This is a genomic window from Longitalea luteola (assembly GCF_017356035.1).
Classification (GTDB): Bacteria; Bacteroidota; Bacteroidia; order Chitinophagales; family Chitinophagaceae; genus Niastella; species Niastella luteola.
Genome location: NZ_JAFIQX010000002.1, coordinates 57672 through 173014, shown reverse-complemented (window position 1 = coordinate 173014; position 115343 = coordinate 57672). Strand labels below are relative to the sequence as shown.

The 115343-nt window shown below is 45.4% G+C and carries 99 protein-coding genes (2 of these 99 cut by a window edge); 65 read left to right on the top strand and 34 right to left on the bottom strand.

What is annotated here, in order from left to right; all coding sequences use genetic code 11:
- Both uvrB and JUB15_RS04845 read right to left on the bottom strand, forming a co-directional pair.
- Positions 1–871, bottom strand: partial view of an excinuclease ABC subunit UvrB gene (uvrB, locus tag JUB15_RS04850; protein ID WP_207511205.1) — the beginning only. The gene continues 1169 nt to the left of window position 1, outside the view; the window shows 871 of its 2040 coding nt (coding positions 1–871); its start codon is at positions 869–871; the stop codon falls past the left edge of the window.
- 338 nt (positions 872–1209) lie between these two features.
- Positions 1210–1662 carry a methylglyoxal synthase gene (locus JUB15_RS04845; protein ID WP_205507961.1) on the bottom strand — a complete coding sequence of 151 codons (453 nt, stop codon included), beginning with the start codon at positions 1660–1662 and terminating at the stop codon, positions 1210–1212.
- Between the two features lie 165 nt (positions 1663–1827).
- Between JUB15_RS04845 and JUB15_RS04840 the strand changes: the two genes are divergently transcribed.
- The gene (locus JUB15_RS04840) at positions 1828–2454 is read left to right on the top strand and encodes a T9SS type A sorting domain-containing protein (protein ID WP_207511204.1); all 627 of its coding nucleotides are present in this window, start codon (positions 1828–1830) and stop codon (positions 2452–2454) included.
- Between the two features lie 842 nt (positions 2455–3296).
- Here the strand turns inward: JUB15_RS04840 and recA are convergent.
- On the bottom strand, positions 3297–4301 hold the full coding sequence (gene recA, locus JUB15_RS04835; protein ID WP_207511203.1) for a recombinase RecA: 1005 nt from the start codon (positions 4299–4301) through the stop codon (positions 3297–3299).
- A gap of 1084 nt (positions 4302–5385) precedes the next feature.
- On the opposite strand from recA, the gene JUB15_RS04830 reads away from it, so the two are divergent.
- The 4 genes from JUB15_RS04830 (at position 5386) to JUB15_RS04815 (ending at position 10592) form a co-directional block, all read left to right on the top strand.
- Positions 5386–6255: an OmpA/MotB family protein gene (locus JUB15_RS04830; RefSeq protein ID WP_207511202.1), complete on the top strand. Its 870-nt coding sequence runs from the start codon at positions 5386–5388 to the stop codon at positions 6253–6255.
- Positions 6256–6652: 397 nt separating this feature from the next.
- Entirely contained in the window at positions 6653–9016 is a 2364-nt protein-coding gene (locus JUB15_RS04825) for a response regulator (RefSeq protein ID WP_207511201.1), read from the top strand.
- Positions 9017–9099: 83 nt separating this feature from the next.
- Positions 9100–9951, top strand: a complete 852-nt coding sequence (ypfJ, locus tag JUB15_RS04820; protein WP_207511200.1) for a KPN_02809 family neutral zinc metallopeptidase — start codon at positions 9100–9102, stop codon at positions 9949–9951.
- A gap of 143 nt (positions 9952–10094) precedes the next feature.
- Positions 10095–10592, top strand: coding sequence for an META domain-containing protein (locus tag JUB15_RS04815; RefSeq protein ID WP_207511199.1), 498 nt, complete (start codon positions 10095–10097; stop codon positions 10590–10592).
- A 34-nt stretch (positions 10593–10626) separates the two neighbouring features.
- Here the strand turns inward: JUB15_RS04815 and JUB15_RS04810 are convergent, their stop codons facing one another.
- Together JUB15_RS04810 and JUB15_RS28690 are read right to left on the bottom strand one after the other, a co-directional pair.
- A complete protein-coding gene (locus tag JUB15_RS04810) occupies positions 10627–11328 on the bottom strand; it encodes a phosphatase PAP2 family protein (protein WP_207511198.1) in 702 nt (233 codons plus the stop codon).
- Between the two features lie 19 nt (positions 11329–11347).
- Positions 11348–13591 (bottom strand): helix-turn-helix domain-containing protein, encoded by a 2244-nt coding sequence (locus tag JUB15_RS28690; protein ID WP_207511197.1) that lies wholly within the window; start codon positions 13589–13591, stop codon positions 11348–11350.
- A gap of 627 nt (positions 13592–14218) precedes the next feature.
- Between JUB15_RS28690 and JUB15_RS04800 the strand changes: the two genes are divergently transcribed.
- The 4 genes from JUB15_RS04800 (at position 14219) to JUB15_RS04785 (ending at position 20879) form a co-directional block, all read left to right on the top strand.
- Positions 14219–15781, top strand: a complete 1563-nt coding sequence (locus JUB15_RS04800) for a hypothetical protein (RefSeq protein WP_207511196.1) — start codon at positions 14219–14221, stop codon at positions 15779–15781.
- A gap of 164 nt (positions 15782–15945) precedes the next feature.
- Positions 15946–17799 carry a M1 family metallopeptidase gene (locus JUB15_RS04795; protein WP_207511195.1) on the top strand — a complete coding sequence of 618 codons (1854 nt, stop codon included), beginning with the start codon at positions 15946–15948 and terminating at the stop codon, positions 17797–17799.
- 220 nt (positions 17800–18019) lie between these two features.
- Complete coding sequence (locus JUB15_RS04790) at positions 18020–18325, top strand: hypothetical protein (RefSeq protein ID WP_207511194.1); 306 nt, start codon at positions 18020–18022, stop codon at positions 18323–18325.
- 202 nt (positions 18326–18527) lie between these two features.
- A complete protein-coding gene (locus tag JUB15_RS04785) occupies positions 18528–20879 on the top strand; it encodes an ATP-dependent helicase (RefSeq protein ID WP_207511193.1) in 2352 nt (783 codons plus the stop codon).
- A 122-nt stretch (positions 20880–21001) separates the two neighbouring features.
- Here the strand turns inward: JUB15_RS04785 and JUB15_RS04780 are convergent, their stop codons facing one another.
- The 3 genes from JUB15_RS04780 to JUB15_RS04770 form a co-directional block, all read right to left on the bottom strand.
- Complete coding sequence (locus tag JUB15_RS04780) at positions 21002–21733, bottom strand: LytR/AlgR family response regulator transcription factor (RefSeq protein WP_207511192.1); 732 nt, start codon at positions 21731–21733, stop codon at positions 21002–21004.
- Positions 21726–22889 carry a sensor histidine kinase gene (locus tag JUB15_RS04775; protein WP_207511191.1) on the bottom strand — a complete coding sequence of 388 codons (1164 nt, stop codon included), beginning with the start codon at positions 22887–22889 and terminating at the stop codon, positions 21726–21728. Before JUB15_RS04775 ends, JUB15_RS04780 begins: the two co-directional genes overlap by 8 nt.
- Before the next feature lie 153 nt (positions 22890–23042).
- Positions 23043–23390, bottom strand: coding sequence for a thioredoxin domain-containing protein (locus tag JUB15_RS04770; RefSeq protein ID WP_207511190.1), 348 nt, complete (start codon positions 23388–23390; stop codon positions 23043–23045).
- A 374-nt stretch (positions 23391–23764) separates the two neighbouring features.
- Between JUB15_RS04770 and JUB15_RS04765 the strand changes: the two genes are divergently transcribed.
- Positions 23765–24292: a hypothetical protein gene (locus JUB15_RS04765; RefSeq protein WP_207511189.1), complete on the top strand. Its 528-nt coding sequence runs from the start codon at positions 23765–23767 to the stop codon at positions 24290–24292.
- 349 nt (positions 24293–24641) lie between these two features.
- Complete coding sequence (locus tag JUB15_RS04760) at positions 24642–25244, top strand: transposase (protein ID WP_207511188.1); 603 nt, start codon at positions 24642–24644, stop codon at positions 25242–25244.
- Here the strand turns inward: JUB15_RS04760 and JUB15_RS04755 are convergent.
- Positions 25236–25589, bottom strand: coding sequence for an arsenate reductase family protein (locus JUB15_RS04755; protein WP_207511187.1), 354 nt, complete (start codon positions 25587–25589; stop codon positions 25236–25238). The two genes, JUB15_RS04760 and JUB15_RS04755, sit on opposite strands and share 9 nt — an antisense overlap.
- Before the next feature lie 269 nt (positions 25590–25858).
- Here JUB15_RS04755 and JUB15_RS04750 point away from each other — a divergent pair, with 269 nt between their 5' ends.
- The 4 genes from JUB15_RS04750 (at position 25859) to JUB15_RS04735 (ending at position 29492) form a co-directional block, all read left to right on the top strand.
- Positions 25859–26374: an RNA polymerase sigma factor gene (locus tag JUB15_RS04750; protein ID WP_207511186.1), complete on the top strand. Its 516-nt coding sequence runs from the start codon at positions 25859–25861 to the stop codon at positions 26372–26374.
- Entirely contained in the window at positions 26361–27029 is a 669-nt protein-coding gene (locus tag JUB15_RS04745) for a hypothetical protein (RefSeq protein ID WP_207511185.1), read from the top strand. Before JUB15_RS04750 ends, JUB15_RS04745 begins: the two co-directional genes overlap by 14 nt.
- A gap of 224 nt (positions 27030–27253) precedes the next feature.
- Positions 27254–28123, top strand: a complete 870-nt coding sequence (locus tag JUB15_RS04740; protein ID WP_207511184.1) for a sugar phosphate isomerase/epimerase family protein — start codon at positions 27254–27256, stop codon at positions 28121–28123.
- A 37-nt stretch (positions 28124–28160) separates the two neighbouring features.
- The gene (locus tag JUB15_RS04735; RefSeq protein ID WP_207511183.1) at positions 28161–29492 is read left to right on the top strand and encodes a Gfo/Idh/MocA family protein; all 1332 of its coding nucleotides are present in this window, start codon (positions 28161–28163) and stop codon (positions 29490–29492) included.
- A 50-nt stretch (positions 29493–29542) separates the two neighbouring features.
- On the opposite strand, the gene JUB15_RS04730 is transcribed toward JUB15_RS04735, so the two are convergent.
- From JUB15_RS04730 to JUB15_RS04710, 5 genes are all read right to left on the bottom strand, one after another.
- A complete protein-coding gene (locus JUB15_RS04730; protein ID WP_207511182.1) occupies positions 29543–30343 on the bottom strand; it encodes a 3-keto-disaccharide hydrolase in 801 nt (266 codons plus the stop codon).
- Between the two features lie 25 nt (positions 30344–30368).
- Positions 30369–31085, bottom strand: coding sequence for a 3-keto-disaccharide hydrolase (locus tag JUB15_RS04725; protein ID WP_207511181.1), 717 nt, complete (start codon positions 31083–31085; stop codon positions 30369–30371).
- 156 nt (positions 31086–31241) lie between these two features.
- On the bottom strand, positions 31242–31628 hold the full coding sequence (locus JUB15_RS04720) for a c-type cytochrome (protein ID WP_207511180.1): 387 nt from the start codon (positions 31626–31628) through the stop codon (positions 31242–31244).
- A gap of 54 nt (positions 31629–31682) precedes the next feature.
- Positions 31683–32738 (bottom strand): sugar phosphate isomerase/epimerase family protein, encoded by a 1056-nt coding sequence (locus JUB15_RS04715; RefSeq protein WP_207511179.1) that lies wholly within the window; start codon positions 32736–32738, stop codon positions 31683–31685.
- Between the two features lie 334 nt (positions 32739–33072).
- Positions 33073–34239 carry a Gfo/Idh/MocA family protein gene (locus JUB15_RS04710; RefSeq protein WP_207511178.1) on the bottom strand — a complete coding sequence of 389 codons (1167 nt, stop codon included), beginning with the start codon at positions 34237–34239 and terminating at the stop codon, positions 33073–33075.
- Positions 34240–34415: 176 nt separating this feature from the next.
- On the opposite strand from JUB15_RS04710, the gene JUB15_RS04705 reads away from it, so the two are divergent.
- The 8 genes from JUB15_RS04705 (at position 34416) to JUB15_RS04670 (ending at position 43821) form a co-directional block, all read left to right on the top strand.
- Positions 34416–35723, top strand: coding sequence for an MFS transporter (locus JUB15_RS04705; protein WP_207511177.1), 1308 nt, complete (start codon positions 34416–34418; stop codon positions 35721–35723).
- A gap of 102 nt (positions 35724–35825) precedes the next feature.
- Entirely contained in the window at positions 35826–36716 is an 891-nt protein-coding gene (locus tag JUB15_RS04700; RefSeq protein ID WP_207511176.1) for a hydroxypyruvate isomerase family protein, read from the top strand.
- Positions 36717–36769: 53 nt separating this feature from the next.
- Positions 36770–38449, top strand: coding sequence for a GMC oxidoreductase (locus tag JUB15_RS04695; protein WP_207511175.1), 1680 nt, complete (start codon positions 36770–36772; stop codon positions 38447–38449).
- Positions 38450–38666: 217 nt separating this feature from the next.
- A complete protein-coding gene (locus JUB15_RS04690; RefSeq protein ID WP_207511174.1) occupies positions 38667–40382 on the top strand; it encodes a GMC oxidoreductase in 1716 nt (571 codons plus the stop codon).
- 163 nt (positions 40383–40545) lie between these two features.
- Positions 40546–41121: a gluconate 2-dehydrogenase subunit 3 family protein gene (locus tag JUB15_RS04685; RefSeq protein WP_207511173.1), complete on the top strand. Its 576-nt coding sequence runs from the start codon at positions 40546–40548 to the stop codon at positions 41119–41121.
- 92 nt (positions 41122–41213) lie between these two features.
- On the top strand, positions 41214–42086 hold the full coding sequence (locus JUB15_RS04680) for a sugar phosphate isomerase/epimerase family protein (RefSeq protein WP_207511172.1): 873 nt from the start codon (positions 41214–41216) through the stop codon (positions 42084–42086).
- Positions 42087–42259: 173 nt separating this feature from the next.
- Positions 42260–42685, top strand: coding sequence for a YybH family protein (locus JUB15_RS04675; protein ID WP_207511171.1), 426 nt, complete (start codon positions 42260–42262; stop codon positions 42683–42685).
- Between the two features lie 281 nt (positions 42686–42966).
- Positions 42967–43821, top strand: a complete 855-nt coding sequence (locus JUB15_RS04670) for a DUF6089 family protein (RefSeq protein ID WP_207511170.1) — start codon at positions 42967–42969, stop codon at positions 43819–43821.
- Positions 43822–44379: 558 nt separating this feature from the next.
- On the opposite strand, the gene JUB15_RS04665 is transcribed toward JUB15_RS04670, so the two are convergent.
- Together JUB15_RS04665 and JUB15_RS04660 are read right to left on the bottom strand one after the other, a co-directional pair.
- Positions 44380–44616 carry a hypothetical protein gene (locus JUB15_RS04665; protein WP_207511169.1) on the bottom strand — a complete coding sequence of 79 codons (237 nt, stop codon included), beginning with the start codon at positions 44614–44616 and terminating at the stop codon, positions 44380–44382.
- Between the two features lie 209 nt (positions 44617–44825).
- Positions 44826–45599, bottom strand: a complete 774-nt coding sequence (locus JUB15_RS04660) for a glycoside hydrolase family 25 protein (RefSeq protein ID WP_207511168.1) — start codon at positions 45597–45599, stop codon at positions 44826–44828.
- A 136-nt stretch (positions 45600–45735) separates the two neighbouring features.
- On the opposite strand from JUB15_RS04660, the gene JUB15_RS04655 reads away from it, so the two are divergent.
- From JUB15_RS04655 to JUB15_RS04630, 6 genes are all read left to right on the top strand, one after another.
- Complete coding sequence (locus tag JUB15_RS04655) at positions 45736–46767, top strand: radical SAM/SPASM domain-containing protein (protein ID WP_207511167.1); 1032 nt, start codon at positions 45736–45738, stop codon at positions 46765–46767.
- 248 nt (positions 46768–47015) lie between these two features.
- Positions 47016–47486 carry a DinB family protein gene (locus tag JUB15_RS04650; RefSeq protein WP_207511166.1) on the top strand — a complete coding sequence of 157 codons (471 nt, stop codon included), beginning with the start codon at positions 47016–47018 and terminating at the stop codon, positions 47484–47486.
- Between the two features lie 58 nt (positions 47487–47544).
- Complete coding sequence (locus JUB15_RS04645; protein WP_207511165.1) at positions 47545–47997, top strand: MarR family winged helix-turn-helix transcriptional regulator; 453 nt, start codon at positions 47545–47547, stop codon at positions 47995–47997.
- A 40-nt stretch (positions 47998–48037) separates the two neighbouring features.
- Positions 48038–49609: a glycoside hydrolase family 10-like protein gene (locus JUB15_RS04640; RefSeq protein ID WP_207511164.1), complete on the top strand. Its 1572-nt coding sequence runs from the start codon at positions 48038–48040 to the stop codon at positions 49607–49609.
- Positions 49610–50192: 583 nt separating this feature from the next.
- Positions 50193–51410 (top strand): DegT/DnrJ/EryC1/StrS family aminotransferase, encoded by a 1218-nt coding sequence (locus JUB15_RS04635; protein ID WP_207511163.1) that lies wholly within the window; start codon positions 50193–50195, stop codon positions 51408–51410.
- A 90-nt stretch (positions 51411–51500) separates the two neighbouring features.
- Positions 51501–52031 (top strand): hypothetical protein, encoded by a 531-nt coding sequence (locus tag JUB15_RS04630; RefSeq protein WP_207511162.1) that lies wholly within the window; start codon positions 51501–51503, stop codon positions 52029–52031.
- Between the two features lie 165 nt (positions 52032–52196).
- Here JUB15_RS04630 and JUB15_RS04625 read toward each other — a convergent pair whose 3' ends face one another.
- Positions 52197–52442: a hypothetical protein gene (locus JUB15_RS04625; protein WP_207511161.1), complete on the bottom strand. Its 246-nt coding sequence runs from the start codon at positions 52440–52442 to the stop codon at positions 52197–52199.
- Between the two features lie 236 nt (positions 52443–52678).
- Between JUB15_RS04625 and rpoN the strand changes: the two genes are divergently transcribed.
- Both rpoN and JUB15_RS04615 read left to right on the top strand, forming a co-directional pair.
- Positions 52679–54169, top strand: coding sequence for an RNA polymerase factor sigma-54 (gene rpoN / locus JUB15_RS04620; protein ID WP_242696208.1), 1491 nt, complete (start codon positions 52679–52681; stop codon positions 54167–54169).
- A gap of 14 nt (positions 54170–54183) precedes the next feature.
- Positions 54184–54843: a hypothetical protein gene (locus JUB15_RS04615; protein WP_207511160.1), complete on the top strand. Its 660-nt coding sequence runs from the start codon at positions 54184–54186 to the stop codon at positions 54841–54843.
- 82 nt (positions 54844–54925) lie between these two features.
- Here JUB15_RS04615 and JUB15_RS04610 read toward each other — a convergent pair whose 3' ends face one another.
- From JUB15_RS04610 to JUB15_RS04600, 3 genes are all read right to left on the bottom strand, one after another.
- Positions 54926–55708, bottom strand: coding sequence for a murein L,D-transpeptidase catalytic domain family protein (locus JUB15_RS04610; protein ID WP_242696207.1), 783 nt, complete (start codon positions 55706–55708; stop codon positions 54926–54928).
- 198 nt (positions 55709–55906) lie between these two features.
- Complete coding sequence (locus tag JUB15_RS04605) at positions 55907–56944, bottom strand: AI-2E family transporter (protein WP_207511159.1); 1038 nt, start codon at positions 56942–56944, stop codon at positions 55907–55909.
- A 94-nt stretch (positions 56945–57038) separates the two neighbouring features.
- Positions 57039–58463, bottom strand: coding sequence for an MATE family efflux transporter (locus JUB15_RS04600; RefSeq protein WP_207511158.1), 1425 nt, complete (start codon positions 58461–58463; stop codon positions 57039–57041).
- A gap of 194 nt (positions 58464–58657) precedes the next feature.
- On the opposite strand from JUB15_RS04600, the gene JUB15_RS04595 reads away from it, so the two are divergent.
- The 3 genes from JUB15_RS04595 to JUB15_RS04585 all read left to right on the top strand — a co-directional run bounded on the left by JUB15_RS04595 (position 58658) and on the right by JUB15_RS04585 (position 60464).
- Entirely contained in the window at positions 58658–59368 is a 711-nt protein-coding gene (locus tag JUB15_RS04595) for a TetR/AcrR family transcriptional regulator (protein ID WP_207511157.1), read from the top strand.
- Positions 59369–59393: 25 nt separating this feature from the next.
- Positions 59394–59864 (top strand): acyl-CoA thioesterase, encoded by a 471-nt coding sequence (locus JUB15_RS04590; RefSeq protein WP_207511156.1) that lies wholly within the window; start codon positions 59394–59396, stop codon positions 59862–59864.
- Between the two features lie 423 nt (positions 59865–60287).
- Positions 60288–60464 carry a hypothetical protein gene (locus JUB15_RS04585; RefSeq protein ID WP_207511155.1) on the top strand — a complete coding sequence of 59 codons (177 nt, stop codon included), beginning with the start codon at positions 60288–60290 and terminating at the stop codon, positions 60462–60464.
- Between the two features lie 67 nt (positions 60465–60531).
- On the opposite strand, the gene JUB15_RS04580 is transcribed toward JUB15_RS04585, so the two are convergent.
- Entirely contained in the window at positions 60532–60867 is a 336-nt protein-coding gene (locus JUB15_RS04580) for a hypothetical protein (RefSeq protein ID WP_207511154.1), read from the bottom strand.
- 290 nt (positions 60868–61157) lie between these two features.
- Here JUB15_RS04580 and JUB15_RS04575 point away from each other — a divergent pair, with 290 nt between their 5' ends.
- Positions 61158–63764, top strand: coding sequence for a T9SS type B sorting domain-containing protein (locus JUB15_RS04575; RefSeq protein ID WP_207511153.1), 2607 nt, complete (start codon positions 61158–61160; stop codon positions 63762–63764).
- An 8-nt stretch (positions 63765–63772) separates the two neighbouring features.
- On the opposite strand, the gene JUB15_RS04570 is transcribed toward JUB15_RS04575, so the two are convergent.
- Positions 63773–64183 carry a response regulator gene (locus JUB15_RS04570; protein WP_207511152.1) on the bottom strand — a complete coding sequence of 137 codons (411 nt, stop codon included), beginning with the start codon at positions 64181–64183 and terminating at the stop codon, positions 63773–63775.
- Between the two features lie 272 nt (positions 64184–64455).
- On the opposite strand from JUB15_RS04570, the gene JUB15_RS04565 reads away from it, so the two are divergent.
- From JUB15_RS04565 to JUB15_RS04540, 6 genes are all read left to right on the top strand, one after another.
- Positions 64456–65691, top strand: coding sequence for a DUF2264 domain-containing protein (locus JUB15_RS04565; RefSeq protein ID WP_207511151.1), 1236 nt, complete (start codon positions 64456–64458; stop codon positions 65689–65691).
- A 210-nt stretch (positions 65692–65901) separates the two neighbouring features.
- Positions 65902–67077, top strand: a complete 1176-nt coding sequence (locus tag JUB15_RS04560) for a S8 family serine peptidase (protein ID WP_207511150.1) — start codon at positions 65902–65904, stop codon at positions 67075–67077.
- Between the two features lie 83 nt (positions 67078–67160).
- Positions 67161–67958 carry an MlaE family ABC transporter permease gene (locus tag JUB15_RS04555; RefSeq protein ID WP_207511149.1) on the top strand — a complete coding sequence of 266 codons (798 nt, stop codon included), beginning with the start codon at positions 67161–67163 and terminating at the stop codon, positions 67956–67958.
- Positions 67958–68734: an ABC transporter ATP-binding protein gene (locus JUB15_RS04550; RefSeq protein WP_207511148.1), complete on the top strand. Its 777-nt coding sequence runs from the start codon at positions 67958–67960 to the stop codon at positions 68732–68734. The genes JUB15_RS04555 and JUB15_RS04550 overlap by 1 nt, the downstream gene beginning before the upstream one ends.
- A 25-nt stretch (positions 68735–68759) precedes the next feature.
- Positions 68760–69770: an MlaD family protein gene (locus JUB15_RS04545; RefSeq protein WP_207511147.1), complete on the top strand. Its 1011-nt coding sequence runs from the start codon at positions 68760–68762 to the stop codon at positions 69768–69770.
- Between the two features lie 141 nt (positions 69771–69911).
- Positions 69912–70718, top strand: a complete 807-nt coding sequence (locus tag JUB15_RS04540) for a murein L,D-transpeptidase catalytic domain family protein (protein WP_207511146.1) — start codon at positions 69912–69914, stop codon at positions 70716–70718.
- Positions 70719–70793: 75 nt separating this feature from the next.
- Here JUB15_RS04540 and JUB15_RS04535 read toward each other — a convergent pair whose 3' ends face one another.
- Together JUB15_RS04535 and JUB15_RS04530 are read right to left on the bottom strand one after the other, a co-directional pair.
- Positions 70794–71549, bottom strand: a complete 756-nt coding sequence (locus tag JUB15_RS04535; protein ID WP_207511145.1) for a DUF6089 family protein — start codon at positions 71547–71549, stop codon at positions 70794–70796.
- Positions 71550–71960: 411 nt separating this feature from the next.
- Positions 71961–72317 (bottom strand): hypothetical protein, encoded by a 357-nt coding sequence (locus JUB15_RS04530; RefSeq protein ID WP_207511144.1) that lies wholly within the window; start codon positions 72315–72317, stop codon positions 71961–71963.
- A 639-nt stretch (positions 72318–72956) separates the two neighbouring features.
- On the opposite strand from JUB15_RS04530, the gene JUB15_RS04525 reads away from it, so the two are divergent.
- The 7 genes from JUB15_RS04525 to JUB15_RS04495 all read left to right on the top strand — a co-directional run bounded on the left by JUB15_RS04525 (position 72957) and on the right by JUB15_RS04495 (position 81280).
- Positions 72957–73349, top strand: a complete 393-nt coding sequence (locus JUB15_RS04525; RefSeq protein ID WP_207511143.1) for an HYC_CC_PP family protein — start codon at positions 72957–72959, stop codon at positions 73347–73349.
- Positions 73350–73531: 182 nt separating this feature from the next.
- Positions 73532–74155: a DUF3347 domain-containing protein gene (locus tag JUB15_RS04520; protein ID WP_207511142.1), complete on the top strand. Its 624-nt coding sequence runs from the start codon at positions 73532–73534 to the stop codon at positions 74153–74155.
- Positions 74156–74171: 16 nt separating this feature from the next.
- On the top strand, positions 74172–75452 hold the full coding sequence (locus JUB15_RS28555) for an efflux RND transporter permease subunit (RefSeq protein ID WP_207511141.1): 1281 nt from the start codon (positions 74172–74174) through the stop codon (positions 75450–75452).
- A gap of 4 nt (positions 75453–75456) precedes the next feature.
- Entirely contained in the window at positions 75457–77394 is a 1938-nt protein-coding gene (locus JUB15_RS28550) for an efflux RND transporter permease subunit (RefSeq protein WP_207511140.1), read from the top strand.
- Between the two features lie 9 nt (positions 77395–77403).
- On the top strand, positions 77404–78675 hold the full coding sequence (locus tag JUB15_RS04505) for a TolC family protein (protein WP_242696206.1): 1272 nt from the start codon (positions 77404–77406) through the stop codon (positions 78673–78675).
- A 7-nt stretch (positions 78676–78682) separates the two neighbouring features.
- Complete coding sequence (locus tag JUB15_RS04500) at positions 78683–79984, top strand: heavy metal-binding domain-containing protein (RefSeq protein ID WP_207511139.1); 1302 nt, start codon at positions 78683–78685, stop codon at positions 79982–79984.
- Positions 79985–79993: 9 nt separating this feature from the next.
- Positions 79994–81280 (top strand): efflux RND transporter periplasmic adaptor subunit, encoded by a 1287-nt coding sequence (locus JUB15_RS04495; protein ID WP_207511138.1) that lies wholly within the window; start codon positions 79994–79996, stop codon positions 81278–81280.
- A 27-nt stretch (positions 81281–81307) separates the two neighbouring features.
- On the opposite strand, the gene JUB15_RS04490 is transcribed toward JUB15_RS04495, so the two are convergent.
- A complete protein-coding gene (locus JUB15_RS04490) occupies positions 81308–82714 on the bottom strand; it encodes an amidohydrolase family protein (protein ID WP_207511137.1) in 1407 nt (468 codons plus the stop codon).
- Between the two features lie 183 nt (positions 82715–82897).
- Complete coding sequence (locus JUB15_RS04485; RefSeq protein ID WP_242696205.1) at positions 82898–83305, bottom strand: hypothetical protein; 408 nt, start codon at positions 83303–83305, stop codon at positions 82898–82900.
- A 479-nt stretch (positions 83306–83784) separates the two neighbouring features.
- Here JUB15_RS04485 and paaA point away from each other — a divergent pair, with 479 nt between their 5' ends.
- From paaA to paaI, 6 genes are all read left to right on the top strand, one after another.
- The gene (gene paaA, locus JUB15_RS04480; RefSeq protein ID WP_242696204.1) at positions 83785–84777 is read left to right on the top strand and encodes a 1,2-phenylacetyl-CoA epoxidase subunit PaaA; all 993 of its coding nucleotides are present in this window, start codon (positions 83785–83787) and stop codon (positions 84775–84777) included.
- Between the two features lie 43 nt (positions 84778–84820).
- Positions 84821–85231 (top strand): 1,2-phenylacetyl-CoA epoxidase subunit PaaB, encoded by a 411-nt coding sequence (gene paaB / locus JUB15_RS28750; RefSeq protein WP_207511136.1) that lies wholly within the window; start codon positions 84821–84823, stop codon positions 85229–85231.
- 6 nt (positions 85232–85237) lie between these two features.
- Complete coding sequence (paaC, locus tag JUB15_RS04470; RefSeq protein ID WP_207511135.1) at positions 85238–86077, top strand: 1,2-phenylacetyl-CoA epoxidase subunit PaaC; 840 nt, start codon at positions 85238–85240, stop codon at positions 86075–86077.
- Positions 86078–86165: 88 nt separating this feature from the next.
- Positions 86166–86681 (top strand): 1,2-phenylacetyl-CoA epoxidase subunit PaaD, encoded by a 516-nt coding sequence (paaD, locus tag JUB15_RS04465; protein ID WP_207511134.1) that lies wholly within the window; start codon positions 86166–86168, stop codon positions 86679–86681.
- A gap of 46 nt (positions 86682–86727) precedes the next feature.
- A complete protein-coding gene (locus JUB15_RS04460) occupies positions 86728–87504 on the top strand; it encodes an enoyl-CoA hydratase-related protein (RefSeq protein ID WP_207511133.1) in 777 nt (258 codons plus the stop codon).
- 20 nt (positions 87505–87524) lie between these two features.
- Positions 87525–87953 (top strand): hydroxyphenylacetyl-CoA thioesterase PaaI, encoded by a 429-nt coding sequence (paaI, locus tag JUB15_RS04455; RefSeq protein ID WP_207511132.1) that lies wholly within the window; start codon positions 87525–87527, stop codon positions 87951–87953.
- Positions 87954–88013: 60 nt separating this feature from the next.
- Here paaI and JUB15_RS04450 read toward each other — a convergent pair whose 3' ends face one another.
- Positions 88014–89024 carry an aldo/keto reductase gene (locus tag JUB15_RS04450; RefSeq protein WP_207511131.1) on the bottom strand — a complete coding sequence of 337 codons (1011 nt, stop codon included), beginning with the start codon at positions 89022–89024 and terminating at the stop codon, positions 88014–88016.
- A gap of 142 nt (positions 89025–89166) precedes the next feature.
- Between JUB15_RS04450 and JUB15_RS04445 the strand changes: the two genes are divergently transcribed.
- From JUB15_RS04445 to JUB15_RS04425, 5 genes are all read left to right on the top strand, one after another.
- Positions 89167–89766, top strand: coding sequence for an acyltransferase (locus JUB15_RS04445; protein WP_207511130.1), 600 nt, complete (start codon positions 89167–89169; stop codon positions 89764–89766).
- A 90-nt stretch (positions 89767–89856) separates the two neighbouring features.
- Positions 89857–90870: a GTPase ObgE gene (gene obgE / locus JUB15_RS04440; RefSeq protein WP_207511129.1), complete on the top strand. Its 1014-nt coding sequence runs from the start codon at positions 89857–89859 to the stop codon at positions 90868–90870.
- A 153-nt stretch (positions 90871–91023) separates the two neighbouring features.
- Positions 91024–93297: a patatin-like phospholipase domain-containing protein gene (locus JUB15_RS04435; protein WP_207511128.1), complete on the top strand. Its 2274-nt coding sequence runs from the start codon at positions 91024–91026 to the stop codon at positions 93295–93297.
- A gap of 89 nt (positions 93298–93386) precedes the next feature.
- Positions 93387–95552 (top strand): S46 family peptidase, encoded by a 2166-nt coding sequence (locus JUB15_RS04430; protein WP_207511127.1) that lies wholly within the window; start codon positions 93387–93389, stop codon positions 95550–95552.
- 145 nt (positions 95553–95697) lie between these two features.
- Complete coding sequence (locus JUB15_RS04425) at positions 95698–96168, top strand: RDD family protein (RefSeq protein WP_207511126.1); 471 nt, start codon at positions 95698–95700, stop codon at positions 96166–96168.
- 114 nt (positions 96169–96282) lie between these two features.
- On the opposite strand, the gene JUB15_RS04420 is transcribed toward JUB15_RS04425, so the two are convergent.
- The 4 genes from JUB15_RS04420 to JUB15_RS04405 all read right to left on the bottom strand — a co-directional run bounded on the left by JUB15_RS04420 (position 96283) and on the right by JUB15_RS04405 (position 103312).
- Positions 96283–97581: an NAD(P)/FAD-dependent oxidoreductase gene (locus JUB15_RS04420; protein WP_207511125.1), complete on the bottom strand. Its 1299-nt coding sequence runs from the start codon at positions 97579–97581 to the stop codon at positions 96283–96285.
- A gap of 422 nt (positions 97582–98003) precedes the next feature.
- On the bottom strand, positions 98004–100994 hold the full coding sequence (locus JUB15_RS04415) for a PAS domain S-box protein (protein WP_207511124.1): 2991 nt from the start codon (positions 100992–100994) through the stop codon (positions 98004–98006).
- Between the two features lie 67 nt (positions 100995–101061).
- Positions 101062–102201, bottom strand: coding sequence for an FIST signal transduction protein (locus tag JUB15_RS04410; protein ID WP_207511123.1), 1140 nt, complete (start codon positions 102199–102201; stop codon positions 101062–101064).
- Between the two features lie 346 nt (positions 102202–102547).
- Complete coding sequence (locus JUB15_RS04405; RefSeq protein WP_207511122.1) at positions 102548–103312, bottom strand: patatin-like phospholipase family protein; 765 nt, start codon at positions 103310–103312, stop codon at positions 102548–102550.
- Between the two features lie 213 nt (positions 103313–103525).
- Between JUB15_RS04405 and JUB15_RS04400 the strand changes: the two genes are divergently transcribed.
- The gene (locus tag JUB15_RS04400) at positions 103526–103873 is read left to right on the top strand and encodes a VOC family protein (RefSeq protein WP_207511121.1); all 348 of its coding nucleotides are present in this window, start codon (positions 103526–103528) and stop codon (positions 103871–103873) included.
- Between the two features lie 13 nt (positions 103874–103886).
- Here JUB15_RS04400 and JUB15_RS04395 read toward each other — a convergent pair whose 3' ends face one another.
- Together JUB15_RS04395 and JUB15_RS04390 are read right to left on the bottom strand one after the other, a co-directional pair.
- Positions 103887–104405 (bottom strand): 3'-5' exonuclease, encoded by a 519-nt coding sequence (locus tag JUB15_RS04395; protein ID WP_207511120.1) that lies wholly within the window; start codon positions 104403–104405, stop codon positions 103887–103889.
- Between the two features lie 14 nt (positions 104406–104419).
- Positions 104420–105154 (bottom strand): protein phosphatase 2C domain-containing protein, encoded by a 735-nt coding sequence (locus JUB15_RS04390; protein ID WP_242696202.1) that lies wholly within the window; start codon positions 105152–105154, stop codon positions 104420–104422.
- Between the two features lie 317 nt (positions 105155–105471).
- Between JUB15_RS04390 and JUB15_RS04385 the strand changes: the two genes are divergently transcribed.
- From JUB15_RS04385 to JUB15_RS04375, 3 genes are all read left to right on the top strand, one after another.
- Complete coding sequence (locus JUB15_RS04385; protein WP_207511118.1) at positions 105472–105942, top strand: RNA polymerase sigma factor; 471 nt, start codon at positions 105472–105474, stop codon at positions 105940–105942.
- A gap of 2 nt (positions 105943–105944) precedes the next feature.
- Complete coding sequence (locus JUB15_RS04380) at positions 105945–106487, top strand: hypothetical protein (RefSeq protein ID WP_207511117.1); 543 nt, start codon at positions 105945–105947, stop codon at positions 106485–106487.
- A gap of 237 nt (positions 106488–106724) precedes the next feature.
- Positions 106725–107816 carry an alkene reductase gene (locus tag JUB15_RS04375; RefSeq protein ID WP_207511116.1) on the top strand — a complete coding sequence of 364 codons (1092 nt, stop codon included), beginning with the start codon at positions 106725–106727 and terminating at the stop codon, positions 107814–107816.
- A 62-nt stretch (positions 107817–107878) separates the two neighbouring features.
- Here the strand turns inward: JUB15_RS04375 and JUB15_RS04370 are convergent, their stop codons facing one another.
- Complete coding sequence (locus JUB15_RS04370) at positions 107879–110830, bottom strand: ligand-binding sensor domain-containing protein (RefSeq protein WP_207511115.1); 2952 nt, start codon at positions 110828–110830, stop codon at positions 107879–107881.
- A gap of 280 nt (positions 110831–111110) precedes the next feature.
- Between JUB15_RS04370 and JUB15_RS04365 the strand changes: the two genes are divergently transcribed.
- Both JUB15_RS04365 and JUB15_RS04360 read left to right on the top strand, forming a co-directional pair.
- Entirely contained in the window at positions 111111–112853 is a 1743-nt protein-coding gene (locus JUB15_RS04365; protein ID WP_207511114.1) for a cellulase family glycosylhydrolase, read from the top strand.
- Positions 112854–113072: 219 nt separating this feature from the next.
- Positions 113073–115343, top strand: partial view of a SusC/RagA family TonB-linked outer membrane protein gene (locus tag JUB15_RS04360; protein ID WP_207511113.1) — the 5' portion only. Its footprint extends 864 nt past the window's final position; the window shows 2271 of its 3135 coding nt (coding positions 1–2271); it begins with the start codon at positions 113073–113075; its stop codon lies off the right edge, out of view.

Here is a 115343-nt window from a genome sequence, read left to right as displayed (position 1 = left end):
CATAGTTCACCCGTTCGCTGAGGCGCTGTGCTTCAATAAACTTCCCAACACTTTTAAAATACTCGACCTGGGCGGCACATTCATCCTGGATCTCGGCCAGGATCTGTTGGATCATGTCCTTAGGCGCCAGGTACAGGTTGGCCGGGAAGATAGCGGCGTTTTCCACTACCCCAATGCGTTTACCGGTCTTTATATCAAGTGTTTCAATGGTCTCGATCTCATCGCCAAAGAAAGTGATGCGGTACCCGAAGTCTACGTAGGGCAGGTTGATATCTACAGTATCGCCCTGTACCCGGAAATTACCCCGGTTAAAATCGATGGTGCTGCGCGAATACAGCGAGTTAACGAGGGCATGCAAAAAGCCCTGGCGGCTTATTACCTGGCCCTGGTGAATGCGGATGATCCCGTTCTCGAACTCGGCGGGGTTACCGATACCATATATACAGCTCACGGAAGCTACTACGATAATGTCGCGGCGGCCGCTGAGCAGTTCCGTGGTAGCCTGCAGGCGCAGTTTGTCCAGTTCTTCGTTGATACTCAGGTCTTTTTCAATATAAGTATCGCTTACCGGCATGTACGCCTCGGGCTGGTAGTAATCGTAATAGCTGACAAAATACCCCACGGCATTTTCGGGGAAGAACTGTTTGAACTCGCCGTATAACTGGGCAACCAGTGTTTTATTATGGGTAAGCACCAGGGTAGGTTTCTGTACCTGCTGGATAACATTGGCAATAGTAAAGGTTTTACCAGAGCCGGTCACCCCCAGCAGGGTCTGATATTTTTCACCATCCTGCAGTCCGGCCACCAACTGGCGGATCGCTTCCGGCTGGTCGCCGGCTGGTTGATATGGAGCGTGTAATTTAAAAGCCATAATGTAATGTAGGTAAGGAGCCGGTAAATTTCGTGCTTTGATGGAAAGGCACAAAACCAGCTATACAAATTTACCACCTGGTCGCAACCAATGTGTACTTCGGCAAGACCAGGTTTAAATTAAACGATCCGGGCTTTTGAATGTTCAAACCTGATTTCGGGATTTCTGATTGCTGATTTTGGGATTTCGAGATTTATATAAGTTTGAATTTTCCTAATCTCAAAGTGTCCTAATCTCAAGTTTCCAAATCTCAAAATCTCAAAATCTCAAAATCTCCAAATCTGCCTGTCGGAAATCGTAAAGTATGTGTTTTGATATGGGTGGCGTTAAATCAAACGTTAAATTTTCCGGTTCAGATAGGTAGTGTAATCGGGGATATTGACCATGTACTCTTCCATCATCAATGGTGAGGTAAGAATAAAATCAGCAGTGGCGCGGTCGTTGGCCACAATGCAATTCCAGGCAATGGCTACCCGTAATAATGCTTTCACATCGCTATCGTGCGGTTGTGCTTCCATGGGATCCCAGAAAAAGATCAATACATCTATGTCGCCGCCGGCAATCAGGGCGCCGATCTGCTGGTCGCCGCCCAAAGGTCCGCTGAGCAAGGCTTTTACCGGGCGGTCCAGGGCGTTTTCGAGCAATTTGCCGGTTGTTCCGGTGGCAATCAACTCATGCCGGGCTAATACAGTCTTATTAAACTCTGCCCATTCTATCAGGTCTTTCTTCTTGTTGTCGTGTGCTACCAATGCAATTCGTTTACGGGCGTTTAGTTTTCTGACTTTAAGCATAGACTTGTGTTCTTTGTTGTATTAAATGTATCGGGAACAAGGTAATTGACTTTTGAAAAACTTTAACTGCTCCTCCTGAATTTTATTACAGGCATAAACGTTTTCCACATTCGGGCACAGTAATTGTTAATAGTGAGTTCTTGAAGATTTGACCCATTAAGTTCCATGAAGAAAGGCGTACTGGTATATTTATTATGCCTGCTTGTGCACGTATGTACAGCGCAGGAAGAACCAACAGTTTCTCCGTTGGCCAATCATTTCCCTGTTGATACTTCTCCATATATCGCTGATCTTGCTGTAAGCATTCGTGAAAATAAAGTTGTTTTAAACTGGCGACAACCGGAAGATACCTCTTTTACATTTGCCACTATTGAAAGAAGCAGTGGTGGCCGCGAGTATGAAGTGGTGGCTGTATTGAAGCAAACGGATATCAAGCCCGAGAATGAGTGGATCGATGATGCGCCCGCGAAAGGACGTAGTTTGTACCGGGTTCGTTTTTCCGGTAAAAGCGGGTTGCAACTGGCGTTCTCGAAAGCGGTAGAGGCATTGATCGCGGGTGATATTTCTTTTCGCTTTTATCCCAACCCGGTAGATAATATATTAATTGTGCGGTCCGAAGCCATACTCGATGTACAGGTGCTGGATGCTACCGGTAAACAACGGATCGGGCTAAACAATTTGCAGGGTTTACAAACCATTAATGTTTCTACACTTGAAAAAGGCATCTATTTTTTGCGGATAAACAATCACACGACAGGCCTGATAACCCAGGAAAAACTGCTGAAAAATTAGTTAAAGGCAGTCTACAGGCTATGCTCAACCGATGCTAGCAGCTTCAAGGCCTATTTTTTGAAAAATGTCAATAACTTTCCTGGATCGCATCTTACAGAGTCGCCAGACAGGCACATGTCCGTGTGTAGATTATTGATTTCCTGCCCCTTACGGTCATAAATAAAGCATGTATTTATACGCAAAAACAGCTATCAAATCTCCCAATTACCTTGGTATTTTTACTATTACCACAAAATGGTATTGCAGATATCAGAATTCCCCACTATTTTTACCTCGGTTTTTCATAGGATATTGGATTTTAAAAGCGGGGTTGAATTTCTATTCAGACCCCTTTTTTATTTTATAGACCTGCTGTAATAACTCACACCAGCTATTTCTTCCCGTGAAATGATGTAAATAGTGTTTTTTTTATCGCGTAAACAGAATGTTTACGAACCTCCACATATACCATACTTAGGCTTCAGATAGAGTATTGGCGTTCCTATAATAAAAATAAAACGCTAATTATACTTAAAGTATGCCGTGACTAGCTGCAGGATCACATGCCTTTAACCTTCCTGTAAGGTCCGCTGTACCCTGTAGCTAACCACAAGCAGCAGCTTATAAAAAAAATCGTCCCGGCAACGCCGGGACGATCTACTTACTAACCCATAAAATTCAACTGAACCTAAAAAAAATTTGAAATAGAAAATGTGCAAACTGACCTGCTTTTAAGCGAGCGTTGCCACTAGCAAATGCCTACAGCGGCTTCTACTGTGTTTTTATCACACGTTTTTAGATCTGGACGATAATTGCCTTTGCGGGGCGTTGATCTTTCTGTTCGCTGGTTGCACATCTACACATTATGCCGTTTGTTGCATTTCTTTGATCTTTTCTCTGATCTTGGTTTCAATTTCGTTTGATAACTCAGGATTATCGATCAGCAATTGTTTCACTGCGTCGCGGCCCTGGCCGAGTTTATCTGAGTTGTAGCTGAACCAGCTGCCGCTTTTATTTACAATACCCAGTTCAACGCCCATATCGAGTATTTCACCGGTTTTTGAAATGCCTTCGCCGAACACGATATCAAATTCTGCGGCGCGAAAAGGAGGAGCTACTTTATTTTTTACCACTTTAACTTTAACACGGTTACCGATGGCTTCATCACCGTCCTTGATCTGTGCGGTACGGCGAATGTCCAGTCGAACCGAAGCGTAGAATTTCAGGGCGTTACCACCGGTAGTGGTTTCGGGGTTACCGAACATGACGCCGATCTTTTCACGCAGCTGGTTGATGAAGATGCAAATGGTATTTGTTTTATTGATCGTGGCAGTGAGCTTACGCAGGGCCTGAGACATCAGGCGGGCCTGTAATCCCATTTTGCTGTCACCCATTTCACCTTCCAGCTCGCCTTTGGGAACCAGGGCGGCTACTGAGTCGATCACAACTACGTCCAAAGCACCTGATAAAATCAGCCGGTCGGCTATCTCCAGGGCTTGCTCGCCGTAGTCGGGTTGAGAAATAAGCAGGTTATCTACGTCTACACCGAGTTTTTTAGCATACAGGCTGTCAAAAGCATGTTCCGCATCGATGATGGCGCACATACCGCCTTTTTTCTGGGCTTCTGCAATTACATGTATTGCAATTGTTGTTTTACCGGAAGATTCAGGTCCGTAGATCTCTACGATACGGCCTTTTGGCAAACCGCCAACGCCCAGGGCTGTATCCAGACCAATAGAACCGGATGAAATTACTTCAATGGGATCCTGCGACTTCTCGTTCATCATCATCACACTTCCCTTACCAAAATCTTTCTCGATCTTATCTATAGTTAGCTTTAGCGCTTTTGCTTTTTCGTTGTCTGCCATAATGGGTTGTTTTTAGTCTTTCAAATTTACCGATTGCCAAATGTAGAGAAAATTATATTATCAACACTAATTATTTTAGTATTTGCGGACTAATTTTTTTGGTGGCAGGTTCAGGGTACAAGTTACAGGTATGCTTCATTGAAGCCTGATGGGAGAAGGTATGCGGTTTACCGGTTGCCGGTTACCAGGCGCTACAATTCGGAACCACTCATTATTATTGGATATCCTGACATTTCAGCGGACACCCGGTACCTGGCGCCCGGTAACGCGCAAAAACAAAACCCTGCCAGCGCGACGTAGCAGGGTTACCCACATGAAATTTCTAAAGAAAAACTACTTCAGGAAAAGGCAATGGCTGAAACCATGCAGGCTAAACAAAGTGACAATAAATCCTGGTACAAATCAATACCACTTAGTGGTATTTTTTGTCCCGTGCCTTTCTTCATATTGTCATTAATTTCATCTGTATTCTTGTAGATAATCAGTGCTAACGCAACCTGCGAATGACACGATCATGAGTGCTGGATGTATCAAATCATCATTCCCAATCTTTGCAGTGGGATCGGCAGAAGCTGCGGAAGAATACATTTCCAAAATGGTAATTTTATCATTGCTCAAATCAATACAAGATCTCCTATTTAAACTACATCCTATAGCTCAGGTCTTATTCCTGATAACAGCTGTTGGAACCAGGTGGTGACAAAGAGATACGACAATTGTGATGGTAACAGGTGAAAATTCCAGGTACGTATAACAGATTCCGTTAGTAATGCGCCTTTTTGCAGTTGTTGAACGGTGTTTTGGATATGAGGCATCCATTGGCGCAATTTTAACATGACTGGCTTTACCCGCCTGGCGGTTGCATCAAACCCAAAAAATACCGTCGATTGGCTGTTACAGCGGTTTACAGCCAGAAAAAATTTATTAAAACGATCTTAAATTCAGGTTTTATTCAAATTAGAAAGGGCGATAATTGGTTTGATCTATACCTTTGCGGCTGCCAGGCATAATCCTTGCTTATGGGGGGTGCGAAAAGTGAAAGGAAAGTGATGGGTCTGGCTAAACAATTAAAACAACATACAATATGAAATGTAAGCAGGTGTTATTTACAGGGCTTTCTTCTCTGTTACTTTTTTCATGTGTCAGCTCAAAAAAATACAAAGGCGAAGTAGCAAAATACAATGAGCTGAGTGGCAATTATACTAAACTGCAGGGCGACCTGAAGAGCTGTGAAGATGCAAAAGCTGAATATGCCCGCAATAAATCGGCCCTGGAAAATGAAATCGAGAACCTGAAGAAACAAAACGAATTTTTAAAAGAAAACAATACGCAGGCCCTGAAACAACTGCAGGACCTGTCAGTGATCTCTTCTTCACAAGCAGAAAGCATCAAGAAATCACTGGAGAACATTGGTGCGAAAGATGCCTACATCCAGGACCTGCAAGCCTCTATGGCGCGTAAGGATTCTTTAAACATGGCCCTGGTGATGAACCTGAAAGGCGCCATTGGCAACCTTGCCGATGAAGATATCAATATCAAGGTTGACAAAGGTGTTGTTTACATCGACATCTCTGACAAACTGTTGTTCAACAGCGGCAGCTATGTAATTACGCCAAAAGCAACCGAAGTACTGGGTAAAGTAGCCAAGGTGTTACAAAACCAACCTGATATCGAGTTCATGGTAGAAGGCCATACCGACAATGTAAAATTCTCCAAAGGCGTTCTGCTCGACAACTGGGATCTGAGTGTACACCGTGCAACTGCTGTAGTGCGTGTTTTACAAAATCAATACGGCCTGAACCCTGCCCATATCGCAGCTGCCGGCCGCGGTGAATATCTACCGGTAGCACCAAACGATACGCCTGCAGGCCGTGCCGCCAACCGCAGAACAAGGATCGTGATCCTGCCCCAACTCGATCAGTTCTTCAAACTGCTGGAACCTAAAAAATCATAAAAGGTCTTATCAAATAGCACAGGGTTGTCCCGAATTCTCAGGACAGCCTTTTTTTTTGCAGTTAAATGAAACGTATAGTGGTTAAATAATAAACCGACCATTGTGCATTTTTCCCTTCCCTCGCCTTCACATACGAAACGCTAAAAGAACAATACATAGAATAAGCCAGCATGCTGCCAGCCTGGTTTTTGCTTTTCATAAAGTTTGATGCATACGGTTATTGATTTAAGTGATTTTACCTAATAATTGTTGAATGATATTTAATTTTAATTAACAATGCCGGCCATTTCTTCTCCATTCCCTTTGAATGTGATAATTTGTCTGCCTTAGACGATCATTTTTTTAGCCATGATGCGTTTGTGTAACAAACCCTGTTGAAAATGCCCGAACCGGTTATATGAAACATGCCAGATGGTTTTTCCTGACTGCCCTTCTTTTGTGTGGCTGTTTGCCTTTTTGCCTGGCAAAGGATAAACCATTGACCGAAGTGGTTGCCCGCAAGGGTGTGCTCGACCTTCGTTCTGTGAATTTGCAGGATCGGTCCATTTCTTTAAGCGGCGAATGGCAATTCTACTGGCGGCGGCTATTGCAGCCGGGTGATGCGCTTTCCGCTACACCAGATTATGTAAACTATCCCTCGCTTTGGAATAAGATCAAACTGCATGGTACAAGTTTACCGGTTGAAGGCTATGCTACGTATGCCCTCACCATTCTATTGCCCGGGAAGCGGCCTCACCTGGCATTGCTGATGCCGGATGTGTATTGTTCCTACCGGATGTTCATAAACGATTCATTAGTCCTCTCGAATGGCCGGCCCGATACATCAGCGCAGAACGCTATTCCTTTCTGGAGCACTCAAACGGTTGATCTTCCTGCCGCCGATACACTGCATGTTTTGTTACAGGTGGCCAATTTCTGGCATACCAAAGGAGGCACCTATAAACAGCCGGTAATCGGGGAAAGCAGTAAAATGAATATAAGGTTGCAGCGCGACAAAGCATACGATCTGCTGCTGGCCGGTTGTTTGTTTATGGGCGGACTATTCTTTTTTGGTTTTTATGCATTTGGCAGCCGCGATAAAGCCATCCTGTATTTTTCGCTTTTCTGTATTGTGTACAGCTACCGCATGGTGGGCACCAGCCTGTATGTGTTGCATTCTGTGTTTCCCGACCTGAGCTGGTTTGTGACCATTCGTTTTGAATATCTAAGCCTCACCCTGGGCGTAATGCTCTTCTCGCGGTATTTTCAAAGTGTATATCCAAAAGATGCCAACCGCTTTATCGTAAATGCGGTCGTAAATATCTGCCTGTTCTACTCGCTGATCATCTTAATTACACCTCCATGGATCTTCACCAAAGGCATAGTGCCCTTTCTGGTAGTAATGTTCCTGTATATCGGCTTTGCATTCTATTCCTGCCTGAGGGCAGTTAAGTTTAAACGGGTGGGTGCTACGTTTGCCCTGATGAGCTGTGGCGTAATGCTGCTGGTATTCCTGCTCATCAATCTGCATTATTTTCAGATGGTAAGTACTGATAAGTGGATCGTCTTTACCGGCTATGTGTTATTCTTCTTTTTACAATCCCTTGTATTGTCGCACCGCTTTGCTTATGCGCTGCGCAAAGCGGCCAATGAAGCAAAACAGGGATTGAACGCCAAAACGGAATTCCTCAGCACCATGTCGCATGAAATTCGAACGCCGTTAAATGTGGTGATCGGCATGGCGCACCTCTTGCTGCGAAATACGCCCCGCAAAGACCAGGAGAAGAACCTGAATGTGTTATTGTTCTCGGCGAATAACCTGCTGTCGATCGTGAACGATATTTTAGATTATAATAAAATTGAAGCCGGCAAGGTGAATTTTGAAATGATCCCGATGGACATTGCCAACATTGCCCAGCACATCACCGGTGGATTAAGCAGCAAGGCCGTAGAAAAAAGGATCGCCCTGAATGCTGCCGTTGATAGCCAGATCACCCGTAAAATTATCGGTGACCCTACCCGTACGACCCAGGTGATCTTTAACCTGGTACAAAACGCCATCAAGTTTACTGAAGTGGGTTCTGTGCATTTGTCGATACAAGCTGAGAAAATTACTGAAGACAGCATAACGCTGACTTTCATGGTAGCCGATACGGGGATTGGGATTGCGCCTGAAAAACAACAATTGATATTCGATCGGTTTACACAGGCCGATTCATCCACCTCCCGCAGTTATGGAGGAACCGGTCTTGGCCTGGCCATCACCAAACGTATATTGGAACTGCAGGGCGTTTCACTGAATTTGAGCAGTGAGCCGGGAAAAGGTTCTGTCTTTTACTTTACACAAACTTTTGCCTTAAGCGATGAACCCGCAGGCTGTGAAGAAATAGAGCGTAGAACTGTTATGCCTGAAAAACAACTGCAGGATGTTCCCATTTTAGTGGTGGAAGACAATCCGTTCAATATCATGGTGGCGCAGTCATTGCTGGAACGCAGCGGCGCTGTCGTGGAAGTAGCCACGAATGGAGAAGAAGCGTTGGAAAAGATTCAACCCGGCAAATACCGCATTGTATTGATGGACCTGAACATGCCTGTTATGGACGGCTTTGAAGCCACCCGCCGGTTACGCGCCCGGGGCGTTTCTTTACCGGTTATTGCATTGACCGCCAGTTTACCGGCCGAAGTAGAAAAAGATGTTGAAAGTGCCGGACTCACCGATATTGTTGTAAAGCCATTCAACCCCGACGAACTGTTCCGCGTGTTATTAAAATACCTGAAATGATAAGAGCCTGCACCCGTGGCATCCCGGGGCACAAAATTTTTTGTGACTGATCAGCTACCTATTTTTGCATATAAATTATTACTATGAAATGGATCGGACGGCGTGAAAGCTCCAATGTGGAAGACCGGAGAGGTTTTTCGGGCGGCGGGCTGGCGGTAGGCGGTGGTATTATTGGCGTTATTGTCCTTTTAGTAAAGCTGTTCCTGGGCGGCGACACTGCCGAGCTTCCCCAGGCCTTGCCCCAGCAGGGGCCTGCGCAGGAAATGAGTGCAGAAGAGCAAAAGCTGGATGATGAAAGAGCGAGTTTCATAAAAGTAGTACTGGCTGATACAGAAGATGTTTGGAACAAACTGTTCTCACAGTCAGGCGAAACGTATGCTGAACCTACCCTGGTACTTTTCAGGCAATCTGTGCAAAGCGCCTGCGGTATGGCAGGTTCGGCCACCGGACCGTTCTATTGCCCGGGCGATCAAAAAGTGTATATCGATCTGTCGTTCTTTGAGGATATGCAGAATCATTTACATGCACCTGGTGATTTTGCCATGGCCTATGTGGTAGCACATGAAGTGGGTCATCATATTCAGAAACTGAATGGCACCAGCGATAAAATGCATCGGTTACGTCAGCAGTTGAGTGAGGAAGAATACAATAAATATTCCGTTAAGCTTGAATTACAGGCCGATTTCCTGGCCGGCGTATGGGCGCATCACGCTCAGCGCATGAAGAACATTCTGGAAGAGAATGATATAGAGGAGGCCCTGAATGCGGCCAATGCCATTGGGGACGACCGTCTGCAAAAAGAAGCGCAGGGGCGCGTGGTTCCCGAATCGTTTACTCATGGTACATCGGCCCAAAGGATGTACTGGTTTAAAAAAGGATTTGAAACCGGTGATCTGAGCCAGGGCAATACCTTTAGAGATCCTTCACTGAATTGATTTCGGGATTTTTGATTTCGGGATTTCCTGATCCCGGCAATTGCTTTTGAAGTTCAAACAAACGGCAAATCCCAAAATCTCAAAATCAGCAATCAGCAATCAGAAATCAGTTATGTGGCATTATTTTTTAAGGTACCTGTTATATGAGACCGTTTACCTTATTATTCAGCATTTGGGTACTGTCTTGTAATGGCTCCCCTGGCAATAATTTACCCACCTACGACAGTACTAAACAGGAAAAACAAGATACAGTTGTTGCGCAAGCCCCACAGGCGCAAAAGGATACTACTAAACTGGGGGGATTGTGGTTTCTTCAACCTGTACTCACTTCCGATACGGCTACCGGTAAGATTCCGCGGCTGGAACTTAACCTGGAGACCAAACGGTTTACCGGCAATACCGGCTGTAACAATATGAACGGAAGTTTTGACTTCACCGATTCCACCTTACAATTCAATCAGCGGATCGTTACCACCAAAATGGCCTGTATCGGTTATAATGAAAGGGCATTCCTGAAAAACCTGTTGCGTACAAACAGTTACAAACTGCAGAATGGTATATTGATCCTGTTATTCAATCAAACAGAAATTTCGCGCTGGACGCGTAAGGTAGCACCCAAACCGGTAATCAATAAAACATAATTTCTCAAGTCTTTCGGCAAACCGCCTCGATAGGTTATACCGTTTTTTTCAGGCCGGTGGGCCTTATCTGGTCTATCAGGAAAGAGCTGAGGAATAACCAGGTTGAACCGATGCAAAAGCCGGCAATCACGTCTGTAAAATAGTGTACCCGCAAATAGATGCGGCTAAAACCTATGCCTAACAGCAAGGCGATCACTAATATTAACAGTGTCCATTTTAATACGGGTTTCGGTCTTTCTTCCCGCCAGATGATGATCATCAGCAAGCCGTAAAAGCATACGCTCATAAAAGCATGGCCGCTGGGAAAACTCAGTCCGCGGGCCGGCTCCAACAAAGGGATGAGCGGGCGATGCCGGTTAAACAATAGTTTCAGGCCCAACATGATGAGCACACTGCTGAGTGCAATAGCGCTCACTTTTATAGAGTACCGTCCTCTTTTACGGATCAGGAAATAAAAGCTCAACAGAAGATTGGCAGGTATCAGGAAATAGTGGGAGCCAAAAAAGGTAATGAACTCCATTAACCGCGTCGTGTTATCGGTAACCAGTGAATGGGCAAAAGCAAAGGCCTTTTCATCGGCGCCTGTTTTGTCGAGGTAAAAAACGCGGTAAGCAATAAATAAAAAGCTGAAAAGGCTGACGGTGAATACAATCAATAAGATGATCAGTTCTTTGGACAGAATGACCACTTTGTTGGCTACCTTTTTTTCCGTTGTACTTAGATCCGATTTTGCCATAGCAATAGTTTGATACCGGTTAATCAGCTGCTTTACTAACCTGCAACCAGTCGAGGTACGATAAAGCCGCTTTTATTTCAGTGTATGAAAATGCATCACCCAGTTTTTCTTTGATCGGTGTCAAAGTGAGTGTTTCCAGATTCAATTCTTCTACGGCCTGCAGTATAACGGCTAATTTGTCTTCTGCTACGATATCCTTAATATCAATGTCGCCGGTCTTTATAAACGGTATCAGGTGGCCCTCAATGGTTGAAGGAGCCAGTCCGCGAACGGAAGCTATTTCCTCAATGTTCTTACCTTCCTTAAACAATTGCAAACTTATCCGGTTCGAATCGCCTCTTTGCGGTTTGGTTGTTTTGGCTGCCGCTTCTTCGACAACTCTTATGCTTTCCGATCTTTTATTTTCTTCTACCCGCGCTAACAGATCAGGTGTGTCAACGCCATTCACCAGGCCTTCCGTAATTTGAACGGCCTGTTGTAATTGTTGTTTCTTGCGTTGTGGCAACAGCAGCAATTGCTGCAGGGTTGACACATACTTTTTTACCTTGGGTTTTACTTTAATAACGGCTATATGCTCTTTAATGGCCGTTTCCATGGCTTCCATGGCCGCCGAAAAATAGGTGCTACCGGCCTTTACCCGTTCATGCAGGAACCGATAGCCATCCTGTGGCGCATTGGGTAACAGCTGTTCCAGTTGCCGGGTGAATTTGTCGGCCATTTCCTGCTGTTTTAAAACGGCTTCCAACAGTTCCTTGGCCCACAATACACAGGTATTTTTATCCGGGATCTGCCTGGCTTCGTATCCTTCAAAATGCATTTGCATTGCTTCTGCCAGCTTCAGCCAGTCAAAAGTTCGTACCAGGGAACGGGTTAAAAACAATCTTTGTTCGTGCTGTAATTCCTGTGCCAGCTGATCTTCTTCTCTTTCCAGCCGGGTAAATGCCAGCACCCGCTCATCGGTGTTAATGCTGGAAGGGTGAATGCGCGAGTAGAGAACAAGTCCACTCAGGGAAGTGAGGCGGCTAAGCGCAACATAGACCTGTCCGGGCGCAAAAGATGCCCCTGCATCAATGATCGCTTTTTCGAATGTAAGGCCCTGGCTTTTATGTATAGTAATGGCCCAGGCCAGCCGAACGGGAAATTGTTTAAAGGAACCAACTTCCTCCTCTTCTATTTTATCTTCTTCATTATTATACTGGTAGCGGATATTCCGCCAGGTTTCTTTTTCCAGCAGCATGTCGTGTTCATCGCCTTCAAACCGCACATATACCTCTTCGCCCGCAATGCGTGAAATAGTGGCAATTTTACCATTGAAAAATCTTCTTGATTCACCCTTGTCGTTCTTTATGAACATGATCTGGGCGCCTGGTTTCAATTGCAAGAGCTGATCGGCCGGGAAAGCGCGCTCATTAAAGTCGCCGCTTACCTCGGCTTTGAATTCATATAATTCACCTGGCAGCCTGTTCAGCTGTTGCTGATTGATAGTGTCAGCCCGGGCGTTGTGTGTGGTAAGGGTAATATAGCTTTCGTTTGGGGCACTTTCATAGCCGGGCAAATAGTGTTTATGCAACAGGTCAAGGTCTTCGTTCGTGGTCTTGTTATTCCGGATATTATTCAGCACGTTAATAAATTCCTGCTCATGCTGGCGGTAGATCTTTTTCAGTTCAAGGTATAGCGGTGGTTGTTGCTGCAGGGCCTGCGCATCAAAAAAGAAGGGACTGCGATAGTGGTGCCGCAGAACATCCCATTCGTCATTTTTAGCTACCGGCGGCAATTGAAACAGGTCGCCGATGTACAGTACCTGTATGCCGCCAAATGGCTCCTGCTTTCTTCTAGCATGGCGTAGTATACAATCAATTTCATCGAGAATGTCGGCGCGCAGCATACTCACTTCATCAATGATGAGCAGTTCCAGTTCCTGCAACAGCAGTTTTTTATCGTTATTGAGCCGCAGGTTTTGTAACAGGGTATGCGGGGTATTAAAGAAACTGTTACCGTTCCAGCCGCTTGGCGTGGCCGGAATGAAAGAGCCATGGGGCAGCTGAAAGAAAGAATGGAGGGTAACACCGCCGGCATTGATGGCTGCTACCCCTGTTGGCGCTACTATGGCCAGCTTTTTAAAAGTGTTATCGCGGATGTATTTGAGGAAGGTGGTTTTGCCGGTGCCTGCTTTTCCGGTAAGGAAAAGATGGCGGTTTGTTTGATTCACAAACCGAACAGCCAGTTGAAACAGTTGATTGGATGTATCGGTAGAAAAAGCCATAGCACCTCACTTTGCGGCAAGATAAGTAATGAAGGAAGAAGGGCAATGAATTTATGGCATACCAACGTTAGGCAACAAAATGTGATCTCATCTAGGGCAGGTGCCAACCGGGAAAAGATTGGTTTTACAAGGCAGATCCGTCAAAGATGATATTATTATTTTTCAGATATTCACTTATTGTCAAGAAAACCGCTATTTTAAAAAAAATGGGGTTAAATAAGTCATATTTCAAGGCCAAAAAGTTAGAATTTTGCCTTCTTTATATGATTTAGATCACAAAAAATGAGGGAAATTGAAAAATTGTACTATATTAGCAGAGGTGGAAATAAAAAAGCCACCCGTAGAAACGGCTGGCCTCTAACGATTGCTTGCCATATGAAAAAAGAGATAAATCTATTTGTCTTTTTGAATACTGCATCTTATCTTGCCGTATTCTTTTGAGCCTCTAATGATTGCTTTTTACTCTAACGATTGCTTCCCAACACCATTTTGCTCATTTGCTGAATCAAAAGTAGGATGTAAATACGTACCTTTCAAAACATCTTACTACCGGTTTTATTACGCCAAAAGCGTGAAAAAAATCCTAAAACCCTTACCGGTATTGAGTTTCAGGCAAATTTCATAATTATGTCCAACCGATTTACAGATGCGTTGTTTCAATTGGTTCATTCACTGGAGAAGTCGGAAAAAAGGCACTTTAAACTTTATATAAAAAGGAGTTCGGCTAACGAAGACTTGAAGATCATACGGTTATTCGATGCGTTGGATAAATTGCCCGAGTATGACGAAAAGTTGTTGCTTAAGAAATTACCAGACATTAAGAAGCCGCAGCTTGCCAACATAAAAACACATTTATATAAACAGTTACTGGCCAGCCTTAGGCTGTTAAAAGCTACCGAAAACATTGACCTTCAACTGAGTGAACACCTTGACCATGCGCGGGTGCTTTACAATAAGGGATTAAAACTGCAAAGCCTTAAAATTCTTGAAAAGGCCAAGGAGATCGCACGCGCCAACCAGAAATTCAATTTCCTGGCCCAGGTGATCTCATTGGAAAAAAAGATCGAAACACTGCACATTACCCGCAGTTCTACCGAAAAAACACTTCATCTTGCCGAGGAAGCCCTCGAGATCAGCAGCCACATCGATCGCGTAACGCGGCTGTCGAACCTGGCCCTGCTCCTGTATCGATGGTTTGTACTGAACGGCCATGCCCGCAACCCCGAAGATGAACAGGATCTAAAGAAATTCTTCAAGGAATACCTGCCTGCCGACATAGATGCCGTGAATGGTTTTTACGAAAAGCTATACCTCTACCAGAGCTACAGCTGGTATGCGTTTATTAAGCAGGACTTCCTGCTCTATTACAAATACGGCCAGAAATGGATCGATCTTTACAATGAACATCCCCTGATGAAGGAGGTGGAAACCGGCCACTATATCAAAGGCATGCACAACCTGCTGAATGCCCATTTCGATCTTCGCAATTTCAAAAAATTTGAGATCACTCTAAAGCAGTTTGAAGAATTTGCCAAAACACCGGTGGCCACACATCACGATAATTTCCGTACGCACACCTTCATTTATATCAACAGCGCCAAAATTAACCAGCACCTGATGCAGGGAACATTCCGGGAAGGACTGGCGCTGGTACCCGAAATAGAAGAAAAGCTCGAAGAGTACGCGCTGTTTGTTGACCAGCACCGCATCCTCGTTTTCAATTACAAGATCGCTACCCTCTATTTTGGTAATGGGGAATTCGAGAAATGCATCGATTACCTGCAACGGATCATCAATGGTCCGCTCGACCTTCGGGTCGATTTGCAGTGTTACGCCCGCCTGCTGCACATGCTGGCCCATTATGAAATGGGGAATTACGAGCTCATGGAGTCGCTCAGCAAATCAGTCTTCCGCTTCATGGCCCGTATGAAGAATATAACTGTGGTGGAAGAAGAAATGCTGAAATTCCTGCGTCATTCATTTGGGGTAAGCCCACGGGAGTTAAAACCGGAACTCGAAAAATTCTTAAACAAGATCAAACACCTCGAGAAGAACCCTTATGAAACAAGGGCCTTTGCCTACCTGGATATAATTTCCTGGACGGAAAGCAAAGTGTACCAGAAGACAATGCGGGAAGTAGTATATGAGAAATATTTAAAAAGCAAACACCGGGGTACTGTTGTAGCCTGAATTTAAATAACCAAAGGGTGCGCTTTGCCTTGAAAGCGCACCCTTTGCCTTTTTACCGTGCTTCCATTTTAAACGTTCGATACGGGTCATCCGGTCCCGTTCATCCAGGTTTCACGGCCAGGCCTGCGCTGTTTTGTATATTTATCACTAATTAAATACCCCCTATGTTGTTAAAAAGGTCATTGATCTTACTGTTTTTGCTTGGCAGTGCAGTGGCAAATGCCCAGGTATCATTAACGATGCCCCGCAATTTGCCGGCAGCCTATGAAAAAGGAACGCGTACACTGAGCGGAGAGCCGGGCAGTAAATACTGGCAGAATACCGCGAATTATAATATGGAGATCAATTTTGATCCGGAAACCCGGCTGCTTAGCGGTAAGGTTGACATCGAATACTTTAATAACAGTCCCAGCCCTTTATCACAGATCGTTTTCAAGCTCTATCCCAACATTTATAAAAAGGGAAGTATTCGCATGATGCCGGTAAAGCCATCAGATCTTACCGATGGCGTGCACATCTCTTCTTTTCAATTTAATAATACCACTATCGATAGCAGTAAGCTGCGGATCGATGGAACCAATATGGTGGTGCCGGTGAGCCCGCTTGCACCGGGAAGCTCCATGCGCTTCAGTATTCAATATACATACACCCTGAACAAAACTTCACATATCCGTACGGGTGAAATAGAGCCGGGCGCTGATTTTGTCGCCTATTTTTTCCCGCGCATTGCTGTATATGACGATATCGATGGCTGGAATATGACGCCTTATACCGGTCCGCAGGAGTTTTACAATGATTTCGGCAACTTTAATGTAGCCATCACCGTGCCGGTGAATTTTGTAGTATGGGCCACCGGCGACCTGGCCAATTGCCAGGAAGTGTTGAATGAACCATTTTGTGAGCGCCTGCGCAGCGCCGAACAACACGATGGTGTTATTAACATTATTGACTCAACGGATCTGAAGCATAAGAATATTACCCGCCAGCATGCTTTTAATACCTGGAAGTTCTCTGCAAAAAATGTTACTGATTTTGCTTTTGCGGTGAGTGATCATTATATGTGGAAATCGACCAGTGTAGAAGTAGATCCGGCCACAAAAAGAAGAACGCGGGTAGATGCTGTTTTCAAACCTGAGCATAAGGATTATTACGAGGTGGTTGATTTTGGCCGGAAGACCGTTTGGGCCATGAGTTATGTTTTTCCGCGCTGGCCATTTCCCTATTCGCATGAGACGATTGTTGACGGGCTCGACCAGATGGAGTATCCCATGATGGTGAATGACAATCCGCTCGAAAGCCGTGTTGAAACTATTGAGCTGGTAGACCACGAAGTATTTCACACGATGTTTCCGTTTTATATGGGTACCAATGAAACGAAATACGGGTGGATGGATGAGGGTTGGGCCACCATCGGCGAATGGATCATTTCTTCGATCATTGACAGCAGCATCATCGACGATTACGGCGTAATGGGTTATGAAAGAGTGGCAGGAACTGAAAACGATTCTCCTATCAGCACATTATCAACGCAGATCAGCGGCACCAATTATTTTGTAAATTCCTATCCGAAACCTGCGCTGGGCTATTTATATGTAAAAGACATGCTGGGCGATTCGCTGTTCACCAAAGCCTTGCATTATTATATACAACAATGGCAGGGTAAACATCCCATTCCTTACGATTTCTTCAATTGCATGAATACAGGCTCGGGCAGGAACCTGAACTGGTTCTGGAAAAGATGGTTTATCGACAGCGGCGTACCTGACCTGGCTTTACGGGTTAATAAAACAACATCGGTGACAGTAACATGTATTGGGCATAAACCTGTACCTGTTGATCTGACAGTCACTTATGCCGACGGAACAAAGACCACCATCCACCGGTCGGTAGCCGTATGGGAAAAAGCGAGCTCGATCACCATTCCGCTGCCTGCTAAAAAAGAGATCAAACAGATCAGCCTTGGCGGCACCTATGTTCCCGATGTGAACCGGAAAAATAATGTATGGAATAATAAGTAATAATTTTTTTGCATGTAGCAGCAGCTTCAAGGGTTTAGAAGAAATGAATATGGAAAAAACACCTAGTTTTTTCAATTTTCATTCGTTTTTGCCAATATAATTTGCATCTTTGCAGACGCTTGCTGCCATTTAATAGAAGTTTGTTATTTCCATAGTAAAACCGCTTATTATAATGTATACCCACATTTGGATGAAGTACCTGCCCATTATCAGAATTTTAATGAAAAAATCAGCAGCAGGTGATCAGGTGTTAAACCTCAACCGACCCGATTTTGAAAAAGCTGGTATTGCGCGTAAAGCAGGTTACAAGTTCACCATTGAGTACACCAATGGTAAAGTAGCAAACGTGATCAGCACTTCACAGCTGGCCCTTGACCTGGCTGCTGTTATGCTGGAAGACGTTACCTGCAAAACGTTGTTTGCAACAAACAACTATCAGATCAGCCTGAACACAAAGTTCCAGGTGAGCATTAAAAACTGCACACCACAACCCGAGGCGCTGGCGCTGGAAGAAACAACCGCGTAATCAGCCAGCTTCGCCCAACTCTTTAACCCGACACTATTCCTTAACCGGAGTAATGAATTTATATAGCCCTGACGCTATCGTCAGGGCTTTTTATTTTCAGTGTTATAAGCTCATATTAATACAGTTATCACTTGTTTTTGACTAAGCGGATTTTATATTTTTTTCCGCTACAAATAACAGGCAGAGGCATTAACTTGCATAAATGATCGATTATTTACAGGGATTGAACGCGCAGCAGCGTGAAGCTGTTTTACATAAAGATGGGCCATTAATGATCGTGGCCGGTGCCGGCAGTGGTAAAACAAAAGTGCTTACCACGCGCATTGCCCACCTGATGGCTACGGGCGTGGATGCTTTTAATATTCTGGCCCTCACTTTTACCAATAAGGCGGCCAGGGAAATGAAGGAGCGTATTGAAAAAGTGTTGGGAAACAATGAAGCCCGGAATTTATACATTGGTACATTTCACAGTGTATTTGCGCGCATTTTGCGTGGTGAAGCACATCGCATTGGTTATCCCAACAACTTTACCATTTACGATACGGATGATACAAAGAGTGTCATTAAAACGGTAGTGAACGAGCTGAACCTCGATGACAAACATTACAAACCTTCGGCAGTATACAATCGGATCTCTAGCGCCAAGAACGCATTGGTAGGTCCGGCAGAATATGCAAACGATTATGCCATTCAGCAGGAAGATATGCGCAGTAACCGTCCGGCTATTGCCCAGATCTACGACGCATATGTAAAGCGCTGCTTTAAAAACGGCGCCATGGACTTCGACGACCTGTTGTTGAAATTCTATGAGCTGCTGAAAAATGTTCCCGAGTCGCTCAGTAAATACCAACGCAAATTCAAATACATTCTGGTAGATGAGTACCAGGATACCAACCCGGCACAGTACGAAGTAATAAAGCTGCTGGGCGCCATGCATGAAAATGTGTGCGTGGTAGGTGATGATGCCCAAAGTATCTATAGTTTCCGTGGTGCTACCATCCAGAATATATTACAGTTCCAGAAAGATTATGAAGATGCCAAAGTGGTGAAACTGGAACAGAACTACCGCAGTTCGAAAAGTATTCTCGATGTTGCCAACGAGGTGATCAAAAACAATAAGGGACAAATTCCCAAGAACCTTTGGACTGAAAAACCGGAGGGCGAAAAGATCAAGCTGGTTCGCCTGAATACCGATAATGATGAAGGCAAGTTTGTGGCCGACACCATCCAGGAGCAAAAACTGCGCAATCATTATAACAACCGCGACTTCGCTATTCTATACCGCACCAATGCGCAAAGCCGGGCGTTTGAAGAAAGCCTGCGCCGCATGGGTATTCCTTATACGATGTTCGGCGGCATTAGCTTCTACCAGCGTAAAGAGGTGAAAGATTATATAGCTTATTTACGCGTAATTGTTAACCCCCGCGACGAAGAGGCATTAAAGCGCATTATTAATTACCCCGTTCGGGGCATTGGTAAAACAACGATCGATAAAACGGTCTTAATAGCCAATGAGCAGAACATCTCCATGTGGCAGGTGTTGGAGCGCGCCCGCGAGTTTGGGTTCAAATCAGGTACGCTGGAAGCGATCGACAATTTTGTTACCATGATCAAAAGCTTCGCCAGCATGCTGCAGACGAAGAACGCGTATGATGTAGCGGTGCATGTGGGTAAACAAACCAATTTTGTAAAGGAATTATTCAACGATAAAAGTACGGAAGGCGTTCAACGGTATGAGAACGTGCAGGAGTTGTTGAACAGTATTAAAGAATGGACGGAAAGCCCCGATACCGAAGAAGGGGAAGTGAACGACAAGGGACTGGGCGCATATCTGCAGCAGATCACGCTGCTTACAGACGCCGATGAAAAAGATCCCAACGCTGATACGGTAAAGTTAATGTCGATACACGCGGCTAAAGGACTGGAGTTTGGTTGTGTATTTGCCGCCGGCCTTGAAGAAATGCTTTTCCCCAATGCGCTGGCCATCAATTCCCGCGAAGAGCTGGAGGAAGAACGCCGCCTGTTTTATGTGGTAATAACCCGGGCCAAAGAAAGGCTTTGGATCTCCTACGCCAATACCCGGTACCGCTTCGGCAACCTGGTACAGAACGAACCCAGCCGGTTCCTCGAAGAGCTGCCCGAGAAATACCTGGACAGAAGTTTTGCCGGCGGTGGCATGCGTAACCAGTTGAATAACCGCAGCGCTTACGACAGAATGCATGGCGGCTGGGGCGGCGGCTCCTCTGCCAGTGATGCAGAAAAAAGATATGGTCCGCCGCCGTCAAAAAAGGCAGGTACCACACCGTCTACACCTTCTTATATAACACCCAAACCGCAAAACAAAGCGGTTGAGCATGTGCCCTCGGCCGATTTTGTAGCCAGTGATGTTTCTAACTTACAGGTAGGTCAGCGGGTTGAGCACCAGAAATTTGGATTTGGCGAAGTTGTAAAAATGGAAGGCAGCGCACACAACCCGATCGCCACTGTTAAATTTGAACTGAACGGCGAGAAAAAGATCATGTTGAATTATGCGCGGTTGCGAATTATTCAATAGGTAATAATAAAGGTGTGCCACATTTAGCGTCGAAAGTATGTCGCATCCCTAATTGGTAATAATAAAAGCATACACTGCCTCCGGCGTTCCGGGGGCAGTTTCTTTTTCTGCCTTCGTTGATGTCAGGACGAAAACACTTTCAGTACACCATTCCGGAATAATTTGCCGATAGGAATATCGGTTTTATCAATTTCCACCAGTTCGTTGGTGAAGGACCTTATTTTGTTGATAGAAACGATAAAAGACCGGTGCGTTCGAACAAATAATTTAGCAGGCAGCATGGCTTCTACCGAGCTTATGGATTGTTTGGTAATGATGACCCCCTGCAGGGTGTGCACTTTTATATAGTCTTTCATGCTTTCAATGTACAGGATATCGTCCAGCATCACCTTTACCATTTTACGATCGGCGCGGAAATAAACGAAACTTTCATTCTTCTTTTCAATGGCTATGGCCGGCGCTACAGGCTTTGCAGGAGATGTGGCGCCATTTGATGGATAAGCTTTGTTGACAGCTTTCAGGAAACGGTCGAAGCGAATGGGTTTCATCAGGTAGTCCACTACGTCGAGCTCATAACCTTCCAGTGCATATTCTGAAAAGGCGGTAGTGAAGATAACGCGGGGCGGGTTTTTCAATGTTTTTATAAAATCGGTGCCGTTTAATTGAGGCATGCGAATGTCGAGGAATACCAGGTCAATGGCCTGTTGTTGTAAAACGGTGAGCGCCTGGATGGCATTGGCGCATTCACCCTTCAGTTGCAGGGTGGGTATTTCCTGGATGTACCGCCGGATGATCTCGCGCGCGGGCGGTTCATCATCGACGATCAGGCAGCGTATGGTTTGTGTTTCATCCATGATAGGCTAACTTAAATGGCGCGCTTTCTTTTTGGGTCAATGGCATGTAATCTAATGCTAACCAAAGATCAACTATAAAAACATCTTCTTCATCGGTGATCGTGAAAGCATGTTTGCCGGGGTATAACAGATCGAGCCGTTTTCTTACATTCGAAATGCCGATGCCTTTACAATTGTTGTGGTTGACGGTATTGGATTTGCCATTCAACAGTTTTACGTACATCCGGTTATTTTCAATATGCACCTCCAGGTTCAGCCAGGGTTGTTCGATCATATGGCTGGTGCCGTGTTTGAAGCAGTTTTCAACCAGCGGTAATAGCAACAGCGGCGCTATGCCCAGGTTATCGGTATTGTCCGGCAGATCAACATGAACATCCAGCTGATCATCATAGCGGATCTGTTCAAGGGAAATATAGTCCCGGATCATTTTCAATTCCTTCGATAGAGGAACCAGCGGCTGGTTGCATTCATATAAAATAAACCGCAACATATCTGACAGGCCCATCACCAGCTGGGAGGCCACCGGAGCCGTATTTTGCGTATGAGAGTATATGTTATTGAGGGTGTTGAACAGGAAATGCGGATGAACCTGAGCCTTCAGCAACTGCAATTGGGCTTCGGCATTTTCTTTTTGTAATTGCAGGTTGCGTTGTTCCTTAACATACCAGTGTTTCATTAGTTTAATGGAAGCGGCAATACCACCGATGGTAATACCACCCCGTAAACCGGCCATCAACGACAGATGGATACGGGTACTTGCGCGTACGCGGAGATAATTATTAAAATCATCCCGTAAAACCAGCCGTTGTATTTCGGGAATAACCGTTATGGAGATAATGACAGATAACACAGCGGCACCCAGGAAACAAAGAAATACCCATAAAACCGTTAACAGGTATTTCTGTTTAAGCAGGTACCGTGGAATCACAAAATACATGAGGGCATAGGAAAGTGCGATGTGCGTTGTCATGTAAGCCAGGGATTCCAGGATGGAATCAATCAGCCGCAAGCCATAAACTGGCTTACCATTATACCCGATCACTGAATACAATACGCCCTGGAACAACCACCAGAAAACCCAGAATGCCAGGTGGCGCCGGAAGCGGTACCGCGGTTCATCGGAAAATATAAAGGGATATTTTTCGGCGGCTTGCATATCCTAAAATTACAGTTCGTTTGCTTGTAACAGAAGCCGGTAGATGTTAATATCGCTGTACTGCAATTTTTCGTCGACAAAAGTATCGGAAGTCTGACGTTTGCGGATTCATCAGACTTCTGACCTCAGACCTCCGGCTTCAAACCTCTGGGACTACTTATTTTCCATCAGACTATTCCTTACAAATGCCTCATTTTCCCTAAACTGGTGCTTTTCTTCCCAGGCCAGTAGCGATGCTTCGAGTGCCCGCTTTAAGTGCATGCGGGTTCTTTTTTTAGCCGGATCGATGCGTTTGCCTTCCACTCTTTCTTTGTACACCAGCACTCCATCGTTGTTAAAGAAGTAAACGGTGTTTTGTTTGGGCGTATGGATATTACTTTCAACCATCCACCATCCTTTGTCGGAAGCCCATGGCGGCGGCGCCTGCTTTTTATCCTGGGCAAACAGCATGGCCTGGATCAACAGACCAGCAAGTAACGTTACTAACGATTGCTTTTTCATGGCTAAACGATTTGCATCAAAGAATATTTACCCAGTAAAGCTATTTTACAAAAGGGCCGGCCAATGGTAAAGTGGCTGGTATGGGCAAATACCCTGTTAGAATGCCGGTAACCGTAGACAAAGTGAAAAAGGATAGATGAAAAGCGCTGGTCGACGAAATACAGGCAGGCTCGACAAGTATGCGATGCGCGTGCTGTATTGGTAATGCTAACTTTTTCGGTTCAGGTGACGGGCAGGAGGTGTTGCCGATTTTTATTGGGGTAAAACATTGAATTGTAGTACCTATTAGTTGATCCGTGTCAAAAATACTGGCATTTACAACAAAGACCTGATGCAGGATTGATTAAATGGCAAAACTTTACTACCTTATATGAATGTACGAAAAACCCCCACCCTTCGGCTCTTATTATGTAACATTAAGTGTTTCAGGCTGGATAGACGTTTTCACCTGCCACACTTATTGTGAAATACTAATTGACAACCTAAACAATTGTATTGACAACAAAAACCTGCATGTCTATGAATACGTGTTAATGCCCAGTTATATAACGATCATTGCCTCGTCCAAGAAAAAACACATTTCCACTGTTCTGCGGGAATTCAAGAACGGAACTGCCAAGCAGATCCTCAAATGCATCTCGGAGAATCCCGACGAAAAGCGTAAGGAATGGATGATGCGATTGTTCTCTTATTACAGTAACCGGTATCAACACGATGCGGAGCATCACTTCTGGCAATTTGGCAACCATCCGGTAATATTGGACAGCACGGAGTTGTTTGCCCATCACGTAACGGAGGTGAAGAATCTGCCGGTCACTACCAGGCTTGTTGATGACCCACATCATTATGTTTACAGCAGCGCCCATCCCCAGCAACGGGTTAAGCTGGCCGCCTGGCAATAGGATTCCATTAATTCCGTACACCTGCAATAATAAGCTTACAATCTTGATACCGGCCGGTTTCATTACCATTTAATTGGCCGGGTGTGCTATTATTGTGTCTCAACGTTAGCCATATCGTTACAGCGATGGCTCATAATAAAAAGGATTATGAAAAAGATTATTATTGTTGAACAGGTATTAACATCCGGCGTTTTTCTAAACAACATTTTGTATATTACATTCCCTTGTCTTTGATCATAATTCTGACCTGATTGTACGTTTTTCCGCACCCGTAATCAATTAACAATACAGCTTTATTATTCAACCGGCTTACCGCTTATTAATGAACCATTGATAAAGCAATGCTCCTATGATTAATAAAAATAAAAACCAGGGCTTCCAGGAACAGGATTGTTCTTATTTGACTTTTAATGTGGTAGATTGGATAGATGTGTTTATAAGACCAACGTACAAGCAGATCATTGTTGATGCACTAAACTATTGTGTTCAGGCCAGGAAGTTCACGATATACGCCTGGGTTTTAATGACTAACCATTTACATCTGCTGGGAAGGGCACAGGAAGGTTCGGGCCTGGCCATGATAGAAAAGGAATTTAAAAGATATACAACAACTAAAATACTCGAGGCTATTGATATAGAGCCTGATCTTCGCCGGTCATGGATGCTGCAACGGTTTGAAGGCTCCAGCCTGAGCCTTAAAAAGATTGAAAAATTCCAATTGTGGCAAACCTGTACCAATCCATCTTTTATCGACTTCAAGCAGGTGTATAAATTACAGGAAAGGGTTCTGTACATTCATGAAAATCCCATTCGCGATGGAATAGTAAGCAGTCCTGAACATTATTTATACAGTTCAGCTACTGACTATGCCGGTAAGCCGGGCATGGTAAAGGTGAACGTAATAAATTTTGAAGCACTGCGCATGTCGCTATTGAAGAACGGATCATCTTAAAGCGCTCTTTAGCGCAGCTACCGTCTTTTTTTCACTGCCTACAAATATTTGATCGTTTACGAAGACAACCGGTCTTTTCAGGAAAGTATATTCCTGAAGGATCAGTTGGCGGTAATCATTTTCACCAAGGGATTTGTCTTTTAGGCCCATTTCCTTGTATTTCATGGCCCGGCGGCTGAACAACGACTCATAGCTGCCGGTTTTGGCTTTCATTTCATCCAGCTGGGCGGCGGTTAGGGGTTGGGTCTTGATATCCTGCAGCTCAAAGCCCATTTTATCAATGCCGGTTTCCTGGATAATTGCCTGGCAGGTGGTGCAGGTGCCAAGATGGTAAATTTTCTTCATTGCTAGTTATCAGGTTATTAAGCATGCAAATTACGGAAATCTGAGGTCTGAAAACGGAGATCGGAGGCCGGAAGTCGGAAGCCCGAGGCCGGAAGCTGGAGGGCAGATGCAAGAAAAGTTTTGAAGGCTGAAAAGAGAGGGATCTTCTGACGGCTGACCTCCGACGCCTGACTTCTGATTTAAGACTTCAGCAAAAAAAGGTCTTCGCCTGTAATTTTTTAGGTGTTTCGGCGACCAATTTGGTATCTTTTCCGCTAAAACCAACCCAATTGCAGGCAAAACTTAACCAGGATGAGTTTGTGGCATTGGTGCACCAACACCGCGCTATGTTGTATAAGGTGTGCAATTTATATTGTACATCCGAATACGATAAACAGGACCTTTTCCAGGAGATCGTGATACAATTATGGGGCGCGTACCCACGGTTCAGGGGCGATTCTAAATTCAGCACCTGGCTGTACCGTATTGCACTCAATACTGCCATATCTGACCTGCGTAAACAAAAAAAGATCATTAAAAGCGTAGAACCCGAATTATTGCCAACCGAGATACAGGACATTCAATACAGTAACGAAAAAGAAGAGCGGTTACAGCAACTTTATAAAGCTATTAACCATCTTACTGAAATAGAACGGGCTATTGTAATGCTGTACCTTGAAGACAAGAGTTACGAAGAAATGGAAGATATTTTGGGGATCAATCAGAATAACCTGCGCGTGAAAATGAACCGCATCAAGGAAAAATTACGTAAACTCACAAAAACTGTAGAACATGGAGTTAGATAGCCTGAAAGATATCTGGAAAAATCTGGATGATAAAGATCTTCAACCAGGCCGTGAAGTACCTGTTACGTCCATGTTGCAAAAACGGTCGCAAGGTACCATTGCCAAATTAAAGCGTAACCTCAACCGCGAGCTCATCGCCGTTGTGATCATATATTCCGTGACCATATGGAATATTGTATTGTACCAGGGGCTTTATCCAGAACTGGGGGTATTGCTTGGGCTGGTAGGCGGCGCTTTTTTATTCTATTATTACCATAAAAATAAGCTGCTGAAACAAATGCAGTGCGTGGCCTGTGAAGTAAGATCAAACCTGAAACAGCAGCTGGTTACGCTCGAAAAATACGTTCGCTTTTATTTTGTTGCCGGCACCATACTTACACCCCTGGCGTATTTTGCAGCCGGCGTTATTATTTTATATAACAGCCAGCCGGTTACTCCACCCCTGAATGATGTGCCGTTTGAAGCCGAGACGGCTGTTTCGCAAATGCCTTTAGCGTCCCACATCAGCAATCATCGTTTTTTTATCTTGTTTGTTTCCATAGGTGCCGTGGTGGCTGTAAGCACCTATTTTTTCAACCGTTGGCTCATTAATAAACTATATGGCCAGCATATTCAAAAGTTGAAGGATCTGCTGTTGCAAATGGAAGAAGACTAGCGATATTACCTGGATTTTCATACCTTACTAAATGTATAAATTTATAAAACCGGTAACTGGTTACTTCGGTCATCAGTAACCGGTTCTTTCTTTGCAGCTGCTCATCCAAAAAGCTATGCAACCGGTATCTGGCTTTGCATTTTGCAAGCGACCGCTTTACTTGCCTTCAGGGGTTGGGGAGTACCTGATTTTTAAGTAATTTCAACTCCCTAAAACGATTTGTTATGCCTACTCGTCGGGATTTCCTCAGGCAATCATCCCTGCTTACCGCCAGTTTGCTAATTACTAAAGAAGAATGGTTTGCCGAACCAAAAAAGATCGGTCTCCAGCTCTATACCCTCCGTAATGAAATGAGCAAAGATGCAAAAGGCACTTTGGCCAAAGTTGCTGCCCAGGGCTATAAAACCGTTGAGACCTACGGCTATGGCGACGGCAAATGGTTTGGTATGAGCGCCGCCGAATTGCGGTCAACCTTAAAGGCAAACGGCTTGTCAACCCCGAGCGGACATACGTTTCCTGCCAGTATCTTCTTACAAAGCGGCTGGGAAGAAAAATGGAAACCTGCCGTAACAGATGCCAAAGCCCTGGGCCAGGAATTTATTGTTATTCCCTGGCTCGAAGAAGAATACCGCAAGGATGCCGACAACTATAAAAAAATTGCGGCAGCCCTTAACAAAGCAGGAGAGATCTGCAAAAGCAGCGGCATGAAGCTGGCCTACCATAACCATAATTTTGAGTTTGAAACGGTTGGCGGAACTACAGGGTTCGATATTTTTTTAAAAGAAACAGATCCTAAACTGGTATTTTTTGAGCTGGACATCTACTGGGTAAGCAAAGCCGGAAAAGACCCGCTGGCCTTTTTTGCCAAACACCCGGGCCGCTATACCATGTGGCATGTAAAGGACATGGATAATACACCCCAAAAGCACTTTACCGAAGTAGGCAGCGGCGTCATCAATTACAAAAAGATTTTCAACTACGCCAAACAAAGCGGTATGAAATATTTTTTTGTGGAACAGGATGAATGTCCCGGTCCGCCGTTAAACAGTACCGCCAAAAGCATAACCTACCTTAAGAAGAACATCATTAAATAAACTGTTTATCCTATTATAATTTCTAATACCATTTACTATGATGCATCGCAGGCGTTTTTTACATCAGGCGGGCACTTTGCTTGCCGGCGGAACCATATTGTCAGCCCTCGATAATAAGACATTTGCCATTTTCAAGAACCGCATCGCTCCTTCCGATCAGTTACAGGTAGGCGCCATCGGCATCAATGGCATGGGATGGGCTAATGTAAATGCAGCATTGAAAGTGCCGGGGGTTAACCTGGTGGCTTTGTGCGATGTTGACAAAAATGTGCTGGACAAAAGAAAAGGCGAGCTCGGCAAATTGAACATCGACGCTGCAAAGGTGAAGACCTACACCGATTACCGCCAGTTGCTGGAACAGAAAGATATTGACATCGTAATTGTGGGCACACCCGATCACTGGCATGCCCTGCAAATGATCCATGCCTGCGAAGCGGGCAAAGATGTTTTTGTAGAAAAACCGGTGGGTAATTCCATTGTAGAATGCCGGGCCATGGTAGCTGCGCAGCAACGCTACAATAAAGTGGTTCAGGCGGGCCAGTGGCAACGCAGCCAGCAACACTTTAAAGATGCGGTTGAATACGTGCAAAGCGGAAAACTGGGCATGATAAGAACCGTAAAAGTATGGTGTTACCAGGGTTGGATGAAACCCGCGGCGGTTGTGCCCGATAGTAACCCGCCGGCCGGCGTGGATTATGCAGCATGGTTGGGACCTGCTCCCAAAAAACCTTTCAATGCCAGCCGTTTTCATTTCAATTTCCGGTGGTTCTGGGATTATGCAGGTGGTTTAATGACCGACTGGGGTGTGCACCTGCTCGATTATGCGCTGCTGGGTATGAATGCCGATGTGCCCAAATCAATTGCCGCACTCGGTGGAAAATTTGCTTACCCCGACCTGAGCCAGGAAACGCCAGACACATTAACCACCTTGTATGAATTTGATAAGTTCAACCTGGTTTGGGACTCTGCCATGGGCATCGACAACGGGTCATACGGCAAAAATCACGGTATTGCCTTTATTGGCAACAATGGCACACTCGTGTTGTACCGCGGCGGCTGGGAAGTGCTGGAAGAACCGCAAAGCACTAATAAAGCCAGCAAGTCATTTGTAAAACCTTCCGATAACGGACTGAATAATCACTGGGTGAATTTCATTGAGGTAGTGAAGTCGAGGAAGATGGAAGACCTGAATTGTTCCATACAGGCGGGCGCTCACGTAGCTACTGTTGCGCAAATGGGCAATATTTCATTCAGAAGCGGACAAAGACTGGTATGGGATAAAGTGAATGGAAAATTCACCGATGAAAAGATCAATAGTGAGTACCTGATGAAGGAGTACCATAACGGGTATAAACTTCCGAAGGTGTAAATATAACTGTGCCACACCTTGTAGGTGTGGCACAGTTATAAAAATACTTCTTATAATCGTTTGATCTTGATATTCCGGTACCAGACGGCGTTACCGTGGTCCTGTAAAGCGATCCTTCCTTTTTTATAGGTGCCGAAGCCTTTCCACTGTTTGAATTTGCTTGCGGCGATCATTTTCTTCCAGTTATCATCCCACATGGTTGTGCTCAGTACTTTGGTGCCGTTCAAATGAAATTCCAGGGCTCCCTTATTGGAGATCACTTCTACCTGGTTCCACTCACCAGCCGGTTTTACTGTTTCGGGTGAACTGGTGATAAGATCGTACAGATCGCCGGCGCGGTGTTTGATGATCTTTGCATCAGGATGAGCCGCATTATCCAGTACCTGCATCTCGGGGCCGGTATGATAGGTTTCGCCGAAAGAAGGTCCTTCCTGCACATAGAACATGATACCGCTGTTGCCACCCGGAGCGATCTTCCAATCCAGCTTCAGGTGAAAGCTTTCGTATTCATCATTGGTGAGCAGGTCGCCGCCACCGGTAATTTTGCCATCTTTCAGATTGGTCGTATCAAGGTGCAGCGTGCCATCCGTGACCTGCCAGGCGGAGCCATCGCTTCTCTTATTAAAAACATGGAAGTTGCCTTTCGAGGTGCCATCGAAGAGCAATTGCCAGCCGGCATTTTTTTCTTCATCGGTAAGGCGGTTGTTCATATCAGCGGGAGCAGCAGCCATGGTATCTGTTTTAGTTGTATCCGTACCGGGTTGTTCAGTACCGGTGTTTCCATCCTGGCAACCGGCCATCGTTCCTGCGATTGCACCGGCAAATAACAGGCAAGCAAAAGTTGTGCGCATAAATATGATTTTCGTGAAAAGAGAATTATAACCGTTTGATCTGGATATTTCTGAACGATACGCCATTGCCATGGTCCTGCAGGGCGATCCTGCCTTTCTGGAACATGCCGAAACCGGCCCAGTTCCTGAACTTGCTGCCGGCAATCAGTTGTTTCCAGTTATCATCCCATAAGGTAGTAGAAACCACTTTGGCGCCATTCTGAAACAGATCGAGTTTGCCTTTATTGATAACGATCTCTATTTCGTTCCACTGGCCCCAGGGACGCACGTTCTCGGGTGCACTGGCAATGAGATCATACAGGTCGCCGGCGCGATGTTTATTGATCTTTGCGTCGCGGTGACCATTGTTGTCAATGATCTGCATTTCAGGACCGGTCAAATAGGATTGGCCATATTTGGGATCTTCCTGGGTAAGAAAAATAATACCACTGTTACCAGCTGAATCGATCTTCCATTCCAGTTTCAGATGAAAGTTTTCATACTCTTCATTGGTAACCAGGTCGCCGCCACCTGCGCCGCTTTTTTTAGCAGCGGGATCAAGATATAAAATGCCGTTTTGCACTTTCCAGGCCGAGCCGTCTGTTTTGTTATTGTAGATATGCCAGTTGTCTTTTGAGCTGCCATCGAACAACACCTGCCAGCCATCTTTTTTTGTTGCCTTCTTTGAGCCATCGGTGGTTTTACTGGCGGTGTGGCAGGCCAGGGCCATAACCGGGAATAAGGCGATGATAAACTTTTTCATCTGAAATATATTGATTGTGTTTCAGCCAGAAACGGGCCGCGACAAAATTTGCCCGGGCGTTTCATGTTTGTATTCAGTATAAAAGGTAAACGTATTGGCAGCAATTCATCTAAAAAAGAGACCCCTGCTTTTGTAGAAGCAGGGGCTATAGAGATGTTATTGATTTTTTAAAGAGAGAATGTAGCGTACCATTTCCTTGGCGCTATCTGCACTCAGTGCAGGGTGTGGTGTCATGGGAACTGTACCCCAGGTACCTGAACCCCCTTTGATGATCTTATCAGCCAGCATGGTAATATTTTCCTCAGTTGCTTCATATTTTTTTGCTACCTCGGTATAAGCAGGACCGATATTTTTCTCGCTGATCTTGTGGCAGGTGGTGCAATCCAGGGCGCCTATCATTTCCAGGCCTTTTTCATGAGCGCCGGCTGCAGGTGCAGTACTGGCATTGTCGGCCGGTTTATCTTCCGTGCCCTTGTTGGTGTCGCCGGAACCGCAAGCCACCATAGCTGTACATAAAGCAGCAAAAACAACTAATTTCTTCATCGAAACAAAAGTTTAAGTTCAGAATTGTGCAAGTTATATATTTAGCAAATTACATTATTTTAATCCTAATACCGATCTGTTAAATTTTTCATCGCTGCCGGTACCGGCAAAATCATCAAAAGCTTTTTCGGTAACGCGTATAATATGGTCTTTAATGAATACAGCTCCCTCAGCGGCTCCGTCTTCCGGATGTTTGATGCAACATTCCCATTCCAGCACAGCCCAGCCTGCATAATCGTAGGCGGCCAGCTTACTGAAGATAGATTTAAAATCTACCTGGCCATCACCCAGTGAACGGAAACGGCCGGCCCGGTTGATCCAGTTCTGGTAACCGCCATACACGCCCTGTTTACCGGTAGGATTGAACTCGGCATCTTTTGCATGGAACATGCGGATGCGTTCATGGTAATTGTCGATGTATTCCAGGTAATCGAGACATTGCAATACCAAATGGGAAGGATCATACAGCAGACATGCGCGTGGATGATTGTTGGTGTGCTGCAGGAAGAGCTCGTAAGAGATCCCATCGTGCAGGTCTTCACCTGGGTGGATCTCATAACAAAGGTCAACACCGTTCTCATCAAATTCATTCAGGATGGGCAGCCAGCGACTGGCCAGCTCTTTGAATCCTGTTTCAACCAATCCGGCAGGGCGTTGTGGCCAGGGATATACTGTAGGCCATAACAGCGCGCCGCTAAAGGTAGCATGCGCATTCAGTCCCAGGTTCTGCGAAGCTTTGGCCGCATAACGTAACTGCTGAACAGCCCATTCTGTTCTGGCCTTTGGATCATTGCGGAACTTTTCAGGAGCAAAGCCATCGAACAGGGTATCGTATGCTGGGTGAACAGCTACCAGCTGTCCCTGCAAATGGGTCGACAGTTCAGTGATCTCGAGGCCGCATTCGTTAACGATGCCTTTTATTTCATCAGCATAGGTTTTGCTTTCAGCGGCTTTTTGCAGATCGATACAGCGGCTGTCCCAGGTAGGTATCTGAACACCGACAAATCCCAGGCTTTTTGCCCACTGGCATATTGATTTCAGTGAATTGAACGGAGGCTGATCGCCCATGAACTGGGCCAGAAATAATCCGGGTCCTTTTAACGTCTTCATTAAAGCGCTTTGAGGTGATTAAATAAATTTCAAAACACGATCTCTGATTTCTGATTTCGAGACCTGCCTGCCGGCAGGCAGGTTTTGAGATTTCGAGATTTGCTCAAATCCCAGTTTCCGCTATATCTCGAAATTGCCGAAATCCCAACACCGAAATTCCAAATCACAAATAACAAGAACCAAAAAAATCTCAAATCCCAAATCGCAAACTCCAAAGGGGAAGTCTAAAACTCAAACTTCAGGTTCCAAAAAAACTCAAATCAAAATGGTTCTGACATTTGGCGTTTGGTATTTATTTTTTGGTTCTTGGTTCCTCGTATATGGTGCTTTCCAATTACACTTCAAACAATGTCCATTTTTCTTTGCTGGCGCTGCTCTTAACTACGTTATCGATGAACGCCATACCACGAACGCCTTCGTCTACCCGCGGAAAGTCGAGCATTTCTTTGGTAGGTTGGTTGCCATCGATGTGCGCAGACAGCGTCAATGCGAAGTTGCGGTAGATATTACCAAAAGCTTCGAGGTAACCTTCCGGATGTCCACCCGGAGTGCGGCAGTTATGGGTGGCGAAAGAAGACAACACACCAGTGTAGTTGGCGCCGGCGCGCAGGATCTGTGTGGGCTGATCGAGCCATTTAATGATGAGCGTATTGGGTTCGTGCTGTGCCCATTCAAGGCCGCCACGTTCGCCGTATACCCGAATTTTCAAAGCATTTTCTTCACCAGCGGCTACCTGTGAGGCCATCAATACACCTGCAGCCCCGTTATCGAATTTCAACAGCACGTTACCATCATCATCGAGGTGACGGCCTTCTACCATTGTATTCAGATCAGCGCAGAGGTGAGTGATCTTTAAACCGGTGATGTATTCTGTGAGATGAGCTGCGTGCGTTCCTATATCACCCATGGCGCCACTTTTGCCCGATTTTTTCGGATCGGTTCTCCAGGCAGCCTGGGCATTGCCTTCGCGCTCCGACAAGCGGCTTAACCAGCCTTGCGGGTATTCTACATATACTTTTCTGATCTTGCCAAATTCACCGCCCTGTACCATAGCGCGGGCCTGCTTAACCATCGGGTAACCCGAATACGTATGTGTTAAGCACAATTGTAAACCGGTTTCTTCCACTTTTTTGCTTAACTGTTTAGCTTCATCGAGGGTGAAGGTCATTGGCTTTTCTATCACCACATGAAAGCCATGATCAAGCGCCATCATAGCCGGTGCAAAGTGAGCAAAGTTGGGCGTTACGATGGTTACAAAATCCATGCGTTTATCGGCCGGCAACTGGCTTTCTGCCTTGATCATATCTTCATATTTGGTATATATGCGGTCTTCGGGCAGAAATAACATTTTACCGGATTCGATAGCCGTTTCTGGATTAATGCTCAACGCCCCACAGCTGAGCTCTATAAGGCCATCCATATTAGCAGCAATGCGGTGAACAGCGCCGATAAAGGCATCTTTGCCTCCACCTACCATTCCCATTCTTAATTTTCTGTTCATGAAATTGAAATTAGAAAATGTGAAAAAGGATTTGTTTTAAAATAAAAAATTACATTTACATGCTTTTGTGAATCTAACGAATTTACAATTGCGTTCGATAAAGTTACGGTGGTTCGGTAAAAACTTTAAAAATTATCAATTACGAACCATATATTAAACCAAAAAGATTTCTTGCCATGCAACAGCCAACTATACATCGCGGCCAGCTTTTCTGGGCCAGTTGTTTAGCTCTTTTAGTTACCTCTTTATCATTCGGTATTCGCGCAGGTATTTTAAACCAGTTAGGAGAAGAATTTAATCTCAATGCCTCTCAATTAGGCACTATTGCAGCTACAGCATTCTGGGGTTTTCCCCTGGCCGTGATCATCGGCGGAATGGTCGTAGACATCATCGGCATGAAAAGGCTCCTGCTGCTCGCCTGCCTCTTCCATTTGTTAGGTATTATATTAACCGTATTTGCGAACGGTTACTGGACCTTATTTCTCTCTACATTATTAATAGGAATTGCTAACGGAACCGTTGAAGCGGCCTGCAATCCCCTGGTGGCAGCTATTTACCCGGATAATAAAACCACCAAGCTGAATCACTTTCACCTCTGGTTTCCCGGTGGTATTGTTATCGGAACGCTCATCGTATTCTTATATAATAAAGCCGGCATCGGACCAATTGCGGGTATGGAACCCTGGCAGATACAGGTGGCAGTCATGCTTATTCCAACATTAATTTATGGTTATATGGTAAGCCGGTTGAAATTCCCGGTTACCGAGCGGGTGGCTGCAGGAGTATCAACCGGTGAAATGTATAAATCTTTGTTGAACCCGCTGTTCATCTTCATGATCATCTGCATGTTCGGAACGGCGATCACTGAATTGTTCACCGGTCAGTGGATCGATGTGTTATTAAAGAATGTTACTGATAACGCTATTTTAATACTTACCCTGGAAACCGGTGTAATGGTCATTGGCCGTGGACTGGCCGAGCCGGTCGTGCATAAGCTGTCGCCGCAGGGTGTGCTGCTGATCTCCGCCATATTATCGGCTTGTGGAATTTACCTGCTTGGCCATACAACCGGGAATATGGTATTCGTAGGAGCGCTGATCTTCGGTATGGGCGTATGTTATTTCTGGCCCACGATGCTGGGATTTGTTTCTGAGAACCTTCCTAAAACAGGCGCCGTAGGATTGAATTTAATGGGCGGCGCCGGGATGTTTGCCGTTTCCATTTATATGATGTTCATGGGAAGTCATTATGATAAACTGCTGGCCGAGAAATTACCCGCCGGTTCCGACCTGAAAACCTATAACAGCGCACCGCCCGGGTCAGAAATGGCCAATACGCTGAACGAAGCCAAAAAACTGGCCGGTCCCGAGATACTGGACACCACTTTAATAATTCCGGTCGTATTGGTACTTGCATTTGCAGGATTGGTTTTTTACATGCGGGGCAGAAAGAAGGCAGATTTGTTAACGCCCGTTAGCGCATAATAATACTATCTTAACCTTTTGTAATATTTTAACGCTTGCGGTTTTACATTTAATCGTTTTTGCGGGAACAATTTGTAAATTTCAATTTTAACATAATACATCATGGCCAATCAATCGAGAAGAGTTGCCATTAAGAACCTGGTAGCTGGCACCGCAGCACTGGGTACGGCCAACATGCTTTCTTCTTTTACCGCTCCCGGAGAAACTAAATCAACTACTTTGAAAGGAAATATTAACCACTCCGTTTGTCGTTGGTGCTATGGGTCCATTCAACTGGAGGAATTTTGTATTGCCGTAAAAAAAATGGGCATCAAAGCCATCGACCTGGTTGGTCCTAAAGACTGGCCAACCTTACAAAAGCATGGCATCTTTTCTTCCATGTGTAATGGTGCTGAAATAAACCTCGTAGATGGCTGGAACGATAAAAAATTCCATGCACAGCTGATAAAGAACTACACCGAAATGATCCCGCTCGTAGCGAAAGCAGGTTACAAAAACCTTATCTGTTTTAGCGGCAACCGGCGTGGGATAGACGATGAAACGGGCTGGAACAATTGCGCTGAAGGGCTGAAGCAGATCATGAGCATTGCCGAAAAAAATAACGTGATCATAGTAATGGAGCTGCTCAACAGCAAAGTGAACCATAAAGATTACCAGTGCGACAAAACCGCCTGGGGCGTTGAACTGGCCAAACGCGTAGGCTCCGAAAATTTCAAATTGTTATACGATATCTATCACATGCAGATCGATGAAGGCGATGTAATAAGAACGCTTAAAGACAATCACCAGTATATTGCCCATTATCATACCGGCGGTGTTCCCGGAAGAAATGAGATTGATGAAACCCAGGAGCTTTATTACCCCGCCATTATGAAAGCCATTCTCGATACCGGTTTCAAAGGATATGTTGCGCAGGAATTCATTCCGGCCCGCAAAACCAATGAAGATAAACTGGCATCGCTCGAAAAAGCTATCAGGATCTGTGATGTTTAAAAACCAACTCAATTTTTAATACCTCTTTCCATTTAATAAAAAACGATTGAACCATGGCTGATAATGTATATGATGCTATTGTAGTGGGGTCTGGTATCAGTGGCGGCTGGGCTGCAAAGGAGTTAACCGAAAAAGGATTAAAAGTACTGTTACTCGAACGCGGCGAAAACATCGAGCACGTAAAAGGTTATACAAACGCCAACAAGGCCCCCTGGGAATTTCCCCATCGCGGTGGTAAGACCCAGGAAATGATCAAAGAATATCCCGTATTGAACCGGGATTATCCATTGAATGAAACGAACCTGAATTACTGGACCAACGAAAAGGATTGCCCGTATACGGAGACAAAACGGTTCGACTGGTTCCGGGGCTATCATGTGGGCGGCCGTTCGCTGATGTGGGGCCGTCAAAGCTATCGCTTCAGCGACCTCGATTTTGAAGCCAATGCCAAAGAAAAGATTGCCGTTGACTGGCCGATTCGCTATAAAGACATTGCGCCCTGGTACGATTATGTTGAAAAATTTGCCGGTATCAGCGGTACTAAAGAAGGCCTCGCTGTTTTACCCGACGGACAGTTTCAACCCGGCATGGAGTTGAACTGCGTTGAAAAAGATGTTGCTGCCCGTCTTAAACAGCACTATAAAGGCCAGCGTCACTTATTTATTGGCCGCGTAGCTAATATCACGCAGCCTTTACCCGGCAGAACGAATTGCCAGTACCGCAACAAATGCTGGCTGGGCTGTCCGTTCGGCGGTTATTTCAGCACCCAGTCTTCTACTTTGCCGGCCGCCATGGCAACCGGTAATTTAACCCTCCGTCCATTCTCCATTGTAACAAGAGTATTGTACGATAAAGACAAGAAAAGAGCTACCGGCGTTGAAGTAATGGATGCGCAGGAAAATAAAACCTACGAATTCAAATCAAAACTGGTATTCCTGTGCGCTTCCGCCTTCAACAGCACCTGGGTATTGTTCAACTCTGCCACCGATGTTTGGCCTGGCGGATTGGGCAGCAGCAGCGGAGAACTGGGCCATAATGTGATGGACCACCACTTCCGCGTAGGCGCTGAAGGTATTGCCGAAGGATATGAGGACAAATACTATTTCGGCCGCCGGCCAACCGGATTTTATATTCCCCGCTTTAGAAATGTGGGCAGTGATAAAAGGGATTATACCCGTGGATTTGGCTACCAGGGTGGCGCCAGCCGCCAGGGTTGGAACCGCCAGATCGCAGAATTAAGCATAGGGGCAGAACTCAAGAACGCCCTGAGTGAACCCGGTCCCTGGACGCTGGGCATGACCGCTTTCGGCGAAATTCTGCCTTACCACGAGAACAGGATCTCCCTCGACAAATCGAAAAAAGACAAATGGGGCCTGCCGGTACTGGCCATCGATTGCGAACTGAAGGAAAACGAAAAGAAAATGCGGGTGGATATGAAGAACGACGCCGTGGAAATGCTTACCGCTGCCGGTTTAAAAGAAGTTAAACCTACTGAAAGTGAGTATTTCATGGGTATGGGTATTCATGAAATGGGTACCGCCCGCATGGGCAGAGACCCCAAAACCTCGGTGCTGAATGCGCATAACCAGGTTTGGGACGCCCCCAACGTATATGTAACAGACGGCGCCTGTATGACATCGGCAGCCTGCGTTAACCCCTCGCTTACCTATATGGCATTAACGGCCCGCGCCGCAGACCATGCGGTAAGTGAATTGAAAAAACAAAACCTGTAAACCAATGTGATAATTCGATAACCTGCCTGCCGGCAGGCAGGTTAGCTAACTTGATAATGCTTTTGTCCGGGCAGCATACTTAATGGCAGTCTCCCGTGTCTTAAATACAATTAAAAATATTTAAATTACACGCTGCCTTATTACCATTGAAATCGTCTTTTATTCTTGTATTTCAATTATCACATTATCGAATTATCACATTATCAAATTAGTGAAGATGCCAGGAGACTCTTTAAACGTACACCTGAACACGAAAGCAACCGCACAAAATACCTATGACGCCATTGTGATCGGATCGGGAATAAGTGGTGGCTGGGCCGCAAAGGAATTATGCGAAAAAGGTTTGAAAACATTGGTGCTGGAACGGGGTAGAAATGTTGAACACATTAAAGACTACGCCGGAACAGAGAAAAATATCTGGGAATTGCCCCACCATTTGAAACAGTCAGAAGAAGACAGGAAGAACAGCCCTATCCAAAGCAAATGTTATGCTTTTGATGAAGTTTCAAAGAAGTTCTTTGTCAACGACCTGGAAAATCCATACAACCAGGTCAAGAAGTTCTACTGGATCCGCGGATACCATGTAGGTGGCCGTTCGCTGATGTGGGGTCGTCAATCATACCGCTGGAGTGACCTCGATTTTGAAGCTAATGCCAAGGACGGTTATGGTGTTGACTGGCCCATTCGGTATAAAGACCTGGCACCCTGGTACAGTTATGTAGAGAAATTCGCCGGTATCAATGGCAATAAAGATGGTTTACCGCAGTTGCCCGACGGTGAGTTTCTGCCTGCCATGGAAATGAATTGCCTCGAGAAACATGTAGCTGCCAGCATAAAGCAAAATTTTGCCGACCGCGTAATGATCATGGGCCGCTCTGCAAACCATACCAAACAGGTAGGTGACCGCGGGCCCTGTCAGTACCGCAACAGATGCCACCAGGGTTGTCCGTTCGGCGGTTATTTCAGCAGTAACTCGGCTACTTTGCCGGCAGCCCGTGCTACCGGTAATATGACCCTGCGGCCGAATTCCATTGTGCTGGAAGTGCTGTATGATAAAGATAAAAAACGTGCTACCGGTGTTCGCATCCTCGATGCCGAGACCATGAAAACAGAAGAGTATTATGCACGCATCATCTTCCTGAATGCATCTACGCTGGGCACTGCACAAATATTATTACAGTCTGTTTCGGATGCGTTTCCAAATGGATTGGGTAACAGCAGCCAGCAGGTAGGGCATAATTTGATGGATCACCACTATGGCGTAGGCGCCCGGGGCGAATTTGAAGGTTTTACCGATCAATACTATTATGGCAGAAGGCCAAATGGAATTTATATCCCCCGCTTCAGGAACATCAATGAGAGAACAAAACGCAGCGACTATGTGCGCGGTTTTGGTTACCAGGGCGGCGCCCAGCGCGGCCGCGTTGATCATGCAGATGGCATTGGTGTTGAACTGAAAGAAAAGCTTACCGAGCCCGGTAACTGGACGATGCAGATCGCTGCCTGGGGTGAACATTTACCTTACTATGAGAACAAGGTAACGTTAAACAAAGACAAGAAAGATAAATACGGACTGCCTACACTCGACATCGACTGTGAGTTTAAGGAAAACGAGAAGATCATGCGCAAAGACATGATGGAGAGCGCTAAGGAAATGCTCGAGAAAGCCGGACTCAAAAATGTAAAGACATTCGATAATAATCCCCCGCCCGGATTCTGTATCCATGAAATGGGTACTGCCCGCATGGGGAGAGATCCTAAAACGTCAGTGCTGAACGGACATAACCAGATGCATGAAGTAAAGAATGTGTTCAATACCGATGGCGCCTGTATGGCATCATCAGCCTGCCAGAACCCGTCGTTAACGTATATGGCGCTTACGGCCCGGGCTGCTGATTTTGCGGTAAGTGAATTAAAGAAAGGAAACCTGTAACGCTAATGTGATAATTTGCTAATTTGATAATCCCGCAAAGCGGGACAAGTTGTGATAATGGTTCTATGTGGGAAGCCCGACTATTATCAGGCAGGTTAACTGATCGAAAGACTTTAAATTAATTTCAATTTCTCAAATAGATTCATACTTCAAATTAATAATTATGAACAGAAGAGACGCTTTATCCCGTGTTGCTTTGTTGTTGGGGGGAACGGTAATAGGGGCTGAATTCTTTCTGAGCGGTTGCACCAGCACTGATAAAAAAATTGGCCAGTCCGTTGACTTTACAGCCGATGATATTGCTTACCTCGATGAAGTGGCAGAAACCATCATTCCTGCTACGGATACTCCCGGCGCCAAAGAAGCCAAGGTAGGTACATTCATGACCGTTATGGTTAAGGATTGCTACAAAGAAGAAGATCAGAAGGTGTTCCTGGAAGGAATGAACAAGCTGAATGAAGAAGCGAAGAAGAAATACAGCGGCAACGGGTTTATGAAAATAACGCCTGAACAACGTAAAGAGCTGCTGACTGCCATCGACAAAGAGCAAAAGGAATATGCCAAGAAGAAAGAAAAAGATGCTGCAGCGCATTATTTCACCATGATGAAACAGCTGACCCTGTTAGGATACTTTACATCGGAACCCGGCGCTACCAAGGCTTTGCGTTATGTGCCAGTTCCGGGCCGTTTTGAAGCCTGTATTCCTTACAAAAAAGGCGACAAAGCCTGGGCTTTATAATATCGTTCGTTTTTAAATAAAGAATACTGAATGTTGAGGCGATCATCGCTTCGATATTCAGTATTTGATTTTAATCACCCACAACCAATTTCATGTACAACAGAAGAAGTTTTCTCAAAGCAACCGGAACATTGGCTTCTGGATTACTCGTTTCAAGGTCCGTTTTTTCCATGGAGGATGCTGAAGCCAGGGCGTCTATTAAAAAGTTCGGATTGCAGTTATATTCCCTGCGCAGCGACCTGCCCAAAGATCCAAAGGGTGTTTTGAAACAGGTAGCTGGCTTCGGATATAAGCAAATTGAAAGTTATGAAGGCAAAGACGGTATGTTCTGGGGAATGACCAATAAGGAATTCAAAAAATATATGGATGAGCTGGGCATGACCATCGTTTCGAGCCATTGTAATATCAATAAAGATTTTGAAACCAAGGCTGCACAGGCCGGTGAAATAGGAATGAAATATTTGATCTGTCCAAGCCTGGGCGGGGCCAACAAATCAATTGATGATTTTAAAAAGGCTGCTGAGAAATTCAATGCCTGCGGCGAGATCTGTAAAAAGAACGGATTGCGTTTTGCCTATCACAACCACGGCTACAGCTTTACGGAAATGGAAGGCCAGCTGCCGCATGAAGTTCTGATGCAAAATACCAATGCCGACCTGGTTGATTTTGAAATGGATATTTACTGGGTGGTTACCGCCGGCGCCGATCCTATAGCCTGGTTTAATAAATACCCCGGCCGTTGGAAGCTGTGCCACGTGAAAGACCGCAAAAAGGGCGCAGATGCCAAAGAGCACGATGCCTCTGTAGACCTGGGTACCGGGAGCATTGATTTTAAAAAGATCCTGAAAGCCGGTTCAGCCAAAGGATTGGAATATTATATCGTAGAACAGGAGCGTTACGATAACAGCACCCCGCTGAAAAGCGTGGAAGTGGATGCTAAGTATATGAAGAAATTTAAAATGTAATTTTTATACTGGTAATAGATCAGAAAGCCTGAAAGAGTTGCGATTCTTTCGGGCTTTTGTTTTGTCACCGGTTACCGGTTACCAGATGCCAGGCGCACTGCGTTCATCCTTATGAATTGTCAAGCCCGTCAACTTGTCGACTTTGCTTTATCTTTAGAAAAACAACTACATTTATGAGAAGCTTACCGTTATTCATTCTTGCCTTCTTCCTGATCCAACAGACAAGGGCCCAGGACAATGATGAACAGGCGATCCGGAAGATCTTAGGCGATCAAACCACGGCCTGGAACAGTGGTAACCTTGAAGCATTCATGAAAGGATACTGGAACAGCGACTCCCTCATGTTCATTGGAAAAAGCGGGGTGACCTATGGTTATCAGAACACCCTGACGAATTATAAAAAGAATTACAGCAGTGCCGACGCCATGGGCAAGCTGACATTTGACCTGATAAAAGTACAGCGCCTGTCGCCGGAGTTTTATTTTGTCGTGGGCAAATGGAATTTACAGCGAAAGATCGGCGATGTGGGCGGCCATTATAACCTTCTCTTCAGAAAGATCAACGGAACCTGGGTGATCGTGGCAGATCATAGCAGTTAACGCCAAACGCCATACGCAGAACGCCAAACGCAAAACGCAAAACGCGGAACGCAAAACGCCACACGCCACACGCAAAGCGGCACACAAAACGCAGCTCGAAAAACATAAAAGGGTTGCTGAAGCGCATTCCCTATGCGCATTTTCCGGTCAATTTATGCGATCATTAACCCCCTTCAGGGGGCCAGGGACTGTGTAATAAATTCATGCTCATACCGTTTAAAGTAGTCGACCAGATCGTAGATTTGTGGCCGTTGAACGTATATTATCCTAATTGAATATTAATGAGAAAGATTATCACGCTGTTATGTTGTATGCCCCTGGCAGCCGTTGCACAGAATTTTCACTTTGCAGCCCGGTTGGGAATTGCCAATTACCAGGGAGATCTGCAGGAGAAGAATATAACCTTTAAACAGGCCCGGTTCTTGGGGTCATTCGGCGCTCAGTATGATCTGTCGGAACATTTTACCGCCCGCACTTACTTTACGCTCACTTCCCTGCAGGCTGACGATAAAAAAGGCAGCCCGGGCATGCAAAGACGTAACCTGAATTTTGCTACCAAAGTATTTGAATGGGAGCTTGGCGCGCAATACAATATATTAAGTTTGAACAATTCCTGGATCACCCCATATGTATTTGCCGGGGTGGGATTGTATAATTTCAAACCCTATACCCATACGGAAGATGGCACTAAAACTTACCTGAAACCATTAAGCACCGAGGGACAGGGAATTATACCGGGTAAAAAAGACTATAAACTCACGCAGTTCAATATACCGCTCGGCATTGGCGCTACCTATGTTATTACGGAGGATATCAGGGTTGGACTGGAACTCGGCTACCGCAAGTTGTTTACTGATTACCTGGATGATGTAAGTTCAGAATATGCAGACCAGGGCGTTTTATTTGCTGCAAAGGGGCAAACGGCTGTTGATCTGGCATATCGCGGTGATGAGGTTGGGCAGGGCGCTTATCCTGCTGCTAAAACGCCCCGTGGTAATGCGAATGTAAAAGACGGCTTTTATTATATGGCCCTCACTGTTACAGTACGTTCATTTATTGATCAGTATAAACGTATTGCCGGTTTGCCAAGCTATCACAAAGACAAAAAAGTGGGTTGTCCGGCTACAAGGTTTTAATACCCCCTAACCCCTAATCAAAACGGCAATAAGCAATAGACAATAGGCCACAAAATACAGACCTAAAGAATTGAAGGCTTCTTAATGGAGCCTTTTTTGTTGCTGTTATACCTGCCAAAAGATTAAGTGATTTACGCTTAAACAGCGGGCCAAAAAATTGGGTATGAATTGCCAATTGCGTATCGCCTATTCAAACTGTCGCTGGTAATCATCAGGCAGAAGTAAGGGTTAAAATTGCCAATTGCGTATTGACCATTGCCCATTGGCCTGCGCGCAGGGGTGTATTTCATCAGCACATCAGCACATTAGCAGATCAGCACATTGAATTCGCGCTGCAGTGGATTTCATTAGCATATTGGCACATCAGCAAATTAGCACATTGAATTCGCGCAGGGGTGTATTTCATCAGCACATCCACATTAGCAGATTAGCACATTGAATTCGCGCTGCAGTGGATTTCATTAGCATATTGGTACATCAGCAAATTAGCACATTGAATTCGCGCAGGGTGTATTTCATCAGCACATCAGCACATTAGCAGATTAGCACATTATCTTTTCATCCATGCGGGAATTTCTTCTTCCAGATGCGAACAAATAAATAGATAACGGTGGCCAGGCTGCCGGCGCTCCAGATGTAAAAGATGATATTGCCAATGGTAACAGTTGGGCTTGGTACCATCAGGTCGTTGTAAGCCCCAATGCCCAGCGTAAGGGTAAGCCACAAAAACATTATAAAAACGGTCCAAACGATGCGCTTCAGGAAATCTTTAATATCATCTTCCATCATGCTCATAAATGAGAAATTATAACACCAAGGTAAGATAAGCGGCAATTGATTTGAGCCTGACGGGGCAAATTTTAAATACCCTGGTTAAAAATTTTTGGTATCGGTTTATTTTTTAGGGATGCTGATTATTTCTGCTGGGCACTTTAATTTTTTTCGATGTTTTTTTCCAGCCCCTGTTCATTTTTTCGATGCTGTTTTTCTGCGGAAACACACGATCAATTGATCAACAGACTCTTGAATTCCGTGGAGTCGCCGCTGAAGGCATTGAAATCAACTTTGCAGAAGATACCGTTTACATGGCCCTGTTCGCTGTATTGCCAGAAATGCCAGTCGCGGTAAATGCGGGGTTTTTCTTTTTGCAGGTAATGGGCCACCCATAAAGGATATTCGTCGAATTCATCTTTGAGTACCTGCTGATAAAAATCAACATTCGCATAGATGATAGGACGTACACCGTAGTAGTTTTCAACAGTCACCAGCCATTCATGCACCCGCTCACGAACTTTTTTATAGGGAACTCCGTAAGTGGCTTCTACATCAAGCACAGGCGGCAGATCGCCGGGCGCCAGTTCAACTGTTTTTATAAAATGTTCGGCCTGGGCCTTGCCGTTTTTGGTGGCAATAAAGAAATGATAAGCGCCGCGGGCCAGTCCGGCCTCTTTAGCGCGCTTCCAGTTACGTTTAAAAAAGCGGTCCTCGCTGGTCAGTCCTTCAGTGGCCTTAATAAAAGTAAAACCTACTTTTATTCCTTCTACATTCATTGCTTTAACGCTTTCCCAGTCAATCGTTTCCTGGTAACGGGATACATCGATGCCATGAATTGTATAACGGGTGGGAATTTCGATGCCAAAGGCCTCGTACCGGGCAAAATGGGCCCGCCTTTCCTGCCACCATTCATACACACGTAAAAACAGCATGAATACGGTGGCGGCTACGATCAGTCCTACAACGAGCTTCCAAACAATGGCTACCTTTTTTTTATTTGCCATAAGGGTACACAAATATATTGGAGCGCTTAAACAAAGCGATGATATAATCTGTTGAAGTGGAAAATTTTAACTCTTTTAAACGTAAGGGTGCATAAAACATTGTCTTTATGACAATGAACCCTAATTTTACACCTCTATGCCCGCAATTAACTGGCACGATAGTTTCAATTTATTATCGAGGATAACGCCCCGGCGGGCCTGGAATGCAGGTAAGGTATTAAGCAGTTATTATATAAGTAAAATTACCGGCAAGCCAGTACAATGGGGATATCCGATCTCTATTTCTTTTGAACCTACCACATCGTGCAACCTGCGCTGTCCCGAATGTCCCAGCGGATTACGGGCTTTTACCCGGCCTACAGGCATGTTGCAAAAAGATTTCTTCCGCCAGACGATTGACCAGTTATCCCGGGACCTGCTGTACCTGGTATTTTATTTTCAGGGGGAGCCTTACCTCAACCCGTCATTTCTTGAAATGGTGAAGTACGCATCGGGGAAGGGTATTTATACGGCCACATCGACCAATGCGCATTACCTCACCGACGAAAATGCCCGGAAAACGGTGGAAAGCGGGTTAGACAGGCTGATCATCTCTATCGATGGAACCACCCAGGACGTATATCAACAATACAGGGTGGGCGGAAAATTGCATAAAGTACTGGAAGGCGCCCGGAATATTGTGAAATGGAAAAAGGAGTTGAAAAGCAAAACGCCGTTTGTTTTCTTCCAGTTCCTGGTAGTTAAACCAAACGAGCACCAGATAGAGGAGGTAAAGGCGCTGGCCAAAGAGATAGGCGTAGATGAAGTGCGGTTTAAAACTGCCCAGGTGTACGACTACGAGAATGACCCCAATCAGTTGATCCCTACTATTGAAAAATACAGCCGGTACCGGAAGAACAAACGAGGACAAATGGAATTTAAGAATGCCCTGCATAATCATTGCTGGCGTTTATGGCATGCCACGGTGATCAGCTGGGATGGACTGGTAGTGCCCTGCTGCTTCGATAAAGATGCGCAGCATACCCTGGGCGATCTGAAAGGAAAGAGCTTTAAAGAAGTATGGCATAACGACAAGTATAAGCGCTTTAGGGAACAGGTGCTGTTAGGCAGGAAAAATATTGACATTTGTGCCAATTGCAGTGAAGGTACCAGAGTATGGGGCGATTAAGTGTAAGGAAATACTTATCCCTGTCAGGAAAAATTATATAAACTCAGTTTGAAACGTGTCAGATTGATGGTAAGCTATCAGAAAAAATGTAATTTCGAACATCAAAATTGGTTTAGCAGCAAAACATCTCTGCGTTAGGTCAAAACAGTAGGCCAAACCAATAACCCCTGGCAACCGGGATCGAAAACCACGAATCCGAAAACCTCATCCTCCCCTGCCTGACCGCAGAACAAAAAAATGGGAGTACCATGTCTTTGTCTGCATCTGTTTGTAGCCGGTTGCAACATCAGCATGAAAGCATTCTGGAATTATTGAATGGCTTTTCAGAAGACGAATTAAAGCAACGTATACATAAAGATAAATGGAGCGCATTTGAACAATTGGCGCATCTGGTTTCGTACCAGCCGGTTTTTCTGCAAAGAATGCAAAAGATTCAAGCGGAAAATGAACCAGTGTTCGATCGGTATAAAGCCGATGATGACCCGGCATTTAAAGCATGCTGTAGAAGATCTGTAGCTGAGTTGCTGGCGGATCTTTCGGGTCAGCGAACGAGTATTATCAAACATCTTATGACATTAACCGGTGCAGCAGTTAATAGAACCGGGCGTCATCCGGTATATGGTTTATTAACTGTAACGGAATGGACAGAGTTTTTTCTACTGCACGAAGCCCATCATATTTTCAGCATATTTATGCTGACGCGGCTGAGCCGCCAGTAAGTATAATCAGGTATGTGTTTTGATTATTTACCATTAACTCCTGTGTAATTGTAATGCCATGAGTATTGAAAAAGATATACAACAGACTAAATTCCGGAATGAGTATCATAAAACAGTGGTCAATCTGATTTTTACATATAACTGGATAACAGAAAAGACCAAACAGTTTTTTGATAAGGGAGATATAACTTCCCAACAATATAATATCCTCCGCATTTTGCGGGGCGCCGGAAAACCTTTGTCAACCCTGCAGATCCGTCAACGGATGTTGGATAAAATGAGTGATACCAGCCGGATTGTTGACAGGCTGGTAAAAAAGGAACTGGTACAAAAAGTAATTTGCAAGACCGATCGCCGGTTGGTTGACGTAACCATAACCGATCTGGGCCTGCAATTGCTTGACAAGCTGGATAGCTATAACGAGCAGATGGATGCGATGCTTGGAAACCTTACTGAAGAAGAAGCTAAAATGTTAAATGATCTACTAGATAAAATAAGAAGCGCAGAATAACCGTACTTTGTAAACACATCCGTTAATCTTTAATCCGAATATGAAAAGAACTACATGCCTGATGGTAGTGGCCTGTTTTTTAGTGTTTAATGTAGTAGCGCAACCTAAATATGAATTTAGGGCGGCGTGGATTGCTACAGTAGATAATATCGACTGGCCTTCACGTGGAAATTTTAATACGGAAAGTCAAAAAGCAGAATACATAAATCTGCTTGAAATGCATAAACGTAATGGCCTGAATGCCGTTATCGTACAGGTGCGCCCATGCGCCGATGCATTTTATCCGTCGCAATACGAGCCCTGGAGCCAGTGGCTTACCGGTAAGCAGGGTAAGGCGCCAACGCCTTACTATGACCCGCTGGCCTTCATGGTAGAAGAAGCACATAAACGGGGCATGGAATTCCACGCCTGGTGCAACCCCTACCGGGCCGAGTTTGCGATCGGAAAATCTTCTATTAGCGCAAACCACATCACCCGCACGCATCCCGAATGGTTTTTGAGTTATGGCGGCACCCGCTATTTCGACCCGGGCAATAAAGAGGCGCAAAACTATGTGGTGAATGTGATCCGCGATATCGTAAACCGCTACGATATAGATGCTGTTCATTTCGACGATTACTTCTACCCATACCCCATCTCAGGCAAAGAGTTCCCTGATAAAGAGTCCTACGAAAAATATGGCAATGGCTTAAGCCTGGCCGACTGGCGGCGTAGCAATACCGACTCCATCATTTTAAAGCTGAGCACTGCGATAAAAGAAGAAAACCGGTACTGCCGTTTCGGTATTTCGCCCTTCGCCATCTGGAAAAACCGCAGCCAGGATCCTGAAGGCAGTGATACCAAATCGATGACCAATTACAACGAGCTGTATGCCGATATCCTGCTTTGGTTGAAAAGCGGCTGGATAGACTATGTAGCTCCCCAGATCTATTTTGAATTTGGCCATCCGCGGGCAGCCTATGAAGTGTTGCTCGACTGGTGGGCAAAACATAGCTACGGCAAACATTGCTACATTGGCCTTGGCATTTTTAAAGCCGGAACCAATGCAGCCTGGCGCGATAAGACCCAGCTGCCCCGGCAGATCCAGGCTATGCGTAAATACCCTGAGATCCAGGGCGCTATTTACTTCAGCACCCAGTCATTTGTAAAGAACCCCCTTGGCTGGAACGACAGCCTGCGCTATAATTATTATAAGGAGCCGGCGATGATACCGCCCATGCCCTGGATCGATTCCCTGCTGCCCGAAAGCCCCGAAGTAGTTTCTATAAAGCCGGTAGATACCGCCCTGCGGATAGAAGTAATTAAAACAGGTGCTACAAATAAAAAGATCAAATGCTACCGCTTATATGCCTGCTATAACGAGGAATTCAATAACAACAATTTTTATAATGCCCAACTGATCGGCAGCCGTTTTGATTCGAGCGATAGCTGTGTGTTTTTTGCCCCGCTGCGCAACGATCGCAAGTTTGTACGGTTCTATGTAACCTGCCTGGATGAAGAGAATAACGAAAGTAAACCCTATCCGAACTGGCCTATAAAACTGGAAGCCGTAAAGGTCGACAGGCTGGGCTGGACGCTGGGTAAAGAACCGAATACCATGGCTAATAATTAGGCTTAAGGCGAAAGGCTCAAGGCCCAAAGCGAAAGGCACAAGGCACAACGCACAAGGCACAAGGCACAAGGCACAAGGCACAAGGCACAAGGCACAAGGCACAAGGCACAAGGCACAAGGCACAAGGCACAAGGCACAAGAAAATTCAAAAGGATTAAAGATAAAGAAAAGAGGCTTCCTGCATAGGGAGCCTTTTTTAGTTTAAGGTTCAAAGTTTAAAGTTCAAAGTTCCTAGTTTACAGTTCAAAGTATACAGTTCATAGTTCATGTTCCTGGTTCCTGGGTTATTAGTTCTTAAGTTATTCAGGTCGTGGGTTATGTGAGTTGTACCCAGGTGCTTATACTGCTCACTTGCCGCGAGCCGCTCACCATTGACCATTCACCATTGACCATTCACCATTCACCATTGACCATTGCCTATTGGTCCCCTCGTTTTATACAAACCGGCCCCCCACTTTTGGCTGAAATCTCTACCTTTGCTGTCCAATAATTTAGACATTTAACGTTAATTGAGAGCGGTTTAGATCAACGCTGCTCAGGGGTAACGAAAAACAAGAAACAATAAACCATAAACAAATTCAATATGCCTGGCTTTGAACTTTTTGGCGCAGATGAACGCAAACATGTAAATGATGTAATGGAAACCGGTATCCTGATGCGATTTGGTTTCGATGGAGCCCGTAAAGGGATCTGGAAAGCGAAAGAACTGGAAGCTGCCATCAGCAAAAAATTTGGTTGCCAGTTTACCCACCTGGTTTCCAGCGGTACCACTGCCCTTACCACCGCGCTGAGCGCACTGGGCATAGGCTATGGCGATGAAGTGATCATGCCCACCTTTACGTTTGTGGCCAGCTTTGAGGCCCTCATCAGTGTAGGCGCCGTTCCCGTGCTCGTGGATGTTGACGATACACTCACCCTGAACCCCGATGCGGTTCGCAAAGCCATTACCCCCAAAACAAAATGTATAATGCCTGTGCATATGTGCGGCGCCTCGGCCGACATGGATGCACTGCAACAGATCTGCAAAGAACATAATCTGTTATTACTTGAAGACGCCTGCCAGAGCTTTGGCGCCACCTATAAAGGAAAATACCTCGGAACCATCGGCGATGCCGGCACTTATTCCTTCGACTTTGTAAAAACAGTTACCTGCGGTGAAGGCGGTGCTATTGTCACCAACCGAGAAGATGTGTACATCAACAGCGACGGTTACAGTGATCATGGCCACGACCACAAAGGTGTTGACCGCGGGGCCGATCTGCACCCATTCCTGGGTTATAATTTCCGCATTTCTGAACTGCATGCGGCAGTGGGGCTGGCACAGTTCAACCGCCTGGATGAATTTCTGGCCAAACAACGCGCCGGCCATGCACAATTAAAAGCCATCCTCGCGCAGGTGCCCGAAATCAGTTTCCGCCGTGTGCTGGATGAAGCCGGCGACAGCTGCACTTTCTTAAGCTGGTTCCTGCCTACCGCTGAGCTTACCCAGGCTGTAGTGGCAGAATTAAAGGCCCAGAACAGCTGGGGCGGTAATTTTTACTGGTTCGATCATAACTGGCATTACATCCGCAAATGGGATCACCTGAAGAAAAGCATTACCCTCAATGCCTTACATCCCGACTATAAAGCAGCCATTTTGCAACAAGCCAATAAAGACTTTTCTGCCAGTGATGCTGTCATGAGCCGCGGCATCACCACCCAGATCTCCCTTGTGCCTACAGAACAGCAAATGAAAGAGAAAGGCGAAAAGATCGTAAGCGTGGTTAAAAAAGTACTGGCTGCACAAAAGATATCAGCCTGATAATAATTTTAGGAACAGGCCTGCGTTTAGAAGACGGTCTCTCAATAGAAGATCATCTTCTAAACGCATTTTAATACAGTGTATTTAACGATGAAAAGAACCGTTATCGCTATAAAAACAGGACTGTTCATATCCCTCGGCCCCATCCTGCTATTCGCCAGTTGTAAAAGCCAGGATACACAAAGTGATGCGGTAGCCGGTAACGTGAGTGATTCTGCCAGAAAAGCGCAGGACCGCGTCGACAGCCTCAGGAAGACCCACTACTTAAACAATGACCTGTCGATCATTTTCCTCGATGCCACCTCCTGGATCATGCAAACGCAAATGGCTTTAACCAAAGCCGAGATGGCGGGCAACAAAAAAGAAATGGTCGATAGCCTCATCATTAACAGCACAACCGGCGATACATTATATTTAACCCTGCGCAGGATGTACGAAGCGGGCGCTGTATTTGCAGAATCGTATGCATTAAAAGATCAGTACCGGGCTATGCGCGAGCCCGATAGCTCTAAACTATGGCTGCAGAAATATTTTAAAGAAAGCACTCCCTCGGAAGCCCTCCAAACATTGAGCAATTTCCAAAACGATGTAACTGCTATTAATAAGATCGTGAGAAAGTAACCGAATCGGCAATCGTCAGCAACGGCAGACGGCAGACGGCAGACGGCCAGGAATTTCCGGCGGCGCAAATTCGCTTATTACTGTAAACAATCATAAGCCTCTTCACGATTCATAACGATCAACTGACTAACTGTAAACTTTGAACTGTAAACTTTGTACTGTGAACTAAGGATGTTTTCCTTCCAGCCTGTTTACATAGTCAAGTGATCCCAACCTGAATCGAAGCGGAATCCGGGTGGTTTTTTCAAACTGCAGCTCCTTTTTACAAAAAAAGCCAAACTGAATCGTATATAAATTGTTACCTATAGTGGCAACAGCCGGCCGCACCGGAATTACAGGCGGACCGGCCATTGACGTTTCCTTTAGTATATGAAAACCAACTGTTAATAACTTTTCAGGAAGTTCATACATAGAAACCGCGGCCACTTTTTCCGGTGTAAACGACGCCTTACCAGATGTTATATTTACCTGGTTTTGAGCTAAAACTGCCTCTGATTCAAAACAAAAAGCCGCAAAGACAATAATTTTATAAAATCGTTGCACAACGTTGATTACATTTGTCTGTAAATTTACGGCCTGATTTTTGTGGTTGCCGCGGATTTTTTGAAATTAATTTTGGCGACTAACTGATTAAAATATTGACGCACATGGCATTGAGTCAAAGTTTACAGCAAAAGCTACTTCAAAAACTTTCTCCACAACAGATTCAGCTGATGAAACTGTTGCAGGTGCCTACGGCTAATTTGGAAGAACGGATCAAAGAGGAACTTGAAGAGAATCCGGCTTTGGAATTGTCGGAGGAGAACCATGACGAGCAATACGATAATGAAACAAAAGATGAATTCGATAGCAGTGATGAAGAGGATTTTGATGTAGACGGCAGCGAAGATGAATATGACAATATCGACATTAGCGAATACGTAGGAGATGAAGATGGCGAAATTGCTGATTACAAATTGCGGGATGATAATTATCCCGAAATGGATGACAAAAAAATAGTTCCTTATAAAATAGAAACATCTTTCCATGAACACCTGCTCGGCCAGCTGGGCATGTTAAAGATGAGTGATAATGAACGCAGGATAGCAGAGCAGATAGTTGGCAGCATTGACGATGATGGCTACCTGCGCCGGGAAACTGCCGCTATTGTTGACGACCTTGCATTCAGGCAGAATATTGAAACCAATGAACAGGAAGTAGAGAAGGTGATCAGGCTGGTTCAACAGTTTGATCCGCCGGGGGTATGCGCCCGCGACCTGCAGGAATGCCTGTTATTGCAATTGTACCGCCAGCAGCGGGAAGGCAAGAATGTAGATAAAGCAATTGATGTACTCACCGATTACTTTGATGAGTTTACAAAAAAGCACTACGATAAAATTCAACGCGGCCTTAACCTCGACGACGATGCGTTGAAAGAAGTGATCAGCCAGATCATTCGGCTTACCCCTAAACCCGGCGGTAATCATGCCGATATCAACAAGGCTGAAAGTTATGTGGTGCCCGACTTCTTTGTTTATAACAACGGCGGCAAGCTGGAACTTACCCTTAATTCGAAGAACGCGCCCGACCTGCGCATCAGCGAAGGCTATCGCGATATGCTGCGCGAGTACGATAAAGGCAGCAAAAAAGATAAGCGCCAAAAAGAAGCGATCCTGTTCATTAAACAGAAGATCGACGCAGCCAAGTGGTTCATCGATGCCATTAAACAGCGGCAGCATACGCTGAGCAGTGTAATGGAAACCATTATGAGCTACCAGCGCGACTTTTTCCTTACCGGCGATGAAACCACGCTGAAGCCCATGATCCTGAAAGATATTGCCGAACGCACAGGTCTCGATATCTCCACGGTGAGCCGGGTAGCCAACAGCAAATTTGTTCAAACCGAGTTTGGTACTTACCGGCTGAAATTCTTCTTTAGCGAATCGCTCAGTACCGACAGCGGCGAAGAAGTATCTACGCGGGAAGTAAAGAAAATACTCAGCGATCTCATTGAAGGCGAAAGCAAGAAGAAACCCCTGAGCGACGAAAAGCTCACCGAGCTATTGCAGGAAAAAGGTTATAATATTGCACGCCGAACCGTAGCCAAATACCGCGAACAATTGAATATTCCGGTAGCCAGGTTACGGAAAGAACTGTAATAGCAATTTTGATTATGTCAACAACACCGCTTACTGCCCTGCCTCCTAAACAACCAGCGCTCATCAGGGCATTGGCTCATTTCTTTTCCTGTATTTTTCATCCGTTGTTTTTACCGGCATATGTAACCGCATTCTTGTTGTTCATCGATCCGTATGCATTTGCCGGTATAAATCATAAATACAAAATTTTCAGGCTCATTTCCGTGTTCTTCAACACGGCGGTGATCCCGGGTTTTGCGGTGTTCCTGATGTGGCGGCTGAAGTTGGTGCAATCCATGCAACTGCGTACGCAAAAAGAAAGGATCATTCCCTATGCCGCCGCGATGATCTTTTACTTCTGGGCCTGGTATGTATTCCACAGTCAGAAGGATAATCCGCAACCTTTCCTCGATTTCTTATTGGGATCTTTTCTGGCTGTTTGTGCTGCCTGGTTCCTGAATATTGTTACCAAGGTAAGCATGCATGCCATTGGTGTGGGTGGGCTGGCGGTGTTCTTCCTGTTACAGGCATTTAACAACCAGGATGTAACCGGCGTTTATTTTTCCTTCGCCATATTAATAGCCGGTGTGGTTTGTACCAGCCGCCTGATCGTTTCTGATCATAGCCAACGCGAAATTTACCTGGGCCTTTTTGCCGGCGCCCTTTGCCAGCTGCTGGCGATGTGGTTGCAGTAGTTTTTAAAAGGGTACCATCCTGGATGGGGACCGGCCCGAATAGGATTCCCTTAAGCGGGCTTCAAACCAGATGAAGCGAGGTCTAGCCATTCAGCACTTTTGACTTCTGGATATAACTTTTAGTGGGATGGTAAATAAACAGGCAGGTGCCGTCCTTGATCTTTTGAATGATTTTTCCGGTTTCCTGCTGTGGCAGCGCCGGACATCCATAGCTGCGGCCGTTGAAGGGGCTGCGGCTTAAAAAGCTGGCGCCAACATAGTTTGAACCGTGAATAACAATATTCCGCTCGTCGGCTTTATCATTGATGTTCTTTTCCAGTCCCTCAATTTTTAATGCCAGTCCATGACTGCCGTAATAAGTATTACCGGTAACATAAAAACCGAGACTGCTCTTATGCGATTCGGGGCTGTTTGAGAAGGAACGGGCATATTCACCACCAGAGTTGCGGCCATGCGCTACCCAGGTATTGATAAGCACTTTCTTTTTGGCCATATCAATCACATAAAACCTTTTTCTGCGCGACGACTGACTGAAATCGCAGATGGAAAGCACCTGGTCCTTCACTACTTTTCCGCGCTCCACCAGGTTTTTATAACCTTTCAGCGCATACTCAAAAGCTTTTATCGACAGGCCGAATTTTTTCAGGTTCATTGAACCGTACAGATCCCTGGCTTCTGCCGCCAGCATTTCTGCGGCCGATCTTGTAACTACTGCGGTGCTTGTGTTAACCGGAACGGCGGCACGAGGTGCGCTTACTACAACTGGTGTTTTCTCATCACTGCCGGTGCCGGATGATACCACCGGCGACACTGCCAAAAAACACAACAACACTCCAAACGACATTGACTTATGTGACCGTTTCATAGGAATTAAAACGTATATAAAAGCGGTTTGCAACTAATTGATTAAAAACAATACCGCCATAGAACGAAGCATTGCGAAAAATATTTTCGCATTTTAAGGCTGAAAAGCCGTGTTTTCCGAAATTTTCAATGTAGTATATATATCGGCGTATTTGCCGGTACGTGAAATTACTTACTGATAGAAGTATTTGTAACACAGTTATTTGCTATTGCCTTCGCTCCTTTTTTCGATGTTAAACTCCGAAGCGTAGATCTTGAGGAGCACGAGGAAAAGTGATATCAGGATGGGGCCGAATATGAGACCAATAAACCCAAACAGGCCTACCCCAATAATAACGCCAAAGCCGGTAATGAGGGGATGTACATCGCCGATCCGCTTCAGCACCCAGAAACGGAACAGGTTATCGACCGAACCGATTACGCCAAAACCGTATAAAAGCATAATAAGACCTTTACCATTGCTACCGGCGGCAAAGAACAACAGGGCCACCGGCACATAGGCCAAAGCAGCGCCCACCACGGGCAACATACTGGTGATACAGGTGATCACAAACCAGAACCACGGTTCCTCTACCCCAAGGATCAGGTAGCCAATAAGGCCGAAGATCCCTTGTATAATGGCAATGAGCGGAATTCCGATCGCATTCGAATATACCATGCTGTTAAGGTCTTTTCGCAACATCAGGGTATTTTCATCTTTCAAAGGAACCCAGTCGTAGAAGTTCGATTCCATCTTGCGACCGTCTACCAGCATAAAATATAAAATGAAATACATGATGATAATGCCGGTAAGGGTATTGAAGGTAGCGCCGAGGATCTTGGGAACCGTATTGCCGCCCCACGCGGTTATCTTCTCCAGGTTGGTAGTCGTAAGTATCTGCACCTTGTACTGGGCTTCCAGTTTTTCAACAAACGCCTGCAGGCTGGCAAGCACCTCCTGGGAATGCTCCATGGCAAAGGCGATCTTCGAGGTAAGCATATTCACCACCAGGAAGATCGGCAACAGGATGATGAGAAATGACAGCAGCATGAGCAGGGCCGCGCAAAGGCTTTTTTTCCATTTATACCGGCCTTGCAGAATGAACATCCATTTGCGAAGCAACACATACAAAGTATAAGCCCCCAAAAATGCCGGAATAAAACTTCTCAATTGATTGAACAGTACAATACCAAGCGTAATGATGGTAGCCAATATAAGTACCTGCCTGATGGCATTGTTAGGTAATTGCTGCTTCATGCTGATTGTAACTTAGTGAATTAACTGATAATAGCAAAAGGTATTCCGTGTAAACAACAAAGGCTCCGCAGGGAGCCTCTGTAAACAGTTTCTTTTATACTTTGATCTTCTTCCATTTTCCTTTTTTGAAAATGATGATACCGGCAATGGAGATCCCTGTTTCGGCCAGTACAATGGCAATGAACACGCCATCGGGACCAAGCTTGAAGAACAAAGCCAGCAATAAGGCCAGCGGCACCTGGAATAACCAGAAGCCAAAGATATTGATGAGCGTAGGAGTTTTGGTGTCGCCGGCGCCGTTAAACGCATTGGTAACAACCATCCCTATGCCATAAAAAATATAACCCAGGCTTACAATCCGTAAGGCCCTGACGGCATAAGCCTCAACGGTAACATCCTTGTTCATGAATGCCACGATAGGTTGCGCAAACAGCAGGAATACCAGGGTTACAAAGATCATGAAGATGGTGTTATACCTGGCTGTGCTCCATACTGACTGTTCAGCCCTTTCCGGTTGCTGGGCGCCCAGGTTTTGGCCAACCAGCGTGGCAGCAGCATTGCTCATACCCCATGCTGGTAACAGGAAGAACATGATCAGCCTGATGGCCACACCATAACCTGCCACAGCGGGATCACCAAATTCCGTCATAATACGGGCCAGTACCATCCAGCTGGCAGATGCGATCAGGAACTGCGCAGTGCCCGTCCAGGCAATATTGGAAATGGACCTTATGATTGGCCAGTCGGGCATAAAGTCCTTCAACCTGATCTTGATGATCCGTTTGCCACTGAATAAATGGTAGATCTGGTACAGTACGCCAATGCCGCGGCCAATGGTGGTAGCCATAGCGGCGCCTGTAATACCAAAGGCCGGAACAGGACCTGCTCCGTAAATTAATACCGGGCACAGGATAATATTACAAATATTGGCGATCCATAAAGAGCGCATAGCTATTGACGCGTCACCGGCTCCTCTGAAAATACCGTTGATCAGGAACAGCAGCATGATAACCACGCTGCCGCCATAAATGATGCGGGTATAATTGGTGCCTATGCGAACCGTTTCGGGCGAAGCGCCCATAAGCTTCAGGATCTCCGGCGCAAATATGACGCCTACTATGCTGACAATAGCAGTAACAAAGAGAGCTACTAACAATGATTGTATCCCGGCTTTTGAAGCAGCTTCAGGATTCTTTTCGCCAATACGGCGGGCTACCATGGCCGTTGCAGCCATACTTAACCCAATTGCGAGCGAGTATACAATGGTTAGCACCGATTCGGTTAGCACCACTGTTGATACGGCCTCATTCTTACCAAGACGGCCTACAAAAAAAATGTCTACTACCGCAAAAACCGACTCCATGCACATTTCAAGTATCATGGGTACGGCCAGTAAGAACACAGCACGGCGAATGCTGCCCTGGGTATAGTCTTGCTCCTTGCCCGACAATGCCTGTTTGAATAAGGAAAAAAATGTTTTGATACGCATGGTACCAACGTTAGTGGTTTGGTCCGACATACAGATCCTGTTTAACTGATAAGACAATAATAATATTGGGTGCGCAGCAAGCGCTAACAAAAATGTTATTGGGGAGTTAGGTGTTCGTGAAACATGCCTGATGCTGCAGCGAACGTGAACTTAAAGTTTCATATGCTGATAATTGAAGAGCAGCAAAGGTAGACAATGCCCGCAACACCCAAAATTTTTTTTGTTTGCAAAAGAATGAGCCATTGATTCTGAACGACGAAAAGGGATTTTCCACGGCCGAAAAAGGCAATGCATTATTCTTTTGTAAATTAGACCGATCGGTTTATTTTTGCAGCGTGACAAAAGCAGACAAAACCAAAGAGTTCATAATTGCGAAAGCGGCGCCCCTTTTCAATAAGAAGGGATATGCCGGTACTTCCATGAGTGATATAATGAAAGCAACCGGCCTGGCAAAGGGCGGCCTGTATGGTAATTTTGAAAGCAAGGATGAAATAGCGGCCCTGGCATTTGAATACTCTTATAACCAGCTCAAAGAAGATATCGGTCAGAAGGTGCGGGCCAAAAAGACCGGTGTGGAAAAACTGCTCACCGTTTTTCAGTATTATAAAAATTATACGGTGTCGGCACCTATCGATGGCGGATGTCCGCTCATGAATACAGCTGTAGATGCCGATGATGCATATCCGTTCTTAAAGAAAAAAGCACGCCAGGCATTACAGGAAATGCTGGGATCGCTGCAACATATCATTAAAAAAGGCATCCAGGAAGGATCGTTCAGGAGCGACCTGAATGTAAAGAAAGAGGCAGAGCTCATTTTTGCGCAAATAGAAGGCGGCATCATGATGGCCAAAGTGCTCGATGATGTAACGGTATTGAACAGGTTACTGGATAATTTGAAGACCCGGGTGGAAACTGAATACATGGACCAATCCTAATAATTACGCTCAATAATAAAATACTATGCAACCAAAAACATTTTATACCATACGGTTTAATGACTGTGATCCTATGGGGCATTTGAATAATGCCCGGTATATTGACTACATGCTGAATGCCCGGGAAGATCATTTGAAGCAGGCATACCAGATCACATTAGCTGAATATCATAAACAGGGTATTGCCTGGGTAGTGCGCCGCCACGATATACAATACCTGCGACCTGCATTTTATAATGAGATCGTTTGTATTGAATCGCGCCTCATTGAGCTCGGCGAATCGCATGTGCTGGTAGAAATGTTAATGTTCGACGAAAAGCAAACCACCCTGAAGGCCATTATGTGGACGAACTTCACCAGTATAGATGTTAAAACCGGCCGGAGAAAAGAGCACCCTGCTGCTTTTATGGATTTTGCGGCAACCATCAAGGTAACCGATATTGATATACCAGCAGGTTTAACCGAAAGAATAAAAGGCTTAACGATGAACGCCTAACGCGCAACGCCTAACGCGCAACGCCTAACGCGCAACGCCTAACGCGCAACGCCTAACGCTTAACGCGCAACGGGCAGCGCCTAACGCAAATACAGTTAATAATTTTGTTAATAAGGTCGCCTGCGAGAGTATTACATCAACCTGCCGGCCGGCAGGTTTTTTTATTTGCACGCGAATTGCGTTTCGGCCCTGCCTTCAGCCTTTAGCCTTTTGCCTTCAGCCTTGAGCCTTCTGCCTTGAGCGTTTAAAGGTGATCTGTTAACGAATTACTAATACCCTTCTTCTTCCGCTTAAGCTCTGTAGATACACCTTTCTTCTTAGCATTTCATTAATAAACTTCCCCGCTTTTGCACCTTCTATTACTACATAAAGCCATCCGCTTTAAACAAGAAAAAACAAGTAATAACCTCAAAAACATTTTATATGAAAACGTTCTTTACCCTCACTATCATTGTACTGATAGTTATTGCCAGTTTAGTTAGCGTTTCTTTATTCAAACATGGGCATTATGCTTTTTCAGCACTGTTAGTATTGACCAGTTATTTATCCGCTGCATTATGGGTGTATGTACTGGCCAGTAAGAAAGTGGTATTGAAATAAATTATAAGCTTCTTTCAGTCATAACATAAGGGTTCCCGGAACTGGTTGTTTAACCGGTTCCTTTTTTTTATCGGCCTGCCTTATGTTCAACCTCGTTGCCCAGTTCGGGTTCTGCGGTGATAAACCAGCCGGGTAGTTCCGGTTCGTGTAATTTCCAATGACCGTTTGCATCACGGGCAAGCGTTGCCGTGATCAGCCGGCCGCTGTTATCAATAACGGAAATGTGAAAGTAAATGGCTACGGAGTTAATACGGGCAAAATGGAACTCCCGTTTCTGGCCGTCTGTACATAAAATAGTAGTTGAGAAATCTGTTTCCATGTTCAGCACGTTTTGTCCCAATACAAAGTTGCACAATAATCTTTCCAGAGTGGGTTTCTGTATGACCGTATTGGAACTATACATAATTTTTAATTGTCAACTGATTGTAAACTAATAATTTATTACAGTCATTTTTGTTTGGGGTGATAGCGCTGAGCGGTGGTGAAAGCAACGGACGAAGAAGGGCGTTTTTGGTTAATTTTCTCCCCTAAATGCATTTTGAATTTCATCGCATTTTCCTTCAGATATTCTTCTTAAAAAATCGTAAATTGAATAAGGCGATGATTCGGGGTTTTCAGACTTATTCCATTACTACCCATCTGCGATCAACTACCCTTTACTGCAATATATTCTAACTACTTTTTGCCAAAAGCATGAAGAAGATTGTTATTGGCTGGTTGCTTTTGCTGTTGCTGATCTTTACCGCCCGTGGCGATCATATCACCGGCGGTGAAATGAGTTATGTTTTTACCGGCATCAATAATGGTCAGTATGTTTACCAGGTTACCGCTAAATTATTCATGGATTGCTATAGTAACCGGCGGCTGCCCAACCCGGCCTTTTTTGGTGTTTTTAACCGCAGTACCGGAAAGCACATCATTGATATTTCTGTGCCCATGGCGCGACAGGATGAGTTGTTATTAAGCAATCCGGGTCCGTGCATCACCAACCCGCCACGCGTTTGTTACAATATAGGCATCTACAATTTTACCCTCACGCTGCCACCGTCGCAAGAAGGCTATATCATAGCCATTCAGGTGGTTTACAGGGTGCAGGGCATCAATAACCTAAGGCCCGGTTACGGAAATATCGGCGCTACCTATACCGGCGAAATTCCGGGCACCGGTGCAATTTCATCAGGAGCGCAGAACCACAGTGCCCGGTTCAACAGTGATGATATGGTGGTCATCTGCGCCAATAACGCTTTTTCCTACAGTTTTGCAGCAGAAGATAAAGATGGCGACCAGTTGCGGTATTCATTCGCTAATGCTTTTATAGGCGGCTCTGGCGGCGGCGGCACAAATTTTCCGCCTACACCGCCGCCTTATGCATCGGTGCCTTATGGATCATCCTATGGGTCAGATGCACCATTGGGCAGTAATGTAAAGATCAATACAACTACCGGTTTAATTACAGGCATTGCGCCCGGCGACGGTATTTATGTGGTTACGGTGCAGGTGGAAGAGATCAGGAACGGGATCGTTATTGCCACGCAGCGCAAAGACCTGCAAATTCGAATAACTGCCTGTACTATTGCATCGGCCAGTATGCCGCCCGAGTATATGTTGTGCGATGATTCAAAAACAATTTCACTGACAAATATGAGCACCAGTCCGCTCATTACTTCCACTACCTGGGAGCTGATCGATAACAGTGGCACGCCGGTCTTCAGCTCGGGCAATGCTGTAACCAGTTTTACCTTTCCCGACACCGGAACCTACACGGTGAAACTTGTGATCAACCGTAACCAGCAATGCTCCGATTCAATGGTGTCGGTGGCTTACGTATACCCCGGATTTAAACCGGATTTTACGATAAATGGCATTTGCTTTAAAAAGCCTACGCAGTTCCTGGATGCATCCGTATCGGCTTATGGCGTGGTTGATAGCTGGGATTGGCAGTTTGGCGATGGTACGGGCAACGATAACTCCCAGCTGCCTTCTCCTACATACACCTATCAGTCCATGGGTTCTAAAAGCGTGCGGCTGATAGCCACCAATACCAAAGGCTGCCGCGATACCACCTTTAAAAACATAAATATTCTTGACAAGCCGCCGCTGTCACTGGCGTTTCGCGACACACTGATTTGTACGCCGGATGCGGTTCAACTGCAGGCCAACGGCAATGGTCACTTCAGCTGGAAACCTGGAAATGCCATGGTAAACGGAAATACCGCCACCCCAACAGTTGCACCAGGCACAACTACTACCTATACGGTTCAGCTCGATGATAATGGTTGCCTCAATCACGATTCGGTGAAAGTGCGGGTGGTTGATCATGTTACCCTGCAGGTGATGGACGATACAACCATCTGCCAGAACGATACTATACGCCTGCATGTGCAGTCGGATGGTTTAAAATATAACTGGACGCCCGTTAACCAGGCGATGAATGCAACAATGCAAAACCCAGACGTGGTCACCTCCTTCACTACAAACTACCTGGTAACGGCCAGCATTGGCAGTTGCACCAGCAGGGGACAGGTACTGGTAACAACTGTGCCTTACCCCCAGGCGGATGCCGGTGCTGATACAACCATCTGTTTTGCGACCCCGGCCCGGTTGAAGGCCAGCACAGAAGCCAATTCATTTGCCTGGCTGCCGGCATCAACATTGAGTAATTTGAATATACTCGATCCGGTGGCCAGGCCGGATAGTTCTACCGCTTATATTTTATCAGCGTATGATAATAAGGGTTGTCCCAAACCGGGGTACGATACGGTAATGGTAAATGTGTTGCCCGATATAAACGCTTTTGCAGGAAAAGACACGGCGGTGGTTGTTGGACAACTCCTGCAATTGCAGGCGACAGGTGGCACCAGGTACCAATGGATGCCCGCCACCAATCTATCGAGCCCACAAATTGCCGGCCCCTCCGCAACATACAACACGCCTTCAACCGGCATACAGTACAAAGTGCTGGTGTATAATGAGGCGGGTTGTGTAGATTCTGCTTTTGTGAAAGTAAAAGTGTTCCAGACGATGCCAACGGTTTTTGTACCCAATGCATTTACGCCTAACAGAGATGGAAAGAATGATCTGTTGCGGCCGATCGCAGTAGGTATGGCACGCATAGATTTCTTCCAGATCTTTAACCGCTGGGGACAGCTGGTGTTCAGAACAACCACCAATGAGCATGGCTGGGATGGAACAATTGCCGGCAAATTGCAACCTTCGGGTGCCTATGTATGGATGGTAAAAGCCGTTGATTATACCGGTGCTCCGTATGTACAACGCGGCACCCTGGTACTGATACGATGAGTTGCACCTTAGCCTGCTACCTTTTTCCAGTCCATGGAAAATACATTGATCAGGCAATTGCACAATTCACTGATGCGTGTTGGTTTGGTAAGAAAATAATGTGCTCCCAGTTTCATGATTTCCTGCCTGTCTTTGTGGCTGGAACTGGTAGTGTAAATGATCAGCGGAACGGCTGAATACCTGGGCAGTTTTTTTATTTCAACAAGACAATCCTTGCCATTTAATTTAGGCATATTCAGATCGAGGAAAATAAAATCGGGCAGGGGAATGGTTTCATCTTTTAATTGTTTCAACGCCGCTTCACCATTGTTGGCATAAAAACATGTAAACGGAATATTCAGATCCTTCATGGCTTCGTTGATAAATAGCTGATCGTCTTCATCATCATCAATAATAAAGAGGGTTGTAGGTTTGTCCATGAGGTTGAAAAATAATAATAAAAATACCAATTTTCACGGGTATTTTCCCTTGTGAAAAAATTTTAATTTGAACTAAAGTATACTGATTTCTACAATACATGCGCTTGATGGTGCGCTTACAAACAGTTACATGAAATATTTCTGTTGAATTAGTAATTGCAACAGGAAATCTACGGATTAAAAAAGAATTGTTCCTGAAACATGTATCTTCCCGTTTGCGATATTTGTGCCGGGCAACGATTGCCAAACTGCCGCGGGTTAAAACAACCATCATGAACCATTTGAAAAAAGTTCCGAACCACCTGTATATTGGGTTATTGTTATTGCCATTTTGTCTGCATGCACAAACGGATCAGGTTTCCTCAAACGGTAAAGTACACCGTAACTACTTTGTAAACGCCCTGGTACGAATCGCCGATCCGGTCTTAACCGCGCTCAGCAAAAATGAATTGAAACAGAAAATGCCGGTTGAAGCAAAGACCAATGACCGGAAGAATTATACCTATCTCGAGGCTTTCGGCCGTTTGCTTGCAGGTATGGCGCCCTGGTTGGAGCTGGGCCCAGACAGCACTGCAGAAGGAAAACTCCGTAAAAAATATATCGACCTTTCGGTAATAGGCATTCGCAACGCCACTGATCCATCAGCGCCCGATTACATGAATTTTAATAAAGGCGGGCAGGCTCTGGTAGATGCGGCGTTTTTGTCGCAGGCGTTGTTGCGCGCACCCAACCAGTTATGGGGCAAGCTCGATGTCAAAACAAGAAAAAATGTACTGGAAGCCCTCAGATCGACACGGGTGATCACGCCGGGGCACAGCAACTGGCTTTTTTTCAGTGCTATGGTAGAAGCTGCCCTGTTACAATTTGAAGGAAGCTGTGATAAGATGCGCATCGAGTATGCGATACAGCAACATTTACAATGGTACAAAGGCGATGGCGCCTATGGCGATGGCGCTCATTTTCATTGGGATTATTATAACAGCTTCGTCATTCAACCCATGTTCCTCGAAGTGTTGCAAACGTTGATAAACAGTGGTCAAAAGGAGCAGAAGATCTATGAGCTGGAATTAGAACGTGCCCGCCGGTACGCCGCGGTGCAGGAACGTTTTATCTCTCCTGAAGGAACCTACCCGCCTATCGGCCGTTCGCTGGCTTACCGTTTCGGTGCTTTTCAGCATTTAGCCAAGGTGGCGCTTATGCGCCAACTGCCAAAGGACATACTGCCGCAGCAAGTGCGATGTGCTTTGTATGAAGTGGTGAAAAAGCAAATGGAGGCGCCCGGCACATTCGATAAAAACGGCTGGTTACAAATAGGGCTGGTTGGTCATCAGCCGGGGGTAGGCGAAGGATATATTTCAACCGGCAGCCTGTATTTGTGTTCGCAGGTATTTCTTGTGCTCGGCCTGCCGTCAACAGACCCCTTCTGGCTAAATGACGATGCTGACTGGACTGCCAAAAAGGCCTGGAAAGGTGAACCCATTCCTATTGACCACGCTATAGAAAATTAATGAGCCGCGATAGTTGCAAACCCTTAGTTACGGCTTTTTAACACCCTTTTTCTGCTGCAACCCCCACTGAATCGGGTTTTTTAAATGTAATTGGTTCGCTATTTGCCGTTAGAAACCGATTTGAAAAATTTATAAAAGGTTGTTAAAGCAACCGGTTGTACCCAGCCAAATATTATTGAAATTCGTTAATGTAGTTTGGAGGCCCATTAAATGCGAAGAAAAATCATCAGTTCAGCGATCACCGGCTTAGTGTTATTTGCCGCCTGCCGTAAAAATGTTGACGTTACTGCAGACGATCCATCATCAACGATAAATAATTGTGTGGTGCAACAAAGCACCGATAATGGAAGGCTTATTGCCGACCAATACATTGTAGCGTATAGGACCACAGCCACTGCCGGCCTGACTACCGCTGCTCGGGCATCTACTTTTACCGGTTCATTTTTGAAAGGTAAGGGGATCAGTAGCACCGCTTTGCAAAGAACTTTCACCGGCTCTGTAGGCGGATTCATTGCCCGCCTGACCACAGAAGAGGTACAACGGTTGAAACAGGACCCCACGGTAAGTATGGTTGAGCAGGATCGCATTATTGCCTATGGCTCCTGCTTTGAAGTGGTTGAACCCAGGTTGATTACCTGGAATGTAAACCGCGTTGGTTATGGCGATGGAACCGGTAAAACGGCCTGGATCATTGATTCGGGCATCGACTTTACCCACCCCGATCTGAATGCAGACGCTACGCGCAGTAAGTCGTTTATCAGTGGTGTAACATCTGCAGCTGATGAAAACGGACATGGAACCCATGTGGCCGGCATCATTGGCGCCAAAAATAATTCGATTGGTACGCTGGGTGTGGCCTCTGGCGCCAGCCTGGTAGCCTTACGAGTGTTTGATAAAGATGGTAAAGGCACCCTGGGATCTATTATTCAGGCCCTGGGTTATATAAATGAAAATGCTAAAGCCGGCGATGTGGTAAATATGAGCCTCGGCGAAGATGAAGTGTCTGCCATACTGGATCAGCAGGTTAAGAACACTGCTTCAAAAGGGATCTACTTTGCCATCGCTTCCGGTAATGACAGCAAACCGGCTATTGATTTTTCACCTGGCAGGGTAAATGCGCCGAATATTTACACCGTAACCGCGGTAGACAGCCTTGATAACTATGCTTCTTTTTCCAATTACGGAAATGATGTCGTGGATTATGCGGCGCCCGGGGTACGTATTCCCTCTACCTATCTCAATGGAAAATATGCCCTTTTAACCGGCACTTCCATGGCGGCTCCGCACGTAGCAGGTCTGTTGTTACTGAAAGGGAAGGCAATAACAACCTCAGGGTATGCTAAAAATGACCCTGACGGAACAGCCGATCCTATTGCCCATAAATAATTGCTTCCTATCATCTTATAAGCATATTGGGGAAATAGTTTCCCAAGCGAAGCTGGTTTTAAATTTCGATGGATGATGTATCCATGAAATTGAAACAGAGACAGCCCCGCAGATATGTGGTTTCCCGGAAGCTGGATGCATTCTTTTCTGATGTGTATGCTTTCGGGCAGTTTATCGCACGCTTTTACCGCAACCTGTTTGCTCCCCCTTACGAGTTCAAAGAGATCATCCGGCAATGTTACATGGTAGGTGTAAAATCCCTGTCACTGATAACATTGACCGGCTTTATCACGGGTATTGTATTTACCAAACAAAGCCGGCCGTCGTTATCTGAGTTCGGCGCCACATCATGGTTACCATCGCTGGTAGCTATTGCCATTATCAGGGCGTTGGCGCCGCTGGTAACCGGCCTTATCACTGCCGGAAAAGTAGGATCGAATATCGGCGCTGAACTGGGTTCAATGAAAGTGACCGAACAGATCGATGCGATGGAAGTGTCGGCCACCAATCCTTTTAAATTCCTTGTAGTTACCCGCGTTATAGCCACCACCTGTATGGTGCCTTTATTGATGTTGTATATGGCGGTAGTGGCGTTGCTGGGAGCATTTGTAAATGTGCATGCGAATGAGCAAACCAGTTTCATTTCTTTTATAGAGAACGGATTTCAGAGCATTAATTTCCTCGATCTGTTTTCATCGGTCTTAAAATCTATTGTGTTTGGTTTTACGATAGGCATTGTGAGTTGTTACCAGGGCTATAATACCACCCAGGGAACACAAGGCGTGGGCCGGGCTGCCAATACCTCGGTGGTGCTGGCCATGTTCCTCATCTTTATTGAAGAAATAATTATTGTACAGGTTGTAAACTGGTTCAGGGTGTAATGACAAAAACTAGAGAACATACCATTGACAAAACAAAACGGGTCATTTCCATTCGCGATCTGCACAAATCGTTTGGAGCAAACCATGTGTTGCGCGGCATCGATCTTGATCTCTTCCAGGGAGAAAATGTAGTGGTGCTCGGGCGGTCGGGAACGGGCAAATCGGTGCTCATAAAGATCATAGCCGGCCTGTTAAAGCCCGATAAGGGTTCGGTAAACGTATTAGGCAACGATGTGGAACGCATCAGCTATAAGGAATTGGAGCAGCTTCGGTTGCACATCGGGTTTTCATTTCAAAGCAGTGCGTTATACGATAGTATGACCGTACGCGAAAACCTGGAATTTCCATTGTTACGCAATTCAAAACACCTGAGTGCGCAACAGGTTGAAACTGCGGTGGAAAAAGCGCTTGATGCGGTTGGTTTGTCGCAAACCATTAACCAGTGGCCGGGTGAACTTTCGGGTGGGCAGCGAAAGCGTATAGGTATTGCGCGAACCCTGATCATGCAACCGACCATCATGTTGTATGATGAACCTACTGCCGGACTTGACCCCATTACCAGCATGGAAATAAACGACCTCATTAATGAAGTGCAGGAACGGTTCAATACCAGTTCCATCATTATTACGCATGATCTCACCTGCGCAAAATCAACCGGCGACCGGATAGCAGTGCTGCTGGATGGCCGCTTTGTAAAACAGGGTTCATTTGAGGAGGTGTTCGCCAATGACGATGAGCGGATAAAAAGTTTTTACGACTATAATTTTATTACATGAACCATACTACTAAAAATCCTGTCTGATGAGCACAGAAAAAAACAAACGAGCAGTGATCGTTGGCCTTTTTGTAACTATCGGCCTGCTTATTTTACTGGTAGGCATTTTTACGTTGGGCGGACAGCAAAAGGCATTTGCCCCTTCCATTAATGTGCAGGCTGTTTTTGATAATGTGAATGGCTTGCAGAAAGGCGACAATGTCTGGTTTTCGGGCGTTAAAGTAGGTATTGTAAAATCAATAGAGTTCAACGGTAATTCGCTGATAAAAGTGACGATGCACATTGAAAGGAAAGCACAGGAGTTCATCCGTAAAGATGCCAAAGCCAAAGTGAGCGCTGAAGGTTTTATTGGTAATAAACTCGTTGTCATTTATGGCGGAACGCCACAGGCTGGTGCTATTGAAGGCGGCGAACATCTGCAGGTGGAAAAATCGCTGAGCACTGAAGATATGATGGCCACCTTGCAGAAGAACAATGAGAATCTGGTAGCCATCACCACCAACTTTAAGACCGTCAGCAACCGGTTGGTTAACGGAGAAGGCACTGCCGGCGCTTTGTTAACAGATGAATCGTTGTATAAAAGCCTGGCCAGCACAGCCAGCAACCTGCAGCTGGCTGCCCGCAACAGCCAGCTGTTGAGCAGCCGTATAGCCGAATACACGGCGCAATTACAGAAACCGGGAAGCCTGGCTAATGGCCTGGTGCATGACACCATGATCATGAGCAATTTACAGGCTGCGGTGAAGCAGATCAATGATGCAGCCAATGCCGCCAATGCATTTACCGCCAATTTAAAAACAGTAAGTGATAACCTGCATAGCAGCGAAAATACCCTGGGCTTGTTGTTGAATGACCAGAAAACTGCTGAAAATATGAAAAGCATCATCGAAAACCTGAATTCGGGCAGCCGTAAACTGGATGAAGACCTGGAGGCATTACAGCATAATTTCTTATTCCGCGGTTATTTCAGAAAGAAGGCCCGGCAGGAGGAAAAAGCCCGGAAAGCTGCAGAAAAAGAAACGATGACAATTCCGTGAAACGCACGCTGATCAAGGCTTGCAACACCGATCCATGTAAGTGTTAAAGTTTGCTTAATGACCTTATTTGGCAAACCGCTTGCGCTTACTGGTGTTATATAGGGGTAACGAAAATTATTAATCAATACCAAAGAGGAATTAATGCCTAAATCCAACTATCCCAAGTTCAAAATTATCTTCCCGCTATTACTACTGATCGTAATAGGTTTCATATTTGCCGCACCAGCGCGGGATTTCCTGCATACCAAAGAAGCCGATACAGCTATTCCTGTGAACGATTCAGCTAGTGTTGATGCCAACAAAATGGTGGTGAGCCGGTACAGCTTACTGTACCAACAAATGAATTTAGACAGCCTGGGCCTGTCGCAGGAGGCATTTGACTATGGTTTACAGGGTTATATGGACCTGGTTTCGTCTGGCGCCGTAAAAAACAGTAATATCCTTTCCATTGTGGATTTCAGTTTGCCTTCATCAAAAAAGAGATTGTTCGTGATTGATATTACTACCGGCAAATTGTTGTTCAACACATTTGTTTCACATGGCAGGAATTCGGGCAAGGAAATGGCCACTGAATTTTCCAATGAACTGAACAGTTTTAAAAGCAGTCTGGGTTTTTATGTAACCGGGAATACTTATTCGGGAGAACATGGTTACTCACTACGGCTGGAAGGCCAGGAAGCAGGTATAAATGACAATGCCTTCAACAGAAGTATTGTTATGCACGCTGCAAACTATGTGAATGAAAAAGTCATAAAAGTGAAAGGTTTTATAGGACGCAGCCTGGGCTGCCCTGCCGTACCTCCATCATTACATAAGGCCATTATCAATACCATAAAAGACGGCACCTGTCTGTTCATGTACAGTCCGGATAAGAATTATATTACTAATTCAAAAATGATCAATCAACCTGTATTACAGGATACAGCCGTACAGGATACAATAGGATAATAATTTAAGGAATTGCATAATAATAAAAGGGTTGACGGTTGCGTCAGCCCTTTTTGGTTCTTGACTATTATCAGACTAATACCGCATTGGCGGGCAGTCCAGCGAATTGTTTCTGCCGAACGTATAAATGATGCCAATGGAATAATTCGAGTAAGCGTCGTTTTTGTCGGGATTGGAAGACTTGCTGAATCCGTCGATATAATCACTGAAGGTTATGCGGTAAGAAGCTTCGGCCATCACCGACAGTTTTTTAGAAATGGGATATCGTATGCCCAGGCCTACAGGAATAACAGGAATGGTACCAGGCACCACATGCAGGGTATCAGCTGCCAGTCCGTTCAAAAAGGTTGAGTCGGCGGCAAAATAATCGTAATTAACGCGGCTCCAATCGCGGTTGATGCGTAGCGAGCTCAACCCCACACCACCAAACAGATAAGGGGAAACGGTTTTTCTATCGCCATAGTTATTGCCGAAAATGTTCCACACCATGAGTGCGGCAATTTCAGTATTGCGGGCGGTGAATCGCAGACTGCGTTCACGCCGCCATGCGGGATCGTCATAATTGGCATCGTCTGCCCTTAGCCTGCCGTGCGCCAGGTTGGCCCTGAATGAGAACGACCGGGTGAGTATTCGGTTATAAAAAACGTTGAATGCAAAACCGGGCGACTTAAATGCTCCCGCTGCTTCGGGCGTTAGATCGCCCTGGTAAACGAACGTGCCCACGCTGAGCCCCAATTCATGTTTAGGCAAATTTACCTGTGCGTGCAGGGTGTTGGAACAACTGCATAAAACAAGGAAAATAGCAATGGCCTTTCCGGATGTCACTTTCATGTAAAGAATGTTTGATCGGGTAGAAAGAGGCCATCGATAGTGTTGTTTTTGGTTATTCCCTTAAAAAGTAGAAGTATTGCTCTATATCGATCTGTTTATAGCAAAGAAGTTGACAAACTGTTAACAGAAAATGTTAAAAAAACGGCAGCGGCTGAGAATCAGCCAGCTAACCTCAGCGATGCTGTTGGAAGGTAGTAATGGATGAAAGTTTAAGGGCAGCAGAAAGTTAATACTTTCACAATAGATGTAAATGTAAAAAGCCCTGTAGAAACAAGGCTTTGCACTTTAAAAGTAACACCCATGAAAAACTCGTTACAATAATTTCTTTATACTCAATTTGACGATGTTTTTTTGCCAACATTGCGCTTTACCTGCACATTTTTTGTAAGCTTATCGCCAGCAAACGCCCAACTAATTGTTAGGAGCGCCTGCATCGATCCAACAGGTAATGATGGCTTTTTGCGTTGGTGAAAGAGTTGCATCTTGTGGCATTGAGCCATTGGCAACAGAGGTGCGAATACGCGCGCGTGCATTAAAGATCTGGTTGTAATCGGTAAGCGCGCCCGGACCATTCGAACTTCCGGCAGCATGGCAATCGGGTTTCGCACAACTGGAAGCGATCAAAGGGCGTACCTGACCTGAAAATGTGGTGGTAATAGTACTGCAATCAACAGTGGAGGGCTCTTCATTTTTACTGTCTTTTGTACACGAATTGGCAAGTGCAATGAATACTACGAAACAGGCTGTCCAGCTGATTGTTTTCTTCATACAGGAGGTTTTATTGGATAATCATTTGGTTTCTTTTCTCTCTTTTACGACACAACGAATACAATGGTTGCCGATGAAAACGTTGTACTTCGAAAAAAGGTTAATGAAACGCTAATCTATGGTACCGCTCCATATAAACAAAATTGCTCTTATTGCCTAAGTCAGTAACGGAAGGCGAGCCGTAACGATGTTTAGTGGGACAGGCAATTGCATACAGGATGATGTTTGAGCTACTGCAGGTATCTATTACCGATGGGTTCACAACACCTGAGGCCTGTACCTGAGCGCAACAGATAAAATATAACTGCGATGTATGCTTTCAAATTTATTGGCGGGCTGTTTTACCCGCACCTTGCGCTGACATCTTTGCAAAAACAGGTGAAATGAAAGGAGGAGGTAAAATGTATAAAGTTCGACGCCGGCGGCATCTCTAAGCCATCCGGATGACCATAAGTATTAAGGAAACGGCCGCTTGCCGGTCATGTTGCAACTGGTTGATTATCTATATTTTATCAAGAGAGCCCGGTGACTGTTCAAGGCAACCAGTCCCCACATGTCTTAATTACCTTGGTAATATATAAACCAGTCCCCGAATTTTATAAATTCTGTTCCGAAAAAACGCTATACTTTTACACGGTTATGAAAAAGTTCCTGGTATTAATATTCGCCCTTTTTTACCTGGGCACCTCGGTAGGTGCAACGGTAAATCTGCATTATTGCATGGGGCGGCTGGTGAACTGGGGGCTTTCATTGAAACATACAGATACCTGCAGCAAATGCGGCATGGAAAAGGTGAACAGCAAAAAGAATGGCTGCTGCGAAGATAAATACCATGTGCTGCAGGTAGAAAAAGACCAAAAGCAGGAGAACCGCTACCAGCCCGGAGCGCCGGTAGAAATACCTCTTATTACCACATATCCCTCTTTTGCAATGCCGGCCATAGCTTCCATCAGCGAAGAGCAGCCGGTATCCAACGCACCACCACGAAGCGGGGTGCCCCTTAGGATCCGTTATTGCATTTTCCGTATTTGATCTGTTTCTTTCTTAAAGCCTGACAACCTGTTGGGCAGTTGGCATTACCTGCATAAATGCCGGACTACGTCTCCATTCGCGATATACAAATAATGCATTTAGAAAAAGTGCTGAGTCGATCCCGGCCTGCTTTTTCAGTGCGCCGCTTTATAAATAATTTATCATAACAAAAACTAATCAGTATGAAACAGCTATTTTTTGGGTTGCTGGCAACCTTATCAGTTATTGCTTATTCCTGCGGCGATAACACATCTACAGAACAAACCAATACGCAGCAAGAAGAAAATGCCTCTGCTGGCCATGCCACTACAGACGAAAATGCTGAAATAAAAGTAGTGAAGGCTTCCTTTACGAATGTAGACGCGGGAGCAGCAGCACAAATGAAAACAATCACTGATCATTACCTGCAGATAAAGAATGCGCTGACCGACGAAAAAGCATCGGAAGCCGGTGCGGCCGCTAAGGCTATGCTGGAAACCGTGAAGGGTTTTGATAAGTCGTTACTGACCGCCGACCAGAAAAAAGTGTACGATCAGTATGAAGCCGGTTTAAAAGAACAGGCAGCGCACATTTCAAAAAGCACGAACGATCTCGAACACCAGCGCGAGCGCTTTGCTACGATGAGCGACAATATGTACGCCCTCGTAAAAGCTTTTGGTGGCGGTAAAACCCTGTATCACGACCATTGCCCTATGGCCAAGGATAACAAGGGCGCCATGTGGTTAAGCGAAACCAAAGAGATCAGGAACCCCTACTTCGGCGAGAAAATGATGAAGTGCGGTAGTGTAGAAGAAGAGATTCAGTAGGCATCAATAAATAACTATGATATCATCATTAATAACCTGGTCGCTGAGGAACCGGTATGTTGTTCTGGCAATGGCTGCGGCATTGCTGGTCTGGGGCTTTATCAATGTGCAGAAAAACCCGATCGACGCCATTCCTGATCTGTCGGAGAACCAGGTGATCGTTTTTACAGAATGGATGGGCCGCGGTCCGCAGATCATTGAAGACCAGGTCACGTATCCCCTGGTGAGCAACCTGCAAGGTATACCAAAGGTGAAGAATGTACGGGCAACATCCATGTTCGGAATGAGCTTCGTGTATGTGATCTTCGAAGATAATACCGATATCTACTGGGCCCGCACCCGGGTACTGGAGCGCCTTAATTATGCGCAGCGCCTGCTGCCTGAAGGCATTACCCCAACGCTCGGTCCAGATGGAACCGGCGTGGGACATGTGTTCTGGTATACGCTCGATGCAAAACAAATGGACCTGGGCGAACAACGGGCGTTGCAGGACTGGTACATTAAGCTGGCCCTGCAAACAGTTCCGGGCGTGGCAGAAGTATCATCTTTTGGTGGATTTGAAAAGCAATACCAACTGGTGCTCGATCCGGTTAAGCTGCAGTTTTACAATGTGTCGCTCATGGATGTGATGAATAACGTTAAGGCTGCCAATAATGATGTGGGAGGCCGAAAGTTTGAAATGAGCGATATGGCCTATATCATTCGCGGACTGGGCTATGTAAAGACCAAGGAAGACCTGGAAAGTATTGCAGTAGGCAATTACAACGGCATTCCTGTTCGGGTAAAGGATATTGGCACGGTACAGATGGGCGGCGATCTGCGGCTTGGCATTTTTGATGAGAATGGCCAGGGCGAGGTAGTAGGCGGAATTGTCGTAATGCGCTATGGCGAAAATGCTGATAAAGTGATCACGGCTGTTAAAGAAAAGATGAAGGAAGTGGAAAAGGGACTGCCCCATGGCGTAACCTTTAAAACCGGGTACGATCGCAGTGAGCTCATCCAGGCTGCTATTGGAAATGTAAAAAATAAGCTGGTCGAAGAAATGATCGTGGTATGTGTGATCGTCATCATTTTCCTGTTCCACTGGCGCAGCGCTTTAAGTATCATCATACAAATACCTATCACTATTGCAGTCAGCTTTATTTTATTGAATGCCGTAGGACTGTCATCGAATATTATGTCATTGACCGGAATTGCACTGGCCATCGGCGTGATTGTAGACAACGGCATTATTATGAGTGAGAACGCGTATCGCCACCTGGCCGATTACCAGCAGCAGCAAAGCACAAAATCATGATCCAATGACGAAACTATTCAATAAACTACGCGGAAAAAATAACTACCGTATTCCGGAACTGGTGCGGATGCAGATCATTGAAAAAGCCTGCAAGCAGGTGTCGCGCGGCGTATTCTTTTCAACCATTATCATTATCACCTCTTTCCTGCCGGTATTCCTGCTTACTGGCCAGGAAGGAAAACTGTTTCACCCCCTGGCTTTTACCAAAACCTTTATCATGGTGGTTGATGCGCTACTGGTGGTGACGCTGGCCCCCGTATTGATCTCTTTCTTTATGAAAGGGCGTTTCAGGCCGGAAACGGCTAACCCGGTGAACCGGTTGCTGGAGCGGGTATATGAACCGGTGATACGCGCCTGCATCAAATGGCGTAAAACGACCATTGCAGTGAATATTATTGCGCTGGCCATCAGTATTCCGCTCCTGATGAGCCTGGGGCGCGAATTTATGCCGCCGCTCGATGAAGGTTCTTTGCTGTTTATGCCCGTTACATTGCCCGATGTATCGAACAGCGAGGTAAAGCGCATTTTACAGGTGCAGGATAAGATCATTAAAACGGTTCCCGAAGTAAAGAATGTGCTGGGAAAAGCAGGCCGGGCAAATACAGCCACCGATAACTCGCCAATTAGTATGATAGAGACCATCATCTTGCTGAAACCACAGGCAGAGTGGCGCCCCGGTATAAGCAAGAACGACATCATCAACGAACTGAACAATAAACTGCAGATACCCGGTGTTACCAATGGCTGGACACAGCCCATCATCAACCGCATCAATATGCTGAGCACCGGTATTCGTACCGATGTAGGCGTTAAAGTGTATGGACAAAATCTGGATACCATTTATGCATTTTCCCAAACCATAAAAAAGGAACTGGAAGGTATCAGTGGGGTTAAGGACCTGTATGTGGAACCAATAACCGGTGGTAAATACATTGACATACACATAAAGCGCGATGAGATCAGCCGCTACGGCTTGAGTGTGGATGATGTGAACCGCGTGATTGAAATTGCATTGGGCGGTATGAAGTTGACTACTACCGTGGAGGGCCGCCAGCGTTTTTCGGTAAATGCCCGCTTCGGCCAGGATTTCCGTAACAACCTTACAGCGCTGAAACGACTACAGGTGCAAACAATGAATTATGGACCTGTTCCTTTGGAAGCCGTAGCCGATGTTACAATTGCAGAAGGGCCGCCGATGATCAATTCAGAAAATGCCATGCTGCGCGGAACTGTATTATTCAATGTAAGAGAAAGAGACCTGGGCAGCACGGTGAATGAAGCCCGGGAAAGGCTGGAGGCCATGATCGACAAATTGCCAAAAGGGTATTACCTGGAATGGAGCGGTCAGTATGAGAACCTGATCCGCAGTGAACGAACGCTTAAGCTGATATTACCTGTCGTATTGCTGGTGATTTTTATCTCCATGTATTTCGCATTCAATTCAGCGCGCGAAGCATTTTTGAGCCTGATCACTATCCCGTTTGCATTGATCGGCGGCGCCTACATGATCTGGGCCTGGGATGTGAATTTATCGGTAGCTGTAGCCGTTGGTTTCATTGCCCTGTTTGGCCTTGCCGTAGAAACAGGTATAGTCATGGTGATCTATTTGAACGATGCCATGCAGCAGCTGGTTGCACGTAAAGGCAATTCACGGGAAACCATCACCAGGGACGAATTGCGTGAATATGTAATTGCCGGTGCTGCAAAAAGGCTGCGGCCAAAGATAATGACCGTTTGTGTGTCGCTTTTTGCGCTCGTGCCCATTCTGTGGAGCCATGGTGTAGGCAGTGATGTGATGAAGCCGATCGTATTGCCGATGGTAGGCGGCGTACTTACTTCTGCCACGCATATATTATTAGTAACTCCATTGATCTTTTTAATGGCCAAAGAATATGAACTGCGCAAGCATGGTAAGATTGACGTTTTGGAGGCCAAGCATTAAAGCAATAGTATGAAAAAAAGTATGTTCAACAGATTTATCATAACCGCGGTGTTAGCCGGCATGGCCATAAGCTTACATGCACAAACAACCATGTCACTCCAGGACATTTTAACAACGGTGGAGAATAAAAACCCCGGGTTGAAAATGTATGAAGCCGAAGCCCGCGCATATACTGAAGCTGCGAAAGGCGCCTACAGCTGGATGCCGCCGGAAGCAGGCGCGGGCTTGTTTATGACGCCTTATGATACGAAGGAGATAAAGGCCAATCCAATGATGCACAGTGAAGGGATGGGCTTCTTTATGGTTTCTGCGCAGCAGATGTTTCCCAATCGCAAAAAGCAGAACGCTGAAGCTGCCTGGATGCGATCCATGTCTAACGTGGAAACAGAAAAAAGAAAAGTGGCATTGAATGAATTGCTGTACACAGCTAAAAAAAGCTATTATGAATGGGTGATCCTGCTGAAAAAACAGGAAGTGCTCAATGAAGGCAGTCACCTCCTGGATTTTATGATCAAAAGCGCTGAAATAAGATATAAGAATGGCCTGGGCAAGATCAGCGCCTATTATAAAGCCAAAGCTGCCCTGGCCAATATCGACAACATGAAGCTAATGGTTGAAAGTGAGGTGCGCCAAAAGCGGATCATGCTTAACAGCCTCATGTACCGGAAGGCCGATACGGATTTTGCTATTGACACCGTCTATGACCTGAAAGAGTTTGCTGCTTCAGTCATGGATTCGGCCTACCTGGCCAGCAGGCGCAGTGACATACAGGCTTTGCAGCGCAACATGGAAGTGAATAACCTGCAACGTACAGCCGAGCTGGCTAAATTAAAACCTGAATTCGGGATCAAATATGATCACATGATCGGACTGGCTGCACAACCGGCACAATTCTCGATCATGGGCATGGTTAAATTTCCGCTCGCAAAATGGTCGTCGAAAATGAATAAGGCGAAAGCTGAAAGCCTCGTGTGGCAAAACGAATCGCTTAAAAGCCAGCAACAAATGATCCTGAATGAAGCTACCGGTATGGCAGGTTCGGCCCGCGCAGAGCTCGAAACAAAAAAGAAACAGATGCGATTGTATGAAACGCAGATCATACCGTCGTTGCGGAAGAATTTTCAAACCATGCAGTTGGGATATGAGCAAAACACAGAGGAATTGTTTGAACTGTTCGATGCCTGGGAAGCTTTAAATATGACGCAAATTGAATACCTGGATCAGTTAAAAACGGCATTGCTGTTACAGGTAGAGCTTGAACGGATCCTGGAGATAAAATAATTTTAAAATGAGTAGTCATCATCGTAAACGGTCAATGGTCAGTAGTCAATGGTCAATTAACAGGGCCAGTTTATTGCTTTTTGCCTATTGCTTTTTGTTTATTGCATTAACAGCCTGCCAGGAATCAAAAACGAAACAGCCAAAAACGGAGGTGGCTGCAAAGGAAACCTATACCTGCCCCATGCACCCGCAGATCATCAATGACAAACCAGGCAGTTGTCCGGTTTGCGGAATGGACCTTGTGAAAAAATCAGCATCGGGTGAAAAGGTCACCGATATTACGTTAAATGATCTGCTGCGTCCCAGTAACCAGTATGTGCTTTCGTCAATACCTACCGTACATATTCAGTTGCGCGATGAGCCAATTGAGATCCCGGCTTACGGCTTTATTACTTATGATACGCGGCAGGTGGGCACCGTATCTTCCAATGTTTCGGGCCGTATTGAGAAGCTGTATGTGAAGTACCGGTATCAAAAAGTGAGCAAAGGGCAAAAGATCATGGATATATACAGTCCTGAACTGTTAACGGCACAACAAAACCTGATATTCCTGCTGCAGCACGATGCTGAGAATAAAACGCTGATTGCGGCTGCCCGTCAAAAACTGGTTTTGCTGGGCATGAGTAACCAGCAACTGGATCAGGTTATAAAAAGCGGCAACCCTGTTTTCACAGTGGCTATCTATAGTGGTTACAGCGGTCATATTCACGAAAGCAGTTCGCCGGAAGCTATGCAGCAGCAAACGCAAACCGGGATGAAAGATGTTTCGCTGATCACCGAAGAGCTGCCATTAAAAGAAGGCATGTATGTAACGAAAGGACAAAACCTGTTTGTGATTTATAATCCCTCAAAAGCCTGGGCCGTGTTGAATATTTTTTCAGGTCAGGCCGCCATGGTTAAAGTGGGCGATAAAGTGCGCATTACACCGGAAACCGTGCCGGATAAGGACTTCCGGGCTTCCATTGGTTTTATTGAACCATTTTACCGGCCCAATAGCAAAACTGCTACCGCGCGGGTATACTTCGATAATCCAAATAATGGTATTCCCATCGGCAGCCAGGTGAAGGCCACAATATTTGCCGGCGCCCGCAGCGCCCGCTGGCTACCGGAAGAGGCGGTGCTTACACTCGGGCTCGATAAAGTGGTGTTTGTAAAAAAAGAAGATGCTTTTATTGCGCATAAAATAGAAGCCGGCATTGTAAATAATCATTTGATACAGGTATTGAATGGTTTGTCAGAAGAAGATGAAGTGGCGGCCAATGCCCAATACCTGGTAGATAGCGAAAGTTTTATTAAAGTGAAACAATAGCCAATTAATATGCTACAGAATATTTTTTCTTATGGCCCCGGCAGGAATGCTGTTCAGTTTTATTGGAGCTTACCCGCCGGTTGGCTGCATCACACGCTTGTACGCGTCGTTCTTTATGCATGTATGGGGCTTGTATTATTCCTGAGCGGCTGCAAAAACAAAAAAACGACGGCCACCGCAAAAAGCGACACTTACTATACCTGCTCGATGCATCCCCAGATCATGCAGGACAAGCCGGGCACCTGTCCTATTTGTCACATGGACCTGATACCCGTTAACCGCTCGGATGAAGCACGCGATGAAATTATGCTCAGCGATGAACAGATCCAGCTAGGCAATATTCAAACCGATACGCTTGGCCGAACGCTCATGGGCGATAAGGTCGTATTGACCGCTACCCTCAACTTCGACGAAATGAAAGTGAATACAGTGAGCGCCCGTATAACCGGCCGCATAGACAGGTTGTATTTTAAGAACACCGGCGACTTTGTAAAAAAAGGCGATCACCTCTTCGATCTGTACAGCGAGGAATTGAATACGGCCAAACAGGAATACCTGGCAGCGATGGAACGGCAACAGACCCTGGGCAATTCCATCATCGACTTTAAGCAGCTGCTGCAAAGCGCCAAAAACAAGCTCCTGTTGTGGGGCATGAGCGAATCACAGATCGATGCACTGGGAAAGGCCAAACAATTTTCGCCCCTGACCGCATTTTACAGTACCGCTACAGGTTATATTACGGAAATACCTGTGCAGGAAGGACAATATGTAATGGAGGGAGGCGTAGTGGTGAAACTGGCTGATCTATCAACCCTGTGGGCAGAAGCCCAGGTATACGCATCGCAGCTGGCCTCCGTTGATTATAAAGGTGTAGCCACGGTACAACTGCCCGATATGCCCGGGAAAGAAATAAAAGGCAAGGTGAGTTTTGCCAATCCGGAAATAAGTGCCGATACACGTATCAATCTATTACGGGTATCGATACCCAATACCAATAATCAATTGAAACCAGGTATGCCGGCGTATGTAATATTAAAGAGCAGTGCCGGTAACGCTATGACGCTGCCTATTGACGCGGTGTTGCGCGACGGACAAATGGCCATGGTATGGGTACAAACCGATAAGAATACCTACAAGCGGAAAATGATACAGACCGGTTTGGAAAGCGGCGATCGCATTGAAGTAAGGTCTGGGATCCAGAACGGCGATGTGGTAGTGATCAGTGGCGCTTATTTGCTGAATAGCGAATACATTTTTAAAAAGGGCGCAGCTGCAGCCGGCAGCCACAATCATTAATATGTATCAGATGTTTCACCATCCGGTTCAATGCCGGTGAACCTCATGACCCGCTTTCTTTTTAGCTGTCTCCAGCATATTGTTGAGCACTGATCTGTTCAGGATCTTTCCATGGACAAATACCGATTGAATTTTTTGCGTGTTACTGATATCGGATAATGGATTTTCATCAAGTAAGATCAGGTCGGCGATCTTGCCGGCAGAAACGGTTCCATACTGGTTTTGCAGATCAAGATAACGGGCAGGATTGATGGTAGCTGTTTGCAGGGCCTGAGCGGGCGTAAGGCCGGCCTTTACAAGCCATTTCAGTTCATCATGCAGTCCAAAGCCCGGGAAACAATAGGGATTGGGAAAATCGGTTCCTGCCAGGATCGGAATGCCTGCATCAAAGATCGATTTCACGATTTGCAGGTTCATAACAAATTCCCGTTCATAAACAGGAGCTGATTCCCTGGTACGTGTTTTTGACCGGGGATCTTTAGCAGGGTCCCAATAGTTGCTGACGCCTTTTGGCAGGAACTGTATCCGTGGATCCCTCCACCGGGTAGTATCATGGACATGTGCCATACTGTGAAGGACCACCAGCGTTGGGCACACGTAAGTATCAAATTTTTTTATTTCCTGTAATACGCTTTTTAATTTTTCGGCATTAAATGTCCGCTGCAGGAATTGTTTTGCGTTAACCTGGTTTTTCAGGTTCGTATCAGGTATTTTATCCTGTACTACCTGCATATAATAATCGGCGCTGTCTGAGGCTGCCTCCAGGAACCCATACAGGTGTTCCTGGCTTTTCTGGCCTGCACGGGCTGCTTCTACAACTGTTATTTGTGCAGGCACATGACCTGCAAAAGGAATATGTTGTGTTTTGGCTTCTTCAGCAATGGCAAAATAAGCATCCCTGGGCAGCAACGAATATACTTTTATAAAGTCGGTATGTAAGCTGTTCTTTAAGGAGTCTACTGCCCGTTTGCCATCTGCAGCATCTTTCACCGCTACTGAACCCGGCCACATCGGTTTGGGGCCATCCAGAATGGGACCGGAGGCAATGATCTGCGGCCCGGCAATTTCGTTACTGGCTATCTTTTTTCGCCATGACTGAATTAATTGAATATAATTGAGCATATCACGAACCCCTGTTACGCCATTCGCCAGCAACAGAGGAAAGAATGCATCCGTCCAGATATGAACATGCATGTCCCACAAACCAGGTATCAAATAACGGTTCTTTCCTTCGATAACAGTGTCTGCCTTTAGGTTAGATGGTTTTGTAGAAATAGCAGCAATAACAGAATCCCTGATCAAAACATTGGCATTTTTAATGAGTTTGCCTTTTTCAACATCTACAATATTTACGTTCTTTAGCAGGATGGAATGTTGGGCGTGGATAATCTGCAAAAACAGGATGCTAACGGCTAGCAATAAAAATTTTCTCATGGAAAAGGTTTTGTGCAGAGAAAGGTAGCAAAAATTAATGGATTTTGCCGTGTAGTGTGAAAATGACCGTTATATTAAAATAATTTGAAGCATTACGATACTTAATAATAAAAGAAAACGCCCCGAAAGTTCGGGGCGCCTTCATAAATCTCTATTTAATTGTTGAATGACTGGACGAAGTTGTTATTTCACTTTGTTCACTACAGTTTCTTCAACATAGCTATGGCTTCTGTTGATGGAGTATACTTCAGTAGTATTGTTCTTTTTGGATTTCACTACTACATTCAAAGCCGCATCACCAAAATCTTCTGCTTTTAACATGAACTTTTTGTTCAGGTTAGCGCCTTTAAATTTCTCACTGTACAGCAGGTTACCGTACTCATCGCGGAATGTAATGGTGTACTCATCCTCTACAGCAGAGCTCAGGTTCAGTTCAAATACAGGTTGATTTTCTTTATTGCCGATGAACTTTAATTGAGTTACATGTTTATTTGGACCTTCTTCGTTAGCCAGAGTTGTGTTAGAGAATGCGAAAGTAAAAGCGACTAATACGATGGCGATAATTCCGTAATTCCTCATTGCCTTTTTCATAATGTGTATTTTATAAATTTTTTATTAATTCTTATTAGCTATCCATTTGGACAATCGCGGCAGGCAAATCGTACGTCTTTTCGAAGAGAGAGCAACTTTTTGTTAGTTCAACACGCTGTGGTGTTGTGTTTGTTGCGTTTCGTAATGCAAACATAAGACGCGTTGAGGCCCTGCAAAAATCAACTCTACCGCATTTATAGGATGTTTAAACCGTGTATGAAATGTTAAAACCCGCTCCTGGCGCGGGTTTCATGGAAGTGAACACATGATGCCCAACCCCGTTTTTCCAGCCCGGCAAGCAGCTGTAGTTAATGATTTCTTAACTTCAATTACCTGTTTTTCACGCGGGGAAGCCCGTCAAAAAAGGGCCGTTGGGCGGCTTTCACCAGCCGGTGCAGGAACAGCCTACTGAATTTTGCTTATGATGAAGTGATTTCCGGTGTATACTATAATTTGATCACTAACGATTGTTAGCATTAATGACAAATATGCTTATCTTTGGAACTACTAAAAACGAATTTGCCATGTCGGTGCAGGAACTGGAAAAAATCTTTTTATCTAAAATTGAGCAGGAGATCAGGATCGAGCCAAAAGATTGGATGCCAGAAGCGTATAGAAAAACATTGATCAGGCAGATCTCCCAGCATGCGCATAGCGAGATTGTGGGCATGTTGCCGGAAGGTAACTGGATCAGCCGGGCGCCCAGTCTGAAGCGGAAGGCTATTCTCCTCGCCAAAGTGCAGGATGAAGCAGGCCATGGCCTGTACCTGTATTCTGCTGCAGAAACGCTGGGCACTACACGCGAACAAACCATCAACGACCTGCATAGCGGAAAAGCCAAATACTCTTCAATATTCAATTATCCAACGCTTACCTGGGGTGATATTGGCGCCATTGGCTGGCTGGTGGATGGGGCAGCCATCCTGAACCAGGTGATGTTATGCCGCACTTCATACGGACCTTATGCAAGGGCCATGGTGCGTATTTGCAAGGAAGAGAGTTTTCACCAACGGCAGGGGTTTGATATTTTAATGGCGCTTTCAACAGGTACACCCGAACAACGCGCTATGTGCCAGGATGCCATCAACCGCTGGTGGTGGCCTTCCCTTATGATGTTTGGTCCGCACGACAGTGAATCGACCCACAGTGAACAAAGCACCCAATGGAAAATAAAACGCATGAGCAATGATGAACTTCGGCAGAAGTTTGTTGATATGATCGCTGAGCAGGTGAAAGTATTGAACATGACACTACCCGATCCTCATTTGAAGTGGAATGAACAGACCAATCATTATGATTTTGGTGAAATTAACTGGACGGAATTCTGGAATGTGGTGAAAGGGAATGGCCCATGTAATAAGCAACGCCTCGATGCCCGGCGTAAAGCCTGGAATGATGGCGCCTGGGTGCGGGATGCAGCAAGGGCGCATGCAGAGAAGAGAAATGCCCGGCTGGAAAAGCAAATTGCGTGACCTATTAAAAGCTGACAAACGGTAAACATTTAAAACGATTGTAATGACCATACGAGTGACGAAATATTATTACGGCGATATACCGGAAGATAAAGGCGGTGGAACTGATAAAACCAACGGAAAAGGCCGGCAGCAGGCCTCCACCACAGGCGGAGTCACGGATGGTTCATCCGGGGCGGACTGGCCGTTGTGGGAAGTGTTCATCCGCAGTAAACAGGGCATCGACCACAAACATGTTGGCAGTTTGCATGCCGCCGATGCACAAATGGCTATTGAAAATGCGCGGGACGTTTATACCCGCAGGATGGAAGGCATAAGCATTTGGGTAGTCGAAAGCAAATACATCCATGCTTCCAATCCAGATGAAGCCGCTTCGCTGTATGAACCGGCCAATGATAAAGTATACCGCCATCCTACGTTTTATGACCTGCCCGATGAATTAACGCATATGTAATCAGCAATGACAAAGGACACGATTTTAAATTATACGCTACACCTCGCAGATAATGCCCTCATACTTGCGCAACGCAATAGTGAATGGTGCGGGCATGGCCCTGTGTTGGAGCAGGACATAGCCATAACCAATATTTCACTCGACCTCATTGGGCAGGCCAGAAGTTTGTATCAGTACGCCGCCATGTTGATGAATAAAACCATTCCCTCTCCGTCAGCCGCCGGAGGAGGTCAGGAGGAAGCTTCTCTCCCGCCGGGCGCGATTGAGAGGGGGGCTTCCGAAGACACCCTCGCTTACCTGCGTGACGTAAGAGAATTCAGGAACTGCCTGCTGGTTGAACAACCTAATGGGGATTGGGCGCAAACCATTTTACGGCAATTTTTTTTCAGCACCTATCAGTTATTTCTGTATAAACAATTACAGCAATCAACAGACGCTGCACTGGCTGCTATTGCAGAAAAGTCATTGAAGGAAGTGACCTATCATGTACGCTGGAGCAGCGAATGGGTGATACGGTTGGGCGATGGTACACAAGAAAGTCATGACCGCCTGTTGACTGCGCTGGATGAACTATGGATGTACACCGGCGAACTATTTATTCCGGCCGGTTATGAATTGGAAGCGGCTAAAGCCGGTGTTGGCGTTGATGTAAGCGCTCTAAAAGCCGGTTGGTTACAACGGGTAAATGAAGTTTTTGAAGAAGCAACAATAGGTGATGCCCTTACAGGTACCGAAAATACCTGGATGCAACAAGGCGGCAAGGATGGCGTGCATTCAGAGCACCTGGGCTACATGCTGGCAGAAATGCAATATATGCAACGGGTTTATCCCGGTTGTGAATGGTAGAAGCCTACAGGCAATAGACCAACCTGTCTGCCGGCACGCAGGTAAGCAATTCGCAAACGTAAGTGGTTGAATGATGAACTTTCCAGGAATGGATACAACAGAAAACATATCAGTGCAGAAAATATGGTCTATACTCGAAGAAGTGTGCGATCCCGAAGTGCCTGTATTGACAGTGATAGACCTTGGAATAGTAAGAGACGTAAAAATAACCAAGGCAAATGGCGACGAAGCCATTGAAGTGGTGATCACCCCAACGTATTCAGGTTGCCCGGCCATGGACGTTATACGCATGAATATTCGCATGGTATTGCTGCAGCATGGTTTTAAGAATGTGCAGGTCACTACCATTTTATCACCGGCCTGGACAACCGACTGGATGACCGAAGCTGGTAAACAAAAACTGAGGGCGTATGGTATTGCGCCGCCCAATCCCAAACAACAGGTTTGTGATATGCAGCTATTTGCTGAGCATGAAGCGGTGCAATGCCCACATTGTAATTCTTACAATACCCGCCGGGTAAGCGAATTTGGATCAACTGCCTGTAAAGCGCTGTTCCAGTGTAACGACTGCCAGGAACCGTTCGACTATTTTAAATGTTATTAGTAACACTGCAGTCATAACATTATTCTGCTTAAACTAATCGAATTATATGTCCTCTATTCTTTTTACAATTGAAGAAGGAATTGCTACCATTACGTTGAACCGCCCCGACAAACTGAATTCATTTAATGGCGAAATGGCTTTACTGTTGCAGCAAAAGCTCGATGAATGCGCTGCTTCCCGCACCGTGCGCTGTGTATACCTGACGGGTGCAGGTAAGGGATTTTGTGCCGGCCAGGATCTGGCCGAAGTAGTTGACCCCCGGGGAGCCGGTATGCAGCGGATATTACGGGAGTATTACAATCCCATTGTTACCCGCATTCGCAAAATGCCCAAGCCGGTTATTGCAGCGGTGAACGGGGTGGCTGCCGGCGCCGGTGCTAACATTGCACTGGCCTGTGACATTGTGGTTGCAGCACAGTCAGCCTCCTTCATCCAGGCATTTTCAAAGCTGGGATTGGTTCCCGATAGCGGCGGTACATACACGCTGCCGCGGCTGATCGGCTGGCAAAAAGCAACGGCCATCATGATGTTGGGCGATAAGATCTCTGCCACCCAGGCGGAATTATGGGGTATGATCTATAAAGTCATTCCCGATGAGGACTTTGCAGTAGAAAGTAAAAAGCTGGCTGCTACCCTGGCTACAATGCCAACAAAAGGATTGGCCTATACTAAACATGTGCTTAGTCAATCGATGACCAACAGCCTTGAGCAGCAATTAATGCTCGAAGACGAGTATCAGCAAAAGGCAGCCAGTACCCACGATTTCAGGGAAGGGATCCAGGCATTCCTCGAAAAACGGACGCCTCAGTTCAAAGGAGAATAAAAGAGCTTAAATTGCTGGTTATGTCGGACGACAGTAAAACAAGGGCCACTGCCATCATAGATGCCATGATGTACAAAGACTATTTCAGTCAATGGCTGGGCATTGAAAGGATGGAAGAAAAAGAAGGTTACTGCAAGTTAAGGATGACCGTACGCCGGGAAATGTGCAATGGTTTTGAAATTGCACATGGCGGCATCAGTTATTCGCTGGCCGACAGCGCCCTGGCCTTTGCATCGAACAGCCATGGCCGGCAGTCTGTTTCGGTTGAAACATCCATATCACATATTAAACCGCTTAAAGCGGGCGATATAATTACTGCTACCGCAGAAGAAAAAAGCCGCACCAATAAGATCGCTATTTATGACGTGCGAATTGAAAAAGAGAGTGGCGAACTGGCGGCGCTTTTTAAAGGCACGGTGTTCAGGAAAGAAACCGAATGGAATGTGTGAGGCAGGAGAAAGTGTGCCACATTACCCTGCCTTGGCAAATTGATATGTGGCACTCTTTGGTTATTGATGATCGATCAGTTTCAAAGCGCCCTCGCTATAGCGATTGCCTACATTGGGATACCTGGCAGCAACTGCTTCTATCTGCTGCAGTTCTCCTTTAGTTAATGTAATATCCGCTGCAGCGGCGTTTTCTTCCAGGTATTTTCTCTTTTTTGTACCGGGGATGGGAATGATATCATCGCCCTGCGCCAGCACCCACGCCAATGCCAGTTGCGCAGCAGTACAGCCTTTTTGGTTAGCCAGCTCAGCAAATTCGCTTACGAGTTGCTGGTTGTTCTGCCAGTGTTCCGATTCAAAGCGGGGTAAGGTTCTGCGATAATCATCACTGGGTAAACTGTCTTTATCAGGAACCGTAGCTGTAACCAATCCTCTTGCCAAAGGACTGTAAGGAACAAACGTAATACCCAGTTCACGGCAGGTGTTCAGAATGTCTTTTTCTACATCCCGCGTCAATAAGGAATATTCGCTTTGCAGGGCCGTTATCGGGTGAACCGCATGTGCTTTGCGGATCGTATTCGCAGACGCTTCAGACAACCCAAGGAAACGAACCTTACCCTCTTTCACCAGTTCGGCCATGGCACCTACCATTTCTTCTACAGGCACATTGGGATCAATGCGGTGCGCATAATACAGATCGATGGTGTCGATCTTCAACCGCTGTAAACTTTTTTCAACGGCCGTTTTCATATAAGCCGGTGAACCGTCGAAATAAGTGGAAGGCGTGCCTGCAAAATTAGAAGTGGCGCCTTCTCTTTGCCTGAAACCAAATTTAGTGGCGATAAACACCTTACTTCTGTTGGGTGCTAACACTTTTGAGATCAGTTCTTCATTGTGGCCAAAACCATACATATCGGCCGTGTCCCAGAAATTAATGCCCAGTTCCAGGGCCCTGTTCAGCGTTGCAATAGATTCTTCATCATTACGAGGTCCATAAGCAAAACTCATTCCCATACAGCCCAGCCCAATAGCCGATAGCTGCACACCGGTATTTCCCAGATTCCTGTATTTCATAAAATTGTGTTTAGGAAACAAATTTAATTCAATCGAGGTCCCCGCCGATTGTCTTAATCAAACGATTAATTGCAAAATTCAAACAATGGATTTGCAGGGTAATTACTGGCAGGCAGACTATCTTTGAAAAAAAAAGTCAGGCATGATCTACTCATTCAAGGGCTTTATACCGGTGGTTCATCCTTCTTCTTTTATTCATCCGCAGGCGGCAGTAACCGGTAATGTAATTATTGGAAAAAACGTATATGTGGGACCAGGTGCTGCCATTCGAGGCGATTGGGGTGCTATTGTTATAGAAGATGGTTGTAATGTGCAGGAAAATTGCACGGTGCATATGTTCCCCGGCGTTACGGTTTTATTGAAAGCAGGTGCGCATATTGGTCATGGTGCGGTGATCCATGGCGCCACCATAGGGAGCAATTGTTTGGTGGGCATGAATAGTGTGATCATGGATAATGTAGAGCTGGGTGATGAATGTATTGTAGGAGCGCTCAGTTTTATTAAAGCCGATGAAAAGATCCCGCCCCGTAGTTTGCTCGTAGGCAATCCGGCAAAGATCATTAAGGAAGTAACCGATGAAATGATACAATGGAAAACCGATGGCACCCGGCTGTACCAGGCATTGCCAGCGGAAATGGACGAGGCATGGGCGGCCTGTGAGCCTTTGCGTGAAGTGCCTGTGAACAGACCAGGTCAGGATTCGCTTTATAAAACTTGGAATGAGGTAAAAGGGGGGCGTTAGTAAAGTTAACTCGTTAACTAGCCAACTGTTTTCGACCGCCCTGAACCCCTTAACTCGCCAACCCTTATCTTTGCGGTCAATTAGAAATTAGTGGAAAAGTCAAACTTTGTAGATCAGATCAGAATATTCTGCCGCAGCGGCCACGGAGGCGCAGGCAGCAAGCATTTCTTACGTACCAAATTCAATCCCCAGGCTGGTCCCGACGGCGGCGACGGCGGCCGGGGAGGCCATATTATCCTGCGTGGTAATAAAAACCTGTGGACGCTCTTACACCTTCGCTACTATAAGAACGTGCTGGCCGAGAATGGTCAGGGCGGCAATAAGAACAATATGACCGGCCGCGATGGCAAGGACATCATCATTGAAGTGCCGCTGGGCACAGTTGCCCGTGACGAAGAAACCGAAGAACAGGAAGCCGAGATCCTGGAACACGGCCAGGAGATCGTATGGATGAAAGGCGGTCGTGGCGGATTAGGCAATGCCCGTTTTGCTACCCCTACCAACCAGGCGCCGGAGCATGCCCAACCCGGCGAGCCGGGCGAAGAAGGCTGGAAAGTATTAGAATTGAAAGTACTGGCCGATGTAGGCCTTGTAGGTTTTCCCAACGCCGGCAAATCAACCCTGCTCTCGGTGATCACCGCTGCCAAACCAAAGATCGCCGATTACGCATTTACAACCATCACCCCACAATTAGGCATCGTAGCCTACCGCGATGGCAAAAGCTTTTGCGTAGCCGATCTGCCCGGGATCATTGAAGGGGCCGCCGAAGGCCGTGGCCTTGGCCACCGCTTCCTGCGCCACATTGAACGCAATTCTGTTTTGTTGTTTGTAATACCAGCCGATAGCAACGATCATAAAAAAGAGTTCACCATCCTGGTAAACGAGCTGGAACAATACAATCCCGAGCTGCTGCATAAACAATTCCTCATAGCCATTAGTAAAAGTGAGATGCTCGATGAAGAATTGAAAGCAGCCATTGAAAAGGAACTGCCGGCTAACATTCCTCATATCTTTATTTCTTCGGTTACACAGCAGGGCCTCAACGAATTGAAGGATATGTTGTGGCATGCGTTGAATGATGGTACCGAAGTATCAAGTAATTAAGAAATTATAGGATTTCGCGATTCGTCGGAAAGCTCAAACCTGAACAAATCTCAAAATCTCTAAACCTGCCTGCCGGCAGGCAGGTCTCAAAATCAGAAATTGCCATTTTTGGCGGCATTATAACTATCTTAGGATTCCCTAAAACTGTTATCTATGTCGGCCATAACCGGTAGCTTGAAGCGCCTGACCACCCTGCTGCGAAACCTGTTCCGGGCGCTGTGGGTATTCTTCCCGGGTATACTTTTCCTTGTGCTTACATTGGTTTGTTTCTGGAACCTGGCACAGGGCAAAGACCTGATGGTGTTAGCAACCGAACACCGGGGTTTTTTCCTGTTATTCCAGTCCCTGCTCAGTTACCTGGTACTGGTAAGCTGGTATGCCGCCCGTACGGTGGCCAATGCAAAAAGAACTTGCGGTCATACGGCCCAGAATTATTTGCAGGAAGGCTATTATAAACATATGCCCCGTTTTATAGGCTTTACCATTTTTACTATAATAATTCTCGCCTTTGTACAAACGCCGTTGTTTGGGAGCGCTATTGAAGACGATAGTAAGATACATTTTGTATTGCTCGCTGCTTCCATTCCCTATTATTTCTGGATGAACCGGTTTTTTGAGCGCCGGTTCAAAGTGATCCGGCTTAACCGGTTATTTTTAATAACGCTGCTTCTCATTATTACGGGGTCAACCCTCATCACATTCAATATTGAACGTTATTCATGGATGGTGATCCTGATGCTGCTGGTATTGCAAGCCTGCTTTTTGGTCCTGGTGGTTACCAGGCGGGAAATTTTGAAACAGTATAAAAAGGACGGAAAGAATACCAGCCAGACAAGTTCCAAAGTGCAAAAGCTGGCAGATAAACTGGGTATACCGCGTGAAGAAATACGCTTTCATGTTATTTTTTTGATGATCAGCCTGGTAGCGCTGGCCGTTTATGTGGCCTGCACGCTTAATGTAGGATTTGCAGTGAGTTTGGGTTCTTTTCCATTTGTGTTGCTGGCCTTTTCGGTATTCATGGGCTTCGGGTTCATTCTTGCGTTTATTTCTATCCGTATTGGAATTAATATTCACCTGATTTTTGTGATCCTCGCTTTTCTTTTTGGCCAGTGGACGGAACGCCATGAAGTGACATTGATTGAAAAGAAGCCGGCCGTAAGAGAAAGTTTTGCCAATAAGGCCAGTGTGCGGGATTATTTCATTCAATGGGTAAAGGACAGGGATACGCTGATCAGGAAATCGAAAGAATTTCCTGTTTATTTTGTTTTGTCTGATGGTGGCGCCTCCCGGTCGGGTTACTGGGTAGCTTCTGTATTGGGAAAGCTGGAAGATACTTCGCAACGCGATTTTTCAAAACACCTGTTCTGCCTGTCGGGCGCTTCGGGAGGTAGCGTAGGCAATGCAGCTTTTTATACCCTGTTAAAAAATGCCGCAGCTCGGCCAGATAATAACCTTCCCGGCAACCAGTCATTTTATCGGGCTGGAAAAGAATACCTGCGCAGCGATTTTCTTACGTACACACTCAGCCGTATGTTAGGCCATGATTTTTTCGTGGCGATGCTTCCGATGGATACACGGGGCGACAGGGCAAAAGCTTTGACAGAAGCATTGGAATGGGCGCCGAAGGACAGTGTATTGTTGAAACGTCAGCTGCAAATGCCACTTTCAGAACTGGCGATCTATAAAGATCGCGTGGATACCAAACTGCCCATTCTTTGTGTGAATACTACCCGCATGCAGGATGGGCAACCATCGGTGATCAGTACCATCGCCATTGACCCGCTTACTTTCAATAACCGGATAGACATCCTGGCGCGGCTGAAAGAGAACAAGGATATGAAATTAAGCACTGCTGTTGTGTTGGGGGCCAGCTTCCCGTATGTTAGTCCGGCCGGCCGCATAGACGCTTACAAATTTTTAAAGAATGGTCCCACGGAATTTCCGTTCTATTTTGTGGATGGAGGCTACGTAGATAACTCCGGCGCGGGTGTCGTGCATGAGATGATCATCAAACTGAATTCATTGCGGGATAGCATTTGCAGATCAAATAATGATACGATTCTGCGCAGCAATTGCCAGAAGCTGTCTTTCTATGTAATGCACATCAGCAATGGGCCTGAAGGAGATGTATTATTAAAAAAGGTCAATCCATTTGTGAATGACCTGGCTGCGCCACTGAAAACCCTGATGGGTGCTTATGGGGTGCAAACAAGCATCAATGATAGCCGGCTGAAAAATTATCTGCGTGAAATGTACGGCAACAACTTACATTATAAACCTATTAATTTGTACCGGCCCCAGGAGCCATTGAAATACTCCATGAACTGGGTCATTTCGGGCCGAACGTTAGATAGTATGGACAAAAGGCTGTATTCTGCAGATGTACGGGTATACATGGTAAAGATATTACAGGAACTGAAGCGGTAAAATGGTTATATGTTCGATGGACGGCTTGCCCCCTTGAGCCAATTAATAAAAATTTTCAATAGGTTTGCCGCCACAAAAGCTATCATTATATGAAGAAAATTTATTTAACGGTTGTGTTAGCCGTTACTATGGTGCGCAGCTTTGCCGATGAAGGCATGTGGCTGCCGCTATTGCTTGGTCAACAGGTATATAACGACATGGTGAAGCGCGGTCTGAAGCTTACCAAAGACCAGTTGTACCACATGAACAAGGCTTCCATTAAAGATGCTATTATCATTTTCGGCGGATTTTGTACCGGCGAAATTGTAAGTAACGAAGGCCTTATTTTTACCAACCACCACTGCGGTTATGATGCGGTGGCTTCTGCCAGTTCGGTAACCAACAACTATCTCAAAAATGGTTTCTGGGCAAAAAGCAAACAGGAAGAAATTCCCTCTCCCGGCCTGTATGCCGAGTTTCTTACAAAAATAGAAGATGTAACCGCTGAAGTGCTGGATTCTGCAAAGGGATTGAGCGGCCTGGAGCGCGTAACCAAGATCACTTCGGTTACAACGGCCATCAACAAGCGGTTCTCCGATGAATCAACCAGTACCATTGGCCGGGTAAGCTCATTGTTCAAAGGCAATCAATACCTGGTATTTGTTTACAAACGTTACGCTGATATCCGCCTTGCAGGTGTTCCACCTGAAAGCATTGGTAAATACGGTGGCGATACTGATAACTGGGAATGGCCCCGCCACACCGGCGATTTTTCCGTATTCCGCGTATATATGAGCAAGGACGGAAAACCAGCTGGCTATTCTCCCGAGAACGTTCCGTTAAAACCTAAACATTTTCTGCCTGTTTCTATAAAAGGCATTAAAGACGGTGATTATGCCATGATCTACGGATATCCTGGCAGCACCAACCGTTATGAAACTTCATTTGGTATCAAACAAAAAATAGATATCGATAATCCAACGTTGGTGAAGCTGCGCGATATGCGGTTGAAATATATGTTTGAGCAAATGAAGGATGATCCTGCTACGAAACTGAAACTGGCTGCTGATTATGCTTCCATTGCCAACTACTGGAAGTTCTTCGATGGCGAAAGCAAGCAGTTGATCAAATACAATGTATATGATCAGAAGAAAGCAGCGGAGGAAAAATTCCAGACCTGGGCTAATAATAAACCCGAGTTTGCAAATATCTTTAAAGACTGGGCTGCTGCATACGATCAATGGCGTCCGTATTCGAAACACCGCGTGTATATCAATGAAGGTATTTTTGGATCCCCGCTGTTAGCAATCGCTGGTTCTTTACAACAGGTTGAGAACGCCATTGTGAAAAAAGGAAGTAGCGCAGATATTAAGAAAGCCATCGATGCCGCCAGGGAAGCAAGAGCCGAGCTGTTGAAAAACGAGAACAAGCCATCTGACCAGAATATCGTTGCTGCCGTATTGATGATGTATTACAAAGACATTGATAAATCACAGCATCCGATCGGTTTTTATGATGGCGTGAAAGCGAATTATGGCGATCTGAATGACGAAGCAACGTATAAAAAATATGCAGCCAGTATTTTCGCCAACACCATGATCCTGGATAATGCTAAATGGGAAGCATTCAGTGCGAATCCGGATGCTACTGTATTACAGGCCGATCCTGCTTACGCCGTTGCCAGCGCCTTTTTGAAGAACTGGCAGGGTAAATATTTGCAGAACTACCAGCAATTCACATTAAAGAATAATGAGTTTGGCCGGTTGTACCTGAAAGGCATTATGCAGATGGATACCGTAAAAGCAAAAAAGATGTATCCCGATGCTACCTTCACCATGCGGGTAAGTTTCGGCAATGTAAAAAGCTACGCGCCGCGCGATGCTGTGAAGTATGACTATGTAACTACCATGAAAGGTATCATGGAAAAATACAAACCCGGCGATTATGAATTCGACCTGCCGGAGAAACTGATTGAACTGGCGAGGAAAAAAGATTATGGCCAGTACATCGACAAACAACGAAATGACCTGGTAATTGGTTTTATAACTACCAATGATATTACCGGCGGTAACTCCGGCTCACCGGTTATTGATGGCAGCGGTAATCTGATCGGACTGGCATTTGATGGCAATTATGAGGCATTGAGCCATAAGATCGCATTTGACCCGGTTTACAACCGCACTATTTGTGTCGATGTTCGTTATGTGTTGTGGTGCATCGATAAGCTGGGCGGGGCTACCAACCTCATCAACGAGTTGAAACTCGTAAAGCAATAATCTACAACCTATTAATTTGAAAGCCCTGGCGGTGTTGCCAGGGCTTTCCTTTTTAAAATGACTAGTTAATTTTACCTAGTGCGGCAACAGGACGTCTGCTATGCCGTTCTTTCGCACTATTTTTGCACCCTCAACCCCAATTACTATGGAACAACAAGATCAGGCAGACCTGTTACAGGATATACAGAACGAAGTAAATTATGTTGATCCGGTTTCACCCGGAATACGATTTGTGAATTACCTGATTGATCAGATCGCGATTGGCGTAATTTTTAACGGACTTGATTATGTACTTGGATTAACCGGCAATGGCAATTATAGTGACGATGCATTAGCGCAGGGAAACCTGTCGATAGTTTGGACAAGGCTCTTATCTTCCCTGCTGGTCACATTGGCATATTACACCATTTTTGAAGCCGCTACCAATGGAAGAACGTTAGGTAAAATTTTGACGAATACAACCGCTATCACGCAGGATGGCACCCCTTTTACTTTTAAACATGCTTTGATGCGTTCTTTGTGCAGGTTCGTTCCATTTGAACCATTCAGCGCCTTTGGCTATATGCCCTGGCACGACCGCTGGACAAACACCGTGGTTGTAAAGAAAACCTGGTAAATAAGCTTGAAAATTGATAAAGATAAAAGTTATAAGATAATGAGCCCCGGGATTGAGCATTTGCTATTCCCGGGGCTTCTTATCAACCCGTTGTCCTGATAGTATTTTTTCCTCTTACGTTTTCATCTTCGTCAACTCTTTTTGTACATCTTCTTTCCTTGGTCGAATGATCAGCCGCAACGTGGGGTCGTTGGTCATAAACGACCAGAACCAGCTAAAGGCCAGTTTCATTTTATTGCGGAAACCAATTAATGGAATAATGTGAATGAACAACCATACCATCCAGGCACCAAAACCTTTAAAGAACAATTTGGGAAGGTCAACTACGGCTTTATACTTTGAAATAATGGCCATACTGCCCTTATCATTGTAAGCAAAGGGTTCCATAGGTTTGCCGTTAGCCTGCCTGATGAGGTTTTCTGCCAATTGTTTACCGCCCTGGATAGCTACCTGGGCTAATTGAGGGTGGCCATTGGGGAAGTTCTTGTCAGCGGTCATTAAACAAATATCACCCAGTGCAAAAATATTTTGAGTGCCCTGTACTTTATTATGTTCATCTACGAGGATCCTTCTGCCACGGCCAACGGACGAAGCCGGTAAACCCCGAATTTCTCTTGCCACTACCCCTGAAGCCCAGATCAGCACGTTGGTAGGAATGGTTCTTCCATCGGCCAGATAAACGACATCATCCACATAGTCTTTTACGGCGGTATTGGTGATCACATGTACCCCGAGCTTCTTTAAAACTTTGGTGGCTTCTTCCTGCGATTTTTTACTCATGGGGCTCAGCAATGATTTGCCGGCATCGATAAGGTAGAGGTGTGAACGAAGGTCCTTGATTTCAGGATATTCTTTCAAGGCAATATTTCGTCCCAGCTCAGCCAGCATACCGGCTAATTCAACACCGGTAGGGCCGCCACCGGCGATCACGATATTCAAATGCTTTTCTTTTTCTTTCAGATCCTTCGTGCGTACTGCTTCTTCCATATTCAGCAGTAAATGGTTGCGCAGATTAAGGGCATCGTCGATCGTCTTCATGGGCAGCGAATTGTCTTTTACGCGCTCCATGCCGAAATAGTTGGTCTCGGTTCCCAGGCACAGCACCAGGTAATCGTATGCTACGATGCCGGTGTCTGTTTCAATAGTGTTTTGATCGGGATTTACTTTCTTCAGGCAACCCATATGAAACCGCAGATTGGTTTCTTCCTGAAATAACCTGCGAAACGGATAGCTGATGTTCGAAGGCTCAATAAAAGCGGTTGCAACCTGGTATAACAACGGAGGAAAGAAATGGTAGTTGTTCTTATCTACCAGGGTAATGTGGAAACGCTTGTCTTTTCTAAGCTTTTTGATGAGGTTAATGCCGGCAAATCCTCCTCCGACAATGACCACTTTTTTAACTGGTTGTTCCATAACTCGTTCTTCTGATTAAACATTAATGAACAATTGTGCCACCATTGGCATAATGGAGCACCTTTCGCCTTACTAACTTTTCAGGTTATGGCAAGTATTAAAAAAGCAAGGATGGAGAATGATAGACGCCGTAAAGGTCGTTACTATTATTGAAATTCCATAAAAAACTTGCGTGTAAAAATTTTACTGGCTTATTTTTCAATCAGTTATCAGCGGAGGGAACATGGGTCGCAGTTCAGGCCAGAGGGCTGTGTTTTTGAGGTAATGTTACCACAAGCGTTTTGCTGGCTGCTTTCCGGCTTCCCCAATTCGCGATGATCGCGCAAAGGGCAGTGGCAAAGTCGCGGGTGGTTCGGGCTTTCGGTTAGCGGGTCGGACCAACGGTCTGCCCTTAATGTTGTGCTTTTAAAATACCCGTATTATCACGACAGCCCGTCATATTCTGCCCTGATCATAGGGATCACCTCATGGATAATTTTTTTAAATGCAGTAAGCTGATGCTGCAGAACCGGGTATTCGGATTCAGTCCACATTGTTTTTTCCATTTTTTCGGCGATGCCCGCTGCTTCTACGATGTTCAGATTGTTGAGTGAGGACTTCATGCGATGTGACAGGAACTGTACCTGTTTGATATTTTTTTCTTCAAAAGCTTTTTCCAGGTGCGCTAAACCGCTTAAAGTTTCATTGATGAAAACCTGCAGCATTTTTATCATGAATTTATCATCGCCGCGGGTGATCTGCTTTAGTTTGTCCAGGTCGTACAACGGTTTGGCGGTAACTGTGGCGGTTTTGGCCGGACCAAAATGAGTTTCACGCCCTAGCCATTTGGCAATGAGCCGGATGAGGTCTTCTTCTTCAAAAGGTTTGCTTAAATAATCGTTCATGCCAGCCTGTATGCATTTTTCCATTTCGCCTTTTACTGCATTGGCTGTAAGGGCAATGATGGGAATATTCGATTGCAGGTCTTCTCTGATGGTGCGGGTGGCTTCCAGTCCATCCATGACTGGCATTTGGATATCCATCAATACAATATCATATTGGTGGTTGCGGATGGCATCAACCGCTTCAACGCCGTTCACGGCTTCTGAGATAGCGGCGCCATACTGGTTCAGAATAGTTTCTGCTACCACGCGGTTCATTTCATTGTCTTCTACCAGCAAGATCTTTTTATCGGCCAGAATATGCGCTTCTACATGGCTGTTGTCTTTTTTAGGCAGATCGCTTTCGGTGCCTTTTGGGAAAGACAATTGAATGTTCACCTCGGTACCCTCGCCTTTTTTACTTTTTACCGAAATGCTGCCGTTCATAAGTTCAACCAGTTGTTTAACGATGCTCATGCCGAGGCCGGTTCCGCCATAACTGCGGGCAATGCTTTCATCTTCCTGGCTGAATTTATTGAAGAGGTTTTTCAGGTAGGCTTCGTCCATGCCCTTGCCGGTATCGCTGATGATGATCTCCAACTGCTGCGCATCAGGTCCATTATTGTTTATTAAACATTGTAAAGTGACCTTGCCCCGCTTGGTGAATTTTATTGAATTACTCAGCAGGTTCATCAAGACCTGGTTTATTCTGTACGGGTCGCCCTTTAATACTTTGGCTACTTCAGGTGCAATGGATACAGAAAAGATCAATCCCTTTTCTTCTGCTTTTAATTTCAATATGCGGCTGGTATTGGTTATGAGGTCGTGCATATTGAAACCGATTTCTTCCAGGGTAACCTTGCCGGCCTCCAGTTTTGAAAAGTCGAGAATATCATTGATAATTACCAGCAGGTTTTCGGCCGCAGTGCCAATGATCTCGAGGAATGATTGCTGTTGCGGATTGAGGATGGTCTTTTGCAGCTGTTTGCTCATGCCAAGAATGGCATTCATGGGCGTTCTGATTTCATGGCTCATATTAGCCAGGAAAAGGTCTTTGGCATGAACTGATCTTTCGGCGAGATCCTTAGCTTCCATCAGCTGCCGTTCCAGTATTTTTTGCTGGGTAATGTCAAGGTGCACGCCAATGGAACCAATGAGTTGCTGGTTGTCGTTGTATAATGGTGCGCCGCAGATCAGCCACCAGTTGGCATCGCTGTTTTTCGTCTTCACGTTCATTTCATAGGCATCCGATATTCCCTTTTGCCGCGATTCGTTTTTTGCGCCGATCAACCCCCTGTCCTCTTCTTTCACAAACAGTGAGGCCGCATTTTTGCCGATCAATTCATGTTCTTCATAACCGCTCATTAAGCAAAAGCTCTGGTTCACATACCTTATATTCTCTTCCAGGTCAACCTCAATAAGGCCCAGGTTCATATTCGCTATAATACTCCGGTATTTTTCTTCCTGTTTTTTGAGCTGGATCTCGGATCGTTTTCTTTCGGTAATGTCGTTGTACGTCCATAAATGGCCGCGGTAAATATCATCAATAAATAAAGGAATGTAACTTCTTTCCAGTACGCGGCCGTCGGCCATTTTCAATTCTTCGGCATTCACCGGTACCCGGTTCTTTAAGTGGCGGGCGGTTTGGTGTAAGAACTCTACCGGATGTTTGAAGAGATTGGTGCTCGTTTCATACAATTCGGTGCATTCAATGCCTACCAGTGTATCGGGTGAACCGGGATAAGCAAAGAACTCGGTGAATTTTTTATTGGTAAGCACCACGGTCCCATTCTCGTCTTCCAGCAGCACGCCCGTTTGCAGGTTCTTGAGCAGGTGGGCGAGACGGTTGGCGGTTTCCGTTAGCTCACTTTGAATAGTTTTATAGTTTTGAATATCCGTAAGCGTGCCAATGATGGTAATGGGCTTACCGGATTTGGATTTGCTTATGACGCCGCCCCGGTTCAGGATCCATTTTGTTTTTCCATTGGTGAGTTTTACCCGGTATTCAACGCAATGCCTGGTTATTTCACCACTCATGTATTGACGGAACGTTTCTATTGCAATATGGCGGTCATCTTCGAGAATGGTTTGCCACCACACCAGGTTTTCTTTTCCTTCGTATACATTTTTGTCAAGGTCGAGGATCGATTTTTCATTAATGGCAAAGGTCATGGTACGCGTGGGGAAATGATACTCCCACACATTATCGTCGATGGTTGATAATGCCAGGCGCAAACGTTTTTCAGATTGTTGCAGCAGGTCGTCGGCCTTCTTTTTTTCCTGCAGTTCGTGTTCAAGGTAATTGATGATGTCCGACAGGTCATCGGATTCATTATATGCGTGCGAATGGGTTCCTTTAAATTTATTAATAGTTTCTTTTAACTGCTGAATGGAAGCATGTTTAAGGCGGGCTTCCAGTTTTAGTTTATCATTGATCTGAATATATTCCTTTTCGCTGCAGGCGAAAGCATGGTTGAACAGTTTGCGGTCCCGTTCATATTCTTCATACGAATCGTGTACTGCGCGAATGAACCGGTTCAGGTGTTCATCCATGCAATAGCCTTCAGGTAGATATTTTTTGATCTGCCGTTCAAGAAGTTTATTTAAGCTCTTATCGCAATTATAACTCGTCAAAGGTGGTAATTGTCATTGTTTGATTATGTAATTCACATTTTGCATTATCACAGAACGGAGAAATTTCACCATAAGAGTAAAAGCCAGTAAGTAATGTTTTGTTGCCGAACGTATCGGCAACGGCTTCCACTTCTTCTTCAGTGCGGTTGCCTAAAATGATCTTGCGGCCAACACAACTGATCAGTAATGCCAGTTGGGGCGCTGCCGGCAATTTTTGAAAGGCCTGACCGGCTGCATGTGTAGCCGCATCAACGAGCTTATCGAAATTTGCTTTCATGAACCGTACTTTTGAACCATTGGGAATATCACCGGCAAAGACCATGCTGCCGCTGTCCTGGTCAATGGAGAGTATGGTTCGCACAACGGGTGCATCGTCATCCCGTGTCTTAATACCGAGCGGAAACAACAAGGCCGAGCCCGGCAGTTCATCGGCATAAGGCCCGAGATAGGTTTTGTACAGGTCAAGTGCTTTTTGCCCTTCTATTTCGAATAACTGGTTCGCCACTGCCTTTGTTACCGTACGTTCAGGACCAAAAATTTCCCAGCCGCCCATGGAGGCATGAGATACTACAAAGTGTTTACCATAAAAAGGAATTGCCACGATGTTACCACTGGATGGTTTTTCGTTGAGTCCAACCACGGTGGATCGAAAATTGGTACCGTCGCCGGCGAGGCCGCCGGTAACAGGTACGCGGTTATTCACCAGCTCATTTATACCACGAACCAGTTCGCTGCCATTTACATGGCTTCCATCAGAAATGATCAGGATGTAGGAAAGGTTATTAAAGTTGATCAGGTTGATGAGGGCTTTGCCCGCCTCATAACTGTTTGCATAATCACGAATGTTCACTGCAACAGGCTGAATGGAGGTTTTCTCCAGTTCAATGGCTGCTACTGATACCGAGTTATCGTTTACCCGTTTATTGATTATTTCTCCGGCAGTAGAACATAAAACGATATGCGCTTCAGGAAAAGTTGATTTCAATTCTTCGTAAACAGGTTGCTCATTTATTACTTCCTTACCCCCAAAACCTAAAACCAGCTGTGACCTGGCGATGTCGGCCAGACTGGTGTCGTTTTGGGGTTGAAGTTTATTATCGTTGTACAGCAGCAGCGTTGTTTGCATATATGGAAAGCGTTTAAAGGTTAATATTTCATTCAGTTATATTGGTTAAGTGATTAGTGCAGGGAGGATTAAAGAAGCCCTTCTAATAAAACGAAAGGTGAAATAAATTATTCACAGGCAAAAACAAAGGGTATGAGTTAACCCTTATATAATTTACCACAATTTTTTAAAAATGCAACTTTCTTGTTGTACTAAGTTATTCTGAAATGAGCGTACTGCGTGGATTATACCCTTTAACCGTTAGTTTATTGACATAAGTCAACTGGGAATACTGCCTTGATAAGCAGTTGCCGGTTAGCGTTTTAAGAAAAAAGAAATGGGTTGCAGTTAATGATAAGAGTATTTACTATGCCAGGCTTAATAGTTTGTTTTTATACTTTATGGCAGCCTGGTAGCCTGCTTCATAAATTTGATCGGCATGATTTACATCGAACATACCAAAAGCATGCAGGTCGGGCTCGATAAACAGGTTAAGTTTGCCAACCTTACTGTAAACAACAGGTGCAATGGCCATATGAAAACATTTTTCGATCATGTTCAGTTTGCCTATGCGTTTGCCATTGCCGAGACCTTTGGGGATGCTGTTCACATAACAGCCTATGAGCACATCGCATTTTTTTTCGAGGGGTTCAACCGGAAAGTTATTTAACAGGCCGCCATCGACCAATACGCGATCCTCAAACCGCACCGGTTCAAAGATCACAGGAACGGAAGCTGAAGCAATAACAGCTTCAATAAGTTTGCCTTTTGAGAAAGTTACCGCTTCATTATTGGCATAGTCGGTGGCGGTTATGAACAGTTCTTTGGAAAGACTTTCAAAGCTATTATCGGTAAGGTGGGACTGTAATACTTTTTGCAGCACCTTCATGGAAAATAGGCCGTCTTTATTCAATAGAAAGCTCGACCAGCCGAAGTACGAATTTTTTTTAAGAAGATCGCGGATCTGTTGGGGAGAATGGCCGGCGGCATACAATGCGCCAACGATGGCACCCGCGCTTACACCGGAGATGGCAGCAGGTTGAATTTGTAATTCTTCCAGCACCTGCAGCATACCTAAATGAGCGAAACCTCTGACGCCACCACCACTTAAAACGAGTCCGATTTTTGCCATCATGAATGATTTAAAAGCGGGGCCAAAGTAGCCGCTTTTGGCGTTAATTGCAAGCGAGGGCTTGATTATTTTATAAACCGGCCCGGATATTTAGGGGCCGCTTAAAGTGTGTATCGGTTTTAGCGTTGTTACGCTTGTCTATACGCTTTACAGGATGCCGATCTTTCTGGCCAAAACTTGCAAAAATGATCGAAATATCCGTGATTTGTCTATATGGAACTCCGACTCCTCGTTGTACGAACAACTGACATGTCTCGACTGGCAGCATTTTATACTTTACTTGGCTTGGCATTCGACCATCATAAGCATGGGAATTCTCCTTACCATTACTCGGCGACAATTGGAAGCACTACGTTGGAAATTTATCCATTGGCAAAAGGACAAACAGAGGCTGATAAAGATCTGAGATTGGGCTTTGCTGTTAACGGTTTCGAAACTACTATTCAATTGTTAAAAGAGAAGGAAATATCTTTTTTGTCGGAACCCATGCAGACTGATTACGGTTTTATGGCCATTGTCAAAGACCCGGATGGACGGAAGGTGGAACTGTATAAGAAGTAATTACAGCATCCCCTCACAACTTGATCTTCAATCCATGCTCTTTCTTCATTGTCAATAACGCTTCGGCATTTCCTTTGGCATCGTCAACCGGGTTATGGGTGTGCTTTGTTTTGCGCAGGTGTTTGAAGTTTTGAAAGGTGTCTTTTACCAGCCCTTTGTACATACTGCCTAAGTTCTGTGAGCTATGTCCGAAAGGATTGCCGCCGGTAAAATGATGAAAGTACCAGCAAACGAACATCCAGTCGAACCCGTTATTGTCGCTGATAAACACAGGCCTGTCTTTCACCACTGTTTTGATCCAGTCGGCAAAGGAAATCATAACTGAGGCCGCATCATCAAATGTCAGCGTTTCTTCCCTGGTAAAGCCGGAAACAGCTAATGCTTCAGGTATATATTTATCTGAGATAGGTTTGCACTTTCCATAGAAGGTCTTATCCAGATGATCATCTACCAGCACGGCGCCAATAGAGATCATTGAATAATCGCCCGGAATAGGGCCATCCGTTTCTACATCAACCATTATATATGCCATAAAATTCTTTTTGTTTAATTAAATCGTATTCTAATGATCGCCAGGTCATCACCTGGCTTTAATCCCCAGTTGGTTTGAATGTCGAGCAGTTTCCTGTTCAACATATTGCTGTGATTGCTTTCTTCGACATCTACCAACAGAAATTCTATAACATTGCCTGGGCCTGCATATGTTTTGTTGTCAAATTTTTTAAAAGTAAATATACCATCAGTTGCAAGGCTAAAGTCGTGAATATCCTGCGCAGAGATCCTTTGTTGTTGTTTGGCGTACCAACTATCAAATTCTTCATGTAGATGATAACCCAGGTAATCTGGTTTATTATCCTGTTCATACTCATAAAGCTGTTGATCAATACACACCAGTCCGTCGCCGATGCAAATAAACTCACCGGCACGGTTGCTAATATCAATAACGCCCATCAACAACGTGTTCAACACTTCATCCCTTTCTAACTGAAGTATATTCTTTGCACTGCGCAATTCCTGGAATAACTGCCTGTTAATGTTTTGCAGAGTTTCCTGTAAGCCGGTTGATTCTTTGGAATAGAATTCTTTATAGCTATACTCTTTGGAAATTTTTCTAAGCAATTTACCCGTTAAAATAGCAGCGAAGCAGCTATCAGTTCCCATTGTACAACCGTCCATTACAGCACACAGGAGCCTGTTTTTGCCGATTTCTGTAGTGATTAAATAGTCTTCGCAATGGTTGGTGTGAAGCTCACCGATTTGTAGCGTAGTATAAATCCTCATTCAGAAATACGCAGCAAAATTAATAAATTCTCAATAAACGGCAAGCCGGCTGATTTATTTAAAACAGATTTTGCATAATACCATGATAATGTTATCTATTAATGTGTCACATATGCGAAAGTTCAGCGGTGTAAGCCCTGGGCAGCGTATAAGATTCAAGCCATGACACGCAAGGCGGCGGATTAAAAGCTTTGGCTGATTATTCGTTCGAGGTTTTGCGTTTTGAGCGGTTAGATTTTTTCCTAAATTTCTGTAAGTTTCTTTCGCTTGACGCAACTAACCATTAAAATTCATAATTCGCAGCACCTATTCAAACAATGAATGAAACGGAATTTTTAGCATTGGTAAATCAACACCAGGGCATTATTCATAAAATATGCAGACTGTACCGCGATTCTCCACAAGACCAGGAAGACCTGTTCCAGGAGGTCATTTTTAAGCTTTGGAAGTCTGTTCCACAGTTCAGGGGCGAGGCAAAATTCAGTTCCTGGATGTATCGCGTGGCCCTCAGTACCGCCATTGCAGTTTATCGCAAAAAGAAACCCGATATCCGGTACATGCCAGCCGTGCCCGATAGTGCGGAAAATCAGGCACAGCCAGATGAAAATAGAGAACAATTTTTCAGGGCACTTAAACAACTGAACGATGCCGACAAAGCGCTGATCACCCTGTACCTCGAAGACCTAAGTTACCAGGAGATCGCTGAGATCGTTGGCATCAGTGAATCGAACGTAGGGGTTCGACTAAACCGTATAAAATCTAAAATTCAACAACTTTTAAAAAAATAATCATGGAAGGAGATGCTTTACATTCGGCCTGGCAGCAAATGCCGGGCGGTCAAAAACCGAATGCAGAACTACGTGCTATGATTAAAGAAAATAAACATCCGGTATTGAAGCGCGTTCGAAAACAATTGATCATTGAAACCATTGCCTTTACTGCTTTCCTGTTCGTGTACTATGATTTTTTTGATGGCGGCCGTAAACCGGTTTATGCCAACGTGTTGCTGGTAACCGCTATGTTATTGGTTATTCTGCATAACATTTTTGGGTATATAATGGCTAAGCGTTCCATCTACGGCGAAAACCTAAAACAATCGCTGCAGCATCAACTGGCGAAAATGAAAACCTATGCTCTATTGTCAATTAGCGGGAGGATTTTATCAGCAGCTTGTTTGCTGCTATTCTTTACATCGGTAATTACCTTTAATACGCCAAAAAGCTGGTTTTTGGCTGGCGTGGTTGCTATAACGGCTGTTCAACTGGTTTTACTGGCAGGCGTATGGGTGAAGCGCATCAGGCAAATGAAGACTACTATTAATCTTTTTGAATAATGTTATTTTCGCAATCCGGCCGGCTGCAACGGGAGCCACATGAACGCCGTTTCACCGGCAGTCAGAAAATGTACAGGCGTTGTGAGTCTGCTTGGATACCACAGAAAGCGCCAACCCACCTAATGATAAAGAAATGTTAAGGCCATGATCAACCTTTAATTGTACAGAACAAACCTTTTTTTGTCACTGTTCCGCCGTAACGCTGACTGATAATTTTGTTGTCAAATACGATCAGTCATGCAAACGAAAAAATTATTATCCCCATTAGTAACAGATACGCTCACCTTGAATAACCGGGTAGTAATGGCGCCTATGAGCCGCCGCCGTGCTGTCAATGGCGTACCCGGGCCGTCTACCCAGCTTTATTTTGCGCAACGGGCAAGCGCCGGTTTGATAATAACCGATAATACGGCGGTGGCCCCCAACGGTATCGGCTATTTACAGGTGCCCGGTATATATAATGAAGAACAAAAAGCAGCCTGGAAGAAAGTGGCTGACGCAGTTCATGCTAAAGGCGGTAAAATATTTATGCAGTTAGTGCATGCCGGTCGCATTGGCCACCCGCTGAATAATGAAGGGAATGCGCCGATTGTGGCCCCTTCTGCCGTACAGGCCGATGGTGTTATTCGTATCCCCGGTGATGTACATGTGCCGCTGCCGGTTCCTGAAGCGTTATCAACAGCAGGTGCTAAAGCTATGGTGGAAGCGCATATCCAGGCTGCGATCAGCGCCATTGAAGCAGGTTTCGATGGAGTGGAGATCCACGGCGCCCATGGCTTTTTGCCTGAACAATTTCTTAATCCCCACACCAATCGGAGAACAGATGAATACGGCGGAAGTATAGAAAACAGGAGCCGCTTTCTACTTGAAATCATGGAAGGCGTTGTGGCAGCTATCGGCAAAGAGCGTACGGGTGTGCGATTGTCGCCTTTTGCGTATATAAACGATCTGCCGGCCTACGATGAAGAAGCGGCGACCTATACGTATATCATTGATGCATTACAAAAACTCGATATCCTGTATATACATTTGTCGGCCCTGGTAACAAATGGAAGATCTTCCATATCTGATGCCTTTTTACAGGATGTTCGCAATCGCTTTAGTAATTTATTGATACTGGCCGGCGGTCATACCGCAGCTTCTGCTGAAGCACTTTTGCAAAATAACCTGGTTGACCTGGTTGCCTTTGGCAAACCTTTCATTGCCAACCCCGACCTCGTGGAACGATTCCGGCACAATGCTGAACTGGCCGTTCCCAATGCAGATACTTTTTACCAGGGTGGTGATACAGGATATATTGATTACCCGGCGGTCTATCAGTTCAATTGATCCTGCAAAAGATTAAAAGAACGTGTCACGGCTTGAGACCGTGGCACGATTTAAACCGTTAATTAATGTATCTCAGAATGGAAATTCAACAAAAAATTGACGAGGTTCACATCGGGCTGAATGCCTAATTTTTTCCGCAGCCGGTGACGGCCCAGTTCAACGCCTTTAATGGTAATGTTCATGATCTGCGCAATTTCCTTACTGGTAAGGTTAAGTCGCAAATAAGCACACAGCTTCAGATCACTGGCGGTGAGGTAAGGGTAGGTATTTTTTAAAGAGACCAGGAAATTGCTGTGCACCTTGTCGAAGTGCATGGCAAATTGCTCCCAGTTCTTCTTCATTTTATCATCACCCAGCATGCGCAGGATCTTTTTATAATCATCGGTATCCTTATCTATTTCACTCGATTTTTTCATGCGCACGAATTCCTCTTTCACTTTCATCAGCATTTCGCCTTTCTGCACGAGGTTAAACGTGGTAGAAGCCAATTCTGTGTTTTTTACCTGTATTTCCGATTGCAGTTTTTCATTCTGTAAGCGGATGATCTCTTTTTCATTGCGTTCCAGCTCCAGCTGGTGCAGGTACATCAGTTGCTTTTGCTCTTCCTGGTGCTTTTCTATTTCCAGTTGGTGCAGGTATGCCATACGCTTGCGCTCTTCGTCATGCCTTTGTTGCTGAGTAATGAACTTTTTCTTTTGCCATTTATAAATAGCATAAATAAATAACATAGCCAGTATCGTATACACCGCATAAGCCCAGGAAGTTCGGTACCAGGGCGCCAGAATGGTGAACCGGTAAGCCGCTACTACTGATTCCTTCCCTTCATGTGTTCTTGCTTTTACCCTGAATGTGTAGGTCCCGGGTGACAGGTAAGTATAATCTTTCTCATTCTTCTTTGACCAGGCAGACCAGCCATTATCAAAGTCTTCCAGATAATAGGAATATTCAATACTCGATTGTTTGCCATACAAGGGCGACGCATAATCAAAATGTATTGAGTTCCATGCATATTGAATTTTGGGAACTTCTTCGTTCATCAATTGCTGTTGCTCGGTTTCTTTATTAAAATAACCGCCGAAGATGGTACTGTCATTTTTATTAACAATACGCACATCGCTTATCTGTATGGGGATCTCTTCTTTGAATTGTTTGTATTGATCATAATCGATGAGATAAAAGCCTTCTTCGGCTGCTATAAAAATATTATGGCTGTTGTAAGGATAAATAAATTCCAGTCCATTCCCGATGATACGGTTATTCAACTCCGGAAAATAAATGATGCGCGGCTGTTTACCACTCAGGTCCGAAACGCCGAGATGGCGGTCGTGTACAAACCAGATATTGCCATTGTTATCTTCTTTCATGTACCTGATAGGCACATCAGGTAGGATCTTTTTCAGAAAAGCAGAAGGTTCAAAGTCCCCCGTTTTCGCATTGTATTCAAATATCCCTTTGTCATTCGACAGCACAACGCGGCTTTTGATCTTGAATATGTGGTTATTGTTATGGGAAACTATGCCTTTGGTGTCTTTATAGGCAGTGTATGTAGGATTGACGCCGCCGTTCAGCGATATTTTGTATAAACCTTTATAGGGATGCGCCGCCCAGGCAATGGTATTGTCAAGCGCCACAAAGCGCGCAGACTCAAAATGCGAATGAATTTCGGGATTGATGAAGCGGCCTTTTTCATAGTTGTAAAAATTCAATCCGTTATAGGTGCCGGCAATCACCACTGGTGATGGCGTTACATTACTGAGTGGCATGAACGTCCAGAAGCCTGAGCTGCTGTCGATCATACGGGTCGACTTGTTCTCGATCACAAAAAAGCCATCGTTATGCCCCATGACCAGCTGGCCATTCAATTCCGACAGGTTCCACACCTGCCCTTTGGGCCCGGGAATCAATTCAAATTTGCTTTTGATCAGGCCGATATCGGTTTGGTCTGCCAGGGCCGACTGGTAAACACCATTGGAAGTTCCTATATATAAGTTGTTCCTGAAAATGATGGCTGCTTTGCCGGCGCTGTGTTCCTGGTAATCGGGATAAATATGTTTGATGGCATTATTGTAGGCCACGAAATCAATACCGTTGTCGAGCCCCAGCCAGATGTTTTTCTTCCGGTCAATAAAAACGCTCAGGATATTGTTGCTTTGAAGTCCGTCAACCTTGGAAAGCCGCTGTATCAGTTCTCCCTTATTGTTAATAACGAAACAGCCGGCCAGGTTGGTAATGATGGCGATCTGGTTTTGATCGATCACGGCTGCACTGTATGGGTTCTTTTCATTGATCAGCCGCATATCAGGCGTGTTAAAAGGTGTGATCTCTTCTCCGTGCAAGATATAAGAACCATGGTGTTTCGTAAGCAACAGCGAACTGTCGCCTGTCAGCGGCACAATGGCAGTGATCTCAGCTTTCTCGGGGAAGAAATTAGGTTTGGAAAAGGGCACCCAGGTGCCGTTTTGAAACTGCAAGAGTCCTTTTTGCCAGGCCTTACTGATGAGTTTATGTTGGTGCAAACCCAGAAAGCTCCAGGCCGGGTTTCCATACACGGTGATCTTGTCGTTTTGCAACTGAAAGATCTTACGGTAAGAACGGAAAAAAACCTCATTTCCAACCGGCACCACGTCCCAGATATCGGTAAAATCTTTTTCATTTTCAGGGATCAGGTCGTTCAACGAGCGGTATTGCAGCTTTCCATTCCTGCCTGGTTCAAAATAGCCGATCTCACCCTGTGAACCGATGTAAATACGTCCGTCGTTTCCTATGGCCAGCGAACGAACCCCCGTGCCGGCTGGCAGCGTATATTTTTTCCAGAAACTTCCGTCGAAACTTAACAGGCCTTCATCATTGGCGGCGTAAATGATGCCTTTTTTGTCCTGGGCGATCTTCCAGTTCTGTGTACCGGCATTATAAACCTGTTTCTGATAATTGATGATCTCAGGGAGGGCAATGGTGTTTTGGGCAAACCCATGCATAAAACCGAGGCAGGTTATTGTAAGCAATAATTTTCTCATGACAGGCAATTGAGGCGCTATACTACTAAGTTAGGTAATTGGTTAATATGAAAAAGGGGGCAGATGGGGTGTTAATAGGGTAAAGTTGCTGTTTTTTAATCGTTTATGTTATTTATGATGTGGTATTGATGGGGTGGTAAATCGCATATTTTTCTGGTAGAGTTATAATTTAGGCCTATTGAATTGCATTGCCACTGGCAATTGACCATTGAGCCCGCCTTCGCTATCGCTATGGACGGGCAGGCACTGACCAATCACGTAACTCAAAAAATAAATCCTAATGCAACACTTCAGACTAACGACCTTGCTATTACTCCTATTAATAATAATACAACCCGACGCCAGCGCCCAGGGCTTTTTGCGGGTGAAGGGTAAGCAGATTGTTAATGAAAAAGGGCAAAATGTTTTGCTGCGCGGCGTTGGCCTGGGCGGATGGATGTTACAGGAAGGCTATATGTTACGGGTTAACGGCGAAGGCATGCAACACAAGATCAGGTCGCGCATTGTAGAACTGATCGGCGAAGACAGTACCCGCATCTTCTATGAGGCCTGGCTGGCCAACCATACCCGCAAAGTAGATATCGATTCCATGAAAGCCTGGGGATTCAATTCCGTTCGCCTGCCCATGCACTTTAATTTATATACACTGCCGGCCGACCAGGAACCTGAACCGGGCAAGCAAACCTGGCTCGAAAAAGGTTTTCAAATGACCGACAGCCTGCTGGCCTGGTGTAAAGCCAATAAAATGTACCTTATTCTCGACCTGCACGCGGCGCCCGGCGGTCAGGGAAACGACCTCAATATTGCCGACCGCGATCCTTCAAAACCTTCACTGTGGGAAAGTGAGGCCAACCGCCAGAAAACCATCGGGCTGTGGCGCAAACTGGCCGAACGTTATGCCAACGAACCCTGGATCGGCGCCTACGATATCCTGAACGAACCGAACTGGGGCTTCGCGGATCTGGCAAACGACAAAAACGGCTTAAAAGAAACCGGCAACCAGCCCCTGAAGCAATTGATGATGGATATTACAAAAGCCATTCGTGAGGTAGATAATAAACACATCATCATTATTGAAGGAAATGGCTGGGGTAATAATTATAATGGTATTCTGCCGCCGTGGGACAAGAATATGGTGCTGAGCTTTCATAAGTACTGGAATTTTAATACACAGGAAGCCATCAAACATATACTCGATACCCGGAATACCTATAATGTACCGGTATGGCTGGGCGAAACCGGTGAAAATTCCAATGTTTGGTTTACCGAAGCCGTACGACTCCTGGAAGCAAACAATATAGGCTGGGCCTGGTGGCCTTTGAAAAAAATGGGTAACAATAACCCAATGCAGATCAGATCGAATAAGGAATATGATAAAGTGCTCGAATACTGGTCGGGCAAAGGACCAAAACCAACAGCAGCAGAAGCCTGCAAAGGATTGATGGAGCTGGCTGCGGCCACCCGGTTAGAAAACACGGTTATAAAAAGAGATGTGCTGGATGCACTGTTGAGACAGCCTTTTTCACAGGCTACTATTCCCTTCAAAAAGAATGTGATAAAGAACGGCGCTATTGTAAAAGCCATTGATTATGACCTGGGCAGAAATGGCGCGGCTTATTTTGATACCGACACGGCCGATTACCATATTTCAAATGGCAGTCGCGGTGGCAACCGCGGCCGGGTGTATCGCAATGATGGGGTGGATATTTCAGCAGACCCTGCTACTGACAGTTATTTTGTTACCAATACCGAGGCCGGTGAATGGTTGCAATACACAATTGATGTGGTGAAGGCCGGCAACTATCATATTAAACTGAATTGCAATCCCGCTAAAGAAAATGCAAAACTTAGTGTGCAGATAAATAATAACGGTGCCAGACAAGTGCCTGTTTCGGGTACAACCGGTTGGCAATCGCTTGAAATAAAAGACATAGCTCTGAAGAAAGGCGCCAATAACCTGCGCATTTATATTGATGCAGGCGAAATGAGCCTCCGCGACATGCAATTCACAGCAGTTGAATGATACAATTGGTTAATGCAGACAAGCAGCCCCGGCAATTTCGCCGGGGCTTTTTTATTACACCACGCATGATGTGGTAAAGAGGGGGTGAAAACAGCGTATACACAAGCAATCTGCCTGGTTTGATGGGGTATTGATAGGGTGCCTTATTAGGCCAGGGCCTATCAACGGACTACTTTAGATTTTGATTTGTTTCATTATTAACTAACAACTGACTTGCGTATGAAAATTCTGCGAATTGTCCTCGTGGTGCTGGTGCTTCAGGCCCTCTTCCTACCTGTACTGGCACAGGATATTGTAGTAACCGGTAAGGTAAACGCCAAATCCGGTGAGCCCCTGTCGGGGGCAACGGTAGCAATAAAAGGCACCAGCGTTGCTACTACAACTGATGCCGATGGCAAATTTTCCATTAATGTGCCTAACCGTAAAGTTCGATTGGTAGTTTCCTATGTTGGTATGAACAACCAGGAACTATCCATTCCCGAAAGTGGCAACTTACTCATACAACTACAGGACGTTGCCACATTAGGCCTCGATGAGGTGGTGGTAGTAGGGTATGGAACCCAGAAAAAGAAAGTGGTTACAGGGGCTATTTCCACCGTAAAAGCAAAAGACCTGGAAAATGTGCCCAGTAACAGAATTGAGCAGGCCCTGCAGGGAAGGGTATCAGGGGTTACCATTGCTCAAAACAATGGTCAACCCGGTTCTGCTTCCACTATAAGAGTGCGGGGCTTTACCACATTTGGCGAAGGTGGAAACAATCCGCTGTGGGTTGTTGACGGTGTGGTAGTAGACCAGGGCGGTATTGGTTACCTGAACCAAAGCGATATTGAATCAATTGACGTTTTGAAAGATGCCGCTTCTGCCGCTATTTATGGAACCAGGGCCGCTACGGGTGTAATCCTGGTTACTACTAAAAAAGGTAAAAGCGGTAAGCTCACGGTGAACTACAATGGCTTTTATGGTCTTTCAAGGACAAACAAAAAATTGGACCTGTTGAACGCCACGCAGTATGCCACCATAATGAATGAAAGATCGGTGAATGGCGGCGGCGCCGTTATATATGCTGATCCCGAATCATACGGAGCCGGAACCGACTGGCAGGATGCCATCTTCAATGATAACGCAGCCCGCTTTTCACATGAAGTGAGTATGAGCGGAGGCAGCGAAAGATCAACTTTTTATTTATCGTTCGGTTACCAGGACCAGGAAGGTATAGTTGCCGGACCTATCTCGAACTACACCCGGAAGAACCTCCGGATCAACTCAACACATAAGATCAGTAAGATCTTCACTTTCGGACAAAATTTAGGTTATTCGCGTCAAAAATCGGTTGGCCTAGGAAATACCAACAGCGAGTTTGGTGGTCCTTTGGCTTCCGCTATCAATCTGGACCCTATCACTCCATTGGTAGTTACCGATCCGGCCATTGCTAACGACATTCCATACAGAAATAACCCGGTAATAAGAGATGCGAACGGTAATCCCTATGGCATTTCCCAAACGGTAGGCCAGGAAATGAGTAACCCTGCTGCGTATATTCAAACCCGGTTGGGGCAGTATGACTGGTCCGACGATTTTGTGGGCAACGCCTATCTGGAAGCAGCAATCACAAATCGTATTAAAGTAAGAACATCACTGGGCGGTAAATTAGCGTATTGGGGTAATCGTGGATTCACGCCTTTCTATTACCTGAGTGCAACGGTAAAGACCTCGCAGAACAGTTTAACCAAATCCAATAATAACAGCTTCAACTGGAACATTGAGAACACAATCACCTATGCCGATAATATTGATAAGCATAATTTCACCGTATTATTAGGACAGGGAGCATATGTAGAAAATATAGGCGGCAGTTCGAGTGTTACGTTGACCAATTTGCCCATCACCAGTTATAAAGACGCTTCTTTCACGTTCGATCTGCCGCCGGCGAACAGAATTTCTACCGCATCCGACCTGGTGTCAAATCAAAATATCCATAAATTATCTTCCCTCTTCGGCCGCTTGAATTATAACTATGACGAACGATACCTGTTCACCGGTATCGTTAGAAGGGATGGTTCAACAAAGTTCGGGATGGATAATAAATACGGTTACTTCCCTTCTTTCTCTGTGGGATGGAATGTTTCGAACGAAGCGTTCTGGTTGACGAATACTGTTGTTGACCGGTTAAAGATCAGAGGTGGTTACGGCGTGGTAGGTAACGATGCCATCAGGGATTTTGGATATTTGTCTACAGTAAGCGGCGGATACAATTATACCCTCGGTACATCAGACGGCATAGTCACTGGTTATTCACCCACATCGCTCGATAATCAGCGCCTGCATTGGGAAGAAACATCCCAAACCAATATCGGTTTGGAAGCACAATTGATCAAATCGGTGTCCCTTACTGTTGACTACTTCATAAAAAAGACCTCAGGAATTTTGCGTCCGGTCACCATCCCTGGTTATGTAGGTGTACCAGTAGCTCCGGTAGACAATATTGCGGAT

Excerpts from the sequence above, each read along its gene's own strand:
- JUB15_RS04760 (WP_207511188.1), top strand. The coding sequence starts at position 24,642 with ATGATTAATAAAAATAAAAACCAGGGCTTCCAGGAACAGGATTGTTCT.
- paaD (WP_207511134.1), top strand. The coding sequence starts at position 86,166 with ATGGATACAACAGAAAACATATCAGTGCAGAAAATATGGTCTATACTC.
- recA (WP_207511203.1), bottom strand. The coding sequence starts at position 4,301 with ATGGCAGACAACGAAAAAGCAAAAGCGCTAAAGCTAACTATAGATAAG.
- JUB15_RS04410 (WP_207511123.1), bottom strand. The coding sequence starts at position 102,201 with ATGCAAACAACGCTGCTGCTGTACAACGATAATAAACTTCAACCCCAA.
- JUB15_RS04640 (WP_207511164.1), top strand. The coding sequence starts at position 48,038 with ATGAAAAGAACTACATGCCTGATGGTAGTGGCCTGTTTTTTAGTGTTT.
- JUB15_RS04810 (WP_207511198.1), bottom strand. The coding sequence starts at position 11,328 with ATGGCAAAATCGGATCTAAGTACAACGGAAAAAAAGGTAGCCAACAAA.
- JUB15_RS04740 (WP_207511184.1), top strand. The coding sequence starts at position 27,254 with ATGCCTACTCGTCGGGATTTCCTCAGGCAATCATCCCTGCTTACCGCC.
- JUB15_RS04365 (WP_207511114.1), top strand. The coding sequence starts at position 111,111 with ATGCAACACTTCAGACTAACGACCTTGCTATTACTCCTATTAATAATA.
- JUB15_RS04685 (WP_207511173.1), top strand. The coding sequence starts at position 40,546 with ATGAACAGAAGAGACGCTTTATCCCGTGTTGCTTTGTTGTTGGGGGGA.
- paaC (WP_207511135.1), top strand. The coding sequence starts at position 85,238 with ATGACAAAGGACACGATTTTAAATTATACGCTACACCTCGCAGATAAT.
- JUB15_RS04650 (WP_207511166.1), top strand. The coding sequence starts at position 47,016 with ATGTCTTTGTCTGCATCTGTTTGTAGCCGGTTGCAACATCAGCATGAA.
- JUB15_RS04610 (WP_242696207.1), bottom strand. The coding sequence starts at position 55,708 with ATGAAACGGTCACATAAGTCAATGTCGTTTGGAGTGTTGTTGTGTTTT.
- JUB15_RS04530 (WP_207511144.1), bottom strand. The coding sequence starts at position 72,317 with ATGAAGAAAACAATCAGCTGGACAGCCTGTTTCGTAGTATTCATTGCA.
- JUB15_RS04675 (WP_207511171.1), top strand. The coding sequence starts at position 42,260 with ATGAGAAGCTTACCGTTATTCATTCTTGCCTTCTTCCTGATCCAACAG.
- JUB15_RS04485 (WP_242696205.1), bottom strand. The coding sequence starts at position 83,305 with ATGAAAAAGGCAATGAGGAATTACGGAATTATCGCCATCGTATTAGTC.
- JUB15_RS04710 (WP_207511178.1), bottom strand. The coding sequence starts at position 34,239 with ATGAACAGAAAATTAAGAATGGGAATGGTAGGTGGAGGCAAAGATGCC.
- JUB15_RS04560 (WP_207511150.1), top strand. The coding sequence starts at position 65,902 with ATGCGAAGAAAAATCATCAGTTCAGCGATCACCGGCTTAGTGTTATTT.
- paaB (WP_207511136.1), top strand. The coding sequence starts at position 84,821 with ATGACCATACGAGTGACGAAATATTATTACGGCGATATACCGGAAGAT.
- JUB15_RS04665 (WP_207511169.1), bottom strand. The coding sequence starts at position 44,616 with ATGAGCATGATGGAAGATGATATTAAAGATTTCCTGAAGCGCATCGTT.
- JUB15_RS04730 (WP_207511182.1), bottom strand. The coding sequence starts at position 30,343 with ATGCGCACAACTTTTGCTTGCCTGTTATTTGCCGGTGCAATCGCAGGA.
- JUB15_RS04630 (WP_207511162.1), top strand. The coding sequence starts at position 51,501 with ATGAAAAGAACCGTTATCGCTATAAAAACAGGACTGTTCATATCCCTC.
- JUB15_RS04580 (WP_207511154.1), bottom strand. The coding sequence starts at position 60,867 with ATGTATAGTTCCAATACGGTCATACAGAAACCCACTCTGGAAAGATTA.
- JUB15_RS04755 (WP_207511187.1), bottom strand. The coding sequence starts at position 25,589 with ATGAAGAAAATTTACCATCTTGGCACCTGCACCACCTGCCAGGCAATT.
- JUB15_RS28555 (WP_207511141.1), top strand. The coding sequence starts at position 74,172 with ATGATATCATCATTAATAACCTGGTCGCTGAGGAACCGGTATGTTGTT.
- JUB15_RS04700 (WP_207511176.1), top strand. The coding sequence starts at position 35,826 with ATGGCCAATCAATCGAGAAGAGTTGCCATTAAGAACCTGGTAGCTGGC.
- JUB15_RS04450 (WP_207511131.1), bottom strand. The coding sequence starts at position 89,024 with ATGAAATACAGGAATCTGGGAAATACCGGTGTGCAGCTATCGGCTATT.
- ypfJ (WP_207511200.1), top strand. The coding sequence starts at position 9,100 with ATGAAATGGATCGGACGGCGTGAAAGCTCCAATGTGGAAGACCGGAGA.
- JUB15_RS28550 (WP_207511140.1), top strand. The coding sequence starts at position 75,457 with ATGACGAAACTATTCAATAAACTACGCGGAAAAAATAACTACCGTATT.
- JUB15_RS04735 (WP_207511183.1), top strand. The coding sequence starts at position 28,161 with ATGATGCATCGCAGGCGTTTTTTACATCAGGCGGGCACTTTGCTTGCC.
- JUB15_RS04725 (WP_207511181.1), bottom strand. The coding sequence starts at position 31,085 with ATGAAAAAGTTTATCATCGCCTTATTCCCGGTTATGGCCCTGGCCTGC.
- JUB15_RS04555 (WP_207511149.1), top strand. The coding sequence starts at position 67,161 with ATGAAATTGAAACAGAGACAGCCCCGCAGATATGTGGTTTCCCGGAAG.
- JUB15_RS04550 (WP_207511148.1), top strand. The coding sequence starts at position 67,958 with ATGACAAAAACTAGAGAACATACCATTGACAAAACAAAACGGGTCATT.
- JUB15_RS04645 (WP_207511165.1), top strand. The coding sequence starts at position 47,545 with ATGAGTATTGAAAAAGATATACAACAGACTAAATTCCGGAATGAGTAT.
- JUB15_RS04715 (WP_207511179.1), bottom strand. The coding sequence starts at position 32,738 with ATGAAGACGTTAAAAGGACCCGGATTATTTCTGGCCCAGTTCATGGGC.
- JUB15_RS04565 (WP_207511151.1), top strand. The coding sequence starts at position 64,456 with ATGAACCATTTGAAAAAAGTTCCGAACCACCTGTATATTGGGTTATTG.
- JUB15_RS04370 (WP_207511115.1), bottom strand. The coding sequence starts at position 110,830 with ATGAGAAAATTATTGCTTACAATAACCTGCCTCGGTTTTATGCATGGG.
- paaA (WP_242696204.1), top strand. The coding sequence starts at position 83,785 with ATGACAAATATGCTTATCTTTGGAACTACTAAAAACGAATTTGCCATG.
- JUB15_RS04600 (WP_207511158.1), bottom strand. The coding sequence starts at position 58,463 with ATGTCGGACCAAACCACTAACGTTGGTACCATGCGTATCAAAACATTT.
- JUB15_RS04525 (WP_207511143.1), top strand. The coding sequence starts at position 72,957 with ATGAAAAAGTTCCTGGTATTAATATTCGCCCTTTTTTACCTGGGCACC.
- JUB15_RS04775 (WP_207511191.1), bottom strand. The coding sequence starts at position 22,889 with ATGCAAGCCGCCGAAAAATATCCCTTTATATTTTCCGATGAACCGCGG.
- JUB15_RS04845 (WP_205507961.1), bottom strand. The coding sequence starts at position 1,662 with ATGCTTAAAGTCAGAAAACTAAACGCCCGTAAACGAATTGCATTGGTA.
- JUB15_RS04770 (WP_207511190.1), bottom strand. The coding sequence starts at position 23,390 with ATGAAAAAGCAATCGTTAGTAACGTTACTTGCTGGTCTGTTGATCCAG.
- JUB15_RS04815 (WP_207511199.1), top strand. The coding sequence starts at position 10,095 with ATGAGACCGTTTACCTTATTATTCAGCATTTGGGTACTGTCTTGTAAT.
- JUB15_RS04585 (WP_207511155.1), top strand. The coding sequence starts at position 60,288 with ATGAAAACGTTCTTTACCCTCACTATCATTGTACTGATAGTTATTGCC.
- JUB15_RS28690 (WP_207511197.1), bottom strand. The coding sequence starts at position 13,591 with ATGGCTTTTTCTACCGATACATCCAATCAACTGTTTCAACTGGCTGTT.
- JUB15_RS04745 (WP_207511185.1), top strand. The coding sequence starts at position 26,361 with ATGGAGTTAGATAGCCTGAAAGATATCTGGAAAAATCTGGATGATAAA.
- JUB15_RS04400 (WP_207511121.1), top strand. The coding sequence starts at position 103,526 with ATGGAACTCCGACTCCTCGTTGTACGAACAACTGACATGTCTCGACTG.
- JUB15_RS04690 (WP_207511174.1), top strand. The coding sequence starts at position 38,667 with ATGCCAGGAGACTCTTTAAACGTACACCTGAACACGAAAGCAACCGCA.
- JUB15_RS04615 (WP_207511160.1), top strand. The coding sequence starts at position 54,184 with ATGTCAACAACACCGCTTACTGCCCTGCCTCCTAAACAACCAGCGCTC.
- JUB15_RS04490 (WP_207511137.1), bottom strand. The coding sequence starts at position 82,714 with ATGAGAAAATTTTTATTGCTAGCCGTTAGCATCCTGTTTTTGCAGATT.
- JUB15_RS04800 (WP_207511196.1), top strand. The coding sequence starts at position 14,219 with ATGTCCAACCGATTTACAGATGCGTTGTTTCAATTGGTTCATTCACTG.
- JUB15_RS04395 (WP_207511120.1), bottom strand. The coding sequence starts at position 104,405 with ATGGCATATATAATGGTTGATGTAGAAACGGATGGCCCTATTCCGGGC.
- JUB15_RS04535 (WP_207511145.1), bottom strand. The coding sequence starts at position 71,549 with ATGAAAGTGACATCCGGAAAGGCCATTGCTATTTTCCTTGTTTTATGC.
- JUB15_RS04575 (WP_207511153.1), top strand. The coding sequence starts at position 61,158 with ATGAAGAAGATTGTTATTGGCTGGTTGCTTTTGCTGTTGCTGATCTTT.
- JUB15_RS04605 (WP_207511159.1), bottom strand. The coding sequence starts at position 56,944 with ATGAAGCAGCAATTACCTAACAATGCCATCAGGCAGGTACTTATATTG.
- JUB15_RS04840 (WP_207511204.1), top strand. The coding sequence starts at position 1,828 with ATGAAGAAAGGCGTACTGGTATATTTATTATGCCTGCTTGTGCACGTA.
- JUB15_RS04590 (WP_207511156.1), top strand. The coding sequence starts at position 59,394 with ATGCAACCAAAAACATTTTATACCATACGGTTTAATGACTGTGATCCT.
- JUB15_RS04765 (WP_207511189.1), top strand. The coding sequence starts at position 23,765 with ATGTACGAAAAACCCCCACCCTTCGGCTCTTATTATGTAACATTAAGT.
- JUB15_RS04520 (WP_207511142.1), top strand. The coding sequence starts at position 73,532 with ATGAAACAGCTATTTTTTGGGTTGCTGGCAACCTTATCAGTTATTGCT.
- JUB15_RS04385 (WP_207511118.1), top strand. The coding sequence starts at position 105,472 with ATGAATGAAACGGAATTTTTAGCATTGGTAAATCAACACCAGGGCATT.
- JUB15_RS04635 (WP_207511163.1), top strand. The coding sequence starts at position 50,193 with ATGCCTGGCTTTGAACTTTTTGGCGCAGATGAACGCAAACATGTAAAT.
- JUB15_RS04495 (WP_207511138.1), top strand. The coding sequence starts at position 79,994 with ATGCTACAGAATATTTTTTCTTATGGCCCCGGCAGGAATGCTGTTCAG.
- JUB15_RS04380 (WP_207511117.1), top strand. The coding sequence starts at position 105,945 with ATGGAAGGAGATGCTTTACATTCGGCCTGGCAGCAAATGCCGGGCGGT.
- JUB15_RS04445 (WP_207511130.1), top strand. The coding sequence starts at position 89,167 with ATGATCTACTCATTCAAGGGCTTTATACCGGTGGTTCATCCTTCTTCT.
- JUB15_RS04785 (WP_207511193.1), top strand. The coding sequence starts at position 18,528 with ATGATCGATTATTTACAGGGATTGAACGCGCAGCAGCGTGAAGCTGTT.
- JUB15_RS04570 (WP_207511152.1), bottom strand. The coding sequence starts at position 64,183 with ATGGACAAACCTACAACCCTCTTTATTATTGATGATGATGAAGACGAT.
- JUB15_RS04670 (WP_207511170.1), top strand. The coding sequence starts at position 42,967 with ATGAGAAAGATTATCACGCTGTTATGTTGTATGCCCCTGGCAGCCGTT.
- JUB15_RS04420 (WP_207511125.1), bottom strand. The coding sequence starts at position 97,581 with ATGGAACAACCAGTTAAAAAAGTGGTCATTGTCGGAGGAGGATTTGCC.
- JUB15_RS04790 (WP_207511194.1), top strand. The coding sequence starts at position 18,020 with ATGAAAAAATCAGCAGCAGGTGATCAGGTGTTAAACCTCAACCGACCC.
- JUB15_RS04375 (WP_207511116.1), top strand. The coding sequence starts at position 106,725 with ATGCAAACGAAAAAATTATTATCCCCATTAGTAACAGATACGCTCACC.
- JUB15_RS04435 (WP_207511128.1), top strand. The coding sequence starts at position 91,024 with ATGTCGGCCATAACCGGTAGCTTGAAGCGCCTGACCACCCTGCTGCGA.
- JUB15_RS04720 (WP_207511180.1), bottom strand. The coding sequence starts at position 31,628 with ATGAAGAAATTAGTTGTTTTTGCTGCTTTATGTACAGCTATGGTGGCT.
- JUB15_RS04660 (WP_207511168.1), bottom strand. The coding sequence starts at position 45,599 with ATGGCAAATAAAAAAAAGGTAGCCATTGTTTGGAAGCTCGTTGTAGGA.
- JUB15_RS04695 (WP_207511175.1), top strand. The coding sequence starts at position 36,770 with ATGGCTGATAATGTATATGATGCTATTGTAGTGGGGTCTGGTATCAGT.
- JUB15_RS04415 (WP_207511124.1), bottom strand. The coding sequence starts at position 100,994 with ATGGATGAACACCTGAACCGGTTCATTCGCGCAGTACACGATTCGTAT.
- JUB15_RS04405 (WP_207511122.1), bottom strand. The coding sequence starts at position 103,312 with ATGGCAAAAATCGGACTCGTTTTAAGTGGTGGTGGCGTCAGAGGTTTC.
- JUB15_RS04540 (WP_207511146.1), top strand. The coding sequence starts at position 69,912 with ATGCCTAAATCCAACTATCCCAAGTTCAAAATTATCTTCCCGCTATTA.
- JUB15_RS04545 (WP_207511147.1), top strand. The coding sequence starts at position 68,760 with ATGAGCACAGAAAAAAACAAACGAGCAGTGATCGTTGGCCTTTTTGTA.
- JUB15_RS04460 (WP_207511133.1), top strand. The coding sequence starts at position 86,728 with ATGTCCTCTATTCTTTTTACAATTGAAGAAGGAATTGCTACCATTACG.
- JUB15_RS04680 (WP_207511172.1), top strand. The coding sequence starts at position 41,214 with ATGTACAACAGAAGAAGTTTTCTCAAAGCAACCGGAACATTGGCTTCT.
- JUB15_RS04500 (WP_207511139.1), top strand. The coding sequence starts at position 78,683 with ATGAGTAGTCATCATCGTAAACGGTCAATGGTCAGTAGTCAATGGTCA.
- JUB15_RS04780 (WP_207511192.1), bottom strand. The coding sequence starts at position 21,733 with ATGGATGAAACACAAACCATACGCTGCCTGATCGTCGATGATGAACCG.
- paaI (WP_207511132.1), top strand. The coding sequence starts at position 87,525 with ATGTCGGACGACAGTAAAACAAGGGCCACTGCCATCATAGATGCCATG.
- rpoN (WP_242696208.1), top strand. The coding sequence starts at position 52,679 with ATGGCATTGAGTCAAAGTTTACAGCAAAAGCTACTTCAAAAACTTTCT.
- JUB15_RS04795 (WP_207511195.1), top strand. The coding sequence starts at position 15,946 with ATGTTGTTAAAAAGGTCATTGATCTTACTGTTTTTGCTTGGCAGTGCA.
- JUB15_RS04625 (WP_207511161.1), bottom strand. The coding sequence starts at position 52,442 with ATGTATGAACTTCCTGAAAAGTTATTAACAGTTGGTTTTCATATACTA.
- JUB15_RS04390 (WP_242696202.1), bottom strand. The coding sequence starts at position 105,154 with ATGAGGATTTATACTACGCTACAAATCGGTGAGCTTCACACCAACCAT.
- JUB15_RS04830 (WP_207511202.1), top strand. The coding sequence starts at position 5,386 with ATGAAATGTAAGCAGGTGTTATTTACAGGGCTTTCTTCTCTGTTACTT.
- JUB15_RS04825 (WP_207511201.1), top strand. The coding sequence starts at position 6,653 with ATGAAACATGCCAGATGGTTTTTCCTGACTGCCCTTCTTTTGTGTGGC.
- JUB15_RS04425 (WP_207511126.1), top strand. The coding sequence starts at position 95,698 with ATGGAACAACAAGATCAGGCAGACCTGTTACAGGATATACAGAACGAA.
- JUB15_RS04705 (WP_207511177.1), top strand. The coding sequence starts at position 34,416 with ATGCAACAGCCAACTATACATCGCGGCCAGCTTTTCTGGGCCAGTTGT.
- JUB15_RS04655 (WP_207511167.1), top strand. The coding sequence starts at position 45,736 with ATGCCCGCAATTAACTGGCACGATAGTTTCAATTTATTATCGAGGATA.
- JUB15_RS04430 (WP_207511127.1), top strand. The coding sequence starts at position 93,387 with ATGAAGAAAATTTATTTAACGGTTGTGTTAGCCGTTACTATGGTGCGC.
- JUB15_RS04505 (WP_242696206.1), top strand. The coding sequence starts at position 77,404 with ATGAAAAAAAGTATGTTCAACAGATTTATCATAACCGCGGTGTTAGCC.